General features: G+C 69.6%; 107 protein-coding genes (1 of these 107 only partly in view). 58 read left to right on the top strand and 49 right to left on the bottom strand.

Annotation, left to right across the window (positions count from 1 at the left end; genetic code table 11):
• The 13 genes from AC3EGR_RS12315 to AC3EGR_RS12255 form a co-directional block, all read left to right on the top strand.
• Nucleotides 1-194: EF-Tu C-terminal domain-related protein (locus AC3EGR_RS12315; RefSeq protein ID WP_488546762.1), on the top strand; the 194-nt coding region annotated here is incomplete at its 5' end.
• Nucleotides 195-199: 5 nt separating this feature from the next.
• On the top strand, nt 200-511 hold the full coding sequence (rpsJ, locus tag AC3EGR_RS12310; RefSeq protein ID WP_145895499.1) for a 30S ribosomal protein S10: 312 nt from the start codon (nt 200-202) through the stop codon (nt 509-511).
• Between the two features lie 192 nt (nt 512-703).
• Entirely contained in the window at nt 704-1402 is a 699-nt protein-coding gene (gene rplC / locus AC3EGR_RS12305) for a 50S ribosomal protein L3 (protein WP_488546761.1), read from the top strand.
• Nucleotides 1402-2022: a 50S ribosomal protein L4 gene (gene rplD / locus AC3EGR_RS12300; RefSeq protein WP_488546760.1), complete on the top strand. Its 621-nt coding sequence runs from the start codon at nt 1402-1404 to the stop codon at nt 2020-2022. The genes rplC and rplD overlap by 1 nt, the downstream gene beginning before the upstream one ends.
• Nucleotides 2019-2339, top strand: a complete 321-nt coding sequence (rplW, locus tag AC3EGR_RS12295; protein WP_488546759.1) for a 50S ribosomal protein L23 — start codon at nt 2019-2021, stop codon at nt 2337-2339. Before rplD ends, rplW begins: the two co-directional genes overlap by 4 nt.
• Before the next feature lie 2 nt (nt 2340-2341).
• Nucleotides 2342-3166 (top strand): 50S ribosomal protein L2, encoded by an 825-nt coding sequence (gene rplB / locus AC3EGR_RS12290; RefSeq protein WP_488546758.1) that lies wholly within the window; start codon nt 2342-2344, stop codon nt 3164-3166.
• A 12-nt stretch (nt 3167-3178) separates the two neighbouring features.
• Complete coding sequence (rpsS, locus tag AC3EGR_RS12285) at nt 3179-3457, top strand: 30S ribosomal protein S19 (RefSeq protein ID WP_488546757.1); 279 nt, start codon at nt 3179-3181, stop codon at nt 3455-3457.
• Nucleotides 3458-3466: 9 nt separating this feature from the next.
• Nucleotides 3467-3799, top strand: a complete 333-nt coding sequence (gene rplV, locus AC3EGR_RS12280; RefSeq protein ID WP_488546756.1) for a 50S ribosomal protein L22 — start codon at nt 3467-3469, stop codon at nt 3797-3799.
• 8 nt (nt 3800-3807) lie between these two features.
• Nucleotides 3808-4722: a 30S ribosomal protein S3 gene (gene rpsC, locus AC3EGR_RS12275; RefSeq protein ID WP_488546755.1), complete on the top strand. Its 915-nt coding sequence runs from the start codon at nt 3808-3810 to the stop codon at nt 4720-4722.
• Nucleotides 4723-4745: 23 nt separating this feature from the next.
• On the top strand, nt 4746-5162 hold the full coding sequence (gene rplP, locus AC3EGR_RS12270; RefSeq protein ID WP_145895491.1) for a 50S ribosomal protein L16: 417 nt from the start codon (nt 4746-4748) through the stop codon (nt 5160-5162).
• A gap of 12 nt (nt 5163-5174) precedes the next feature.
• On the top strand, nt 5175-5378 hold the full coding sequence (gene rpmC / locus AC3EGR_RS12265; RefSeq protein WP_488546754.1) for a 50S ribosomal protein L29: 204 nt from the start codon (nt 5175-5177) through the stop codon (nt 5376-5378).
• Between the two features lie 12 nt (nt 5379-5390).
• The gene (gene rpsQ, locus AC3EGR_RS12260; RefSeq protein WP_488546753.1) at nt 5391-5660 is read left to right on the top strand and encodes a 30S ribosomal protein S17; all 270 of its coding nucleotides are present in this window, start codon (nt 5391-5393) and stop codon (nt 5658-5660) included.
• 87 nt (nt 5661-5747) lie between these two features.
• Entirely contained in the window at nt 5748-6254 is a 507-nt protein-coding gene (locus tag AC3EGR_RS12255) for a redoxin family protein (RefSeq protein WP_488546752.1), read from the top strand.
• A gap of 90 nt (nt 6255-6344) precedes the next feature.
• Here AC3EGR_RS12255 and AC3EGR_RS12250 read toward each other — a convergent pair whose 3' ends face one another.
• Together AC3EGR_RS12250 and AC3EGR_RS12245 are read right to left on the bottom strand one after the other, a co-directional pair.
• On the bottom strand, nt 6345-6821 hold the full coding sequence (locus AC3EGR_RS12250; protein WP_488546771.1) for a GNAT family N-acetyltransferase: 477 nt from the start codon (nt 6819-6821) through the stop codon (nt 6345-6347).
• Nucleotides 6822-6932: 111 nt separating this feature from the next.
• Nucleotides 6933-7625: a cytochrome b/b6 domain-containing protein gene (locus tag AC3EGR_RS12245; RefSeq protein WP_488546751.1), complete on the bottom strand. Its 693-nt coding sequence runs from the start codon at nt 7623-7625 to the stop codon at nt 6933-6935.
• Nucleotides 7626-7892: 267 nt separating this feature from the next.
• On the opposite strand from AC3EGR_RS12245, the gene AC3EGR_RS12240 reads away from it, so the two are divergent.
• Nucleotides 7893-8348 (top strand): c-type cytochrome, encoded by a 456-nt coding sequence (locus tag AC3EGR_RS12240; RefSeq protein ID WP_488546750.1) that lies wholly within the window; start codon nt 7893-7895, stop codon nt 8346-8348.
• A 56-nt stretch (nt 8349-8404) separates the two neighbouring features.
• On the opposite strand, the gene AC3EGR_RS12235 is transcribed toward AC3EGR_RS12240, so the two are convergent.
• The 3 genes from AC3EGR_RS12235 to AC3EGR_RS12225 form a co-directional block, all read right to left on the bottom strand.
• A complete protein-coding gene (locus tag AC3EGR_RS12235; protein WP_488546749.1) occupies nt 8405-8914 on the bottom strand; it encodes a TlpA family protein disulfide reductase in 510 nt (169 codons plus the stop codon).
• Nucleotides 8915-9005: 91 nt separating this feature from the next.
• On the bottom strand, nt 9006-9740 hold the full coding sequence (locus tag AC3EGR_RS12230) for an alpha/beta fold hydrolase (RefSeq protein WP_488546748.1): 735 nt from the start codon (nt 9738-9740) through the stop codon (nt 9006-9008).
• Nucleotides 9740-10975 (bottom strand): CaiB/BaiF CoA transferase family protein, encoded by a 1236-nt coding sequence (locus AC3EGR_RS12225; protein WP_488546747.1) that lies wholly within the window; start codon nt 10973-10975, stop codon nt 9740-9742. The genes AC3EGR_RS12230 and AC3EGR_RS12225 overlap by 1 nt, the downstream gene beginning before the upstream one ends.
• 67 nt (nt 10976-11042) lie before the next feature.
• Between AC3EGR_RS12225 and AC3EGR_RS12220 the strand changes: the two genes are divergently transcribed.
• The 4 genes from AC3EGR_RS12220 to ptsP are packed head-to-tail and all read left to right on the top strand — an operon-like array spanning nt 11043 to nt 14716.
• Nucleotides 11043-12263, top strand: coding sequence for an MFS transporter (locus AC3EGR_RS12220; RefSeq protein ID WP_488546746.1), 1221 nt, complete (start codon nt 11043-11045; stop codon nt 12261-12263).
• A complete protein-coding gene (locus AC3EGR_RS12215) occupies nt 12260-12715 on the top strand; it encodes a PTS sugar transporter subunit IIA (RefSeq protein ID WP_488546745.1) in 456 nt (151 codons plus the stop codon). The genes AC3EGR_RS12220 and AC3EGR_RS12215 overlap by 4 nt, the downstream gene beginning before the upstream one ends.
• Entirely contained in the window at nt 12684-12953 is a 270-nt protein-coding gene (locus AC3EGR_RS12210) for an HPr family phosphocarrier protein (protein ID WP_488546744.1), read from the top strand. Before AC3EGR_RS12215 ends, AC3EGR_RS12210 begins: the two co-directional genes overlap by 32 nt.
• On the top strand, nt 12950-14716 hold the full coding sequence (gene ptsP / locus AC3EGR_RS12205) for a phosphoenolpyruvate--protein phosphotransferase (RefSeq protein WP_488546743.1): 1767 nt from the start codon (nt 12950-12952) through the stop codon (nt 14714-14716). Before AC3EGR_RS12210 ends, ptsP begins: the two co-directional genes overlap by 4 nt.
• On the opposite strand, the gene AC3EGR_RS12200 is transcribed toward ptsP, so the two are convergent.
• Genes AC3EGR_RS12200 through AC3EGR_RS12170 form a run of 7 tightly spaced genes read right to left on the bottom strand, consistent with a single transcriptional unit; the run spans nt 14713 to nt 20008 of the window.
• Complete coding sequence (locus AC3EGR_RS12200; protein WP_488546742.1) at nt 14713-15540, bottom strand: DMT family transporter; 828 nt, start codon at nt 15538-15540, stop codon at nt 14713-14715. The two genes, ptsP and AC3EGR_RS12200, sit on opposite strands and share 4 nt — an antisense overlap.
• The gene (gene lipA, locus AC3EGR_RS12195) at nt 15537-16529 is read right to left on the bottom strand and encodes a lipoyl synthase (protein WP_488546741.1); all 993 of its coding nucleotides are present in this window, start codon (nt 16527-16529) and stop codon (nt 15537-15539) included. Before lipA ends, AC3EGR_RS12200 begins: the two co-directional genes overlap by 4 nt.
• A 16-nt stretch (nt 16530-16545) precedes the next feature.
• On the bottom strand, nt 16546-17238 hold the full coding sequence (gene lipB, locus AC3EGR_RS12190; protein WP_488546740.1) for a lipoyl(octanoyl) transferase LipB: 693 nt from the start codon (nt 17236-17238) through the stop codon (nt 16546-16548).
• 1 nt (nt 17239) lies between these two features.
• The gene (locus AC3EGR_RS12185) at nt 17240-17545 is read right to left on the bottom strand and encodes a YbeD family protein (protein ID WP_488546739.1); all 306 of its coding nucleotides are present in this window, start codon (nt 17543-17545) and stop codon (nt 17240-17242) included.
• Nucleotides 17546-18430 carry a D-amino acid aminotransferase gene (locus AC3EGR_RS12180; RefSeq protein WP_488546738.1) on the bottom strand — a complete coding sequence of 295 codons (885 nt, stop codon included), beginning with the start codon at nt 18428-18430 and terminating at the stop codon, nt 17546-17548.
• Between the two features lie 10 nt (nt 18431-18440).
• Entirely contained in the window at nt 18441-19571 is a 1131-nt protein-coding gene (locus AC3EGR_RS12175) for an MBL fold metallo-hydrolase (protein WP_488546737.1), read from the bottom strand.
• Nucleotides 19562-20008 (bottom strand): CopD family protein, encoded by a 447-nt coding sequence (locus tag AC3EGR_RS12170; RefSeq protein WP_488546736.1) that lies wholly within the window; start codon nt 20006-20008, stop codon nt 19562-19564. Before AC3EGR_RS12170 ends, AC3EGR_RS12175 begins: the two co-directional genes overlap by 10 nt.
• 144 nt (nt 20009-20152) lie before the next feature.
• Between AC3EGR_RS12170 and AC3EGR_RS12165 the strand changes: the two genes are divergently transcribed.
• From AC3EGR_RS12165 to AC3EGR_RS12095, 15 genes are all read left to right on the top strand, one after another.
• Nucleotides 20153-20635: an ATP synthase subunit I gene (locus tag AC3EGR_RS12165; RefSeq protein ID WP_488546735.1), complete on the top strand. Its 483-nt coding sequence runs from the start codon at nt 20153-20155 to the stop codon at nt 20633-20635.
• 7 nt (nt 20636-20642) lie between these two features.
• Entirely contained in the window at nt 20643-21515 is an 873-nt protein-coding gene (gene atpB, locus AC3EGR_RS12160) for a F0F1 ATP synthase subunit A (protein WP_488546734.1), read from the top strand.
• A gap of 86 nt (nt 21516-21601) precedes the next feature.
• Nucleotides 21602-21859 (top strand): F0F1 ATP synthase subunit C, encoded by a 258-nt coding sequence (gene atpE / locus AC3EGR_RS12155; RefSeq protein ID WP_488546733.1) that lies wholly within the window; start codon nt 21602-21604, stop codon nt 21857-21859.
• 65 nt (nt 21860-21924) lie between these two features.
• The gene (locus AC3EGR_RS12150; RefSeq protein ID WP_488546732.1) at nt 21925-22395 is read left to right on the top strand and encodes a F0F1 ATP synthase subunit B; all 471 of its coding nucleotides are present in this window, start codon (nt 21925-21927) and stop codon (nt 22393-22395) included.
• Nucleotides 22396-22406: 11 nt separating this feature from the next.
• Complete coding sequence (locus AC3EGR_RS12145) at nt 22407-22937, top strand: F0F1 ATP synthase subunit delta (RefSeq protein ID WP_488546731.1); 531 nt, start codon at nt 22407-22409, stop codon at nt 22935-22937.
• Between the two features lie 24 nt (nt 22938-22961).
• On the top strand, nt 22962-24515 hold the full coding sequence (gene atpA, locus AC3EGR_RS12140; RefSeq protein WP_488546730.1) for a F0F1 ATP synthase subunit alpha: 1554 nt from the start codon (nt 22962-22964) through the stop codon (nt 24513-24515).
• A 23-nt stretch (nt 24516-24538) separates the two neighbouring features.
• Nucleotides 24539-25420, top strand: coding sequence for a F0F1 ATP synthase subunit gamma (gene atpG / locus AC3EGR_RS12135; RefSeq protein ID WP_488546729.1), 882 nt, complete (start codon nt 24539-24541; stop codon nt 25418-25420).
• A gap of 48 nt (nt 25421-25468) precedes the next feature.
• Nucleotides 25469-26881 (top strand): F0F1 ATP synthase subunit beta, encoded by a 1413-nt coding sequence (gene atpD / locus AC3EGR_RS12130; RefSeq protein WP_488546728.1) that lies wholly within the window; start codon nt 25469-25471, stop codon nt 26879-26881.
• A 15-nt stretch (nt 26882-26896) separates the two neighbouring features.
• Complete coding sequence (locus AC3EGR_RS12125; protein ID WP_488546770.1) at nt 26897-27313, top strand: F0F1 ATP synthase subunit epsilon; 417 nt, start codon at nt 26897-26899, stop codon at nt 27311-27313.
• A 118-nt stretch (nt 27314-27431) separates the two neighbouring features.
• Nucleotides 27432-27860 (top strand): F0F1 ATP synthase subunit epsilon, encoded by a 429-nt coding sequence (locus tag AC3EGR_RS12120; RefSeq protein WP_488546727.1) that lies wholly within the window; start codon nt 27432-27434, stop codon nt 27858-27860.
• A gap of 89 nt (nt 27861-27949) precedes the next feature.
• The gene (locus AC3EGR_RS12115) at nt 27950-28309 is read left to right on the top strand and encodes a YciI family protein (protein ID WP_488546726.1); all 360 of its coding nucleotides are present in this window, start codon (nt 27950-27952) and stop codon (nt 28307-28309) included.
• 4 nt (nt 28310-28313) lie between these two features.
• Entirely contained in the window at nt 28314-29540 is a 1227-nt protein-coding gene (locus AC3EGR_RS12110) for an RNA polymerase sigma factor (protein ID WP_488546725.1), read from the top strand.
• Nucleotides 29541-30004: 464 nt separating this feature from the next.
• A complete protein-coding gene (locus AC3EGR_RS12105; RefSeq protein WP_488546724.1) occupies nt 30005-32200 on the top strand; it encodes a multicopper oxidase family protein in 2196 nt (731 codons plus the stop codon).
• 16 nt (nt 32201-32216) lie between these two features.
• Nucleotides 32217-32774, top strand: coding sequence for a hypothetical protein (locus AC3EGR_RS12100; protein WP_488546723.1), 558 nt, complete (start codon nt 32217-32219; stop codon nt 32772-32774).
• Nucleotides 32775-32792: 18 nt separating this feature from the next.
• Nucleotides 32793-33722 (top strand): SCO family protein, encoded by a 930-nt coding sequence (locus tag AC3EGR_RS12095; RefSeq protein WP_488546722.1) that lies wholly within the window; start codon nt 32793-32795, stop codon nt 33720-33722.
• 15 nt (nt 33723-33737) lie between these two features.
• Here AC3EGR_RS12095 and AC3EGR_RS12090 read toward each other — a convergent pair whose 3' ends face one another.
• Nucleotides 33738-34616, bottom strand: a complete 879-nt coding sequence (locus tag AC3EGR_RS12090) for an NAD(P)H-hydrate dehydratase (protein WP_488546721.1) — start codon at nt 34614-34616, stop codon at nt 33738-33740.
• Nucleotides 34613-35374, bottom strand: coding sequence for a histidine phosphatase family protein (locus tag AC3EGR_RS12085; RefSeq protein ID WP_488546720.1), 762 nt, complete (start codon nt 35372-35374; stop codon nt 34613-34615). The genes AC3EGR_RS12090 and AC3EGR_RS12085 overlap by 4 nt, the downstream gene beginning before the upstream one ends.
• Nucleotides 35375-35584: 210 nt before the next feature.
• Between AC3EGR_RS12085 and AC3EGR_RS12080 the strand changes: the two genes are divergently transcribed.
• Entirely contained in the window at nt 35585-36682 is a 1098-nt protein-coding gene (locus AC3EGR_RS12080; protein WP_488546719.1) for an ABC transporter substrate-binding protein, read from the top strand.
• A 43-nt stretch (nt 36683-36725) separates the two neighbouring features.
• Here AC3EGR_RS12080 and AC3EGR_RS12075 read toward each other — a convergent pair whose 3' ends face one another.
• From AC3EGR_RS12075 to AC3EGR_RS12060, 4 genes are all read right to left on the bottom strand, one after another.
• Nucleotides 36726-38105 carry an MATE family efflux transporter gene (locus AC3EGR_RS12075; RefSeq protein WP_488546718.1) on the bottom strand — a complete coding sequence of 460 codons (1380 nt, stop codon included), beginning with the start codon at nt 38103-38105 and terminating at the stop codon, nt 36726-36728.
• A gap of 99 nt (nt 38106-38204) precedes the next feature.
• Nucleotides 38205-38708 (bottom strand): TPM domain-containing protein, encoded by a 504-nt coding sequence (locus AC3EGR_RS12070; RefSeq protein ID WP_488546717.1) that lies wholly within the window; start codon nt 38706-38708, stop codon nt 38205-38207.
• A 1-nt stretch (nt 38709) separates the two neighbouring features.
• On the bottom strand, nt 38710-39558 hold the full coding sequence (locus AC3EGR_RS12065) for a TPM domain-containing protein (protein ID WP_488546769.1): 849 nt from the start codon (nt 39556-39558) through the stop codon (nt 38710-38712).
• Nucleotides 39559-39724: 166 nt separating this feature from the next.
• Entirely contained in the window at nt 39725-40372 is a 648-nt protein-coding gene (locus AC3EGR_RS12060) for a LemA family protein (protein WP_488546716.1), read from the bottom strand.
• A gap of 157 nt (nt 40373-40529) precedes the next feature.
• On the opposite strand from AC3EGR_RS12060, the gene AC3EGR_RS12055 reads away from it, so the two are divergent.
• Genes AC3EGR_RS12055 through AC3EGR_RS12045 form a run of 3 tightly spaced genes read left to right on the top strand, consistent with a single transcriptional unit; the run spans nt 40530 to nt 42694 of the window.
• Nucleotides 40530-41162 (top strand): hypothetical protein, encoded by a 633-nt coding sequence (locus AC3EGR_RS12055; RefSeq protein WP_488546715.1) that lies wholly within the window; start codon nt 40530-40532, stop codon nt 41160-41162.
• Between the two features lie 37 nt (nt 41163-41199).
• Nucleotides 41200-41652 carry a YybH family protein gene (locus tag AC3EGR_RS12050; protein ID WP_488546714.1) on the top strand — a complete coding sequence of 151 codons (453 nt, stop codon included), beginning with the start codon at nt 41200-41202 and terminating at the stop codon, nt 41650-41652.
• Nucleotides 41630-42694, top strand: a complete 1065-nt coding sequence (locus tag AC3EGR_RS12045; RefSeq protein WP_488546713.1) for a YheT family hydrolase — start codon at nt 41630-41632, stop codon at nt 42692-42694. The genes AC3EGR_RS12050 and AC3EGR_RS12045 overlap by 23 nt, the downstream gene beginning before the upstream one ends.
• A 19-nt stretch (nt 42695-42713) precedes the next feature.
• Here the strand turns inward: AC3EGR_RS12045 and mrdA are convergent, their stop codons facing one another.
• Genes mrdA through AC3EGR_RS12025 form a run of 4 tightly spaced genes read right to left on the bottom strand, consistent with a single transcriptional unit; the run spans nt 42714 to nt 47522 of the window.
• Complete coding sequence (mrdA, locus tag AC3EGR_RS12040; RefSeq protein WP_488546712.1) at nt 42714-44942, bottom strand: penicillin-binding protein 2; 2229 nt, start codon at nt 44940-44942, stop codon at nt 42714-42716.
• 32 nt (nt 44943-44974) lie between these two features.
• Nucleotides 44975-45493, bottom strand: a complete 519-nt coding sequence (gene mreD / locus AC3EGR_RS12035; RefSeq protein ID WP_488546711.1) for a rod shape-determining protein MreD — start codon at nt 45491-45493, stop codon at nt 44975-44977.
• A gap of 13 nt (nt 45494-45506) precedes the next feature.
• The gene (mreC, locus tag AC3EGR_RS12030; RefSeq protein WP_488546710.1) at nt 45507-46433 is read right to left on the bottom strand and encodes a rod shape-determining protein MreC; all 927 of its coding nucleotides are present in this window, start codon (nt 46431-46433) and stop codon (nt 45507-45509) included.
• A 45-nt stretch (nt 46434-46478) separates the two neighbouring features.
• Nucleotides 46479-47522 (bottom strand): rod shape-determining protein, encoded by a 1044-nt coding sequence (locus tag AC3EGR_RS12025; protein WP_488546709.1) that lies wholly within the window; start codon nt 47520-47522, stop codon nt 46479-46481.
• 173 nt (nt 47523-47695) lie between these two features.
• On the opposite strand from AC3EGR_RS12025, the gene gatC reads away from it, so the two are divergent.
• Genes gatC through gatB form a run of 3 tightly spaced genes read left to right on the top strand, consistent with a single transcriptional unit; the run spans nt 47696 to nt 50923 of the window.
• Nucleotides 47696-47995, top strand: coding sequence for an Asp-tRNA(Asn)/Glu-tRNA(Gln) amidotransferase subunit GatC (gene gatC, locus AC3EGR_RS12020; protein WP_488546708.1), 300 nt, complete (start codon nt 47696-47698; stop codon nt 47993-47995).
• Complete coding sequence (gene gatA, locus AC3EGR_RS12015; protein ID WP_488546707.1) at nt 47992-49458, top strand: Asp-tRNA(Asn)/Glu-tRNA(Gln) amidotransferase subunit GatA; 1467 nt, start codon at nt 47992-47994, stop codon at nt 49456-49458. Before gatC ends, gatA begins: the two co-directional genes overlap by 4 nt.
• 16 nt (nt 49459-49474) lie before the next feature.
• On the top strand, nt 49475-50923 hold the full coding sequence (gene gatB / locus AC3EGR_RS12010) for an Asp-tRNA(Asn)/Glu-tRNA(Gln) amidotransferase subunit GatB (RefSeq protein ID WP_488546706.1): 1449 nt from the start codon (nt 49475-49477) through the stop codon (nt 50921-50923).
• 31 nt (nt 50924-50954) lie between these two features.
• Here the strand turns inward: gatB and AC3EGR_RS12005 are convergent, their stop codons facing one another.
• Complete coding sequence (locus AC3EGR_RS12005; RefSeq protein WP_488546705.1) at nt 50955-51602, bottom strand: DUF4124 domain-containing protein; 648 nt, start codon at nt 51600-51602, stop codon at nt 50955-50957.
• 14 nt (nt 51603-51616) lie between these two features.
• The gene (gene pyrE, locus AC3EGR_RS12000; protein ID WP_488546704.1) at nt 51617-52297 is read right to left on the bottom strand and encodes an orotate phosphoribosyltransferase; all 681 of its coding nucleotides are present in this window, start codon (nt 52295-52297) and stop codon (nt 51617-51619) included.
• 10 nt (nt 52298-52307) lie between these two features.
• Here pyrE and AC3EGR_RS11995 point away from each other — a divergent pair, with 10 nt between their 5' ends.
• Nucleotides 52308-53099: an exodeoxyribonuclease III gene (locus AC3EGR_RS11995; RefSeq protein ID WP_488546703.1), complete on the top strand. Its 792-nt coding sequence runs from the start codon at nt 52308-52310 to the stop codon at nt 53097-53099.
• A 12-nt stretch (nt 53100-53111) separates the two neighbouring features.
• Here the strand turns inward: AC3EGR_RS11995 and AC3EGR_RS11990 are convergent, their stop codons facing one another.
• Both AC3EGR_RS11990 and AC3EGR_RS11985 read right to left on the bottom strand, forming a co-directional pair.
• On the bottom strand, nt 53112-53831 hold the full coding sequence (locus AC3EGR_RS11990; protein ID WP_488546702.1) for a trypsin-like peptidase domain-containing protein: 720 nt from the start codon (nt 53829-53831) through the stop codon (nt 53112-53114).
• A gap of 11 nt (nt 53832-53842) precedes the next feature.
• Entirely contained in the window at nt 53843-55054 is a 1212-nt protein-coding gene (locus AC3EGR_RS11985) for an extracellular catalytic domain type 1 short-chain-length polyhydroxyalkanoate depolymerase (protein ID WP_488546701.1), read from the bottom strand.
• 134 nt (nt 55055-55188) lie between these two features.
• Between AC3EGR_RS11985 and AC3EGR_RS11980 the strand changes: the two genes are divergently transcribed.
• On the top strand, nt 55189-56127 hold the full coding sequence (locus AC3EGR_RS11980) for a bestrophin family protein (RefSeq protein WP_488546700.1): 939 nt from the start codon (nt 55189-55191) through the stop codon (nt 56125-56127).
• Here AC3EGR_RS11980 and AC3EGR_RS11975 read toward each other — a convergent pair.
• The 4 genes from AC3EGR_RS11975 to AC3EGR_RS11960 form a co-directional block, all read right to left on the bottom strand.
• Nucleotides 56120-56920 (bottom strand): class I SAM-dependent methyltransferase, encoded by an 801-nt coding sequence (locus AC3EGR_RS11975; protein ID WP_488546699.1) that lies wholly within the window; start codon nt 56918-56920, stop codon nt 56120-56122. The genes AC3EGR_RS11980 and AC3EGR_RS11975 overlap by 8 nt on opposite strands.
• Before the next feature lie 21 nt (nt 56921-56941).
• Complete coding sequence (locus AC3EGR_RS11970; RefSeq protein WP_488546698.1) at nt 56942-58054, bottom strand: phospholipase A; 1113 nt, start codon at nt 58052-58054, stop codon at nt 56942-56944.
• Nucleotides 58055-58100: 46 nt separating this feature from the next.
• Entirely contained in the window at nt 58101-58490 is a 390-nt protein-coding gene (locus AC3EGR_RS11965; RefSeq protein WP_488546697.1) for a hypothetical protein, read from the bottom strand.
• A gap of 128 nt (nt 58491-58618) precedes the next feature.
• Complete coding sequence (locus AC3EGR_RS11960; protein ID WP_488546696.1) at nt 58619-60679, bottom strand: ATP-dependent helicase; 2061 nt, start codon at nt 60677-60679, stop codon at nt 58619-58621.
• 408 nt (nt 60680-61087) lie between these two features.
• Between AC3EGR_RS11960 and AC3EGR_RS11955 the strand changes: the two genes are divergently transcribed.
• The 5 genes from AC3EGR_RS11955 (at nt 61088) to AC3EGR_RS11935 (ending at nt 64190) form a co-directional block, all read left to right on the top strand.
• Nucleotides 61088-62059 carry an AEC family transporter gene (locus tag AC3EGR_RS11955; RefSeq protein ID WP_488546695.1) on the top strand — a complete coding sequence of 324 codons (972 nt, stop codon included), beginning with the start codon at nt 61088-61090 and terminating at the stop codon, nt 62057-62059.
• Between the two features lie 155 nt (nt 62060-62214).
• Nucleotides 62215-62631, top strand: coding sequence for a DUF1877 family protein (locus tag AC3EGR_RS11950; protein ID WP_488546694.1), 417 nt, complete (start codon nt 62215-62217; stop codon nt 62629-62631).
• Nucleotides 62632-62656: 25 nt separating this feature from the next.
• On the top strand, nt 62657-63034 hold the full coding sequence (locus AC3EGR_RS11945; RefSeq protein WP_488546693.1) for a hypothetical protein: 378 nt from the start codon (nt 62657-62659) through the stop codon (nt 63032-63034).
• Between the two features lie 17 nt (nt 63035-63051).
• On the top strand, nt 63052-63426 hold the full coding sequence (locus AC3EGR_RS11940; RefSeq protein WP_488546692.1) for a hypothetical protein: 375 nt from the start codon (nt 63052-63054) through the stop codon (nt 63424-63426).
• An 8-nt stretch (nt 63427-63434) separates the two neighbouring features.
• On the top strand, nt 63435-64190 hold the full coding sequence (locus AC3EGR_RS11935) for a hypothetical protein (RefSeq protein ID WP_488546691.1): 756 nt from the start codon (nt 63435-63437) through the stop codon (nt 64188-64190).
• Between the two features lie 7 nt (nt 64191-64197).
• Here the strand turns inward: AC3EGR_RS11935 and AC3EGR_RS11930 are convergent, their stop codons facing one another.
• On the bottom strand, nt 64198-65457 hold the full coding sequence (locus tag AC3EGR_RS11930) for a phospholipase D-like domain-containing protein (RefSeq protein WP_488546690.1): 1260 nt from the start codon (nt 65455-65457) through the stop codon (nt 64198-64200).
• 61 nt (nt 65458-65518) lie between these two features.
• On the bottom strand, nt 65519-67369 hold the full coding sequence (locus AC3EGR_RS11925; protein WP_488546768.1) for a carboxyl transferase domain-containing protein: 1851 nt from the start codon (nt 67367-67369) through the stop codon (nt 65519-65521).
• Between the two features lie 80 nt (nt 67370-67449).
• Here AC3EGR_RS11925 and AC3EGR_RS11920 point away from each other — a divergent pair, with 80 nt between their 5' ends.
• Nucleotides 67450-68454, top strand: a complete 1005-nt coding sequence (locus AC3EGR_RS11920) for an asparaginase (protein ID WP_488546689.1) — start codon at nt 67450-67452, stop codon at nt 68452-68454.
• A gap of 36 nt (nt 68455-68490) precedes the next feature.
• Here AC3EGR_RS11920 and AC3EGR_RS11915 read toward each other — a convergent pair whose 3' ends face one another.
• Together AC3EGR_RS11915 and AC3EGR_RS11910 are read right to left on the bottom strand one after the other, a co-directional pair.
• On the bottom strand, nt 68491-69027 hold the full coding sequence (locus tag AC3EGR_RS11915) for a hypothetical protein (RefSeq protein ID WP_488546688.1): 537 nt from the start codon (nt 69025-69027) through the stop codon (nt 68491-68493).
• Between the two features lie 10 nt (nt 69028-69037).
• On the bottom strand, nt 69038-70216 hold the full coding sequence (locus AC3EGR_RS11910) for a zinc-dependent alcohol dehydrogenase (protein ID WP_488546687.1): 1179 nt from the start codon (nt 70214-70216) through the stop codon (nt 69038-69040).
• A 127-nt stretch (nt 70217-70343) separates the two neighbouring features.
• Between AC3EGR_RS11910 and rocF the strand changes: the two genes are divergently transcribed.
• From rocF to AC3EGR_RS11890, 4 genes are all read left to right on the top strand, one after another.
• Nucleotides 70344-71252, top strand: coding sequence for an arginase (gene rocF, locus AC3EGR_RS11905; protein WP_488546686.1), 909 nt, complete (start codon nt 70344-70346; stop codon nt 71250-71252).
• 61 nt (nt 71253-71313) lie between these two features.
• A complete protein-coding gene (locus AC3EGR_RS11900) occupies nt 71314-74466 on the top strand; it encodes a PAS domain-containing protein (protein WP_488546685.1) in 3153 nt (1050 codons plus the stop codon).
• Between the two features lie 203 nt (nt 74467-74669).
• Nucleotides 74670-75710, top strand: coding sequence for a 3-oxoacyl-[acyl-carrier-protein] synthase III C-terminal domain-containing protein (locus tag AC3EGR_RS11895; protein ID WP_488546684.1), 1041 nt, complete (start codon nt 74670-74672; stop codon nt 75708-75710).
• A 7-nt stretch (nt 75711-75717) separates the two neighbouring features.
• Complete coding sequence (locus AC3EGR_RS11890) at nt 75718-78231, top strand: ATP-binding response regulator (protein ID WP_488546683.1); 2514 nt, start codon at nt 75718-75720, stop codon at nt 78229-78231.
• 45 nt (nt 78232-78276) lie between these two features.
• Here the strand turns inward: AC3EGR_RS11890 and AC3EGR_RS11885 are convergent, their stop codons facing one another.
• Genes AC3EGR_RS11885 through AC3EGR_RS11875 form a run of 3 tightly spaced genes read right to left on the bottom strand, consistent with a single transcriptional unit; the run spans nt 78277 to nt 81427 of the window.
• Entirely contained in the window at nt 78277-79254 is a 978-nt protein-coding gene (locus tag AC3EGR_RS11885) for a Bug family tripartite tricarboxylate transporter substrate binding protein (protein ID WP_488546682.1), read from the bottom strand.
• Nucleotides 79255-79281: 27 nt separating this feature from the next.
• Nucleotides 79282-80475: a CaiB/BaiF CoA transferase family protein gene (locus AC3EGR_RS11880; RefSeq protein WP_488546681.1), complete on the bottom strand. Its 1194-nt coding sequence runs from the start codon at nt 80473-80475 to the stop codon at nt 79282-79284.
• Nucleotides 80468-81427: a hydroxymethylglutaryl-CoA lyase gene (locus AC3EGR_RS11875; protein WP_488546680.1), complete on the bottom strand. Its 960-nt coding sequence runs from the start codon at nt 81425-81427 to the stop codon at nt 80468-80470. The genes AC3EGR_RS11880 and AC3EGR_RS11875 overlap by 8 nt, the downstream gene beginning before the upstream one ends.
• 74 nt (nt 81428-81501) lie before the next feature.
• On the opposite strand from AC3EGR_RS11875, the gene AC3EGR_RS11870 reads away from it, so the two are divergent.
• On the top strand, nt 81502-82404 hold the full coding sequence (locus AC3EGR_RS11870; RefSeq protein WP_488546679.1) for a LysR family transcriptional regulator: 903 nt from the start codon (nt 81502-81504) through the stop codon (nt 82402-82404).
• A complete protein-coding gene (locus AC3EGR_RS11865; protein ID WP_488546678.1) occupies nt 82401-84404 on the top strand; it encodes an aconitase family protein in 2004 nt (667 codons plus the stop codon). The genes AC3EGR_RS11870 and AC3EGR_RS11865 overlap by 4 nt, the downstream gene beginning before the upstream one ends.
• On the opposite strand, the gene AC3EGR_RS11860 is transcribed toward AC3EGR_RS11865, so the two are convergent.
• The 4 genes from AC3EGR_RS11860 to AC3EGR_RS11845 all read right to left on the bottom strand — a co-directional run bounded on the left by AC3EGR_RS11860 (nt 84385) and on the right by AC3EGR_RS11845 (nt 86618).
• Entirely contained in the window at nt 84385-84969 is a 585-nt protein-coding gene (locus tag AC3EGR_RS11860) for an NHL repeat-containing protein (RefSeq protein WP_488546677.1), read from the bottom strand. The genes AC3EGR_RS11865 and AC3EGR_RS11860 overlap by 20 nt on opposite strands.
• 16 nt (nt 84970-84985) lie before the next feature.
• A complete protein-coding gene (locus AC3EGR_RS11855) occupies nt 84986-85546 on the bottom strand; it encodes a hypothetical protein (RefSeq protein WP_488546676.1) in 561 nt (186 codons plus the stop codon).
• Between the two features lie 66 nt (nt 85547-85612).
• Nucleotides 85613-85807 carry a hypothetical protein gene (locus AC3EGR_RS11850; RefSeq protein ID WP_488546675.1) on the bottom strand — a complete coding sequence of 65 codons (195 nt, stop codon included), beginning with the start codon at nt 85805-85807 and terminating at the stop codon, nt 85613-85615.
• A gap of 181 nt (nt 85808-85988) precedes the next feature.
• Nucleotides 85989-86618, bottom strand: a complete 630-nt coding sequence (locus AC3EGR_RS11845) for an HAD family hydrolase (RefSeq protein ID WP_488546674.1) — start codon at nt 86616-86618, stop codon at nt 85989-85991.
• A 93-nt stretch (nt 86619-86711) separates the two neighbouring features.
• On the opposite strand from AC3EGR_RS11845, the gene AC3EGR_RS11840 reads away from it, so the two are divergent.
• The gene (locus tag AC3EGR_RS11840) at nt 86712-86975 is read left to right on the top strand and encodes a DUF4242 domain-containing protein (RefSeq protein WP_488546673.1); all 264 of its coding nucleotides are present in this window, start codon (nt 86712-86714) and stop codon (nt 86973-86975) included.
• Here AC3EGR_RS11840 and AC3EGR_RS11835 read toward each other — a convergent pair.
• From AC3EGR_RS11835 to AC3EGR_RS11815, 5 genes are all read right to left on the bottom strand, one after another.
• Complete coding sequence (locus AC3EGR_RS11835; RefSeq protein ID WP_488546672.1) at nt 86972-87937, bottom strand: Bug family tripartite tricarboxylate transporter substrate binding protein; 966 nt, start codon at nt 87935-87937, stop codon at nt 86972-86974. The genes AC3EGR_RS11840 and AC3EGR_RS11835 overlap by 4 nt on opposite strands.
• A gap of 24 nt (nt 87938-87961) precedes the next feature.
• Complete coding sequence (locus AC3EGR_RS11830; protein WP_488546671.1) at nt 87962-88930, bottom strand: zinc-binding dehydrogenase; 969 nt, start codon at nt 88928-88930, stop codon at nt 87962-87964.
• Between the two features lies 1 nt (nt 88931).
• Nucleotides 88932-89750, bottom strand: coding sequence for an enoyl-CoA hydratase (locus tag AC3EGR_RS11825; protein ID WP_488546670.1), 819 nt, complete (start codon nt 89748-89750; stop codon nt 88932-88934).
• Between the two features lie 94 nt (nt 89751-89844).
• Entirely contained in the window at nt 89845-90513 is a 669-nt protein-coding gene (locus AC3EGR_RS11820; protein ID WP_488546669.1) for an alpha/beta hydrolase family protein, read from the bottom strand.
• A 34-nt stretch (nt 90514-90547) separates the two neighbouring features.
• Nucleotides 90548-90757 (bottom strand): hypothetical protein, encoded by a 210-nt coding sequence (locus AC3EGR_RS11815; RefSeq protein WP_488546668.1) that lies wholly within the window; start codon nt 90755-90757, stop codon nt 90548-90550.
• Between the two features lie 317 nt (nt 90758-91074).
• Here AC3EGR_RS11815 and AC3EGR_RS11810 point away from each other — a divergent pair, with 317 nt between their 5' ends.
• On the top strand, nt 91075-91578 hold the full coding sequence (locus tag AC3EGR_RS11810) for a pyridoxamine 5'-phosphate oxidase family protein (protein ID WP_488546667.1): 504 nt from the start codon (nt 91075-91077) through the stop codon (nt 91576-91578).
• Between the two features lie 45 nt (nt 91579-91623).
• On the opposite strand, the gene AC3EGR_RS11805 is transcribed toward AC3EGR_RS11810, so the two are convergent.
• The 3 genes from AC3EGR_RS11805 to AC3EGR_RS11795 are packed head-to-tail and all read right to left on the bottom strand — an operon-like array spanning nt 91624 to nt 95194.
• Nucleotides 91624-92337, bottom strand: a complete 714-nt coding sequence (locus AC3EGR_RS11805) for a D-Ala-D-Ala carboxypeptidase family metallohydrolase (RefSeq protein ID WP_488546666.1) — start codon at nt 92335-92337, stop codon at nt 91624-91626.
• 47 nt (nt 92338-92384) lie between these two features.
• Nucleotides 92385-94481 carry a sensor histidine kinase gene (locus AC3EGR_RS11800; RefSeq protein WP_488546665.1) on the bottom strand — a complete coding sequence of 699 codons (2097 nt, stop codon included), beginning with the start codon at nt 94479-94481 and terminating at the stop codon, nt 92385-92387.
• Complete coding sequence (locus AC3EGR_RS11795) at nt 94478-95194, bottom strand: response regulator transcription factor (RefSeq protein WP_488546664.1); 717 nt, start codon at nt 95192-95194, stop codon at nt 94478-94480. Before AC3EGR_RS11795 ends, AC3EGR_RS11800 begins: the two co-directional genes overlap by 4 nt.
• Before the next feature lie 143 nt (nt 95195-95337).
• Here AC3EGR_RS11795 and AC3EGR_RS11790 point away from each other — a divergent pair, with 143 nt between their 5' ends.
• Together AC3EGR_RS11790 and AC3EGR_RS11785 are read left to right on the top strand one after the other, a co-directional pair.
• A complete protein-coding gene (locus tag AC3EGR_RS11790) occupies nt 95338-95967 on the top strand; it encodes a hypothetical protein (RefSeq protein ID WP_488546663.1) in 630 nt (209 codons plus the stop codon).
• Nucleotides 95968-96083: 116 nt separating this feature from the next.
• Nucleotides 96084-96947, top strand: the 5' portion of a protein-coding gene (locus tag AC3EGR_RS11785) for a prohibitin family protein (protein ID WP_488546767.1). 333 nt of this gene lie beyond the right edge of the window; 864 of the gene's 1197 nt are visible here — the first part of the coding sequence; it begins with the start codon at nt 96084-96086; its stop codon lies off the right edge, out of view.

Below are 96947 nucleotides of genomic sequence, written 5' to 3'. Positions count from 1 at the left end.
TCTACTTCCGCACGACGGACGTGACCGGCGCGATCGAGCTGCCCAAGGACAAGGAAATGGTCATGCCCGGCGACAACGTGACGATCACCGTCAAGCTGATCGCCCCGATCGCCATGGAAGAAGGTCTGCGCTTCGCCATCCGCGAAGGCGGCAAGACCGTGGGCGCCGGCGTCGTCGCCAAGATCATGGAGTGATGGTCATGGCACAGCAGAAGATCCGCATCCGCCTCAAGGCCTTCGATTACAAGCTGATCGACCAGTCCGCCGCCGAGATCGTCGACACCGCCAAGCGCACCGGCGCCATCGTCAAGGGCCCCGTGCCCCTGCCGACGCGCATGAAGCGCTTCGACATCCTGCGGTCGCCGCACGTGAACAAGTCGAGCCGCGACCAGTTCGAGATCCGCACCCACCAGCGCCTGATGGACATCGTCGACCCGACCGACAAGACGGTCGACGCCCTGATGAAGCTGGACCTGCCCGCGGGCGTGGACGTGGAGATCAAGCTGCAGTAAGCACTGCGGTAGTGATCCTGGAAAGGGCCGCCTCTCGGGGCGGCCTTTTCCTTGTCTGGCAGCCTTGTAGGAAGACTGCTACAATTTCGGGCTTCGCCGCTTTCGGGCGCGCGAAGCTTTCATCAACCCTCTCTCGTATCCAAACGCGCGGGCCAATTGCAGCAAGCGCGGCGAGAGCAACGGAGTAACAACATGAGTCTGAGCAGCCTCGGGTTGCTGGGCCGCAAGGTGGGCATGATGCGCCTGTTCACCGATGAGGGGGACGCTGTCCCCGTCACGGTGCTGGACGTGTCCAACAACCGCGTGACCCAGGTCAAGAACCAGGACAACGACGGCTACGTGGCCCTGCAGGTCACGTACGGTCAGCGCCGGGCCTCCCGCGTGACCAAGCCGCTCGCCGGCCACCTCGCCAAGGCGGGTGTCGAGTCCGGTGAAATCATCCGTGAATTCCGCGTCGACGCCGACACCGCCGGCAAGTACGCCGCGGGCAAGACCGTGCCGGTGCAGGACATCTTCGCCGCCGGCCAGCTGGTCGACGTGCAGGGCACCTCGATCGGCAAGGGCTTCACGGGCACCATCCGCCGCCACAACTTCAAGTCGCAGCGCGCGTCGCACGGCAACAGCCGTTCGCACAACGTGCCGGGCTCGATCTCCATGGCGCAGGATCCCGGCCGCGTGTTCCCCGGCAAGAAGATGTCGGGCCACCTGGGCGACGTGACCACCACCGTGCAGAACCTGGACGTGATCCGTGTCGACGAATCCCGCGGCCTGCTGATGGTCCGCGGCGCCGTCCCCGGTGCCAAGAACGGTTTCGTGACCGTCCGCCTCGCGGCCAAGGGCCAGCCGAAGCCGGTCCAGGCGCAAGCCAAGGCCGAGAAGGGGAAGAAGTAATGCAACTCGAACTCCTGAACGAGCAGGGCCAGGCCGCGTCGAAGATCGACGCCCCCGAGACCGTGTTCGGCCGTGAATACAACGAAGCGCTGATCCACCAGATCGTGGTGGCCTTCCAGGCGAACGCCCGCCAGGGCACCCGCGCCCAGAAGGACCGCGAGCAGGTCAAGCACTCGACCAAGAAGCCGTTCCGCCAGAAGGGCACGGGCCGCGCCCGCGCCGGCATGACCTCCTCCCCGCTGTGGCGTGGCGGCGGCCGGATCTTCCCGAACAGCCCGGACGAGAACTTCTCCCAGAAGATCAACAAGAAGATGTACCGCGCCGGCATGGCCTCCATCTTCTCCCAGCTGGCCCGCGACGGCCGCCTGGCGGTCGTCGACTCGCTCAAGGTCGACAGCCCCAAGACGAAGCAGCTGGCCGCCAGGTTCAAGGCCATGAACCTGGAGTCGGTGCTGGTGATCGCCGACGAAGTGGACGAAAACCTGTACCTCGCTTCCCGCAACCTGCAGAACGTGCTCGTCGTCGAGCCGCGTTATGCCGACCCGGTGAGCCTGGTGCACTACAAGAAAGTGCTCGTCACCAAGGGCGCGATCGAGAAGCTGAAGGAGATGTTCGCATGAGCACCGCCTCCAAGAAATACGACGAAGGCCGCCTGATGCAGGTCCTGGTCGCTCCCATCGTCTCCGAGAAGGCGACCATGGTGGCCGACAAGACCAATGCGGTCACCTTCAAGGTCCTGCAGGACGCGACCAAGCCCGAGATCAAGGCCGCGGTTGAACTGATGTTCAACGTGCAGGTCAAGGGCGTCTCCGTCGCCAACATCAAGGGCAAGACCAAGAAATTTGGCCGTTCCGTGGGCCGCCGCGACAACATCCGCAAGGCGTATGTGACGTTGCAACCCGGCCAGGAGCTGAACTTCTCCGGGGAGTCCGCTTAATCATGGCAGTCATCAAGCTCAAACCGACTTCGCCCGGCCACCGTGGCATGGTGAAGATCTCGCGCGACCACCTGCACAAGGGCGCTCCGTACGCTCCGCTGCTGGAGCCGCAGATCCAGAAGGCCGGCCGCAACAACAACGGCCACATCACCACCCGCCACAAGGGCGGTGGCCACAAGCACCACTACCGCGTGGTCGATTTCGTCCGCAACAAGGACGGGATCCCGGCGAAGGTGGAGCGCATCGAGTACGACCCGAACCGCTCGGCCCACATCGCCCTGGTGGTGTACGCCGACGGCGAGCGCCGCTACGTGATCGCCCCGCGCGGCCTGGAGGTCGGCTCGACGCTGGTCTCCGGCGCCGAGGCGCCGATCCGCGCCGGCAACACGCTGCCGATCCGCAACATCCCGGTGGGCTCGACCATCCACTGCATCGAGATCCAGCCGGGCAAGGGCGCGCAGATCGCGCGTTCGGCCGGTACGTCGGCCACGCTGCTGGCCCGCGAAGGCACCTACGCCCAGGTCCGCATGCGCTCCGGTGAGGTCCGCAAGATCCACATCGAGTGCCGCGCCACCATCGGCGAAGTCGCCAACGAGGAACACAGCCTGCGCCAGCTCGGCAAGGCCGGTGTGAAGCGCCACATGGGCATCCGCCCGACCGTTCGCGGCGTCGTCATGAACCCGATCGACCACCCGCACGGTGGCGGCGAGGGCAAGACCGGCGAAGGCCGCCATCCTGTCGATCCGTGGGGCAACCTGACCAAGGGTTACCGCACCCGCAACAACAAGCGCACGCAGACCTTCATCGTCTCGCGTCGCAAGAAGTAAGGGGTCCGCAACATGACGCGTTCTCTCAAGAAGGGTCCGTTCGTGGACCACCACCTGGTGGCGAAGGTCGACAAGGCCGTGACCACCAAGGACAAGAAGCCGATCAGGACCTGGTCGCGACGCTCGATGATCCTGCCCGATTTCATCGGCCTGACCATCGCCGTGCACAACGGCAAGCAGCACGTGCCGGTCTACATCACCGACCAGATGGTGGGCCACAAGCTGGGCGAATTCGCCCTGACGCGCACCTTCAAGGGTCACCCCGCCGACAAAAAAGTCGTGAAGAAGTGAGGCTGAGAAATGGCTGAAACCAAAGCAATTCTCCGCGGCGTGCGCCTGTCCGTGGACAAGGGCCGCCTCGTGGCCGACCTGATCCGCGGCAAGAAGGTGGACCAGGCGCTGAACATCCTGAACTTCACCCAGAAGAAGGGTGCCGTCATCGTCAAGAAGGTGCTCGAGTCCGCGATCGCGAACGCCGAGCACAACGACGGTGCCGACATCGACGAGCTGAAGGTCAAGACGATCTACGTGGAACAGGGCACCGTGCTGAAGCGCTTCACCGCGCGCGCCAAGGGCCGCGGCAACCGCATCAGCAAGGGTACGTGCCACGTGTACGTGACCGTCGGGAACTGAGGAAGAACATGGGACAGAAGATCCATCCGACCGGCTTCCGCCTGGCCGTCACCCGCAACTGGAACTCCCGCTGGTACGCGAACAACCGTGACTTCAGCGACATGCTCGCCGAGGACATCAAGGTTCGCGAGTACCTCAAGACCAAGCTGAAGAACGCGGCGGTCTCGCGCGTCCTCATCGAGCGTCCGGCCAAGAACGCCCGCATCACGATTTTCTCCGCCCGTCCGGGCGTGGTGATCGGCAAGAAGGGCGAGGACATCGAAGCGCTGAAGAAGGAACTGGCCTCCCGCCTGGGCGTGCCGGTGGCCGTGAACATCGAGGAAGTGCGCAAGCCCGAAGTCGATGCCCAGCTGATCGCCGACTCGATCACCCAGCAGCTCGAGAAGCGCATCATGTTCCGCCGCGCGATGAAGCGCGCCATGCAGAACGCGATGCGCCTGGGCGCCCAGGGCATCAAGATCATGTCCGCCGGCCGCCTCAACGGCATCGAGATCGCGCGCACCGAGTGGTACCGCGAAGGCCGCGTGCCGCTGCACACGCTGCGCGCCGACATCGACTACGGCTTCTCCGAAGCCAAGACCACCTACGGCGTCATCGGCGTCAAGGTGTGGGTCTACAAGGGTGACACCCTGGGCCGCAACGACGTGCCGTCCCTGGACAGCACGCCGCGTCCCGAAGGTGAAGAGCGCCGTGGCCCGCGCGGCCCGCGCCGCGACGGCGACCGCCGTGGCGGCCCCGGCGGCGATCGCCGTGGTCCTGGCGGTGGTGGTGGCGGTGGCCGTGGCCCCCGCCGCGACGCCGGTGCGACCAACGTCGCCCCCGCCGAAGGCAGTGACAAGCCCGCTGAAGCAACCGCAGGGGCGGAAGCCCCGAAATCTACCGTTAAGCGCGTGGCCCGTCCCGCGCCGGCCAGCAAGAGCTGAGCCGACGGTAAAGGAGAGAACACATGCTGCAACCCGCTCGCCGCAAATACCGCAAAGAGCAAAAAGGCCGCAACACCGGCGTTGCCACCACCGGCAACTCCGTCGCGTTCGGCGACTTTGGCCTCAAGTGCACCGACCGTGGCCGTCTGACGGCCCGCCAGATCGAGGCCGCGCGTCGCGCGATCTCCCGTCACGTCAAGCGTGGCGGCCGCATCTGGATCCGCGTGTTTCCGGACAAGCCGATCTCCCAGAAGCCTGCCGAAGTCCGCATGGGCAACGGCAAGGGCAACCCGGAGTACTACGTGGCCGAGATCCAGCCGGGCAAGGTCGTGTTCGAGATCGTCGGCGTGCCCGAGGAACTCGCGCGTGAGGCGTTCAAGCTGGCCGCTGCGAAGCTGCCGCTGCGCACCACGTTCGTCAGCCGCATGATCGGCCAGTAAGGAGCAGGGAACATGACGAAAGCCAAGGACCTCCGTTCCAAGGACGCCGCCGGCGTGGAAGCCGAAGTCAAGAGCCTGCAGAAGGCCCATTTCGGCCTGCGCATGCAGAAGGCCACGCAACAACTCAACAACACCGCCACGCTGCGTTCCACGCGCCGTGACATCGCTCGCGCCAAGACCATCCTGGTGCAGAAGCGTGCGGAAACCGCCAAGTAATCAGGAGTGAACATGACGGAAGCCAAGACCTCCCTCAAGCGCACCCTGATCGGCAAGGTCGTCAGCGACAAGCGCGCCAAGACCGTGACCGTGCTGGTGGAGCGCCGTGTGAAGCACGAGCTGTATGGAAAGATCGTGATCAAGTCGAGCAAGTACCACGCGCACGACGAGAAGGGCGAGTTCCACACGGGCGACGTGGTGGAAATCCAGGAGAGCAAGCCGATCTCCAAGACCAAGAACTGGGTTGCGACCCGTCTGGTCGAAAAGGCCGCCGAGGTCTAAACCCTCGCTGCCTGGCAGGCGAAACGGAAACGGCCCACAATCGTGGGCCGTTTTTCTTTTGTGCCAGCCCCCAACGAGGAGATGAAGATGATCAAGGTCGGCGACCAACTTCCTGACGTGACCCTGCAGGAGTATTCCGAAGTCGAAGGCAACGGCTGTTCCATCGGCCCCAATCCGGTGAAGGTGCGCGAAGCCGCCAAGGGCAAGACCATCGCCCTGTTCGCGCTGCCCGGCGCGTTCACGCCGACCTGCTCCGCCAAGCACGTGCCCGGCTACGTCGAGAAGTACGCCGAGCTCAAGTCCAGCGGCGTCGACGAGATCTGGTGCGTGAGCGTCAACGACGCCTTCGTGATGGGCGCCTGGGCGCGCGAGCAGAAGTCCGGCGGCAAGGTGCGCATGCTGGCCGACGGCAGCGGCGAATTCGCCAGGGCCACGGGCCTGACGCTGGACCTCACGGCCCGCGGCATGGGCGTGCGCAGCAACCGCTATTCGATGCTGGTCAAGGACGGCAAGGTCGCGAGCCTCAACGTCGAGGCGCCGGGCAAGTTCGAGGTCAGTGACGCGCAGACGCTGCTGGCGCAAGCCAAGGCCTAGTCGTCCTTCCGGCGCAGGCGACGAACCCAAGGCTTCCGAAGGACGCGCGCCGCGCGTCTTCTGCGTGCCCGCCTGCGCGAGCTTGGCGGATCAGAGCCGGCTGCTCAAGGGCGCCGGCCCGGTGTGCCACAGGTCCGCCTTCAGGTAGTGCGCCCCCGCGACGGGGTTGTGGTAGTAGGGCGGGATGTTCTCGAAGCCCAGGTCCTCGTAGAGGGCCCGCGCGGCTTCCATGTCGTCCAGCGTGTCCAGCAGCACGCAGTCGTAGCCGGCGCTGCGCGCCGCATCCAGCGCCGCCTCGGCCAGCCGGCGGCCCAGCCCGAAGCCGCGGAAGGCCTTGCGCACGTACAGGCGCTTCATCTCGCAGGCGTTGGGATAGTCGGCGTCGGCCAGCGGCCGCAGCGCGCAGCAGCCGGCCAGCTCACCGTCGACCCGGGCCAGGAACAGGGCGCCGGCAGGCGCGGCGTAGTCGCCCGGCAGCGAGGCGAGTTCCTGTTCGAAGTTCTGGAAGCCGAGGTCGACGCCGAGGCCGTCGGCGTATTCCCGGAAGATCGCGCGCACGTCGTCCATGTCGCGTGCGCCCGCCGGGGAGCTCAGTTCGATCAAGGGCAGTGGGGCAGTGTCCAAGGTCCGGGATGCGAGTCCATGGACGACGGATCTTAGCGCGCTGGTACGGCTGAGCTAATTGAATCCCGCCGAGCTGCCCGCACCGCCGCCGAGGCTCACCATCCAGCCCACCAGGGCGGCACACACCGCCAGGACGACGAGCGCCACCACGCGCGAGGCCGCGTCGTCGCGCGACGCCGGCGCCGGTGCGCCCAGCACCTTGTCGCCCACGACCATGGCGTGCACCAGGTTCTGGCGCTTCTTCTTCAGGTAGTACAGGACGGCCCCGACGTGCAGCAGCACCAGAGCGACGATCAGCCACTGGCCCACGGCCTTGTGGTACCAGGTGGCCGCCAGCGCGGTGCTGTTCTTGACGAAGCGGTTCAGCGGGCCGGTGAAGGCGATCTCGTCGTCGCCGACCAGCCCGGTGGCGACCTGCGCCAGCAGCACCACCAGCATCGCGAACACCGATCCCGCGCCCAGCGGGTTGTGGCCCACCAGGTAGTCCGGATGCGCGCGGCCGCCCAGGTAGGCCAGCACGGTGGAAGGCGCAAAGAGGAAGCTGCGAAAGCGCGACCAGCGGCCCCCGACGAAACCCCAGACGATGCGAAACAGCAGCAGCGTGAGCACCGCGTAGCCGAGGCGCGCGTGCCACTCCATCACGCCGCCGCCGATGTAGCCGGTGATGACCAGGAGCACCACGCAGGCGACCAGCAGCCAGTGGAAAAGGCGCGTGGGCAGGTCCCAGACGCGGACGCGGAAAGGCATGTTCACCTCGTTCTTGTTGGTCCCGGTCGACGCGGCGCACGGCCCGGACACGCAGGATGGGGAGATCCGGGGCGGCGCCGCACCCCGTCGGCAGGCGCCACTTTAACCACGGAGAACGACGCGTCACCAGCCTCGCACCCCGGGCCTTTTTTTTCATCCGGTGACGGATCCGACGGAATGGCAGGGCGGCGCGCAGCGTTCATCCTTTTCGGAGCACCCTGCCTCCCGCAGGGGTTTCGAAGCTTGCTCAACCACGGAGAAGAACCCATGAGACTCCCCGCGACCTTTGCCGCGTCCGCCGCCCTCATCGTGGCCGTCGGCGCGTCCGCCCAGACCTTCCAGAAGCCCGAAGACGCGATCAAGTACCGGCGCAGCGCGATGACCGTCATGGCGACGCATTTCGGCGTGCTGGGCGCGATGGCCAACGGCAAGGCCCCGTTCGACGCACAGGCCGCCGCGCGCAGTGCCGACGTCATCGCCCTGGTCTCGCACCTGCCCGCTGCCGGTTTCATCCCCGGCACGGACAAGGGGGAGACCCGCGCCAAGCCGGAAATCTGGACCGAGAACGCCAAGTTCAAGAGCAACTACGAAAAGATGGAGGACGCGGTGGGCAAGCTGTCGGTGGCGGCCAAGTCCGGGAACCTCGACACCATGAAGGCCGCATTCAACCCGGCGGCGCAGACCTGCAAGGCCTGCCACGACGACTTCCGCAAGGAGCAGTGAGCGGACCGACGAAAAAAAAGCCCCGCGACGCGGGGCTTTTTCCTCGTGCCGCGGGATCAGCTCTCCGCCAGCAGCTTTTCGATCAGCTGGTGCAACTCGGCGAAGTTCGGCTCGCCGACGTAGCGCTTCACGATCTCGCCCTTCTTGTTCACCAGGTAGGACGTGGGCGTGAGCTGCACCTCGCCCCAGGCCTTGGCCACGGCCCCCGTGTTGTCGATCGCCACGTTGAAGGGCAGCTTGCGCGTCTGCGCGTAGTTCACGACGTAGCTCGGAGGGTCGTAGCTCATGGCCACGGCCATGTGCTCGTAGCCCCTGGGGTGGTACTTGTCGAAGGTGGAGACCATCTTGGGCATCTCCGCCACGCAGGTCACGCAACTGGTCGCCCAGAAATTCACCAGCGTGACCTTGCCCTTGAGGTCCGCCGTGGTCTTCTTCGACCCGTCCAGCAGCACGAAGGTCGTGTCCGGTGCCGCACTCTGAGCGCAGGCCGCAAGCAGCGCGGTGCCCGCGAGCACGGCCGCCAGGAGCGCCCGGCGGCTGGAGGAGGGTTGGGAGGGGACGGCCATGGTGGGCAGATTGTCGCGCAAGCCGCCGGTTTCTGCCTGACGCCGGATCAAGTCCGGGGCAGGCTCCGGGCAACCCGCGCCGCGCCCTGGGTCACGCGCACTCCACGAGCACGCGGGTGAGGTCGCCGGGCGCGCTCACCATGGGGTCGTGGCCGGTCTGCAGTTCCACGATGCGGCAGCCGCCGCCGCCCACCCAGGCGCCGTCCCAGAAATTGCGGTCCCGCACCCGGGGCCGGATCGAATCGATGGTGCCCAGCCTGGGTTGGACGCAATCGACGAAGGTGCGCGGCACGCTCGCCACCCGCCGCGGGTCGAAGGCAAGCGGTGCCTGGTAGGTGTGCCCGGGGTGCGGCGTCTGCCGCCGCTGCACCCAGGCGTGGTCCTGCGCCGCGAGGCCGAAGACGGCCGGGTCCGGCGCCGGGAAGCTGAAATCGGGCGAGGCGTTCGCGGCGGCGAGCCGGGCTTCGCGCGTCGCGCCTGCGTGCGTGCTGCTCCAGCTCTCGCCGGGCTTGGGCACCACCGCGTCCACGTAGACCAGGTGCTTCAGGCGCTGCGTCATGCGGTCCGCGATGGCCGTGCCGATCATCCCCGCATAGGAGTGCACGGCCAGCACCACGTCCTGCAGTTCCTCCGCCTCGATGGCGTTGGCGACGTCGGCGATGTGCGTCTCCAGCGTGACGAGCGAGGACAGCAGGTGCGCCCGCTCGCCCACGCCCGTGAGCGTGACCGCGAAGGCGCGGTGACCCTGCGCCTGCAGGCCGTCGACCACGCGGCGCCAGCACCAGCCGCCATGCCAGGCACCGTGCACGAGAACGAAGTTCGCCATCAGATCACCCCCCGTGCGCGCAGCGCGGCGATGCGCGCTTCATCCCAGCCGAGCAAGTCGCCCAGCACCTGCGTGGTGTGCTGCCCGAGCAGCGGCGGCGGCAGGTCCGTGCGCACCGGCGTCGCCCCCAGCTTGAGCGGACTCGCCACCAGGTTCAGCTTGCCCGAGAGCGGATGGTCCCACTGGTGCACCATGCCCCGCGACTGCACGTGGGGGTCGGCGAACACTTCCGCCAGGTTGTTGATCGCCCCGCACGGCACCTTGGCCGCTTCGAGCGCCGCCAGCCAGTCGTGCTTGCGCCGCGCCTGCATCACGCCTTCGAGCAGCGGCACCAGCACGGCGCGGTTGCGCACCCGGTCCTGGTTGCGGGCGAAGCGCGGATCGCTGGCGAGCTCGGGCCGGCCCGCGACCTGGCAGAACTTGACGAACTGCCCGTCGTTGCCCACGGCCAGGATGATGTGGTCCTTGCTGCCGTCGTCGGCCGGCGCCACCTCGAACACCTGGTAAGGCACGATGTTCTGGTGGGCGTTGCCGGCGCGGCCCGGCACCTGGCCGCTCACGAGGTAGTTGGCGCCCAGGTTGGCGAGCATCGCCGTCTGCGCGTCGAGCAGCGCCATGTCCAGGTGCTGGCCTTCGCCCGTGCGTTCGGCATGGCGCAGCGCGGCGAGGATGCCCACGGTCGCATACATGCCGGTGAACAGGTCCGCCACGGCCACCCCCACCTTCTGGGGGCCGCCGCCCAGGTCGTCACGCTCGCCGGTGATGCTCATGAGCCCGCCCATGCCCTGGATCGCGTAGTCGTAGCCGGCCCGCTCGCGGTAGGGGCCGGTCTGGCCGAAGCCGGTGACGCTGCAATAGACGATGCGCGGGTTCACGGCGCGCACGCTGTCGTAGTCCAGGCCGTAGCGCGCCATGTCGCCGACCTTGAAGTTCTCCACGAAGACGTCGCAGTGCCGGGCGAGCTCGCGCACGAGCGCCTGGCCTTCGGGCTGGGCGATGTCGCAGGTCACCGATCGCTTGTTGCGGTTGGTACCGAGGTAGTAAGCCGCCTCCGCCGTGTCCTGGCCTGCCTGGTCCTTCAGGAAGGGCGGCCCCCAGGTGCGCGTGTCGTCGCCGGTGCCCGGCCGCTCGATCTTGATCACGTCGGCCCCCAGGTCGGCGAGCGTTTGCGTGCACCAGGGCCCCGCCAGCACGCGCGACAGGTCGAGCACACGGATTCCATCCAGAGCGTTCATGCGAGGCATTATCGATAATGGCGGCGGCGTTCCGCAGAGGACGCAGCCTTTCATCCAAAGATCCCCGATGTCCCTGCTCGATCGCCGCCAGGCGGTGGTGGTTTTCCTCGCTTTCGCGTTCGCCTATTTCTTTGCCGCCGTGCTGCGCGCGATCACGGCCACGCTGTCGCCGGTGCTCACGGCGGAGTTCGGCCTCGACGCCGGCGACCTCGGCCTGCTGGCCGGCGGCTACTTCCTCGGCTTCGCGCTCATCCAGCTGCCGCTGGGCACCTGGCTGGACCGGCATGGTCCGCGCAAGGTGAACGTTCCCTTCGTCGGCCTCGCCGTCGCCGGCTGCGCGGCCTTCGCACTGGCCACGAACTTCGGCTGGCTGCTGGCCGCCCGCGTGCTGTGCGGCCTCGGCGTCGCCTCCTGCCTGATGGCGCCGCTCACCGGCTTCCGCCGCTGGTTCACGCCGGGCGTGCAGCTGCGCACCAACTCCTGGATGCTCATGACCGGATCGCTGGGCATGGTGGCCTCCACGCTGCCCGTCCAGTGGCTGCTGCCGGTGGTGGGGTGGCGGCCGCTGTTCTGGTGCCTGGCCGTGCTGCTGGCGCTGTCGATGGCCCTTATCGGCTGGAAGGTGCCGGAATGGTCGACCGAGGACGCGACGCGTGGCCCGCCCGGCAGCTACGGCCCGGTCTGGCGCCACCCTTATTTCTGGCAGATGGCGCCCATCGGCTTCTTCAGCTACGGCGGCATGATCGCCGTGCAGTCGCTGTGGGCCGGCCCCTGGCTGGCGCGCGTCGCCGGCTACACGCCCGATGCCGCGGCGCTGGGCCTGTTCACCATCAACGTGTGCATGCTCGTCACCTTCTGGTGCTGGGGCATGGTGAACCCCTGGCTGCAGCGGCGCGGCTTCGTCACCGACCGCCTGATCGCCTGGGGCCTGCCTCTGAGCTTCGTGGCCGTCGGCGCGCTGATCGCCCTCGGCCCCGCGGCCGGCCCGGCGGTGCTGGCCTTGTTCTGCACGACCAGCACCTTCGTCTCCCTGGCGCAACCGGCCGTCGGCATGGTGTTCCCGGCCCGGCTGGCCGGCCGGGCGCTCTCGGCCTACAACCTGGTGATCTTCGTCGGGGTGTTCGTGGTCCAGTGGGGCATCGGCCTGCTCGTGGACGCATTCCGGCGGGCCGGCTGGACGGAGGCGGACGCCTTCCGCGGCGCCTTCGGTGTCTTCCTCGCCACGAGTGTCCTGTCCTACGCGTGGTTCCTGTGGAGCAGAAGCCATAATCGGCTTCCAAGCCCATGAACGCCATCCTGCTGATCGCCCATGCGCCGCTGGCCAACGCCTTGCGGCAGTGCGCGCTGCACGTGTTCCCCGATTGCGGCAACACGCTGATGGCGATCGACGTGCAGCCCAATCTCTCGCCCGACGAGACCCTGGGGTCCGCGCGCATCGCCCTGGACCAGCTCTCCCGCCTGCCGCAGGTCACGGGGGTGCTGGTGCTGACGGACATCTTCGGCGCCACGCCCAGCAACGTGGCCCAGAAACTGGTCGACGGCGTGAGTTCGCGCCTCATCACCGGCGTGAACCTGCCCATGCTGCTGCGCGCCGTGACGTACAAGCACGAGCCGCTGGACACGCTGGTGTCGCGCGCGGTCGTGGGGGGGACGCAGGGCGTGATGCAGGTGGCGATCAGCGCGCCGCAGAACCAGGCCCGACGGAACCATGATCAAGAAAAACACGACCATCAGCAATAAGCTGGGCCTGCATGCACGCGCCTCCGCCAAGCTCACCAAGCTGGCCGGCAGCTTTCCCTGCGAAGTCTGGGTCAGCCGCGGCGAACGCCGCGTCAACGCCAAGAGCATCATGGGCGTGATGATGCTCGCCGCCGGCGTCGGCACCGACGTGACGCTGGAGACGGACGGCGAACGGGAAGCCGAGGCGATGGACGCGCTGCTGGCGCTGATCGCGGACAAGTTCGGGGAAGGCGAGTGACCTTCAGCGTTCATGGCATCGCGGTCGCCCGTGGCATCGCCATCGGGCGGGCGGTCGTCATGGGGTCGGGCCGGGCCGACGTCGTCCACTACTTCATCACGCCGGCGCAGGTCGAGGCCGAGATCGAACGCATCCGCGCCGGCCGCAACGCGGTGATCGACGAGATCCACCGGCTGCAGCAGACCATCGTGGCCATGGGGCCGAAGGAAGCGCCGCACGAACTCACCGCGCTGCTGGACGTGCACCTGATGCTGCTGCAGGACGAGGACCTGATCACCGGCATCAAGCACTGGATCACGGACCGCCTGTACAACGCCGAATGGGCGCTCATCACGCAGCTCGAAGTGCTGTCGCGCCAGTTCGACGACATGGAGGACGAGTACCTGCGCGAGCGCAAGGCCGACCTCGAGCAGGTGGCCGAGCGCATCCTGCGCTACATGAAGGGCATGGGCTCGCCGGTCGCGCAGCCGCCGGCGCCCAAGCGCAAGACCCAGCAGGACCTGCTGCTCGACGACAGCATCGACGTGCCGCTGGTGATGGTCGCCCACGACCTCTCGCCCGCGGACATGCTGCAGTTCAAGCAGAGCGTGTTCGCCGGCTTCGTCACGGACGTGGGGGGCAAGACCTCCCACACGGCCATCGTCGCGCGCAGCCTGGACATCCCGGCGGTCGTCGGCGCCCGCGGCGCCAGCAACCTGGTGCGGCAGGACGACTGGGTCATCATCGACGGCGATGGCGGCGTGATGATCGTCGACCCGTCACCCATCATCCTGGCGGAGTACGGCTTCAAGCAGCGGCAGGCCGAGCTGGAACGCAGCCGCCTTTCGCGCCTGCGCCACACGCCGGCCGTCACGCTGGACGGCCAGAAGGTGGAACTGCTCGCCAACATCGAGCTGCCCGACGACGCCGACGGCGCGCTGCAGGCCGGCGCGGTCGGCGTGGGCCTGTTCCGCAGCGAATTCCTGTTCATGGGCCGCAAGGGCAACATGCCCGACGAGGAAGAACAGTACTTCGCCTACCGGCGCGCGATCGAGGGCATGCAGGGCATGCCGGTGACCATCCGCACCCTGGACGTGGGCGCCGACAAGCAGCTGGATGAAGGCCACCGCGACGCCGCGCACCTGAACCCGGCCCTGGGCCTGCGCGCGATCCGCTGGAGCCTGGCGGAGCCCGAGATGTTCCGCACCCAGCTGCGCGCCATCCTGCGTGCGGCCGCGCATGGGCGGGTGAACATGCTCATCCCGATGATCGCGCACGCGACCGAGATCCGGCAGACGCTGTCGCTGATCGACTTCGCGCGGGCGGAGCTGGACAACCGCGGCATGGCCTACGGCGAAGTGCCGGTGGGCGCAATGATCGAGATCCCCGCGGCGGCGCTGTCCTTGCGCACCTTCCTGAAGTACTTCGACTTCCTGTCCATCGGCACCAACGACCTGATCCAGTACACGCTGGCGATCGACCGCTCGGACGAATCGGTCGCGCATCTCTACGACCCGTGCCACCCCGCCGTGCTGCGCCTGGTCGCCGACACCATCGCCGAGTGCCGCCGCCAGGGCAAGCCGGTCAGCGTCTGCGGCGAGATGGCGGGCGACACGCAGTTCACCCGCCTGCTGCTGGGGCTGGGGCTGCGCAGCTTCTCCATGCACCCGGCGCAGATCCTCGCGGTCAAGCAGGAAGTGTTGCGCGCCGATGCGGGCCGGCTGGAAGCCTGGGCCCGGGGCGTCGTCGACGCGGAGGACCCGGCGCTGGCGCTGGGGGCTTAGCGCGCCCGTGTTCCCAGCACGGCGGCGCCGATGATCAGCGCCGCCGACACCGCGATGCTCGCCGTCGGCGCACGGCCGGTCACCAGCATCAGCAGCGCCGTGGAAACGAGCGGCGTGATGTAGCTCAGGATGCCGATGTGGCGCGCGTCGCCGCCCTTGAGCGCCTTGTCCCAGAGGAAGAAGGCGGCGCCCAGCGGCCCCAGTCCCATCACGGCCACCAGCAGCCAGTCGCGGGCGGACAGCTGCGGCGAGGTTTCCAGCAGCGCGTGGCAGGCCAGCGAGAGCAGGCCGGAGACCAGGCCGAACAGGCCGATCGCCGCCGTGGGGAAGGTCGCGACCCGCCGCGTCCACAGCGAGTAGCTGGCCCAGATGAAGGCGGCGCCGAGCGCGGGCAGGTAGCCCCAGGACCAGCTGGCGCTGACGCCCCCCGCACCCAGGATCGCGACGGCCGCACCCGCGAACCCGGCCAGGGCGGCCAGCACGTGCGCCGGCTTCAGGTGCAGGTCCCGCAGGAACACCGGCGCCAGCACCACGATGAACAGCGGCCAGAGGTAGTTCACCAGGTTGGCCTCCACCGCAGGCGCCAGGCGCAGCGCGATGAACAGGAGGAAGTGGTAGCCGAACAGGCCGTAGACGCCCAGTGCCAGCGTGCGCGGCGGCACGCGCCATTGCCGTGCGAGCGGCCAGGCGGGGATGCTGCCGATCACGAGCGCGAGGCCGGTGAGGAGGAAGGGCGGCACGTGCTTCAGGGCCACGCCCAGCGAGGCCAGGGAGGCCCAGAGCGCGATCGCGCCCAGGGCGTAGGCGTTGGGGTGGAGCCTCAAGCGCCCACGGGGACGCCGGCGGCGTGCGCCTGCTGGTCCGCGTGGTACGAGCTGCGCACCATCGCGCCCACCGCCGCGTGCGTGAAGCCCATGTCGCGGGCTTTCTCCTCGAACATCCTGAAGGTGTCCGGGTGCACGTAGCGGCGCACCGGCAGGTGCGAGGTCGAAGGCGCGAGGTACTGGCCGATCGTGAGCATGTCGATGTCGTGCGCGCGCATCTGGCGCATGACTTCCAGGATCTCGTCGTCCGTTTCGCCCAGACCGACCATCAGGCCGCTCTTGGTCGGCACGGCGGGGTGGAGCGCCTTGAACTTCTTCAGCAGGTTGAGGCTGAACTGGAAGTCGGAGCCCGGCCGCGCTTCCTTGTACAGGCGCGGGATCGTTTCCAGGTTGTGGTTCATCACGTCCGGCGGCGCCGCCTTGAGGATTTCCAGCGCGCGGTCGTCGCGGCCGCGGAAGTCCGGCACCAGCACCTCGATGGTGGTCTGCGGCGACAGCTCGCGCGTCTTGCGGATGCACTCCACGAAATGGCCGGCACCGCCGTCGCGCAGGTCGTCGCGGTCCACCGACGTGATCACCACGTACTTGAGTTTCAGCGCGGCGATGGTGCGGGCCAGGTTCTCCGGCTCGTTGGCGTCCAGCGGGTCGGGCCGGCCGTGGCCGACATCGCAGAACGGGCAGCGCCGCGTGCACTTGTCGCCCATGATCATGAAGGTCGCCGTGCCCTTGCCGAAGCACTCGCCGATGTTGGGGCAGGACGCTTCCTCGCACACCGTGTGCAGCTTGTGCTCGCGCAGGATCTGCTTGATCTCGTAGAAGCGCGAGCTGGCGGAACCGGCCTTCACCCGGATCCACTCCGGCTTCTTCAGGATCTCGCCGGCCTCCACCTTCACCGGGATGCGCGAGAGCTTGGCGGCGGCCTTCTGCTTGGCCGTGGCCTGGTAGGTCTCGACGGACTGCGCCTCGCGCACGACGGGGTTGGAGCTCATGGGGTCCTTTGGTGGCTCAAGGGGCCAGCAGGGCCTGGAGCTTGTGGCCCAGGCGACCGGCGGCCTCGTTCCAGGGGGTGGAGACCCCGATTGTAGAAAGGTCGACCGTGCGCAGTCCGGCGTAGCCGCAGGGGTTGATCCGATCGAAGGGTTGCAGGTCCATGGCCACGTTGAGGGCCAGGCCGTGGTAGGTGCGGTGGCGGCTGACCTTGATGCCGAGGGCGGCGATCTTGCCCAGGCCCGTGAAATCCACGTCGGGCGTGCGCCCATCCCGGCCGTCCCCCGGCGGGGGAGGGGGAAGACGGGCATGGGAGAACGGGTCGTCCAGCCGGACATAGATCCCCGGTGCGCCTCGGACGCGGTGCCCGGTCACCCCGTAGTCGGAGAGCGTGCGGATCACCGCTTCTTCCAGCCGGTAGACGTATTCCTTGACGAAGTAGCCGGCCCGCTGCAGGTCCAGCAGCGGGTACGCGACCACCTGCCCCGGGCCGTGGTACGTGACCTGCCCGCCGCGGTTGGTGGCAACGACCGGGATCTCCCCGGGGGCCAGCACGTGGTCGGCCTTGCCCGCCAGCCCCTGCGTGAACACCGGCGGGTGTTCGCACAGCCAGAGTTCGTCGGGCGTGTCGGGGGTGCGGCCTTCCGTGAAGGCCGCCATGGCCTGGTACGTGGGAAGGTAGTCCACCTGCCCCAGCACCTTCAGGAACATCTCAGAGCACGACCTTCACCATCGGGTGCGAGGTCAGCGCCCGGTACAGGTCGTCCAGTTGCTCGCGGCTGGTGGCGGTGACCGTGACCGTGATGCCCAGGTAGTTGCCCTGGCTGCTGTTGCGCAGTTCCACCGTGGACGCGTCGAAGCTGGGGTCGAAGCGCCTCGCGATCTCCGTGACCGCGTGCACGAATCCCTCCGCCTTGGCTCCCATCACCTTGATGGGGAACTGGGACGGATACTGGATCAGCGAATCCTTGCGCGGATCCACGGCGGCGGTCTTGGGCGGAAAGATGGAAGCGGACATTCAGGCGGATTGGCGTTTGGCTTGCTGGTAGCCGGAAAACAGCTTGTCGTAGATAGGGCCCGGCTTGCCGTTTGCAACTGGCTTTCCGTCCAGCGAGGTGCAGGGCAGGATCTCCTTGGTCGCCGAGGACAGCAGGATCTCGTCCGCCGCCAGCACCTCGTCGCGCGAGACGCGGCGCAGCTCGAAGGGGATGCCTTGCGCCTGGCACAGCTCTTCCAGCAGCCCGTAGCGTATGCCTTCGAGCACCAGGTTGTCCTTCGGCGGACCGAGCACCACGCCGTCCTTCACCACCCACACGTTGGAGGCAGCCGCCTCGCTCAGGAAGCCATCGCGGAACATGATGGTCTCGTTGCCGCCGACGTCCGCGCTCATCTGGCGCGACAGCACCGCCGCGGCCAGGCTGGTGCTCTTGATGTGCGCCTTCTTCCAGCGGAAGTCGTCCGCCGTCACGCACATCACGCCCTTGCTGCGCTCTTCGGCCGTGTAGATGTACAGGCGGTTCACCATGGCGAAGACCGTGGGCGCCAGGTCCGGCGGCATCACGTGGTCGCGCCAGGCCACGCCCCGCGTGATCTGCAGGTACACCAGCTGGTTGGTGTCCTCGGGCTTGCGGTCCACCTGCTTCGCGTAGGCGGCCACGAGCTGGTCGACGAGCTGGCGCCACGCCTTGCGGTCCATGGGGTTGGGGATGCGCATCTCGCGCAGGCTACGGTCCAGCCGGTCCATGTGTTCCTGGAAGCGGAAGGGCCGTCCTTCGTACGCGGGCACGACCTCGTACACGCCGTCGCCGAAGATGAAGCCCCGGTCGAGCACGCTGACCTTGGCGTCGCGCGTGTTGCTGAATTCACCGTCGAGGTAGCAGGGCAGGGCTGGGATGTCGCTCATGCCGCCATTGTCACTGCTTCGCTGCCGCGCCGGGCGGGCCCGCCGGCCACCACGTCCCGCCGATGGGCAGCAGGAAGAAGTCCTCTTCCTTCACGCCTTGCGCGGCACGTGCGATGGCCAGGTCGCGCGGGGGCTGGTCCAGCGCTTCGTCGGTGAGGGCGAAGGTGCCCCAGTGGATGCCCAGGCTGCGGCGCGCGGCCAGGTCCTGGTGCGCCTGCACGGCTTCGGCCGGGTTCATGTGCTGGGCCGACATGAACCACCGGGGCTCGTAGGCGCCTATGGCCAGCAGGGCCAGGTCGAACAGCGTGCCGTCGCGCATGCGTGCCGCCAGCTTCTCGCGGGTCTGCTGGAACAAGGCGCTGTAGCCGGTGTCGCCGGAGAAGTACCAGCGCAGGTCCGGCGCGAACACGGCCCAGCCACCCCACAGGGTGCGGTTGCGGTCGCCGAGCCCGCGCGCGGACCAGTGCTGCACCGGCACCAGCTGGAAATCCACGCCCGCGTGGTGGTGCAGCTGCCACCAGTCCAGCTCGACCACGTGGGTGATGCCGAGTCCGGCGAACCAGGCCTTCAGGCCCAGCGGCGCCAGGAACAGGGTGCGGCCCTGCCCGCGCCGGTCGAGCTCGCGCACGCTCTCTTCGTCCAGGTGGTCGTAGTGGTTGTGCGAGATCAGCACCACGTCGATCGCGGGCAGCTCGGCCATCGGGACGCCCGGCGGCTGCGCGCGTGCGGGGCCGGCGAACGGCACCGGCGAGGCGCGCTCGCTGAACACCGGGTCGGTCAGCACGTTCAGGCCCCCGCTTTGCACGAGCACGGTGGCATGGCCGATCCAGGTGGCGGAGGGCACCGGTGCCGTCGCCGGCGCTGCCACGCGGCGCAGCGGATCGGTGTTGGCGCGCAGCAGGCGCGACTGCGGTGCCGTGACCGGCGTGGCCTCCCGCGGCGGCGGCGGCAGGCCGTCGCGCCAGGCGTCCAATTTCCAGCGCAGCAAGGACCCCAGCGGCCTGGGGGCCGCGGCGCCATCGGGCATCCGGAAACCGTCCGCGGTGTGGTGCGCATGGGCCGGGTCCTCGCCGTGGTGGGCCTGCACGGCGAGCACGCACGCCAGGGTCGCGGCGACCAACAGCGCGCGCTTCAGCGCCACAGCAGCACCGCCGCGATCGCCAGCCAGCCCAGTCCCAGGTTCAGCTTCACCAGCAACGCGATCTGGTTCATGCGCCGGCCGCCTTCGGGCCAGTCCTGCGCGGCGACCGCGCGCTGCGCCCGCCGCCACGGTGAAAAGAAGATGTGGCCGAACACCAGCATCATCACGACGCCGAGGCCCGCCATGACGTGCCAGCCGCGCGGCGCCTGCGCCCCGTCCGCCTGCAGCAACAGGGGCAGGCCGGTGGCGAGCAGCACGGCGATGCTCAGGGCGACCACCACGAAGAAGCGCCGCAGCACCAGCACCATCAGCGGCAGGCGCTGCGGCGGCTGCAATTGCGCATGCAGCACGGGGCGCAGGGCGAGCACCACGAAGGCCATTCCCCCCATCCAGAAGATCGCGGCGGCCAGGTGCAGGAACACGAGCAGGTTGCGCATGCGCACTCCGATGCAAATCGCCGATTGTGCGGGGGTCCGTGCGAGCGCGTAAGACACGCCCGTGTGCGGGGACTGGCGGACCGCTGTGGGTTTCTACTTATAATGGGAGGCTTTCCAAAATTTCAGGGCCGACAGCGGCAGCCAATGCCAACAAGAAGAATCGCCCCGCTGCCTGAAGAGCCGGAAGAGGCCTCCCCCGTCCAGCCGCTGAGCGCCGAACAGGCGCGCCGCGTGCGCGAGCAGAACCCGCCCCTTTCACCGTGGCGGGTCGTGGCGGGGCAGGCCGCAGTGGGGCTGGCGGCATCGCTGCTGGCCTGGGGGCTCACCGGAAAGCAAAACGTTGGTTGGTCGGTTGGGTATGGGGCCTTGGCCGTGCTGGTGCCCGCGGCGGTGTTCGCGCGGGGCCTGACCGGCAGGTTTGCATCCCTCAACGCGGGAACGGCGGCTGCCGGTTTCCTCGTGTGGGAGATGATCAAGATCGCCTTGACGCTCGCGATGCTGTTCGTGGCGCCGAGGCTGGTGACGGGGCTGAGCTGGCCGGCATTGCTGGTCGGCCTGGTGCTCGCGATGAAGGTTTACTGGGTTGCGCTGGCGTTCGCGCCGCGTCCGAAGACGAAATCGAGCTGAAAGAAACATGGCTGCAGAAAGCGCTGCCGCGGGGCACGGTCCGACCGCGGGTGAATACATCGTTCACCACCTGACGTTCTGGCAGAACAAGAAGCCGGACAACGTCGTCGATTTCTCCGTCTTCAACTGGGACTCCCTGTTCTGGGCGACCCTGCTGGGCGTGCTCACGTGCTTCTTCCTGTGGAAGGCGGCGCGCAAGGCCACCCCCGGCGTGCCCGGGCGCTTCCAGGCGGCCGTGGAAATCCTGGTCGAAATGGTGGACGCGCAGGCCAAGGGCATCGTGCACAACGCCACCAGCCGCAAGTTCGTCGCGCCGCTGGCGCTCACCGTGTTCATCTGGATCTTCATGATGAACGCGATGGACCTGTTCCCGGTCGACCTGTTCCCGTACATCTGGCAGAAGATCTTCGGCGCCGCCGGGCACGACCCGGAGCACGCCTACATGCGCGTGGTTCCCACCGCCGACCTGTCCATGACCATGGGCCTGTCGATCTCGGTGCTGCTGGTCTGCCTGTTCTACAACGTGAAGATCAAGGGCCTGGGCGGCTGGGTGCACGAGCTGTTCACCGCTCCCTTCGGCGCGCACCCGCTGCTGTGGCCGTTCAACTTCCTGATGCAGGTCATCGAGTTCATCGCCAAGACCGTCTCGCACGGCATGCGGTTGTTCGGCAACATGTACGCCGGCGAACTGATCTTCCTGCTGATCGCCCTCATGGGCGGCGCCTTCTCGCTGACGGCCACCGGCATCGGCCTGGCCATCGGCCACATCATCGCGGGCTCCGCCTGGGCGATCTTCCACATCCTGATCATCACCCTGCAGGCCTTCGTGTTCATGATGCTGACCCTCGTGTACGTGGGCCAGGCACACGACGCGCACTGAACCAGGCCGCGCCGCCCGCGGGTGGCGCGGACACCCTTTCCTTTTCCTTTTCTCGTCAACCACCAAAAGTCCTAGGAGTAGAAACAATGGAACAAGTCATCAGCTTCGTCGCACTCGCGTCCGGCCTGATCATCGGCCTGGGTGCCATCGGCGCCTGCATCGGCATCGGCGTCATGGGCAGCAAGTACCTCGAATCGGCTGCCCGCCAGCCCGAACTGATGAACGAGCTGCAGACCAAGATGTTCCTGCTGGCCGGCCTGATCGACGCGGCGTTCATCATCGGCACGGGTATCGCGCTGTGGTTCGCCACCGCCAACCCCTTCCTCGGCCAGCTGGCCAAGTAAGCCCGGCATCCTGTCGCCAACCTATTCCCGCTACCGCATGAACGTGCGGGAGCAAGGATGACAAAGTGAGCATCACCGGTACCCTCATCATTCAGATCATCGTCTTCCTGATCCTGGTCGGGTTCACGATGAAGTTCGTGTGGCCGCCGATCGCGGCAGCGCTCGACGAGCGCGCCCACAAGATCGCGGAAGGCCTGGCTGCCGCCGACAAGGCGAAGGCCGAGCTGAGCGCCGCCGACAAGAAGGTGGAGCTGGAACTGGCCAGGACGCGCACCGAGACGGCCTCCCTGCTGGCCGACGCCGAGCGCCGCGCCCAGGCGATCGTCGAGGAAGCCAAGGGCCGTGCCACGGAGGAGGCCAACAAGATCATCGCCGCTGCCCGTGCCGAGGCCGAGCAGCAGACGGTGAAGGCCCGTGAAGCCCTGCGCGAGCAGGTCGCCGTGCTGGCCGTCAAGGGCGCCGAGCAGATCCTGCGCAAGGAAGTCAATCCCTCCGTGCACTCCGACCTGCTCCAGCGCCTGGCGACCGAGCTGTAAGGGGACAAGCCATGGCCGAACTCGCCACCATCGCCCGTCCTTACGCCGAGGCCCTGTTCCAGTCGTCCAAGAACGACCTGAACGGAACCTCGCAGTGGCTCGAGGCGCTCGCCGCCGTGGCTGGCAATGCCCAGCTGCTGCAGTTCGCGGCCAACCCGAAGATGGGCAGCCAGCAGGTGTTCGACGTCGTCACCGATGTCGCGCGCGTGCAGCTGCCTCCCACGGGCCAGAACTTCCTGCGCACGGTGATCGAGAACGGCCGCCTCGCGGCCGTGCCCCAGGTCGCGCAGCAGTTCCGCGAAATGAAGAACGCCCAGAGCGGCTCTTCCGACGCGGTGGTCTACAGCGCCTTCCCGATCCCCGCCGACCAGCTCGGCGCCGTGGCGCAGGTGCTCGAGAAGCGGTTTGGCCGTAAGCTCAATGTCACCGTGCAGGAGGACCCGTCCCTCATCGGCGGCATTCGCGTGGTGGTCGGCGACGAGGTGCTGGACACCTCGGTCAAGGCCCGCCTGGAACAAATGAAAGTCGCGCTGTCGGCATAAGCCGCAGCTGCCAAGGACGAAGTCATGCAGCTCAATCCCGCTGAAATTTCCGAACTGATCAAGAGCCGGATCGAAGGCCTCGCCGCCAGCGCCGACATCCGCAACCAGGGCACGGTGATCTCCGTGACCGACGGCATCGTGCGCGTGCACGGCCTGTCCGATGCGATGGCCGGCGAAATGCTGGAATTCCCGCCCACCGCCGATGGCGCCCCGACCTTCGGCCTCGCGCTGAACCTCGAGCGCGACTCGGTCGGCGCGGTGATCCTGGGCGAGTACGAGCACATCTCCGAAGGCGACACCGTCAAGTGCACGGGCCGCATTCTCGAAGTGCCCGTCGGCCCGGAACTGATCGGCCGCGTCGTGAACGCCCTGGGCCAGCCGATCGACGGCAAGGGCCCGATCAACGCCCGCATGACGGACGTGATCGAGAAGGTCGCCCCGGGCGTGATCGCCCGCAAGTCGGTGGACCAGCCGGTGCAGACCGGCCTGAAGGCCATCGACTCCATGGTGCCGATCGGCCGCGGCCAGCGCGAACTGATCATCGGCGACCGCCAGACCGGCAAGTCCGCCGTCGCGGTCGACACGATCATCAACCAGAAGGGTCAGAACATGACCTGCGTGTACGTCGCCATCGGGCAGAAGGCGTCCACGATCAAGAACATCGTGCGCGCGCTCGAAGCCAACGGCGCGATGGAATACACCATCGTCGTCGCCGCGTCGGCTTCCGAGTCGGCCGCCATGCAGTACGTCTCGGCGTACTCCGGCTGCACGATGGGCGAGTACTTCCGCGACCGCGGCCAGGACGCGCTGATCATCTATGACGACCTGTCCAAGCAGGCCGTCGCCTACCGCCAGGTCTCGCTGCTGCTGCGCCGTCCCCCGGGCCGCGAAGCGTATCCCGGCGACGTGTTCTATCTCCACAGCCGCCTGCTCGAGCGCGCCGCGCGCGTGAACGCCGACTACGTGGAAGCGTTCACCAAGGGCGAGGTCAAGGGCAAGACCGGTTCGCTGACCGCGCTGCCGATCATCGAGACGCAGGCCGGCGACGTGTCCGCGTTCGTGCCGACCAACGTGATCTCGATCACCGACGGCCAGATCTTCCTGGAAACCAACCTGTTCAACGCCGGCATCCGTCCCGCCATCAACGCGGGTATCTCGGTGTCGCGCGTGGGCGGTGCCGCCCAGACCAAGCTGATCAAGAACCTGTCCGGCGGTATCCGTACCGACCTGGCGCAGTACCGTGAGCTCGCCGCGTTCGCGCAGTTCGCTTCCGACCTCGATGCCGCCACGCGCAAGCAGCTCGATCGCGGCGCCCGCGTGACCGAACTGCTCAAGCAGCCGCAGTACAGCCCGCTGCCCATCTCGCTGATGGCCGCATCGCTGTTCGCGGTGAACAAGGGCTACTTCGACGACATCGACGTCAAGAAGGTGCTGGCCTTCGAATCCGGCCTGCATGGCTGGCTGAAGGACAAGCAGGCCGCCCTGCTGAACAAGCTGGAAACCAACCGCGCCATGGACAAGGATTCCGAGGCCGAGCTGGTGAAGGCCATCGAAGCGTTCAAGAAGACCTTCGCTTAACGCCCCGACCAAGGAAGACGGCAATGGCAGCAGGCAAGGAAATCCGCGGCAAGATCAAGTCGGTGGAGAACACCAAGAAGATCACCAAGGCCATGGAGATGGTCGCCGCCTCCAAGATGCGCAAGGCGCAGGACCGGATGCGTTCGGCCCGGCCTTACAGCGACAAGGTTCGCAACATTGCGTCCAACCTCGGCAAGGCCAACCCGGAGTACACGCACGCGTTCATGAAGACGAACGACGTGAAGGCGGCCGGCGTGATCGTGGTCTCGACCGACAAGGGCCTGTGCGGCGGCCTGAACACCAACGTGCTGCGCGCGGTGACGCAGAAGCTGCGCGAACTGCAGGCCGAAGGCGCCAGCGTCCAGACCGTCGCCATCGGCAACAAGGGTCTGGGCTTCCTGAACCGCATCGGCGCGCAGGTCGTGTCGCACGTCACCCAGCTCGGGGACACGCCGCACCTCGAGCGCCTGATCGGGCCGGTGAAGGTGCTGCTGGACCAGTACGCCGAAGGCAAGCTGAGCGCCGTGTACCTCTCGTACACGAGGTTCATCAACACCATGCGGCAAGAACCCGTGGTGGAGCAGCTGCTGCCCTTGTCCGCCGCCAAGATGGAAGCGGACAGCAAGGCCTCGGGTTCGCACGAGCACGGCTGGGACTACATCTACGAGCCGGACGCCAAGACGGTGATCGACGAGCTGCTGCTGCGCTACGTCGAGGCGCTCGTGTACCAGGCGGTGGCCGAGAACATGGCTTCGGAGCAGTCGGCGCGCATGGTGGCCATGAAGGCCGCCACGGACAACGCCGGCAGCCTCATCGGCGAGCTCAAGCTGGTCTACAACAAGACGCGCCAGGCGGCGATCACCAAAGAACTTTCGGAGATCGTGTCGGGTGCCGCCGCCGTTTGACGGCGGCTCCGATGACTCGGTTTAAGTGAATACGGAGAGCAAGCAAACATGGCTCAGAACCAAGGAAAGATCGTTCAGTGCATCGGCGCCGTCGTCGACGTCGAGTTCGCCCGCACTGAAATGCCGCGCGTGTACGACGCGCTGAAGATGGAGGGCTCCGCCCTGACGCTGGAAGTGCAGCAGCAGCTGGGTGACGGCGTGGTGCGCTGCATCGCGCTGGGCTCCACCGACGGCCTGCGCCGCGGGCTGGTGGTGTCCAACACCGGCGCTGCCATCACCGTGCCCGTGGGCAAGGCGACGCTGGGCCGCATCATGGACGTGCTGGGCAACCCGATCGACGAGCGTGGCCCGGTCGACCAGGCGCTGACGGCGCCGATCCACCGCAAGGCCCCGGCGTACGACGAACTGTCGCCCTCGCAGGAGCTGCTGGAAACCGGCATCAAGGTGATCGACCTGATGTGCCCGTTCTCCAAGGGCGGCAAGGTCGGCCTGTTCGGCGGCGCCGGCGTCGGCAAGACCGTGAACATGATGGAGCTGATCAACAACATCGCCAAGGCGCACTCGGGCCTGTCGGTGTTCGCCGGCGTGGGTGAGCGCACCCGCGAGGGCAACGACTTCTATCACGAGATGGCCGAATCCGGCGTCGTGAACCTGGAGAACCTCAGCGAGTCCAAGGTGGCGATGGTCTACGGCCAGATGAACGAGCCCCCGGGCAACCGCCTGCGCGTCGCGCTGACGGGCCTGACGATCGCCGAGTCCTTCCGCGACGAAGGCCGGGACGTGCTGTTCTTCGTGGACAACATCTACCGCTACACGCTGGCCGGCACGGAAGTGTCCGCGCTGCTGGGCCGCATGCCTTCCGCCGTGGGCTACCAGCCGACGCTGGCCGAGGAAATGGGCCGCCTGCAGGAGCGCATCACCTCCACCAAGGTCGGTTCGATCACCTCGATCCAGGCCGTGTACGTGCCCGCGGACGACCTGACCGACCCGTCGCCCGCCACCACCTTCGCCCACCTGGACGCCACCGTGGTGCTGTCGCGCGACATCGCCTCGCTGGGCATCTACCCGGCCATCGACCCGCTGGACTCCACCAGCCGCCAGGTGGACCCGAACGTGGTCGGCGAAGACCACTACGGCACCACCCGCGCCGTGCAGCAGACGCTGCAGCGCTACAAGGAACTGCGCGACATCATCGCGATCCTGGGCATGGACGAACTGGCGCCGGAAGACAAGCTGGCGGTGGCGCGGGCCCGCAAGATCCAGCGTTTCCTCTCGCAGCCCTTCCACGTGGCCGAAGTGTTCACCGGCTCGCCCGGCAAGTACGTGCCGCTGGCCGAAACCATCCGCGGCTTCAAGATGATCCTGGCCGGCGAGTGCGACCACATGCCGGAGCAGTCCTTCTACATGGTCGGCAGCATCGACGAGGCCTTCGAGAAGGCCAAGAAGCTGGCGGCCGCCTAAGCCATGGCAGACGCTGTGCACACCATCCACGTGGACGTGGTCAGCGCCGAGGAGTCCATCTTCTCCGGCGAGGCCCGCTTCGTGGCGCTGCCCGGTGAGGCCGGTGAGCTGGGCATCTATCCCCGCCACACGCCGCTGATCACGCGCGTGAAGCCCGGCTCGGTGCGCATCGAGAAGGCCGACGGCGGCGAGGAGTTCGTCTTCGTCGCCGGCGGCATCCTGGAGGTGCAGCCGAACCGCGTCACCGTCCTGTCCGACACCGCCATCCGCGGCAAGGACCTGGACGAGGAAAAGGCCAACGAGGCGCGCGCCGCCGCCGAAGAGGCACTGAAGAACGCCAAGAGCGACATCGACATCGCCAAGGCGCAGTCCGAGCTGGCCGTCATGGCGGCGCAGATTGCCGCGCTGCAGAAGTACCGGCAGAAGAAGTAAGGTCGAGGGGCGGCTGCGTCCTCCCCCGACCAGGTGACAAGAACGCGCTAAAAACCAGCGCCCTCCGCCCCGTGCCGCAAGTCACGGGGCTTTTTCCTTTCCGGGTTACAAACGAGGGATGGCCGATCCCGCCCATACCCTCCACGTCGACGTCGTCAGCGCGCACGAGTCCATCTACTCGGGCAAGGCGCGTTTCATCGTGCTGCCCGGGGAGTCGGGCGAGCTCGGGATCTACCCGCGCCACACGCCCCTGATCACGCGCGTGCGGCCGGGCGCGGTGCGCATCGAGACGGCCGACGGCGGCGAGGAGTTCGTGTTCATCGCCGGCGGCATCCTCGAAGTGCAGCCGGACCGCGTCACCGTGCTGTCCGACACCGCGATCCGCGGCAAGGACCTCGACGAGGAGAAGGCCAACGAGGCCAGGCGGGCCGCGGAGGAGGCCTTGCGCGATGCGAAGAGCGAGATCGACATCGCCAAGGCGCAATCCGAACTCGCCATCCTGGCCGCCGAGATCGCCGCACTGCGCAAGTACCGCGGACGCAAGTGAGTTCCCGCGGCGGATGTCGATTCCGGCCCCCGCCGCACGACATTGTCCAGGCGTCGCACGGTGCGGCGCCGCGACACGAGGAGCGTTCCATGGAATACATGCTGCTGATCCACAGCGAGACCATCCGCAACGCGGAGGCGGTGCCGGAGGCCGCACGCACGCAGATGCTCGCGGCGTACAAGGCCTACAGCGAAGCGGCCTACCAGGCCGGCATCGTCAAGTCGAGCAACCGGCTGCGCCCGGCCTCCAGCGCGACAGCGGTGCGGGTGCGCGAGGGCAAGACCGAGGTGCACAACGGGCCGTACATCGAGACGCGCGAGGAGCTGGGCGGCTACTACCTGATCGACGTGCCGGACCTGGACGCGGCGCTCGCCTGGGCCGCCCGCTGTCCGGGTGCCGCGCACGGCACGGTCGAAGTGCGGCCGGTGTGGCCCATGGGCGAGTACTGACGGCGTGAGCGACGCCGCCGCCGCGGCGGAGGCCGCCGCGCGCCAGGGCTACGGCAAGCTGGTGGCCTTCCTGGCCGCCCGCTCGCGCAACGTCGCGGCGGCCGAAGACGCGCTGGCGGAAGCGTTCGCCAGCGCGCTGACCGATTGGCCCCGGACGGGAATCCCGCGCAATCCCGAGGCCTGGCTGCTCACGGTGGCGCGCCGGCGGCAGGTCGATGCGCTGCGCACGCGCGGGCACGACGAGGCCGCCGCACGGCACCTGCAACTGCTCGACGAACTGCGGGAGCCGGACGAGGACACCGGCATCCCCGACGAACGCCTGCGGCTGCTGTTCGCATGCACGCACCCGGCGATCGACGCCGGCGTGCGCGCGCCCCTCATGCTGCAGGTGGTGCTGGGCTTCGATGCAGCCGCCATCGCTTCGGCCTTCCTCGTTGCGCCGGCCGCGATGGCGCAGCGCCTCGTGCGTGCCAAGGCGAAGATCCGCGAGGCGGGCATTCCCTTCGAGGTGCCGCCGCGGGCCGCGTGGGCCGAGCGCCTGGAGGCGGTGCTGGCGTCGATCTATGCGGCGTATGCGGAGGGCTGGAACGACGCCGGCGCGGACCCGGCGCGGCGCAACCTCTCGGGCGAGGCGATCTGGCTGGGGCGCGTCCTGGCGCAGATGCTGCCGCAGGAAGCGGAGGTCCTGGGCCTGCTGGCGCTGATGCTGTACGCGCAGGCGCGCCTGAATGCACGGCGCGACGCCAGCGGCGAGTACGTGCCGCTGGCGGAGCAGGACGTGCGGCTGTGGGACGGGCGCCTGATCGACGAAGCCGAGGGCATGCTGCTGAGCGCGAGCCGCCTCGCCGCGCCGGGACGCTACCAGCTGGAAGCCGCGGTGCAGTCGGCGCACAGCGTGCGGCGTCATGGCCATCCGCCCGACCATGCCGCCATCCTCAAGCTCTACGAAGCGCTCCATGCGATCACGCAGTCGCCGGTGGCCGCGCTCAATCGCGCGGTCGCGCTGGCCGAGGTGCAGGGTCCCGGGCCCGCGCTGGAGGCGCTCGACCTGCTCGTCGGCGAGACCAGGCTGCAGGAGTACCAGCCGTTCTGGGCCGCGCGCGCCCACCTGCTCGCACGGTCCGGGCAGCACGCGGCCGCCGCCGCGGCGTACCGCCGCGCGATCGGTCTCGAGCGCGACGAGGCCGTTCGACGCTTCCTCCAGCGACGCGCCTCGGCCGATGCGCGCTGAAAATATTCCGTCGCGTGCCTGCCGCAGCGTGACCGGGCGCTGCCTCTGCAAGTGAATACTTCTGGAACAGATACGCAAGGTGTCGTTGCTTCTGGAAACGCTGCTGCAGGAATCTTTCACGCCGGCTATCGCCACCCGCGAACTGATCGCGCGCCGCTTGCTCCTTGTTTCGGAGCGAGGGGTGCAACAAGTGCGCCACTGAACGCCAAGGAGATGATCACCGCACGGCCACGCGGTTGCGCATCGCCAGCACCGGTTGTTTTCGAATTCTGTAACGCGCCATCGTGGCGTCGATCGTACGGTCGCGCTCGAGAAGGGTGATCGGACCATGTCGGCGATACACGTCATTGCAAACCGGCGGCGAAGTGCTAAACCTTGCGACGCCTCAGGGGGCGAACGCGAATACGTCTGGTTCGTGCCGTTCGTGCCGTCTTGAACGTGGATGCGGACTTGGAGGAGGATCCATGTACTTGTCTCCGCGCGCGTCGGCCGCGGTCCTGCGCGAAGCCGAAAACGCCCGCCGCAACCGGCTCGACATCGTCAAGTCCTTGTCCCACGGCCAGATCTCGCGCCGGGACCTCATCAAGTGGGGGATCTTCACCTCGGCCGGGGTCTTGTCCGCCCAGCACGGCCTGAGCCCCTTCGTCCGAAGTTCCTGGGGCGCCATTCCGACGGGAGTGCCGGCGAGCCCGCTCTTCGGCACCCAGCCGTTCACCTTTCCCATGCTGCGCTTCGACGTCCTGCAGCACACGCTGCCCGGGCAACTCGATCCCCTTCCGATGCGGGAGTCGAACCAGACGAAGCAGGCGGTGCCCGCCATCCTGGGTGGCGGCTATGGTCCGGTGGAAGGGCGGCCGCCCGGGCCGATCTGGGCGCACCAGGGCTGGGACGACCCGCGCTTCGCGCCGAGGGTGGCCTACGAGGTCACGCAGGAAGGGTCCAAGGAGAACGCCAGGGGGGTCTACCGGCCGCAGGTGCCGGCGCGGCTCAACTGCGATTTCGACGACACCGCCAATCCCTGCGAGCCCTACTTTCACAAGGACTTCCCCAACCAGAATGCGGACCGCTTCTGGACCTTCAACGGCACGATCCCGCCCAAGCTGGTGCTGGCGCGCTACGGCGAGCCCATCCTGTTCCGCCACCACAACCGCCTCGACCCCGACAAGACGAAGAACGGCGGCTTCGGCATCCACACGATCTCGACACACGAGCACAACGGGCACCACGGGGCGGAGAACGACGGCTTCACCGGTGCCTTCTTCCATCCGGGGCAGTTCTACGACTACCACTGGCCGATCGTGCTGGCGGGCTTCACCACGATCAACCGGTTCGCGACTGACCCGAAGGCCGGCACGCCGACGGACGACGGCCGCTACGACCTGGTCCCGGGCGACTGGCACGAGACCATGAGCACCCACTGGTTCCACGACCACATGTTCAGCTTCACCGCGCAGAACGTCTACAAGGGCAACGCCGCGATGATGAACATCTACAGCGCGCTGGACCGCGGCAACGAAGCCATCGACGACAACGTGAACCTGCGGCTTCCCAGCGGGACCGCCAGGCCCTGGGGCAACCTGGACTACGACGTCAACCTGATGCTGGCCGACAAGGCCTGGAACGCCGAGGGCCAGATGCACTTCGACATCTTCGACCTCGATGGCTTCCTGGGCGACCAGATGACGGTGAACCTGGCGTGGAAGCCCTTCTTCAACGTGGAGAGGCGCAAGTACCGCTTCCGCATCCTCAATGCCTCGGTCTCGCGCTTCTTCAAGCTGGCGCTCAGCGACGGCTCGCCCATCATCCAGATCGGCAACGACGGCAACCTGCTGCCCAACCCGGTCGTGCTGAGCGAACTCGACGAGATGGGCATCGCGGAGCGCTACGACGTCGTCATCGACTTCTCGCGCTACGACGTGGGGAAGAAGGTGTGGCTGGTCAACCTGGCCGAGCACCAGGACGGCCGGCGGGTGGCGAAGGACCTGAAGCTGTCGGAGGCGCTTTCCGGCCAATCGGACGACCCGTGCGTCGGGCGTTTCCTCGAATTCAGGATCGTGCGTGACCCGCCGACCCCGGACATCAGCCAGGTGCCAAATGTCCTGATCCCGAACCCCGACCTGTCGGCCATCCCCGTCGCGCGCGAGCGGGTGTTCGAGTTCGGCCGGGGGGCCAAGAGGACCACCAACGACGAGATCTCCTCGTTTTTCGGGCCGTGGGGCGTCAAGACGAACGACCAGGACATGCTGGCCGCCGACTTCGGCCGCATTTCCGCCGCGCCGAAGTTCGGCACCCGCGAGATCTGGACCATCAAGAACGGCGGCGGTGGCTGGGACCACCCGATCCACATCCACTTCGAGGAGGGGCAGATCCTGTCGCGCGACGGCAGCGCCGCCAAGGTGCCGCCCTGGGAACGCGGGCGCAAGGACGTGTACCGCGTGCGGCCCGGCGGCAGCCTGAAGATCACCATGCAGTTCCGTGACTGGGGCGGCATGTTCATGGAGCACTGCCACAACACCGTGCACGAGGACAACGCCATGCTGCTGCGGTGGGAAATCAACAGCGCGGGCGGCGCCTTCCTGCGGCCGCTGCCGACACCCATCCCGACGCCGCAAGGCGTGTATTTCAAGCAGCCTACGGAAATCCTCCGGGGCGCGTCGTGACCCGGTGGAGGACATCATGAGCACGAGGAATACAACGGTCGTTCCCGTCCTGCTGGCGTCGGTCCTCGGCGCGGCCACGGGCTTGCTGGACCCCGGGACGGCCGCCGCCCAAGGCACGCCCCCCACTTCCGTGTCCGTGGGGGCGGTCGCGGCTGCGGCTACGGGCACCATCACGCCCGCGCCGGGGAGGACCGCCGCGGTGAAAGGCGTCGCCCAGGGCCCGGCGGGCGATGGCGCGGTGGAGCCCGTCGCCTTCGGCGGGCGGGCCGCCATCAGTGGCCGGGTGGTCCACGACACCACCTTCGGCGCGCCCCCGGTCCTGGAGATCATCGTCGACCTGAGCAGCGTGACCGGCAAAGGCGTGCGCACGGGCCAGCCCTACTCGGTGCAGAGCCAGGCCATCATCCACCGGCCGCTGCAGGCGTTCGACCAGATCGAGGTCGGCTTCTCCTATGCGCCGGCCGGCAACGTGCTGCAGGCGCGTGCGGGCCTCGCCACCTTCGGCGTCTATTACAGCGCCGGCAAGGGACTGACGACCACGCCAGTGCGGATCGTGCCGCATCCGCCGTCCTGATCCCGCGCAGGAGCACACGTGAGGACGACCCACTTGCGGCGTTGGGCAGCCGCGCTCGTGGCTGCGAGCGCAGCTGGCCTCTGGGGTGCGAGCGCGGGCACGCCCTGGGGCGCCGATTACTTTCCCAACGTTCCGCTGACCACGCAGGACGGCCAGACGGTGCGCTTCTACGACGACCTGCTCAAGGGCAAGTCGGTGGCGATCACCCTGTTCTACACGAGCTGCTCGGACGTGTGCCCGCTGGAGACCGCCAACCTCGTGCAGGTGCAGAAGCTGCTGGGCGGGCGCATGGGCAAGGACATCTTCTTCTATTCGATCGCCATCGATCCCTGGGACTCCCCCAGGGAGAACAAGGCGTACGCGCAGAAGTTCGGCGTCGGGCCCGGCTGGCTGTTCCTCTCCGGCAAGGAGGCGGACGTGGCGCTGATCGCGCGCAAGCTGGGCCTGGCCCGCGCCAGCGACCTCGTGAGCAAGGACGGCCACAGCGCCACGCTCATGGTCGGCAACGTCCCCACCGGGATGTGGATGCGCAATTCGGCGATGGACAACCCGCAGTTCCTCGCCACGACCCTGGGCAACTTCCTGGGCTGGAAGAGCGAGAAGCCGGACCCGAGCTATGCCGACGCGCGCCCGCTCGCCATCGACAAGGGGCAGTTCCTGTTCCAGAGCCGCTGCCAGGCGTGCCACACCGTCGGCGGTGGGGATCGCATCGGCCCCGACCTGGCCGGGGTCACGCAGCGGCGCGAACGCAACTGGCTTGCCAGCTACCTCGCGCAACCCGAAGCGATGCTCGCGCGGGGCGACCCCATCGCGACCAGCCTGTTCTGGAAATACAAGCAGGTGCGCATGCCCAACCTGGAGCTGGGCACGGACGACGTCGCCGCGCTCCTGTCCTTCCTGGAGACGCAGTCGCGCTCCAGCACGGGAACGGCGCGCCGCGGCGAATGAGCGGCAGGCGAGGGCTCAGTCGCACAGCGCCTGCATCAGTGCAGGCACTTCCGCCGCGAGTTCCCGCGCGAGATAGCCCACGGTGCCATGGCGCTGCGCGAGCGCGGCGCCCGCGCGTGCGTGCAGCGCCACACCCCAGGCCGCGGCCTGTTCGGGCGCCGCCCCGCGCGCGACCAGGCCGGCGATGACGCCGGCGAGCACGTCACCCGAACCCGAGGTGCCCAGCCCCGGGGCCTGCGACTGATGCAGCCAGAGCTCGCCGTCGGGGCGCGCGATCGCGGTCGTTGCGCCCTTGAGCGCGACGACCGCGTTCCACGCAGCCGCCTGGCGCCGTGCCACTTGCGCGGGCTCTTCCTGCAGCGCTTCCTTGTCGTGTCCCGTGAGGTGCGCCATCTCGCCGCAATGCGGCGTGAGGATCACCGGCTGCGCGAAACGCTCGATGCCCCTGATCGCATCCATCGCGAGCGCGTCGAGCAGCACGGTCGCATCGCGGAACACGGGCAGCAGTGCCTGCACGAAGGCCACCGTGCCTTCGCTGCCCACCATGCCGGGACCGACCACGAGCGAGGGCGTGGCGGACGCAAGGGCCTCCAGCGCGGACAGTCCGGACAAGGCGGGGCTGCCGTCGGTACCCTCCGGCAGCGCGATCACGCGTGCTTCGGGCACCGCACCGGCGACGATGAGCGCCGCGGACTGGGGCGTCGCGATCACCAGCTTGCCCGCGCCCGCGCGCAATGCGGCCGTGCCCGCCAGCACGGCGGCGCCCGGCATCTCGCGGCTGCCGGCGATCACCAGCACGCGCCCACGGCTTTCCTTGTCGCCGTCCTCCTCCACCGCGGGCAAGGCCCAGCGGCGCAGCAGCGCGTCGTCGACGGCGCGCGCCGCCGTGTTCATGGCTTGGCCGCGGCGGGCACGTCCGGCTCCACGGTGACCGGCGCGCCCTCGCGCACCAGCGGCGCGATGAAGTTGACGAGGTCTCCTGCCAGCCGGCCACTGACCGCGTCGCGCCGGTACGAAGTGACCGCGCAGTTGGGAACGTCGCCGAGGCGATCGATGGCCAGGATGGCGGCCTCGTCCAGCTCCTCGATCAGGTAGCGCATGCAGTTGACGATCACCTGGTGGGCGACGACCAGCACGCGCTCGCCGCCGTGCTCGCGCGTGATCATCTCGGTCAGGCTGCGCAGCCGCAGGATGACGTCGCACCAGCTCTCGCCGCCGGGCGGCCGGAAGTAGAACTTGCCGACGTGATTGCGCTGTTCGTTCAGTTCCGGGTACTTCTGGTGGATGCCGTGCCTGGTCAGGCGGTCGAGGATGCCGAACTCCTTCTCGCGCAGGCGCTCGTCCACGCGCAGGCGCATGCCTTCGCCGGTGCGCCACCCGGCCTCCTCCAGGATCAGCCGCGCGGTGTCGCGCGCGCGCACGTAGGGCGAGGCGAGCACCACCTGCGGCCGCTCGTGCTCGGGCAGCTTCGCGAACCAGCGCCCGAGCGCGCGCGACTGCTCCACGCCGAGATCGGACAGGGGCGTGTCGATGTCGCGGAATTCCACGTCGATCAATGCGTGTCCGGCGGCCTCCGCGGCATCACGGGCCACGTTGCCCGCGCTCTGCCCGTGCCGCACGACCCACAGGAGGGCGGGCCACTGTTCCTTCATGTTCTTTGCCTGCGCATGGGGCTGCAGTGTCGCGCGGCGCGGCAGGCGCCGGGTGTTCAGCGATCTTGGCGCGCCGTGTAGGCAAGCGCCTTAAAACGAAAGAGCCAGCTCATCCGTATATGTGTGGCTCATGTGCGGGTCTGACCGGAGAGGGCGGACGGTCGAGCAGGCGTAACCTCCGGGCGCAGACGGGAACCGTCGGGAGAAACCATGCGCCAACTCGCCCTGCTGCTCTTGCTGTGCGCAGCCCCCGCCTTCGCCCAGGACATCCTGGTGGGCCAGTCGGCACCGCTCACCGGCGCCAACGCGGACCTGGGCAACGACATCCGCAACGGGGCCCTCGCCTATTTCAAGAAGGTGAACGATGCCGGCGGGCTGCCGCAGGGCCGCGTGCAGCTCGTCACGCTCGACGACCGCAACGACACCAAGGCGTCCGCGGAGAACACGCAGAAGCTGGTCAAGGAGCAGCAGGTCGTCGCCCTCTTCGGCTATGCGTCGTCCACGCTCAGTGTTCCGGCGATGCCCGCGGTGCTCGAGGGCAAGGTGCCGTTCTTCGCGCCCTTCACCGGCGCCGACACGATCCGCAAGCAGAACGACTACGTCTACACGATCCGCGCAACGTATGCGGACGAGATCGGCAAGATCATCAACTTCTGGGGCAACCTGGGTTCGACCCGGGTGACGGTGCTGCACTACGACGACACGGTGGGCAAGCAGAACTTCGAGACGGTCGCCGCCGTGCTGAAGAAGTTCGGGCGCGAGCCGGTGTCGGTGGCGATCAAGCGCAATGCCGACATCACCGACGCGAACTTCAACGCGGTGGTCGCCTCGGAGCCGAACGTGCTGGTGATCACGACCCTGTATGCGCCGGCCGCGCAGATGGTCAAGCGCCTGAAGGCGGCCAAGCGCGCGACGATGGTGACCAGCCTGTCGTTCGCCGGCGCCAGCCAGCTCGCCAAGGCGCTGGGGCCGGATGCCAGCGGCGTCTCGGTCGCCATCACGGTGCCGCCCCCGCGCATGCGCACGGTCCCCGTCGTCAAGGAATGCGACGAGGCCTGGGCCGCGGCCGGACACGCCGAGATGATGTCGGTGACGGCGCTCGAATCGTGCATCGCGGCCAAGGTGCTGGTCGAAGGCATGCGCCGCTCGGGCAGGGAGCTCACGCGCGCCTCGCTGCACCGCTCGCTGAGCGCGCTGGGCCGCTACGACGCCGGCGGCTACGTCGTGGACTTCAAGCCCAACTTCCACCACGGCGGCAGCTACGTCGGCATGGCCTTGCTGCGGCCCAACGGCGAAGTGCGCGACTGAGCTTCGGCGCGGACACCGGGTACCGCGCGCGCGTTGTGGCGGGCTACACCATGCGCACGATGTCGCGCTTCCTCCAGACCAGCTTGTAGTAGAGGGTCTGCAGCAGCAGCATCGCCGTGAAGGTGATCGGGTAGGCGATCCACACGCCGTCCAGGCCGCGCACGTGGCTCAGCCCGTACGCCGACGGCACTTCGATCGCCAGGATGCAGAAGATGGAAATCGCCGTCGGCACCAGCACGGCGCCGCTGGCGCGCATCACGCCGCTGAGCACGGACGCGCAGCCGAACACCAGGCTGCTCCACAACATGATGTGCAGCAGTTTCTGCGCCAGCTCGATGACCGGGTCGCTAGTGATGAACAGGCCCATGACCTGCCGCGACAGCAGGTAGCCGAGCACCACCAGCACGCCCGTGATCACCAGGTTCATCTTGAGCCCGGTGCGCGTGATGGCGCGCAGCCGGTCTGCGTGGCCGCGCCCGATGGCCTGGGCGCCCAGGATGGAGGCGGTGATCGCGATCGACAGCGCCGGGAACTGGACGTAGTTCACGACCTGGTTCACGGCGCCATAGGCCGCCGTGGCGTTCGAACCGTAGCCGTTGACGATGGACAGCAGCGCGATCTCGGCCACCGAGATCACGATCATCTGCACGCCCGTCGGCAGGCCGATCCGCACCACGAGCTTGAGCAGTTGCGGGTCGATGCGCAAGGCGCGCAGCAGTTCGCGGTCGGGCGCCAGCGCGTGGCCCTTGCGACGCAGATACCAGGCGAGGAAGGCGAGGGCGCACAGGAAGGACGCGATGGAAGCCGCGGCCGCGCTGGTCACGCCCAGTTGCGGCAGGCCGCCCCAGCCGCGGATGAAGGCCGGTGTCAGCACGCAGGAGACCGTGGTGGAAATGCCCAGCGCCCACAGCGGCGTGACGGTGTCGCCCACGCCGCGCAGCAGCTGCGTGAACAGGATGAACACCAGCAGTCCCGGCATCGCGAACATCATCGTGCGCGCGTAGCCCAGGGCCACGGGCAGCACGTCGGCCGGCGTGCCCAGCAGGCGCAGGAGTTTCTCCGTGAACGTGCCGCCGACCAGCGCGACCACGACGCCAAGCACGAGGCCCAGGGCGATCGCGGTGCCGGCGATCGCCTTGACCTTGTGGCGCTCCTGCGCGCCCCAGGCCTGCCCGATCAGGACGGAGGCGCCGGCGCCGACGCCGATCACCAGCGAGATGAAGAAGAACAGGATCGGGAACAGGCCCGCGACGGCCGCCAGCGCCTGCGTGCCCAGCATCTGGCCGACGAACACGTTGTTCAAGGTGCCCGACAGGCCCTGCAGGATGTTGGCGAGGATCATGGGCCCGAGGAAGAACAGGAAGGTCTTCCACAGGGGCTGGTGCGTCAGGGGGGCGGGAGGCAAGGGGTTGGGCTGTTCCATGCGCTTTGTCGTCTGGTTTTGCGCGATGCTGGCCGGCGCGCCGCGGCGCGGCCAGCGGCGCCGGGCGCAAGCGGGAGGCCGTGCTCGCCTACACGAACCTCAGCCGAGGACGGGCTTGTCCGGGAGTTCGTTCGGATTGGCGCTGCCGTCGGCGGGGAAGTGGCGCACCAGCAGCGCCGTGACGGCGTCGACCGCCTGCTGCAGCCCTTCTTCGTAGCGGCCGGCGCGAAAGGCCGCGCCCATGCCCTCGACGATCTGCCGCCACTGCGCATCGGGAACGTGGCGCGACAGGCCGCGGTCGGCGACGGCCTCGATCGCGTGCTCCGCGAGCAGCAGGTAGATCAGGACACCGTTGTTGTGCTCCGTGTCCCAGACGCCGAGCTTGCCGAACATGGCGACGGCACGCTCCCTGGGGGTGGCGCCGCGCCAGAGATAGCTCATGGGCAAGCCCGCTTCCACATAGATGCGGATCTCGCCCGTGTGGCGGCGCTCGCTGGCGGCGACCTGGGCCGACAGTTTTTCGACCAGCGCCGGCGGGATGGCCCGCCGGGTGTCGGCCTCGTCGAGCCAGCGGTGGCGCAAGATGCGTGCAAGGCGTCCCATGTCACCAGTTCCCCGAGGCGCCGCCGCCCCCGAAATCGCCGCCGCCGCCGGAGCTGAACCCGCCGCCACCGCCGCCGCCTCCCCAGCCTCCACCGCCCCCGCCACCGAAGCCGCCGGGGAAGATCACCGGCCCGCCAAAGCCGCCGCGCCGCCCGCCTCCGAATCCACCCGACAGGAGCGACAGCAGCAGCGCGACCACGCCGGCGATGGCGGCGATGGCCAGGCTGGACGTGAACAGCATCGCCAGCGCGCCGACGCCGCCGCCGGTCACCAGCGAGCCGAGCTTGCGGCCGAGGATGCCGCGCAGCACGCCGCCGGCGATGGGCACGGCGAAGAACAGGAAGATGGCGAGGTCGAACCAGTCGAAGCCGGCGCTGCCGGCATTGCGCTTCGCGCCGGGTTGTTGCGGAGCGGGCAGGGGCTCGCCCTGCACCCGCGCGATCAGCTGGTCGACGCCGGCCTGCAGGCCGCCGGCGAAGTCGCCCTGGCGAAAGCGCGGCGTGATCGCGTCGTCGATCACCTGCTTGGCCGCGAGGTCCGGCACCGCGCCTTCGAGCGTCTTGGCCACCTCGATGCGCACCTTGCGGTCTTCCTTGGCGACCACCACCAGGATGCCGTCGCCCACCTCCTTGCGGCCGATCTTCCAGGCATTGGCGACCCGGTTGGCGTAGCTCGCGATGTCCTCGGGCTGGGTGGTGGGCACCAGCAGCACCACCATCTGCGAGCCCTTGCGCTGCTCGAAGGCGGCCAGCTTCTCTTCCAGGCCCTTGCGCTGGATGGCGTCGAGCGTGCCGGTCTGGTCGACGACGCGCGCCGTCAGCTCGGGAACGGGCAGCACGTCCAGCGCCATCGCCAGCACGCCTGCCAGCAGCGCGAAGAAGAAGGCGAGGACGCGCTTCAAGGCATGTCCTCGCGCAGAAGGATGTCACCCCGGGCTGGGCCCGGGATCCATACGGCGCCGGCAGCTACGCCCCATGGATTGCGGGTCGGGCCCGCAATGACATGCATGGGCATGGTCAGCGCGAAGCAGCCGGTGCGGCGGGCGTCGCGGCAGGGGCGGCCGGGGCCGCGGGCGCTGCCGGCTTGCTGAAGTCCACCGACGGCGGCACGGAGATCTGCGCCTCGTTCTGCACGGTGAAGCCCGCCTTGGGCTTGTAGCCGAACACCATCGCCGTGAGGTTGGTCGGGAAACTGCGCGAGAGCACGTTGTACTCCTGCACCGCCTTGATGTAACGGTTGCGGGCGACCGTGATGCGGTTCTCGGTGCCTTCGAGCTGCACCCGCAGGTCGCGGAAGGACTGGTTGGCCTTCAGGTCCGGGTAGCGCTCGCTGACCACCAGCAGCCGCGACAGCGCCGAGGACAGCTCGCCCTGCGCCTGCTGGAAGCGCTGCATCGCCTCCGGGTTGTTCAGCGTCTCGGGCGTGACCTGCACCGAGGTCGCGCGGGCGCGGGCCTCGACGACGCGGGTGAGCGTCTCCTGCTCGAAGTTCGCTTCGCCCTTGACGGTGGCCACCAGGTTGGGCACCAGGTCGGCGCGACGCTGGTACTGGTTCAGCACCTCGGCCCAGGCCGACTTGGTCTCTTCGTCCAGCTTCTGGAAATCGTTGTAGCCGCAGCCCGTGAGGGATGCGAGCAAGGCCAGGATCAGCAGCCACTTCTTCATGTCGGTTCCTTCCGTCTCGGCGGGGATCGGGGACGGTAGCATAGATGGGATGCGGCAGGACCCGCTTCAAGTGCTGCGGGCTGCAGCCCCCCATGCCCCGATCGCGAAGGCCCCGAGTCTGCTCATTGCGGGCGCGACGGGGGTTCTCGGCAACGAAGTGTTGCGGCGCCTGGCCGGCTCCGGCCGCTATGCGTTCACCCAGGTGCTCGCCCGCGAGCCCATCACCGAAGGCATGCGCGGCGTGCGCACGACGCTGGTTCCATCGGACGATCCCGGTGAGTGGCCGCTCGCACCGGCGGACGTCGCGGTGGTGCTGTTCGACCCGCCGCGCATGTTCTACGAGCGCGAGCGCGCGTTGTGGACGCCCCGGCCGGAGCAGGTCGTCGCGCTGGGGCGCTGGCTGCGCGCCGGCGGCGTGCGCACCCTGGCGATCGTGCTGCCGCATGCGCCCGGCCGCCTGCCGGAAGCGCTCAAGCGGGGGCTGGCCAGCCTGGACGAACACGCGCTGGCAAGCCTCGGCTTCGAGCGGCTGCTGGTCGTGCGTTCGGCCCGCAAGCCGCCCGAAGTGCGGCAGGCCACCGCGCTGGCGCGGCTTGCGCACTGGATGCTGGGGATCTTCAAGTACATGGTGCCTTCCAGCGAGCAGCCGGTGCGCGCGGCCAAGGTCGCCGAGCTGGTTTCGGCCCTGCTGGTCCTCGCGCCGCCGGGCATCCACGTGGCCGCGCCCGATTTGGTGTGGCAGGCGGCGCAACAGGATGCACGGGAGGTGGTGCGCCGATGGTTGGGCTGACGGCAGGCTGGGGCACAATGGCTGCGGGATACCCCTCATGCGCAAGTCCAAGATCCAGGCCGCCAACCTCGAAGGCGACGCCGACGACATCGAAGCGGCCTTCTACGATGCCCTCCAGCGCGGGGACATCGATCGCCTCATGGCCTGCTGGGCGGACGAGGACGAGATCTTCTGCATCCATCCGGGCGGCCCGCGGGTCGTGGGGGCCACGGCCATCCGTGCGACCTTCGAGGCCATGTTCGCCGACGGCGGCACGGTGCGCGCCTGGCCCGAGCGGGCCCGCAAGATCGTGGCGGTGGCCAGCGCCGTGCACAATGTGCTGGAGCGTGTCGAAGTGCTGGGCGCCGCGAGCCCATCGGTGGCCTGGGTGATCGCCACCAACGTGTACCACCGCACGGCCCAGGGCTGGCGCCTCGTGGCCCACCACGCGAGTCCGGGCACGACCAGCGAGATCCAGGAAGTGTCGGATGCGCCTTCGGTCCTCCACTAGCGAGTTCATGCGCAACTACCGGGCGCCGTGGTGGCTGCCCGGCGGCAACCTGCAGACCATCTGGCCGGCACTGGTGGCGCGCCGCACGCGCGGACCCGTGCCCGAGTACCGGCGCGAGCGCTGGACCACGCCGGACGGCGACTTCGTGGACCTGGACTTCCTGGACACCGACGTCTCGCCGAGCCGGCCGCTGATCGTGCTGTTCCACGGGCTCGAAGGCTCGTCGCGCAGCCACTATTCGGAAGCCTTCGCCGACGTCGCCTGGCGCGGCAAGCTCACCTACGTGGTGCCGCACTTCCGCGGCTGCAGCGGCGAGATGAACCTGGCGCCGCGCGCCTACCACTCGGGCGACCACGAGGAGATCGACTTCATCCTGCGCGGCCTGCGTGCGCGCCACGCCGGGCCGATCGTCGCGGTGGGCGTCTCGCTGGGGGGCAATGCCCTGCTGCGCTGGGCCGCGGAAAACGGCGCGTCGGCCGCCGGCGTGGCGCAGGCCGTGGCCGCCGTGTGCTCGCCGCTGGATCTGGCGGCGGGCGGCCACAACATCGGGCGCGGCTTCAACCGCATGGTCTACACCACCATGTTCCTGCGCACGATGAAGCCCAAGGCGCTGGCCAAGTGGGCCCAGCACCCGGGCCTGTTCGACCGCGACGCGCTGATGCAGGCGCGCGACCTCTACGAGTTCGACAACATCTTCACCGCGCCGGTGCACGGCTTCACCAACACCGAGGACTACTGGGCGCGGGCCTCGGCCAAGCCGCACCTGGCGCGCATCCGCATCCCGGCCCTGGCGCTGAACGCGCTGAACGATCCCTTCGTGCCGGCCGCCAGCCTGCCGCGGGCCGAGGAGGTGTCGCCTTCGGTCACGCTGTGGCAGCCGAGCCATGGCGGCCATGTCGGCTTCCCGGCCGGCCCGGTGCCCGCCCACGTGCTGGCGATGCCGGAGGCGGTGACGGCCTGGCTGCTGCAGGCCGCGGGCATCACGACGGTGGTGCCGGAGCAGTGGCCGGAACTCCCGATGACGGTGCCGGCGGCGCTGTAGCGTCCCCGCGTCCAGCGTTTCAGCGCTTCACCGCCGCCACCGGCTTGACCGCCGACGCCGGCAATGCCGCCTTCGCCGGCGCCTTCGCAGCCGCGGCAGCCGACGCCGCGGCGGGCGCTTCGCGCCAGCGTGGCACGAAGGTCGTGCCGGCGGTGGGCGTGCCGGTGGTCGCCAGGTGCAGCGGCGAGAAGGCCGCCGCGATCGTCTGGCCCGGGGGGATCGGGGCGCTGGCGACCGCGGCGCTGGCCGGCCCCATCGCGGCGTTCGCGGCGTTCGCGGCAGCGGTGGCGCTGTTGACCGGAGGCCAGGCGAATTCGGAAGCGGGACGCGGCTGGCCCACGGGCGTGGTGGCCTTGCCCTGCTTCACCAGCGCGATGTCTTCCTCGCTCGGGTACTGGCCCAGGAGGAAGTAGTCGAAGGCGCGGCGCGCGATCGGCGCGGCGTTGGAGGCGCCGAAGCCGACGTTCTCCACGATCATCGCGATCGCGATCTTCGGGTCTTCCGCCGGCGCATAGGCCTCGTACAGCGCGTGGTCGCGGTGGCGTTCGTCCAGCTGCGAAGCGTTGTACTTGGCGCCCTGGGCGATCGTGAGCACCTGCGCCGTGCCGGTCTTGCCGCCGCTGGTGTAGCCGGCGCCCTTGAACGCCGCGGCCGACGTGCCCTCGATGTTCACCCCGACCATCGCCCTGCGGATCACCGCGAGGTTCTCGGGCTTGGCGGTGAGCTGCCCCACCTGCTGCGGCGGGACCAGCTGGCTGGCCTTGCTCGTGACGTCCACCACCTCGCGTACGAGGTGCGGCTTCATCCGCGCGCCCTGCGGGTTGGCGATGGTGGCCACCGCCGTCGCGATCTGCAGCATGGTGAAGTTGTTGTAGCCCTGGCCGATGCCCAGCGAGATGGTCTCGCCGGCGTACCACTTCTGCTGCTCGGGGCGGCGGTAGGCCTTGCGCTTCCACTCGGTGGACGGCAGCAGGCCCTTGGACTCGCCCTGGATGTCGATGCCGGTGATCTGGCCGAAGCCGAAGTGCGACAGCTGCTCGTGCATCAGGTCCACGCCCATGTCGTTGGCCAGCATGTAGTAGTAGGTGTCGCAGGACTGCACGATCGACCGGTACATGTCCACCATGCCGTGGCCGCCCGGCTTGTCGTCGCGGAACTGGTGGTTGCCGAACCAGAAGAAGCCCGGGTCGCTGATCGCCTGCTCCGGCCGGCGCTTGCCGGTCTCCAGCGCGGCCAGGGCCATGAAGGGCTTGAACGTGGAGCCGGGCGGATAGGTGCCGCGCAGCGCGCGATTGAGCAGCGGCTTGTCGATCGATTCGTTGAGCGCCTGCCAGTTGTCCTGGTCGATGCCGTCGACGAACAGGTTGGGGTCGAAGGTGGGCTTGGACACGAAGGCCAGCACTTCGCCGGTCTTCGGGTCGATGGCCACGAAGGCGCCGCGGCGGTCGCCGTACAGGTCCTCCACCAGCTTCTGCAGCTTGATGTCGATCGCCAGCTTGACGGTGTTGCCCGGTGTCGCGGGCGTGCTCGCCAGCTTGCGCACCGCGCGGCCGCCAGCGGAGGTCTCGACCTGCTCCACGCCGGTGACGCCGTGCAGCTGCTTCTCGAAGCTCTGTTCGACGCCGAGCTTGCCGATGTACTCGGTGCCGCGGTAGTTGGCCTGGTCCTCTTCCGCCCAGTCCTCGATCTGCTTCTTCTCGGGCTGGTTGATGCGGCCGATGTAGCCGATGGCGTGGGCCGCCAGCTCGCCCCAGGGATAGTTGCGGAACAGGCGCGCCTTGATCTCCACGCCGGGGAAGCGGTAGCGCTGCACGGTGAAACGCGCGACTTCCTCGTCCGTCAGCTTGGTGCGGATAGGGATCGAGTCGATGCTCTTGCCTTCCTCCAGCAGCTTCTTGAAGCGGCGGCGGTCCCGTTGCTGGATGTCGATGGTCTGCGCCAGCTCGTCGATCACGCTCTCCAGCGGCCTGGCCAGCCGCGACGGGGTGATCTCCAGCGTGTACGCGGAGTAGTTGGTGGCCAGCACGATGCCGTTGCGATCCACGATCAGCCCGCGGTTCGGCACGATCGGGACGATGGCGGTGCGGTTCGCTTCCGCCTGTTCGTCCAGGTCCACGTGCCGCACCACCTGCAACCATACGAGCCGCGAGATCAGCAGGATGAAGCAGATGAGCACGGCCGCGCTGGCGGCCAGCACGCGGCCGCGGAAGCGGGAGAGGTCGGCTTCGACGTTGCGCAGCTCGGTCATGGGGGTTCCGGCGTCGAGCTTGGGCGCTCGACCTACAGGGGCCGATTCTCGTCCGGATCCGGCGCCCTGCGTTGCGGCAGTAACAGCAGGACACTGATGACCGGCCAGAACACGGCCTCCAGCACCGGTGCCAGCAGGAACAGCGGCCCCGGCCAGGCGCCGCCGGCGATCATGCGGATGGCCAGCTCGATGGCGTGTGCCGCCGCGAACAGCGGCAGCACCTGGACGGCCTGCGAAGGCACCGTGAACCACAGGAGGCGGCGGTGCACGGTGATCGCGAAGTAGGTGAGGGTGGTGTACGCCAGCGCGTGCTGGCCCAGCAAGGAGGTCTGGTGTACGTCGACCGCCAGCCCGAACAGGAAGGCGACCACCACGCCGATGCGCCGCGGCTGGTGCACGCTCCAGAACACCAGCACCACCGCCAGGAAGTCGGGCATCCACGCCAGGCGGCCCAGGGGCAGCATGTTGACCATCAGGGCCACGAGCAGCGTGAACCAGATGAACAGGGGGTTGGCCGGCAGCAGCAGGGGCTGCCCGGGGCGCATGATCATGCGGGGGCGCTCCTCACTTGCGCGTCGACCGCTTGGCCGCCGGCTGCGCCGCGTCTTCCGGCGCCGGCCGCGGCGGGATCTGGTTCAGCAGCGACTTGAGCACCATCACGTGCCGCGCCCCGTCCACCTGCGCCTGCGGATAGCAGACGATGCGCGCGAAGGCGGAGTCGGGGCGGCGTTCCACCTTGGCGACCTTGGCGACCGGGATGCCGGGCGGATAGATGCCGTCGACGCCGCTGGTGGTGAGCAGGTCGCCGGGCTGGACGTCCGCGTTGGCGGCCATGTAGCGCAACTCCAGGCCGCCGCTGCCGTGCCGGCCCGCATCGCCGTAGGCGATGCCGCGGTTGCCGGTGCGGGTGTTCAGGACCGGGATGGCCTGTTCACTGTCGGTCACAAGCGTCACTTCGCTGATCAGCGGGTGCACGCGCGTGACCTGTCCGAGCACGCCGGATTCGTCGATCACCGGCGAGCCCGCATCGACGCCCTGCGCCATGCCCTTGTCGATGATCACCTTGCGCGTGTACGGGTCAGCGGCGTCGTAGAGCACTTCGGCGCTGATCGTCGGCGTGTTCAGGCGCTCGCGCAGCCCCAGCAGCTTGCGCAGTTGCGCGTTCTCGTTGAGAAGCTGTTCCACCTGGCCCGCGCGGGCGGACTGCAGGATCAGCTTGCGGCGCGCCGCTTCCTCGTTGTTCAGCGCGGAGTTCAGCGAGATGAAGTAATCCTCCACCGTGCGCACCGCGAGCACCGGGCGCATCGCGAGCCACTGCACCGGGAACAGCACCGTGGCCAGGGCGGCCCGCACCGGCTGCGTGAGGCGGAAACGCGCGTCCGCCACCATCAGGAACAGCGCCAGTGCGCTGCAGACCATCAGCTTGGAAAGCGCCGATGGTCCCTGCTTGAAGAATGGCGGAGGGGTGCGATCGAGGGTGCCGAGTGGCATGGGTCGGATTGTGCCCCTGCCCCGCTGAGCCGGGGCGTCGGACGATCACTCGCTCGTGAAGATCGAGCCCAGCCGTTCCATGCGTTCCAGGGCGATGCCGCAGCCCCGCACGACGCAGGTCAGCGGGTCCTCGGCGACCAGCACCGGCAGGCCGGTTTCCTCGGCGAGCAGGCGGTCCAGGTCGCGCAGCAGCGCGCCGCCGCCGGTGAGCATCATGCCCCGCTCGGCGATGTCGGCGCCCAGTTCGGGCGGGGTCTGTTCCAGCGCGTTCTTGACGGCGGAAACGATGTTGTTCAGGGGATCGGTCAGCGCTTCCAGGATCTCGTTGGACGAGATGGTGAAGCTGCGCGGCACGCCTTCGGAGAGGTTGCGGCCCTTGACCTCCATCTCCTTGACCTCGCTGCCGGGGAAGGCGGAGCCGATCTGCTTCTTGATGGCTTCGGCGGTGGGCTCGCCGATCAGCATGCCGTAGTTGCGGCGGATGTAGCTGATGATCGCTTCGTCAAACTTATCGCCGCCCACGCGCACGGAGCCCTTGTAGACCATGCCGCCCAGGGAGATCACGCCCACTTCGGTGGTGCCGCCGCCGATGTCGACGACCATGGAGCCGGAGGCTTCGGACACCGGAAGGCCCGCGCCGATCGCGGCGGCCATGGGTTCCTCGATCAGGTACACCTCGCTGGCACCGGCGCCCAGCGCGGATTCGCGGATCGCGCGCCGCTCCACCTGGGTGGAACCGCAGGGCACGCAGATGATGATGCGGGGGCTGGGCTTCAGGACGGACCGGGGATGGACCATCTTGATGAACTGCTTGAGCATCTGCTCGGTGACGGTGAAGTCGGCGATGACGCCGTCCTTCATCGGGCGGATCGCCTCGATGTTGCCGGGCACCTTGCCCAGCATCGCCTTCGCCTCGTGGCCCACCGCCTGGATGGTCTTCTTGCCCTGGGGCCCGCCCTCGTGGCGGATCGCCACCACGGAAGGTTCATCGAGGACGATGCCCTTGTCGCGAACGAAGATGAGGGTGTTGGCCGTGCCCAGGTCGATGGCCAGGTCCGTGGACAGATAGCGTCGGAAAGCTCCGAACATTGGGAAGGGTCCTCTTTTCTTCTGCGAAAGTGGCCGCGTTGCGCGGCCACTGCACACGACGGCGGAGCTTCGCTCGCCGAAGGCGGGATAATACCCCATCCCCTGTGCCGGACCCCTCTGCACGAGCCCCCGCAGCGCGTGCCTGTGGCGCTGGCGCAAAGACAAATTTCACCATGTCGCTCAACTCCCAAGACATCGCCCGCATCGCCAACCTGGCGCGGCTGGAACTTCAACCCGAGGAAAGCGCGCGCATGCTCGCCCAGATCAACGGCTTTTTCGCGATCGTGGAGAAGATGCGCGCCGTCGACACCGCCGGCGTCGAGCCGCTGCCCCATCCCGTGGCCACGGTGGTCGACGTGCACCTGCGCCTGCGCGAGGACGTGGCCAGCGAGCCGAACGCCCGCGAAGACAACCAGCAGAGCGCGCCCGCCGTGGAGCGCGGCCTGTTCCTGGTGCCCAAGGTGATCGAATGAGCGGCGCCTTGCACGAACTGGGCGTCGCGGCGCTGGCCGCCAGGCTGAAGGCCAGGGAAGTGTCGGCCACCGAGCTGGCGCAGCATTTCCTGGCGCGTGGAAAGCAGCACGCCGGCCTGGGCGCGTACCTCGCGACCGACGAGGCCGTGACCCTGGCGCAGGCGAAGGAAGCCGACGCACGGCGGTCCCGGGGCGACACGGGGCCGCTGCTCGGCGTGCCGGTGGCGCACAAGGACATCTTCGTCACCAAGGACTTTCCCAGCACCGCGGGCTCGAAGATGCTGCAAGGCTACCGGTCGCCGTTCGACGCGACCGTGGTCCGCAAGCTGGCCGAGGCGGGCATGGTGAGCCTGGGCAAGCTCAATTGCGACGAATTCGCCATGGGCTCGTCCAACGAGAACTCCGCCTACGGCCCGGTGCAGAACCCGTGGGACACGGGACGCATCCCGGGCGGGTCGTCCGGCGGCAGCGCCGTCGCCGTGGCCGCGGGCCTGGCGCCCGCCGCGACCGGCACCGACACCGGCGGCTCCATCCGGCAGCCAGCGTCCTTCTGCGGCATCACGGGCATCAAGCCGACCTACGGGCGCGCCTCGCGCTACGGGATGATCGCCTACGCCTCCAGCCTGGACCAGGCGGGGCCGATGGCGCGCAGCGCCGAGGATTGCGCCCTGCTGCTGTCCGCCATGTGCGGGCCGGACCCGGACCGCGACTCCACCTCGCTGGACGTGCCGGCGGAAAACTACTCGCTCGGGCTCGATGCTTCGCTGGAAGGCCTGCGCATCGGCGTGCCGCGGGAATTCTTCGCCGAAGGCGTGACCGCCGACGTGCGCGCGGCGATCGAGGCGGCCTTGCAGCAGTACGAGAAGCTGGGCGCCAGGCGCGTGGAGATCTCGCTGCCGCGGACCGAGCTGGCCATCCCGGTGTACTACATCATCGCCCCGGCGGAAGCGAGCTCCAACCTCGCGCGCTTCGACGGCGTGAAGTTCGGCCACCGCGCCAGGCAGTACGGCGACCTGCTGGACATGTACAGGAAGACCCGGGCCGAAGGCTTCGGCGACGAGGTCAAGCGCCGCATCATGGTCGGCACCTACGTGCTCTCGCACGGCTACTACGACGCCTACTACCTGCAGGCGCAGAAGATCCGCCGGATGATCGCCGACGACTTCCAGTCCGCGTTCCGGCAGTGCGACCTGATCGCGGGCCCGGTGGCGCCCAGCGTCGCCTGGAAGCTGGGCGGCCACGGCGGCGATCCGCTGGCGGACTACCTGGCCGACATCTTCACGCTGCCCGGCTCGCTGGCGGGCCTGCCCGGCATGAGCATCCCCGCCGGCTTCGGCGAAGGCGGCATGCCGGTGGGCCTGCAGCTCCTGGGCAACTACTTCCAGGAGTCCAGGCTGCTGAACGCGGCGCACCGCTTCCAGCAGGCCACGGACTTCCACCTGCGCCGGCCGGACGGTTTCTGATCGCCCTGAACGCACGATGACCAGCAAACTCATTCAAGGCTTCGAAGTCGTCATCGGCTTCGAGACGCACGCCCAGCTTTCGACCCAGAGCAAGATCTTCAGCCGCGCGCCGACGAAGTTCGGGGCCGAGCCCAACACGCAGGCTTCGCCGGTGGACCTGGCGCTGCCCGGCACGCTGCCGGTCATGAACCGCGGTGCCGTGGAGCGCGCCATCCGCTTCGGCCTGGCGATCGGCGCGCACGTGGCGCCGCGCAGCATCTTCGCGCGCAAGAACTACTTCTACCCCGACCTGCCCAAGGGCTACCAGATCTCGCAGTACGAGATCCCGGTGGTGCAGGGCGGCAACGTGGAGTTCTGGCTCGGTGACGAGAAGAAGTCCGTGCGCCTGGTGCGCGCGCACCTGGAGGAGGACGCGGGCAAGTCGCTGCACGAGGACTTCGTCGGCCAGTCCGGCATCGACCTGAACCGCGCGGGCACGCCCCTGCTGGAGATCGTGACCGAGCCGGACATGCGCTCGTCCGACGAGGCCGTGGCCTATGCCAAGGAGCTGCACAAGATCGTCACCTGGATCGGCATCTGCGACGGCAACATGCAGGAAGGCAGCTTCCGCTGCGACGCCAACGTGTCGGTGCGCAAGCCGGGCCAGCCGCTGGGCACGCGGCGCGAGATCAAGAACCTGAACTCCTTCAAGTTCATGAAGGAGGCGATCGACTTCGAGGTGCGCTGGCAGATCGAGCAGATCGAGGACGGCCTCGCCATCCAGCAGGCCACCGTGCTGTTCGACCCCGACACCGGCGAGACGCGCGCGATGCGGACCAAGGAGGATGCGGCGGACTACCGCTATTTCCCGGACCCGGACCTGCCGCCGCTGGTGATTCCCGCCGACTGGGTCGAACAGGTTCGCCAGGGCATGCCGGAGCTGCCGCGCGTCCTGGCGGCGCGCTTCGTGGGCGAGTACGGCCTGCCGGAATACGACGCGACCACGCTGACCCAGAGCAAGGCCATGGCCGCGTACTTCGAGGAAGCGGCCAGGGCGAGCGGCCAGGCCAAGCTGGCCAGCAACTGGATCATGGGCGAGGTCTCGCGCCGGCTGAACGCCGAGGAGATCGCGATCGAGCGCGCCCCGGTGGCCGCGGCGACGCTCGCGAAACTGATCCAGCGCATCGCCGACGGCACCGTCTCCAACAATGCCGCGCGCCAGGTGTTCGAGGCGCTCTGGAGCGGCGAGGGCAGCGACGTCGACGCCGTGATCGAAGCCAGGGGCCTCAAGCAGGTCAACGACGCCGGCGCCCTGGAAAAGATCGTCGACGAGGTGATCGCCGCCAACCCCGCCAACGTCGAACAGGTCCGCGCCGGCAAGGACAAGGCCTTCAACGCCCTGGTTGGCCAGGCCATGAAAGCCAGCAAGGGCAAGGCGAACCCGCAGCAGGTCGGGGAACTGATGCGCAGGAAGCTGGGGATCTGACCCCCCGTCGTCCCCTGCGCGGGGACGACGCTCAGCGCACCGGCGGCGCCTCGTTCGCCGCGGTCTCGCCGGGGGCCCACAGCTGCTTGAGCCGGGCGAGTTCCTCGTCGTAGCGGGCGGTGATGCGCTTCTTCTCTTCGTCCTGGGCAGCCATGAAGCGCTGTTGCGCGGCGATCTGCTGCTCGTTGTCGTCGATCTGGCGCTTGAGCTTCTGCGGCCACTGCTGCGGCGTCTTGTAGAACTCGGTCTCTTCGTCCAGCTTCTTGCGTTCGGCGCGCAGGTCCGCCACGCGCTTGCGGCCGGCGGCGATCACGTCGTCCACGGACTGCAGCGAGCGGGCGCGGTCGGCGTCGTGCACGGCCTGGCTGGGATAGCGCGCCACCAGCAGCTTGTACAGCCGCTTCTGTTCGGCCAGCCGCTGCTGCTGCTCCGCGGCCTTGCGCTCGCGCTCTTCGATCGCGGCGCGCTCGGTGGCGGTGGGCGTCGGCGGGATCACGCGGCGCACCGTGCCGCTGGGATTGAATTCGCGCTGTTCCCGGTCGGCGCATTCCGCGATCGGGCGGTCCGAGGTGATGCGGCGGCCCTTGCCGTCGATGCACATGTAGACCCCCTCGGCCCAGGCGCCGCTCAACGCCCCGGCCAGCAGGCAGGCGCAGGCAAGGCGGATCGGACCGGGCATGGGGGCTCCTTTTTTCAGCCGGCGCCGTAGCGGTCCCGGTAGTCCACCACCTTCACGTGGTACTGCCCGAGGTCATCGCCGGCGTGCTGCTCGAGATAATGCAAGAGGTCTGCCAGCCTCGCGATAGCGCAGACCCGCAGGCCGAGCTTTTCACGGACATATTGCACGGCGCTCCACGGCACGTCCTGGCCATTCTCCGTCGCCTTTTCCTGGCGGTCCAGGGCGATCGCCACCGCGTGCGGGGTCGCCCCGGCGGCCTGGATCAGGGCGATGGACTCGCGGGCGGCCGTGCCGGCGGACATGACGTCGTCCACGATCAGCACCCGGCCGCGCACCGGTGCGCCGACCAGGGTGCCGCCCTCGCCGTGGTCCTTGGCTTCCTTGCGGTTGTAGGCATACGGCACGTTGCGCCCCAGGCGCGCCAGTTCGATCGCCACCGCGGCGGCCAGGGGGATGCCCTTGTAGGCCGGGCCGAACAACATGTCGAACTCCACGCCGGAGGCGAGGATGCGCTGTGCATAGAATTGCGCCAGCCGCCCGAGCTTCTCGCCGTCGTCGAACAGTCCGGCGTTGAAGAAATAGGGCGACAGCCGTCCGGCCTTGGTCTTGAATTCACCGAAGCGCAGGACGCCCGACTGCACCGCGAAAGCCACGAAGTCCTGCGCCAGCCGGTCCTGGCCCGTCACCGCCACCATGGGAAATTCCTTGTTCAAACTGACCAGCCTCAACCTGAACGGCATCCGTTCGGCCGCCGCCAAGGGCGTCGAGGCCTGGGTCGCACAAACCAGTCCGGATTGTATTTGCGTGCAGGAGGTCAAGGCCCAGGCCGACGACGTGCGCGGCAAGCATGACAGCCTGGCCGGCCTCAAGGGCCACTTCCACTTCGCGCAGAAGAAGGGCTATTCGGGCGTGGGCGCCTTTGCCCGCCACGAGCCCAGCGACGTGGTCGTGGGCTTCGGCTGCCCGGAGTTCGACGACGAAGGCCGCTACGTGGAACTGCGCTTCGACACGCCGCAGCGCAAGCTGTCCATCGTCAGCTGCTACTTCCCCTCGGGGTCCTCGGGCGAGGACCGGCAGGCCGCCAAGTTCCGCTTCCTCGACGTGCTCGACCCGCACCTGGTCGCCCTCAAGCAATCCCGCGAGTTCATCCTGTGCGGCGACATCAACATTGCCCACCAGGAAAAGGACCTGAAGAACTGGAAGGGCAACCGCAAGAACAGCGGTTTCCTGCCCGAGGAACGCGCCTGGATGACAAAACTGTTATCCGAAACGGGCCTCGTCGACGTTTATCGTCACCTGCACCCGGACACCACGGAGGCCTGTTACACGTGGTGGAGCAACCGCGGCCAGGCCTGGGCCAAGAACGTGGGCTGGCGCCTGGACTACCAGATCGCCACGCCCGCACTGGCAGGGACGGCCCGCGACGCGGCCATCTTCAAGACCGCCCGCTTCAGCGACCACGCGCCCCTGACCATCCACTACGAGCTGGGGCTCTGAGCCCGCGCCGGCTCACGCGGTGAGCGTGCGCAGGATGTCCGCGTACCAGGCGGTGTTCAGGCCCAGCGACTCGTCCACGTTCTGCTCGCGGGTGCGCATGTCCAGCCGGGCCGAATGGATTCCGAGCAGCTTCCACGGCAAGGCGGGATCCCCTGTCGGGTCGTGCAGCACCACGGGCGCGCCGCTCGCGCCACGATGCATGCGCGCGTCGGTCAGGAAGCACCCTTGCCCCTGGAAGCGCACGCCGAAGGCCGACGCCACCACCGCCTGCCGCGCCACCGGCAGGCGGTGCAGCGTGTCGTAGAAGCCCAGCGGAAAACCGAGCACGAGCAGCGGGGTGCCGATGGTGATCTCCTCCAGCGGTCCTTGCAGGTGCGCGCTGCTGAAGGCGTGCAGGACCGCGCCCGCGGGCAGGCTGCCTGGGTCCAGCTCGAGCGTCGCGACGTCGATCTCGCCGCCCGAATCCCGCGCCTGCCGCCAGACGCTCTTTTGCTCGCGGTAAAGCGGCACCGAGACGACGGCGGAGCGGGTCAGGTCGACCGCGTCCGTGTGCAAGGTGATCTCCACGCGGTCGGGATGGTGGGACGTGGCCTGGTCCACCAGCACGTGGCGCGAGGTGACCAGGAACAGGCGTTCGTCGCGCCGGAAGAAGAAGCCGCTCGCGGCCGTGAGCAGGCGCGAGCCATCGAAAGTGGACACCCGCGCAGCGGCGAGCAGCAACGGATCGATCATGGCTTGTTGTATCACGCCGGTGGCGATTCCTGCCTGGCAAGCCGGTGCACCAGGAAGAAGTCGACCATGGCGGCGGACGCGCCCGGACCCGAGGGGTCCGTGTGCGAGCCGCTCGCGCTGCCGCCGGACCAGGCGTGCGCGCCCGCGGCGATCTCCCAATGCTCGAGCCAGCGGACCTGGGCGGCATCCGCGTAGACGGTGCGTGTCGCGGTGCGCCCGCCCTCGCGCACCTGCTGTTGCTCGCGCTGCAGGGAGATGCCGGCCGCGGCCGCCCGCGCAGCGGCTTCCTCGATGACGTGCCGGCCGTTGTCCGGGTGGACGGTGCGATCCGCCCGGCCGTGGAACACGATGGTCGGAACCGCCGCCTTCGACGCCGCGCCGGCTCCCGGCTTGCGTGCCGCCTTGCGCATTACGGCGTGGGCCGACGGCACATCGGTGGCGGCTGCCGCCGGCAGGCCGGAGTGCACGCCCGCGGCCGCGAAGACCTCCGGATACAGCTGGGCCACCAGCACCGCCATGGCGCCCCCAGCCGACAGGCCGGCCACGTACACCCGCTGCGCGTCGCCATTGCATCGCTGCACGACGTGCGTCGCCAGCGCCGCGATCATCGCCGGCTCGCCGCGGCCGCGCTGCTGGTGCGAGGGGTCGAACCAGTTCCAGCAGCGCATGCTGTTGGAGCGCGCCAGCTGCTCGGGATAGACGACGATGCAGCCGCGCTGCGCCGCCACCTCGTTCATCGTCGTGCCGGCCGCGAAGTCGGTGGCGTCCTGCGTGCACCCGTGCAGCATCACGATCACCGGCAAGGGTTTGTCGTCCGTCCGAGCCGGCACGTAGAGACGGTAGGTGTAGCTCAGCCCGCCGGAGGAGAAACGGTGGCTCTCCAGGGCGGGCCTGCCGGGCTCCTGCCACGCGCGGCCGCCCTCACCGTGGGCTGGCGCTGGCGCCGGCGTCGCGACCTCCTCGCGGGCGAATTCGCTGCGCGGAGGCTCGGCACCGCGCCCGGCACGCGCCGGCAGTTCCCGGAACTCCACGTCGGTGATGTCGAGAGCGGAGGCGGCGACATGCGCACGGGAGGTGGCGGGCCATGGCGGCGCGGTGCCCGGTTCGGGCGATTGCGGCGTCAGGCCATGGAGGGCGCGCTGGATGGCGCTGGTGGCCTCCATCAGCTTGCCGTCGCGGGTGAGTTCGGTCGCCCGTTTCAGTTCTTCGATCGAGATGTACATCGGCTTCCCTGGTGTTATGCTGCACTGCACCAAGCACATATCGTCGCAGCGAAGGCTTGCAAGCCCCCGCGAAGAAAAGAATTGATCTCCGAACACGCAACGGCCACGGCCGGACACGCAACGGGACGGTCAGCGTGATCGTGCGCGACCGCCCCCGGGGCCTGCAGCTTTTCTACATCCTGCGCGGTTCGGTGCTGCCGCACATCGCCTGGGAGCTGGCCACCTGCACCGCCGTCGCGGCGCTGGTGACGCTCACGCACGGCTTCGTCTACCAGTGGAAGATCACGCTGACGACGGTGCCGTTCTCGCTGATCGGCCTGGCCCTGGCCATCTTCCTGGGCTTTCGCAACAACGCGGCCTACGACCGCTACTGGGAGGCGCGCAAGCTCTGGGCCGACCTGCTTTACCGCTCGCGCAGCCTCGCGCGCCAGGTGCAGACGCTGCTGCGCTTCGACGCGCCGGCCGGGCCCGACGATCGCGACGACCCGCGCCACCGCATGGTGATGCGCACCATCGCGTTCGCCTCGGCGCTGCGCCACCAGCTGCGCTGCACGGACGCCAGGCCGGACATGCGCCGGCTGCTGCCGGCCGAAGAGGCCGAGGCCCTTGCGGCCGTGCGCTTTGGCGCCGACTGGCTGCTGCGCCGCCAGGGCCAGGACCTGGGCGCCTTCCTGCGCGCGGGCCGGGTCGATGCACCGGTCGCGGCCGACATGGACCAGGGCCTCAGCGCCATGGCGGGCATCGCGGCGGGCTGCGAGCGCATCAAGTACACGCCCATCCCCTTTCCCTACACCCTGCTGCTGCACCGCACGGCCTGGCTCTACTGCTTCCTGCTGCCCTTCGGCCTGGTCGATTCGGTGGGTTTCATGACGCCCTTCGTGGTGGCCATCGTGGCCTACACCTTCTTCGGCCTGGACGCGCTGGGCGACGAGATCGAGGAACCGTTCGGCACCGCCGACAACCACCTGCCGCTGGATGCCTTGTGCCGCGAGATCGAGGTGAACCTGCTGGAGGCGCTTGGGGTGCGCGAGCTGCCGCCGCTGCTCGAGCCCGCGCAAGGGCGCCTCAGCTAGCGCGCGCGCTCACCAGCAGCGCCTGCGCGTGGCCCTGGTAAGGATGGCCGCCGCGCCGCGCGAGCTCCGCCGTCGCCAGGCTCACCACTTCGTGCACGTCCACGCCGCGCTGCGTGATCAGGGCGGCGCGCGGCGTGCCGAGCAAGAGGCCGGTGGCGATGCGCCGGGGGTCCACACCTTCGATCGGATGCCGCACCGTCTCGATCACCGTGTCGACGAAGCCCGCGGCGTCCAGCATGCGGGACAGGGCGGCGACGTCGTTCATCTCGTAGGGGACGCGAAAGCGCATCTCGGTATCGCCGGGAAAGCGCGACTCCATCGCGTCGCACACCGCCTGGCAGTGCGGGTTGTTCTCGATGCCGTCCCACACGCTGAACACGAACGGCGCACCGGGCGCGAGCACGCGGCGTGCCTCGCGCAGGGCCTGCTGCCGATCCGGCGGGAACATCATTCCGAACGCGCAAGCCGCCGCGGTGAAGGCGCCGTCCTCGAACGGCAGGGCCAGCATGTCGGCGATGCGCCATTCGATGCCCTGGACCGCGCGCAGCTGCTCGCGCGCATATTCGAGCATCGCGGGGCTGAGATCGGTGGCGACCAGCGTGGCTGCCGCGGGCAGGCGCCGCCGCAGGGGGGCTGTCAGCGCGCCGGTGCCGCATGCGAGCTCCAGCACGCGGCCCGCACCGACGTCCGCCAGGCGCTGCAGCAGGTGCGCGGCGAACGGTCCGAACACGAGCGGGCCCAGGCACTCGTCGTAGAACTGCGGCCCGGTGAAGCCGGCTGGGGGTGCGGACATGGAGCCTCCTGCGAGCAGGCGCTACCACTCCACGAGGCTGAAGCCGATGCTGAAGACGGTGCGCGCCTTGTTGTAGTCGATCAGCGTATCACCGTAGCCGCTGAAGAGTTGGGTGTGCAGCCGCAGCCCGCCCGGGATGCCGTAGCCGGCGTCGGCCAGGGTGCGGAACCACTCCAGGCGCAGGGAGCCGTGCGCTCCGCTCTTGAGGCCGTGGCGCGCGGTCAGCGCCAGCAGGTTGTTGCGATCCGCGTGCCAGCGCGCGACGAGTTCGCCGCGGCCGATGAAGTCGCTGATGCGCGGATTGTCGTCGTTGTGGTGTCCGTCGATGCGGTTCCACAGGCGCGCGTGCAGCTGCAGGTCGTCGCGCTCGGCGCCGGCCATGAGGTACACGCGATTCCAGCTGCGCGACAGCGGCAGCGACTGCCCGTTGGACTGGTGCACGAGGCCGATGCCGCCCAGGCGCAGCCGCCATTCACCGGCCCTGGCCTTCTGGATCGGCGCCACATAGAAGATCTCCGGCTCGTGGTCGGTGTTGCGGAAGGGCCGCGACAGCGCCGGGGTGAACACCTGCCAGTACGACAGCTGCGAATAGGCCGCCCACACCGAGTCCATGCCCCGCTCGCCGTACGCGAACAGGCCTTGCGCCAGCTTGGTCCGCACCGACAACTGCAGCCGCGCCTCGGTCGTGCGGTAGTCGGTGCTGGTGGTCGCGTTGTTGATCGGGTTCTCCGACGTGGGCTGGCGGTTCACCGTGTTGGCGGCGGCCACCGCCAGCGAGATCGGCCGGTAGCCGCGGATGCCGAAGGTGCCGCAGTCGGCCCCCGCTTCCAGCTCCCAGAAGCGCGTGAGCTCCGAATGCCCGGGCTCGTGGCAGTCGTCGCTGGCGGTCAGGCGCAGGCCGCGGCGGGGAGCGACCGGCAAGGGCGGTTGCGCGAGCTCCTGCGACGGTGGGGCCGGGGCCGCGGGTGCCGGGGCGGCAATGGCGGGGCGCTGCTGCCTCGCCCAGGCATCGAAGCAGGCGAGGCGCTGCTCGCCGTCGGCGAGCGCGGTGCAGGCTTGCCACGCATCGGCGGCTTGTGCGTGCGCGAGCCAGGGCAGGGCGGCGAGCGCCAGGAGGGTCAGGGTCCGGAGCATCCGGCGATGCTAAGCCGCGGCTGCGCCGCCTTGGGGCGACCGCGCGTTACGGCCTGCGCAACACGAAGCCGCGGCCGCTGGTCTCGCCGTCGCGCGTCCAGGTGCCGCGGATCTCCCGGCCGCAGGAGCCCTCGACGATGTCGCCCAGCCAGGTCGCCGCGATGCGCTTGCCGTCGCTGGACTCCTCGAGCGTGAATTCGCCTTCGTCGAGGTCGCCCGCCACCTCGGCGCGCGCATCGCTGCGCTCGAGCGTGCCGCGGAAGCTCTGGGCATAGTCGGGGTGCGCTTCCAGCCGCAGCGTCGCGCCCTCCCAGGAACCGGAGAACTCCGCCTTCCACGTGCCGAGCAGGGCGCTCGGCTCGACTTCCCAGGCCTGCGGGCAGGGCGGCTGTTGCGCGAACGCCGGCGCCGCCAGCACGGCACAGGACAACGTCATCCCGGCCAAGGCGCGCAGCCTCGTCATCCCCGCGAAGGCGGGGACCCGGCGCGGCCCGGACCGGCCGCGCAGCGGCGCCTGCGAACGCGCTGGCTTCCCACCTTCGCGGGAAGGACGCATCGTCCCGCTCATGGGTTGTTCGCCGCGGCCGCCGTGGCCGCCGCGTCCGCGCTCTTCTTCGCGAACTCGGCGCGCAGCGCCTTGAGCTTCTCGCGCGGGTCTTCCTTCACGGTCGCCTTGTCCAGGGCCATCTCGGCGATGAAGCGGCTGGGCTGCGCGGCCACCATCTCGCGGCCCTTCTTGCGCTTCTTGCTCCAGCTCACCACCAGGGTGCGCTGGGCGCGCGTGATGCCCACGTACATGAGGCGGCGCTCTTCCTGCAGCCGCTGCAGCAGCGAGTCGCCGCCGCCGTCCTCGTCCGGCTTGAAGGGCAGCATGCCTTCCACGCAGCCGGCCAGCACCACGTGCGGCCACTCCAGGCCCTTGGACGCGTGCAGCGTCGAGAGCGTCACCTGGTCACGGTCCTGCTCGCGCTCGCTGATGGTGGACAGCAGCGCGATCGTCTGCGCGACTTCCAGCAGCGTCTTGCGTTCCGATGCCGTCGACACGCCCGCGGTGTCGTCGATCTCGCCGCCGCAGCGCTTGGCCATCCAGTCGCAGAAGTCCAGCACGTTGGTCCAGCGCGCCGCGGCGACCTTCTCGTTGTCCTCGCCGTCGTACAGGTGCTTCTCGTAGCCGATGTCCTTGAGCCAGTCGGCGAGGAAGGTCTTCGCGTCCTCGGCGCCCACGGTGTGGCGGGCGCGGAATTCGAGGTCGTTCACGTAGCGCCCGAACTCCTGCAGGCTGCCCAGGGCGCGCGCGTTCAGCACGCTGGGGAGCGACGATGAGAACAGCGCCTCGAACAAGGACAGCTTGTACTGGCCCGCGAACACGCCCAGGCTGCCCAGCGTCTGGTGGCCGATGCCGCGCTTGGGCGTGGTCACCGAGCGCAGGAACGCCGGGTCGTCGTCGTTGTTGACCCACAGGCGCAGCCACGCGCACAGGTCGCGGATCTCGGCGCGGTCGAAGAAGCTCTGGCCGCCGGAGACCTTGTACGGGATCTGCGCCTTGCGCAGCGCCTGTTCCAGCACGCGCGCCTGGTGGTTGGCGCGGTACAGGATCGCGAAGTCCTTCCAGTCCTTGCCCATGCCGTTGGCGCGGATCGACTGGATGCGGGCGACGCAGCGCTCCGCCTCGTGCTCCTCGTTGTCGCAGTCGACCACGCGCACCGGTTCGCCTTCCCCCAGCTCGGAGAACAGCGTCTTGGGGAACAGCTTGGGGTTGGGCTGGATGACGTTGTTCGCGGCCCGGAGAATCGCGCTGGTGGAGCGGTAGTTCTGCTCCAGTTTCACGACCTTGAGCGTCGGGTAGTCCTGCGGCAGCTTGCGCAGGTTGTCCAGGGTGGCGCCGCGCCAGCCGTAGATGGACTGGTCGTCGTCGCCCACCGCGGTGAAGCGCCCGGCCGCGCCCACCAGCAGCTTGAGCAGTTCGTACTGCGTCGCGTTGGTGTCCTGGTATTCGTCCACCAGCACGTGGCCCAGCGCCTGCTGCCACTTCTCGCGGACCTCGGGGAAGTCGCGCAGCAGCTTCAGCGGCATCCCGATCAGGTCGTCGAAGTCGACGCTCTGGTAGGCCGTCAGGCGCTCCTCGTAGCGCGCCATGATGGTCGCGGTGACGCGCTCGTTGTCGTCCTTGGCCTGCGCCAGCGCCTGCGCGGCGTTCAGGCCGCCGTTCTTCCAGCCGCTGATGGTCCACTGCCACTGGCGCGCGGTGGCCGCGTCGGTCGTGCCGCCCGCGTCCTTCAGGATGCTGGTGACGTCGTCGGTGTCCAGGATGGAGAACTGGGGCTTGAGGCCCAGCACGCTGCCGTCCTGCCGCATCATGCGCACGCCCAGGGCGTGGAAGGTGCAGATCAGGACGTCCTTGGCCTCGCGGCCCACCAGCGACTTGGCCCGCTCGCGCATTTCCGCCGCGGCCTTGTTGGTGAAGGTGATGGCGGCGATACGCTTGGCGGCCACGCCCGTCTGAATGAGGCGCCCGATCTTGTGCGTGATCACGCGCGTCTTGCCCGAGCCGGCGCCGGCCAGCACCAGGCAAGGCCCATGCATGTAGTTGACAGCTTCTTGCTGGGCGAGGTTCAGGCCGGACATCGGGGGGGACAACGGAGCGCGCGAGGAGAACAGCGGCAGATGATAAGGGCCGCCTGCGGCGCGGCGGTGTTGCGCGCGCGGTACCCTCGAATCGGGCCGCGGGTGGGTTGCCACGACAATACGTCCCGTGCTAAGGGGCTTCGCAGAAAAAAGTCGCAGGCGACTTTTTTCTGCGGCTTGGCATGTGTGAGAAGGAGCGGCAAAGCCGGATCCTTCTCACAAGGGGGACCCCGTTGCATGTTATTCCACGGGGTCCACACGGGTTGGCAGCCTCGGAGGCTGCCAACGTCGAAGACTGCGCGGAATATCTTGCAGCGCAGTCTCACTTGCGGGCACGATCCGGCTTTGCCGGGCGTGTCCGCACTGATCAGATCACTTTGAAAAGTCCGCCTTGGCGGACTTTTCAAAGTGCTTCTCTTAAGCGTCCTGGCCGTCACCTTTCCCTTCTTCGCACTGGTGCTGGCCGGCTACCTGGCCGCCCGCCGGCGCATGCTGCCGCTGGAGGCGATCGGCGGGCTGAACACCTTCGTGCTTTTTTTCGCACTTCCGGCGATGCTGTACCGCTTCGGCGCCAGCACGCCGATCGGCCAGCTGCTGGATCCGCTGGCCATCCTCGCCTGGACCGCCTGCGCCCTGCTCGTGGTCGCCGGCACCATCAAGGCGAGCATGAACGCGCGCATCCGCTGGAACGACGCGTCCTTCGGCGCCCTGGTGGCGGCCTTCCCCAACACCGGCTTCATGGGCGTGCCCCTGCTGGTGGCCCTGCTCGGCGCGGCGGCGGCCGGCCCGGCGATCCTCACCATCCTGATCGACCTGGTGGTCACCAGCTCGCTGTGCATCGCCTTGTCGCGCCTCGATGGCGCCGACGAACACGGGGCGGCGAATGCGGCGAAGAAGGCGCTGCGCGGCGCGGCGCTCAACCCCATGCCGTGGGCGATCCTGCTCGGGGGCGTGTCCTCGGCCCTGGCGTGGAAGCCGGTGGGACCCGTGATGAACACCATCGGCCTGCTGGCCGACGCGGCCTCGCCGGTGGCGCTGTTCACGATAGGCGCGGTGCTCGCGCGCTCGCAGTTCCTGGCGGCGCAGAGCGAGCACGGGCCGATGCCGGCGGGCGACTTCGTCCCCGTCTCGCTGATCAAGCTGTTCGTGCACCCCTTGCTGGTCTGGATCGTCGGGACGGCCCTGCGGGCGGCAGGCCTGCCGCTCGATGCCTTCACGCTGCAGGTGATGGTGCTGGTGGCCGCGCTGCCCAGCGCCAGCAACGTGTCGCTGCTCGCGGAACGCTTCGGCGCGGACACCGGGCGCATCGCCCGCATCATCCTGCTGACCACCGCCGCGGCCTTCCTCACCTTCTCCGCCGCCGTCGCCCTCCTGAAGTAGCCCGGGCAGGCGGCAGCGCGCGGACGACGGGCGGTCCGGGTGTCGAGAATCTCCCACATGCGCGCGGCCGCCCGACCGCGCGGGGTTCACTTCCGCACGCACCTCTTCTAGAGTGGTCCGCAAACAGGGAGGGCCGACCAGGCCAAGGAGGATGCATGGGTGCCGAAGGAGGCTTCTACGCGCTGTCGGACGACCAGCTCGCCCGCCTGCTCGCGGGTGAACTGGCCTACGCGCCGTTTCTCCAGTCCACTGGCGGCGAAAAGCCGCGCGAAAGCCACGTCGAGGCCGTCGCCGTCTGGTACGAATTGAGCCAGGTGCTGCAGGCCGAGGCGGGGTGCGGCACCGAGCAGACCGACAGGATCCCGACCATGGTGGGCTATTCCACGTCGCAGCAGGTGCAGGCCACGGCCGCCAGGCTGGCCTCGCTGGCCGAAGCCGAGGTGCGCAAGCGCTGCGAGAGCGCGCTGATGGAAGCGACCCCCGACCAGGTGGTGCATGCGGTGCAGGGCGTGAAGGCCTTCTACCAGCGCGCCGCCGCCAACAAGGACGCGGTGCTGTTCCGCGTCGCCTGAGATTCCTTTTGCCGGAGCAGTACCCATGTCCGCCCACACGCAGATCCGCCTCGCCTCGCTCACCTCGGCCGCCTACGGTGCGCTGCTGGCGAGCGGCATCGTCTACCACTTCCAGCGCACCGGCAGCTTGCGCGCGCTCGCGCGCGCCCTGGCGGAACCGACGATCTGGGTCGCGCTGCTGCTCGCCGCGGTCGTCACCTTCGGCTTGTGGAAGCGCTATGCGTGGGCCTGGTGGCTGGGCGTCGCGGCGGCGGGGTTCCAGCTGTTCCGCATCTTCGAAGCCTGGTACGGCCGCGGCCTCTCGCGCATTCCCGGCGTGCCGGCGCTGATCGCGCTGGGACTGCTCGTCCTGCTGCTGGTGCTGCTGCTGCCGCGGCGCTCGCGCCTGGGCTGCAACCGGTAGCGGCCATGCGGCGCTGGATGTCGACCTGGAGAGGCAACGCGATGCTCGCGTGGCTCGCGGTCGCCGCCTATGCCGCCGCGACGGCGTGGCCCTGGCTGGCCGGCGGCCCGATCCCGCTGCTGGGGCTGCGCGCGCTGGCCAACGTGCAACTCGGTGCGCCCCTGCTGCTGGTGACCCTGGCGATCGCGGTGTTCCTTTCCGTGCCGGCGTGGACCACGCGCGACCGCATGCTGGTGTGCGCGGGCGCGTCGCTGTGCCTGTTCGCCGTCGTGACCTATGCCGTGGGAGCGTCCGCAGCGATGCCCTTCGCCTTCATAGGCGCGAACATCCTGCGCGAATCCCGCCATCCCGGCCCGCGCTCTTCGCCGCTGTGGGCGGAAACACTGAGGTAGGAAGCGCCATGCCCATCGTCGGCTTCGGACTCTATTTCGCGCTCGCGCTCTTCTGCGCGGTGCACGTGGTGCGCAGCGGCCAGCCGCTGTACTGGCTGATGATCCTGTTCGGCTTCCCCATCCTGGGCAGCGTCGTGTACCTGCTGGCCGTGTACCTGCCGTCGTCGCGGCTGCAGCGCGGAGCGCGCAAGGTGGTCTCCGCCGCGGCGCGCGTGATGGACCCGCAGCGCGACGTGCGCGCCGCGCGCGCGGCCTTCGAGGACACGCCGACCGCGCAGAACCAGATGCGGCTGGCGGCGGCGCTGCTGGCCACCGGCGATGCGCCCGCGGCGGCGCAGGCCTATGAGCAGTGCCTGGCCGGCCCTTTCGCCGGGGACGCGGAGATCCGCTTCGGCGCTGCGTGCGCCTTCGTCGAATGCGAACGCTACGCCGACGCCCTGCGCTTGCTGGAACCGCTGCAGGCGGAGCATCCCGGGCACCGTGCCGAGCCGGCGGCCCTGCTGACGGCACGCGCCCTGGCCGGCACCGGCCGGCACGCGGAAGCGCGCGCCGCCTTCGCGGCCGCCGACGAGCGCTTCGGCACCTACGAAGCCAAGGCGGAATACGCGGTCTGGGCCTATGCGGTGGGCGAGCGCGCGACCAGTGCGCGCCTGCAGGCGGAGGCCGACCGGATCGCCGCGCGCTGGAATGCGCTGGCCCGCGAGCTCAATGCGCCGGCGATGCGCCGGCTGCAGGCGGCGCGCGCCGCCGCCCGCCAGTCCTGAAGCTGCTTCACAGCACCGGCGCGAGCAGCGTCAGGGCCCGTTCGCACGCTTTTTCCAGCAGCGGCCGGCGGCGCCACTCCTGCAGCGAGCAGCGGTGGCAGTGCCGCAGGTCTTCCTCGAAGATCCCGGTGAGCTGCCGCGCGAACGCGGCGTCGTACACGTTGAGGTTGGCCTCGTCGTTCAGGTGGAAGGAACGCGGGTCGAAGTTGGTCGATCCCACCGAGGACAGCAGCCCGTCGACGATCACGGCCTTGCAGTGGTACATGGTGGGCTGGTAGACGTACATCTCCAGCCCCGCTTCCAGCAGTTCGCCCCACAGCGCCCGCGACGCGTGGCGCACCGTCTGCGTGTCGATGTGGCGGCCCGGCGTGATGACCCGCACGCGCACGCCGCGCTGCAGCGCCGCCACCAGGGCGAGCCGCGCCATCGCGTCCGGGACGAAATAGGCGCTGGCGATGTCGATCGTCTTCACGGCGGCCGTGATGGCGACCAGGTACATCAGCTGCATGCTCTCGCTGCCGCCGCTGGGCGAGCTGTGGAACATCTGGGCCTGCTGCGATCCGGCCTCGCGCGAGGGCGGGAAGTAGGCGTCCCCGTGCAGGATGCGCCCGGTCGCCTTGCTCCAGTTGGACAGCATCACGCTTTGCATCTGCGACACCACCGGTCCCTCCACCTGGTAGTGCGAGTCGCGCCAGTGCTCCTGGTCCTGCGCGTGCCCGGTCCACGGCGGCGCGATGCCGACGCCGCCGGTGAAGCCCACGTGCCCGTCCACGATCAGGAGCTTGCGGTGCGTGCGGTTGTTGATGCGGCCCAGGTTGTACCAGCGCAGCGGATGGAAGCGGTGCACCTCGACGCCCGCCTCGCGCATGGCGTCCACCAGCTTCTGTTCCACCTTGAGGCTGCCCAGCCAGTCCAGCAGTACGTGCACCTTCACGCCGGCGCGCGCGCGTTCGGCCAGCGCCTGCGCGAACGCGTCGCCGATCTCCCCCGACCAGTAGATGAAGGTCTCGAACAGCACCGTGTGCTGCGCGGCGCGGATCGCACGCAGCATCGCGGGAAAGATCTCGTCGCCGTTGTTCAGGACCTGCACCCGGTTGCCGCCCACGATGCCCGGCCCCAGCATCATCCCCATGGCGCGGAAGAACTGCGGATCGTCGACGGGGTACAGATGCGGGATCTCGCACGTGACGCGGCGTTCGCCGGCGCTGAGGTTCACGTACAGCAGCGCGGCGAGCAGGGCGAGGGCGATCCCGAGGAAGAAGATCACGGCTGGCTCGCATGGCAAAGCCGCGATGCTAGCGAGCCTGCGGCCCGCCGTGGGGTGAGCGTTACCAGGTGTCCACCGACAGCGGGCCGGCGGCGGGTGCCACCCGCGCCGCGGCCAGCCCGCGCAGCAGCCAGTCACGGGTGTGCGCCGGGTCGATCACGGCGTCGATTTCCAGCGTGGCGGCCATGTTGGTCGCCTGGCCCGCTTCGTACTGCTTTCGTACCAGTTCCTGGAACAGCGCCTCGCGCTGCGCGCCTTCGGGGACCGCTTCCAGCTCCTTGCGGTAGCCCAGGCGCACCGCACCTTCCAGCCCCATGCCGCCGAACTCGCCCGTCGGCCAGGCCACCATGAATTCGGGCGCATGGAAGCTGCCGGCGGCCATGGCCATCGCGCCCAGCCCGTAGCCCTTGCGCAGCACCACGGCGAACACCGGCACGCGCAGGTGGGCGGCGGCGACGAACATGCGGCTGACGTGGCGCACGTGCGCCCGCTCCTCGATGGCCGGTCCCACCATGAAGCCGGGCGTGTCGACCAGGCTTACCACGGCCAGCCCGTGCGCGTTGCACAGCTGCAGGAAACGGGCGGCCTTGTCGGCGGCGTCGGCGTCGATCGCGCCGCCCAGGTGCAGCGGGTTGTTCGCCAGCAGTCCGACCGGCCGGCCGCCGATGCGGCCGAGCGCCGTGTGGATGCCCAGGCCGAAGCCGGTGCGCAGTTCCAGCAGGCTGCCGCGGTCGACCACGCCCTGCAGGGCCGCGCGGCTGTCGTAGACGCGCAGCCGGTTCTCCGGCACCAGCGCGCGCAGCGCCTGCGGGTCGGGGGCTTCGAAGCGCGCGACCGCGCCCTGGAAGAAGGACAGATAGCGGCGGGCGACCGCGACCGCCTCGGCTTCGTCGCGCACCAGCACGTCGATCACGCCGTTGCCGTGCTGCACGGGCGCCGGGCCGATGTCCTCGGGCGCATGGACGCCGAGGCCGCCGCCTTCGACCATGGCCGGGCCGCCCATGCCGATGTTGCTGTCGGCGGTCGCGATGATCGCGTCGCAGCACCCCAGGAGCGCCGCGTTGCCGGCAAAGCAGCGGCCGGCGACGATCCCGATCACCGGCACCTGTCCGTTCAGCCGGGCGAAGCTGGCGAAGGTCGGCACGTGCAGGCCGGCCACGATGGGCATGTCGGTGTCGCCCGGCCGCCCGCCGCCGCCTTCGGCGAAGAGCACGACCGGCAGCCGGTTCTTCAGGGCCACGCCGAGCAGGCGGTCGGTCTTCTGGTGGTTGCGAAAGCCTTGCGTGCCCGCGAGCACGGTCGCGTCGTACGCGAGCACTGCTGCTTGCGCGCGCTCCGGCGGGAACAGGTCGCCGTTGATGCGGCCGATGCCGGTGACCATGCCGTCGGCCGGCGTGTTGCGCACCAGGTCGTCCTCGCTGCGGCGGCTGCGTTGCGCGGCGACGGCGAGGGCGCCGTATTCGCCGAAGCTGCCTTCGTCGCACAGGTCGGCGATGTTCTCGCGCGCGGTGCGCAGGCCCAGGGCGTGCCGCCTGGCGACCGCCTGCGGGCGGGCGGCGTCGAGCGTCAGGGCGTGGCGGTCGAGGACGCGCTGCAGGTCGGGCCGCGCTTGCCCCTTCGCCAGCCCTTCCCCGGAGGGGGCAGGAGTGTCCCGGTCTTCCTCCCGCCCCCCTTGCGGGAGGGTCGGGGTCGGGGTGGGGGCGCTCCCCGCCTCGATGACGAGCAGCACCTCGCGCTCGTTGACGGTCTCCCCTTCCGCGAACAGCCGCTCGCGCACGCGGCCGGTGCCGGGACTGCGCACCTCGTGCTCCATCTTCATCGCTTCCAGGATCACCAGCACGTCGCCGGCCCGCACCTGGTCGCCCGGGGCGACCAGCCATTGGACAACCTGGGCCTGCAAGGGGGAGCGCAGTTCGGTCATGGCGGGATTGTGCCGTGCGTGCCTCTCACCCCTGCCCTGTCTCCAGGGGGAGAGGGCGCAGAATCCAGGCCATGGACGCCCTCGTTCCCCTGGTCGAAACCTTCCGCGGCGGCACGCGCGAGTGCGTGCATTTCGGCGCGCTGGCCGTCGTCGACACCCAAGGCCGCGTGCTGGCGCAGGCCGGGGACCCGCACTGGGTCACCTTCACCCGTTCCACGCTCAAGCCGCTGCAGGCGCTGCCTTTCGTCGAAGGCGGCGGCGTGCGGCACTTCGGGCTCACGCGCGCGAACCTCGCGTTGCTGTGCGCCAGCCACAACGGCGAGCCCATGCACGTGGAGCAGGTGGAGCAGATCCTGGGCAAGGCGGGCGTGGGCTGCCAGCGGCTGCAATGCGGCTGCCACGTCCCCCTGTTCGCGGAACTGGGCGCCTGGCCGCCGCCGGCGCCCGGCAGCTACGACGAGCGCCATCACAACTGCAGCGGCAAGCACAGCGGCTTCCTCGCGTACTGCGTGCAGCACGGGCTGCCGCTGGAAAGCTACCTGGATCCGGCGCACCCGCTGCAGCGCGCGATCCGCACGGCCGTGGCGGCAGCGGTGGGACTGGAGGAGTCGCAGCTCGCAATCGGCATCGACGGCTGCTCGGCGCCCAACTACGCGATGCCGCTCGCGCACCTGGCGCGCGGTTTCGCCCGGCTCGGTGCCAGCGAGCGCGAAAGTTTCGCAGCGCTGGCGGATGCCATGACGGCGCACCCGGAGCTGGTCTCGGGCACGGGGCGCAACGACCTGGACTTCATGCGCGCGGGCCGCGGCGACTGGGTCACCAAGGTCGGAGCCGACGGCGTGCAGGTCGTCGCGAGCCGCAGCCGCGGGCAGGCGCTGGCGCTGAAGATCGCCGACGGCAGCAGGCTCGCGCTGTTCGCCGCCACCGTGGAGGCGCTGGACCAGCTCGGATGGCTGGACGCGCAGCAGCGCCAGGCCTTGCGGCCGTGGCGCAACGAGGTGATCGCGAGCGTGAAAGGGGCGCCCGTGGGGGAGCGCAAGGCGGTGTTCCGCCTCGCGTTGCCGTCCCGGCCTTGAGGAGCGCGGCGCTGGAGCCCGCAAGGCGCCGGGGCTTCAGTGTCTCCTGCGCCGCGCAGCCAGGTACAGGATCACGGCGGCGATGCCGCCGGCGATCGCGGCCTTGCGGTAGAAGCCGGCGCGGTTGTAGCGCCACTCGGCCGGTCCGCCGATCTCCTTGAACACGTTGGGCACGTGGCCGTGGGCCAGGTCGTCGATGATCCCTTCGACCACGTCCACGCGGTCGGCGAACAGCAGCATCAGCCAGTGCCGCAGGTCGTTCTCGCTGAAGCGGAAGGCGGCGCCGCGGATCATTCCCGACAGGCCCTTGGGCGGCTGCGCGGTGCCGAAGACCGGCGTCAGGCCCGGCCGCTCGTTGGAATGGAACACCTTGACCGTGCGCTTCTGGTGCTCCAGGTCGTCCCAGTGCTTGTTGATGAAGCGCGGCGGCGTGCGTTCCATCGGGAACGCCGGCCGCGCCTGCGGGTCGAGGTCGGCGCCCCAGCCCTGGATGCCTTCCGGCGGCTTGCGCTGGTGCGCCTCGGGCGCCGTCTTCTCGACGTAGATGGTCATGTCGTCCGGGTGGTTGCTCATGCCGTCCTCCTCAGTGCATCGCCATCTGGCGCTCGTACTGCCGGCCCGCGCGCGGGATCAGCACGGGCTTGATGCAGTTGTCCAGCTTGCTGGAGAAGATGTGGTACGCGTCGGCCACGTCGTCGAGGTCGAAGCGGTGCGTGATGATCTCGCTGGGCTTGAGCCGGCCGGCCTGGATGTGTTCGATCAGGCGCGGCAGGTGGCGCTTGACGGCCGCCTGGTTCATGCGCAGCGTCAGGCCCTTGTTCAGGGCGTTGCCGATCGGCACCATGTTGCCGGTGGGCCCGTACACGCCGACGATGGAGACCGTGCCGCCCTTGCGGGCGGAGTTGATGGCCCAGTGCAGCACCGTCGCCGCGCCGGCCTGCAGCTTCATGTAGCGGCCCGTCAGGTGCTGCAGCACGCTGCCCACCGCCTCGGCGCCCACCGCGTCGATGCACACGTCGGCGCCCAGCCAGTCCGTCATCTTCTTCAGGTGGATGGCCATGTCGTCGACTTCCTTGAGGTTCACCGTCTCGCACTGCGCGAAGCGGCGCGCGAATTCGAGCCGGTACTCCAGGTGGTCCACGATGATCACGCGCCCCGCGCCCATGAGCCAGGCGGACTTGGCGGCGAACAGGCCCACGGGGCCGGCACCGAACACCACCACGGTGTCGCCCTCCGCGATCTCGCCCATCTCCGCGGCCTGGTAGCCGGTGGGGCAGGCATCGGTGAGGATGACCGCGTCGTCCATGCTCAGGTCCGACGGGATCTTCATCGGCCCCACGTCCGCCATCGGCACGCGCACGAACTCGGCCTGCCCGCCGTCGTAGCCTCCCGCGGTGTGCGAGTAGCCGTAGATGCCGCCCACCGCGGTGGCTTCGGGATTCACGTTGTGGCAGTTGGAGAACAGCTCCTTCTGGCAGAAGAAGCAGCTGCCGCAGAAGATGTTGAAGGGCACCAGCACGTGGTCGCCCTTCTTCAGGCTCTGCACGGAAGGGCCGACCTCCTCGACCACGCCGACGAACTCGTGGCCGAAGGTGTGGCCCACGCGCGTGTCCGGCACCAGCCCGTGGTAGAGGTGCAGGTCCGAACCGCAGATGCACGAGCGCATGACGCGCACGATCGCGTCGTTGGGGTGCTCGATGCGGGGCTCGGGCTTGTTGGTGGCGCGGACCCGGTAAGGGCCGCGGTATTGCATTGCCAGCATTGGGTGCTTTCTCCTTGTGGTGCTGGCAACCCATTCTGCGAATTCGAACCCAGCCTTGGTTATCTTTGATGCATCCTGTAGCAATCCATGCGCGCTTGCGCGGGGGTACGACACAATGAGGACAGCAATGGCAACTGTGAGTCTCATCGGCGCGCCGACCGACGTCGGCGCCAGCGTGCGGGGCGCCGGCATGGGACCGGATGCGCTGCGCGTGGCGGGCCTGGCCGAGGCGCTGCACGCGCAGGGCTTCGAGGTCATCGACCGCGGCAATCTCGCCGGTCCGCCCAACCCGTGGCACCCGGCGGCGCAAGGCATCCGGCACCTGCCCGAAGTCATCGCCTGGAACCGCGCCGTGTTCGAGGCGGTGTCCACGTCGCTCGCACTGAAACAGGTGCCGGTGCTCATGGGCGGCGACCACTGCCTGGCCATCGGCTCCATCAGCGCGGTGGCGCGCCAGTGTCGCCAGGAGCGCAAGAACCTGCGCGTGGTCTGGCTCGATGCGCACACCGACGTGAACACCGCCGCCATCAGCCCGAGCGGCAACATCCACGGCATGCCCGTCGCGTGCCTGCTCGGGCACGGTCCCGCCGACCTCGTGGGCTGGAGCGGCGAGCGCGCCGCCATCGACGCGGGCAGCATCGACTTCATCGGCATCCGCAGCGTGGACGCGGACGAGCGCCAGGCCATCAAGCAGCTCGGGCTGCAGGTCTTCGACATGCGGCACATCGACGAGCACGGGATGCGCAACACGATGACCGAGGTGCTGCAGGACGTGGACGAGGACACGCACATCCACGTGAGCTTCGACCTCGATTGCCTGGACCCGATGGAGGCGCCGGGCGTGGGCACGGGCGTGCGCGGCGGGCCGACCTACCGCGAGATGCAGCTGTGCATGGAAATGATCGCGGACACCGGCCGGCTCGCGTCCATGGACGTGGTGGAGATCAACCCCGCGCTCGACGTGCGCAACCGCACCGCGGAGCTCGCGGTGGAATTCATCCAGAGCCTGTTCGGCGCCTCCACGCTGGCGCGCTGAGCCCCGCGCGGCGGGCGTTCTCCCGGTGCCGGGGCCGAGCCGGACACGGTAGAGTCGGGGCGTGACCCCCGATTCGTCCAGCCCCAGCGCCGGTGCGGCCGCCGAGGACCCGCGCGTCCGCGCGCTGCGCAGGCTGGGCGTGCTGGACACGCCGTCGGAAGCCTTGCTGGACGGCCTGGCCCGCGCCGCCGCCGCTGCCTGCGGCACGCCCATCGCGATGGTCAACCTGATCGACGGCCGCCGCCAGTGGACCAAGGCGCAGGTGGGCTGGGGCGGCCCGCAGGAACTCACGCGGGACGAAGCGATCTGCCCGCTCGTGGTGGAAGCAGGCCAGCTCGTGGAGATCCCCGACACGCGGCTGGATCCGCGCGTGGCCGACAAGGCCTGCGTACGCGAGGCGCCCGGCATCGCGTTCTATGCCGGCGCGCCGCTGGCCACGCCGGACGGCCACGTGATCGGCGCACTGGCCGTGCTCGACCTGCAGCCGCGCACCGGCCTGGCGCCCGCGCAGCGCGGCGCGCTGGCGGAGCTCGCGGCGGCGACGGTCCAGGCCCTGCTGCTGCGCCAGGCCGCGCACCGCACGGTGCAGTCCTCCAGCGAGGAGATGTTCCGCAGCCTGTCGGAGTCCTGCCCGGTCGGCATCTTCCACACCGACGCGCGCGGCCAGGTGATCTACGGCAACCCCGAGGCCGCCCGCATCTTCGCCCGGCCCCTGGCCGACCTCATGGGCGACCGCTGGGTGCAGTGGCTGCACGAGGACGACGAGGACGCGATGCTGGCGCTGTGGCAGCGGGCCGCGGCGGACGGCACCGTGTTCGACCACACCTACCGGGTGCGCCGCCCGGACGGCAGCATGGTGCACGTGCGCGGCCGCTCGCAGGCCGTGCGCCTGCCCGACGGCTCCACAGGCGGTTACGTCGGCTCGGTGGAGGACGTGAGCGAGCAGGTGCGCTCGCAGGAACAGATGCGGGCCAGCAACGAGTTCCTCGCGCGCGCCGAGCAGATCGCGGGGGTGGGCGCGTGGCGCTTCAACATGGTCACCGGCGAGATCTTCTGGACCAGCCAGGTGCGGCGCATCTACGAGCTGCCGCCGGAGTACGAGCCGCGCGGCGACGAGCAGGAGAAGTACTTCGACGCCGACGCGCAGAAGTTGATCCACGAGACGGTGCGCGCCTGCATCGAGAACGGCCGGCCCTGGGACGTGCAGCTGCCCATGACCACGGCGCGCGGCCGGCGCATCTGGGTGCGCTCGGTCGGCCAGGTCGAGCGCCGGGACGGCAAGCCCCATGCGCTGGTGGGCGCGCTGCAGGACATCACCGAAACGCAGCTTGCCCACGCGGCGCTGGAGCGCAGCCAGGAGCGGCTGCACCGGGCCCTGGAGGGCTCCGCGCTCGCGCTGTGGGACCTGGACGTGCAGGGCGAGGACGTCTACCTGTCCGAGCAGTGGGCCGTCATGCTGGGCGGCAAGCCGCAGGAGACCTTCTGCACCGCGCAGCAGCTGCTGGAGCTCGTGCCGGCGGAGGACCTGCCGCGGATCGAGCAGGCGCTCAAGGAGGTGCTGGGCGGCACCTCGCCACGCTACGCGGTGCAGCACCGCGTGCAGCGCCGCGACGGCACCTTCCTGTGGATTCACAGCGAGGGCGGCGTGGCGGAACGCGATGCGTCCGGCGCGCCGCTGCGCATGGTGGGCACCAACCGCGACATCACGCACGAGCGCGCGGCGGAGGAGGAGCTGCGCATCGCGCGCGACGCGGCCGACGAGGCGAACAAGGCCAAGAGCCAGTTCCTGGCCACCATGAGCCACGAGATCCGCACGCCGCTCAACGGCATCATCGGCATGACCCGCCTGCTGCTGGACGAGCAGCTCACGCCGGAGGTGCGCCGCCATGCCGACCTGATCGACCGCAGCGGCCAGTCGCTGCTGGCGCTGGTCAACGACATCCTGGACGTCTCCAAGATCGAGGCCGGCCAGATGGAGATCGAGCGGGTGCCCTTCGACCTGCACGGGCTGGTGCAGGAGCTCGCGACCTTGTACCGGCTGCGCGCCACCGAGAAGAGCCTGCTGTTCCGGGTGCGGCTGGACCCGGGCGTGCCGCAGCACGTCGTCGCCGATCCCACGCGCTTGCGGCAGGTGCTCGTCAACCTGCTGGGCAACGCGCTGAAGTTCACGGCCAGCGGCTGGATCGGGCTGGACGTGCGGGCACGCGCCGAAGAAGCCGCGCACGTGCTGGAGTTCATCGTCAAGGACACGGGGCTGGGCATCCCGGCGGAAGTGCAGCCGCAGCTGTTCTCCCGCTTCATGCAGGCCGACAGCTCCACGTCGCGCCAGTTCGGCGGCACGGGGCTGGGCCTGTCGATCGTGCGCCAGCTGGTCGACCTCATGGGCGGCGCCGTGGAAGTGGCCAGCACGCCGGGCAAGGGCTCGCGCTTCACCGTGACGCTGCCGGTCGTCGTGGCGCAGGAGCCCGAGCCGGCCTCGATGTGGGTGGACCTCAGCCCCGCGGCGCCCGCTTCGCGCATCCTGCTGGCGGAGGACAACACGACCAACCAGGTGGTCGCCTTCGGCATGTTGCGCAAGCTGGGCTACGGCGACGTGAGCATCGCCAACGACGGGGCCGAGGCTTTCGACATGGCGCGGCGCGACGCGTACGACCTGATCCTCATGGACTGCCAGATGCCGGAGATGGACGGCTACGAGGCGACGCGGCGCCTGCGCGCGGCGGGCTGCACGGCGCCGATCGTGGCCATGACGGCCAACGCGATCAAGGGCGACCGCGAACGCTGCCTCGAGGCGGGCATGAACGACTACCTCACCAAGCCCATGGACCTGAAGACGCTGCGCGCGATGCTGGCCCGGTGGGCCGGGCCGCAGCCTTCGCGGGTGGCGGACCTGCCGCTGTTCGACGCGGCCGCGATGAACTCGCGCTTCGGCGGCGACGAGGAGCTCAAGGAGGTGGCGCTCACCGCTTTCCGCCAGAGCACGCCGGCGCTGCTGGCAAAGGTGCATGCGGCGCTGCAGGCCGGCGACCGGGTCCAGCTCGCGCGGCTGGCCCACTCGGCCCGGGGCGGCGGCTCCATGATCGCCGCCGAGCGCTATGCGGCGATCGCGGGCGCGCTGGAAGAACGTGCGGAGACCGCGACACCGGCGGACCTGCAGCGCCTGGTGGACGACCTGCAGTCGGCCTTCGACCTGTTCCTGGCGTTCGCGGCCTGATGCGGCCAAACGACATCCAGGCAATTGCCTAGGGGTCGCCCCGAGGCCAACTCTACAATCGCCGGTCGTCCCAGCGCCGGCCGGCTGCCACGCCGCAAGGACCGCGCCCTGCCGCCGTCGCTCCCTCCCTGGCTGCGGGCGACCCCGAACTTCACCCTCCGCCGCCCTGCCCAGGCAGGGCGGCCACCACTGTCTCGCCAAGCATGATCATCGAGAACGTCGCTGCCAGCTTTCCCAATCGCCGCGTCGACAACGAAGCCGTCGTCGACCTCGTGCGCCACCACTCCGCGGCGTTCGAGGGCGACGTCGACAAGATGCTGCGGGTGGTCCGGACCCTGCTCGATCGCAGCGGGCTGGTCAGCCGCAACTGGCGCGAAGCCGGCGAGCGGCCGATCGAGCACCTGCAGGCCGCGGTGGACGAGGCGCTGGCGGGTTCCGGCCTGCAGGCGAAGGACATCGACCTGCTCGTGTACGTCGGCATCGCCGGCGGTTTCCGCGAGCCCGGGAACTCGTACATGGTGGCCAAGTCGCTGGGCATGAGCAAGGCGCAGTGCTTCGACGTGATCGACGCCTGCATGAGCTGGACCCGCGCCTTGTCCCTCGTGGACAGCCTGTTCAAGTCGGGCGGCTACCGCAACGCGATGGTGGTGAACGCGGAGTTCAACATGATCGAGGGCGTGGCCGGCTTTCCCGAGAACTACGCGGTGCGCGACTTCGACGAGCTGAACTACCTGCTGCCCTCGTACACCATCGGCGAGGCCGCGACGGCCACCCTGCTGTTGCCGGACGCACCGGAGAATTTCTCGGTCGCCTTCCAGTCGCGGCCGGAGCTCGCGGACCTGTGCATGATCCCGACCGCCGGCCACGAAGGCTACTTCCAGGTCAACGAGGCGGTCGCGGCGCTGGGCGAAGGGCGCTTCACGGCCCGCGGCACGGAGCTGCACGACCGCCTGGCCGAGGAGATCCCGGCCCTGATCCGCAGCGCCGGCGCCTACCCGGAACAGGCCGACGTCGTCTTCACCCACTCCTCCTCGCTGCCGGCGTGGACCAGCGTGGGCCGGGAGCACGGGTTCGCCGAGAAGATCTTCCACATCTATCCCGAGACCGGCAACGTGGTGTCGGCCTCGATTCCCGCGGCCATGTCGCTGGCGAAGAAGGCCGGCAAGCTGCTCAAGGGCGACCAGGTCATGTTCCTGATGGGAAGCGCCGGGATGTCCTTCGCCCTGAGCAAGTTCGTCTTCTGAGCGGTCCGTGGCTCGCGTGCTGAAGAACCTGTTCCGGCGTTTCGACGCCGCGCTGCGGCAAAGCGCCAACGCCTCGGCGCGCAGCATGGTCGTCGCCGCTGCGGTCGGGGCGATCATCTTCACCGGCTACGGCATCCTGTGGCTGTACGTCGCGCCGGTCGAATACGAGAGCCTGGGCCTGCGCAGCGTGGCGGTGCTCCTGTGCCTCGCGGTGAGCCTGAGCCCGTACTGGCCGCAGCGCTGGAAGCAGCGCTTCCTGCCCTGGGCCTGGTTCGCGGCCGTGATGTACGCGCTGCCCTTCTACGCCACGTACCAGCTGCTCGGAAGCAACTATTCGGTGCTGCGCTCGATGCTCGAAGTGACGATGGTGTTCTTCGTCGTCGTCATCTTCCCGCACTACCTGCTGGCGCTCGCGACCATCCTCCTGGGCACGGGCCTGGGCGTGCTCGCCGGCTATCTCACGATCCCGAACTTCGCCACGCTGAACCACGCGATCGTGAAGTCCGTACACCTCCAGGCGATGGTCTACAGCGCGACCGCGGGCCTGCTGTTCACGCGCAGCAACCTCGAAGGCATCCTGGTGCGGCAGCGGATCCACGCGCTCAAGGACCTGGCCGGCTCCATCGCCCACGAGCTGCGCAATCCGCTCGGGCAGCTGCGCTACCGGCTGGACAGCATCGGCCGCAGCCTGCCCGGCCCGAGCACCGACGGCAAGGACCCCACCATGCCGGCGCGGCAGCTCGACGCCGTGTACAAGGAACTGGCCGAGGGCAAGCTCGCGATCGAGCGGGGCATGCAGATGATCTCCATGACCCTGGAGGAGATCCATGCGAAGCCGCTCGACACGTCACAACTGCGCTACCTCTCCGCGGCCAAGGTGACCCGCAAGGCGGTGGACGAGTTCGGCTACGAGAACGCGGCCCACCGCGAACGCGTGGAACTGCGCGTGGCCGAGGACTTCGTGTTCAAGGGCGACGAGACGCGCTACCTCTTCGTCCTGTTCAACCTGCTGAAGAACGCGCTTCACTATTTCGACGCCCACCCCGCGGCGCTGGTCACGATCACCGTGGGCAGCCACGGCGTGCGCTTCGAGGACACGGGCCCCGGCATGCGGCCCGAGGTGCTCGCCCGCGCGTTCGAGTCGTTCCATACCGCGGGCAAGGTGGGCGGCACCGGCCTGGGCCTGTCCTTCTGCAAGCGCACGATGCTCGCCTTCGGCGGCGACATCACGTGCACGTCGGAGCTGGGCCGCTTCACGCGCTTCGTGCTGCGCTTTCCCGCCGTCGACCGTGCGGAGATCGCCGCGCACGAGGCCCAGGTGGTGGAGGGCGCCCGGGCCATGTTCGCGGGCCGGCGCATCCTGGTGGTCGACGACCTGCCCGCCCTGCGCCTGACCGCGCGGGCCATGCTCAAGCCGCTGGACGCGCAGATCGAGGAAGCGGAGAACGGGCAGGAGGCCCTGGACCTGCTGGCCCGCCAGCCCTTCGATGCCATGGTGCTGGACCTGTCGATGCCGGTGCTGGATGGTTACGCCACCGCCGGCAGCATCCGCGCCGGCCGGGTTCCCGGCAGGGAGCGCCTGCCCATCGTGGCGTACAGCGCGGAGTCGCCGGTCGTGGCGCTGGCGAAACTGCAGCGGGTGGGGGTCGACGTGCTGGTCGACAAGGCCTGCTCGCGGGTCGAACTGCTGGAGGCGCTCTGCCGCGTCTACCGGCAGGCCGGCCATGCGACGGATGCGCGGCTGGCCGCGGAATCCCTCGCGGGACGGACCATCCTGTTGGCCGACGACCAGGCCTTCAACCGTCGCTTCCTGCGCTCGCTGCTCGAGCAGCACGGTGTCCGCGTGCTGGAAGCCCCGGACGGCGCATCGGCCCTCGCCACGCTGCAGGCGAGCGCCGTGGACGCGATCATCACGGACATCCACATGCCCGTGCTGGACGGGATCGGGCTGGCGCGGGCCGTGCAGGAGTCGAGCCGGGCAGACAAGCCGGTGGTGATCGCGCTGAGCGCGCGCGACGACGCGGCGGCGCACGCGAAGGCGCGTGCCGCCGGGATCCGCGACTTCCTCACGAAGCCGGCCGAAGCGGACAAGCTGATCGAAACGCTGGCAAGGCACCTGGCGCACAGCGCGGGCGCCACGCGTTCAGCGGACGGCACGCTCGCCGACCTCGCGGCCGGGGGCTTGCTCGACGCCGGCCGCCTGCGCGAACTGCACCGCGTCGACGTTCCCGCGGCAGCCGTCCTCGGGGCGATGCAGGCGATCCGCGCCTCGCTCGGGAAGCTCCAGGAGGCGGTCGCTGCACGCGAGGCCGATGCCGCACGGGAGCTGCTCCATGCGCTGGTCGGAACCTGCGGCGACGTCGGGGCGCAGGCGCTGCACCAGCGGGTGAGGTCCCTGCAGCCGCTGCTGGAGCAGGCCCCGCCCGCACCGCAGGCCGGCTGGTACGAAGAGCTGGTGCGCCTGCATGCGCGCACGGAGCAGGCCCTGCGCGACGCGTATCCGCAGGGCTCCGTGGCCTGAGCAGGCCGGCCGGCCGGCGGGGGCCGGCGGCTCAGCCGCCTTGCCTCATTGCGGCTCGAGGCCGACCTTCTTCACCAGGGCCGCGAAGCGCTGCAACTCGCTGCGGAACATCGCGTTCGCCTGCTCCGTCGTGCTGACGTTGATGGTGTTGCCCTGCTTGGCCATCGCTTCCTTCACGGCCGGATCGTTGAAGGCGGCGACCACCGCGTCGTGCGCTTTCTTGACGTTGGCGGCGCTCAGGCCCTTGGGGCCGATCACGGCGAACCAGGCCTCGGCCGAGAAGTTGGCGAGGCCCTGCTCGGCGAAGGTCTGGATGTCGGGCGCGGCCGGCGTGCGCTGCGCGGTCAGCATGCCGATCGGACGCAGGGCGCCGCTCTTGATCTGGCCCTGCACGCTGGGCAGCGCCGCCGTGGCGAAGTCGATCTGCCCGCCCATCAGGTCCGTCACCATCGGGCCCACGCCCTTGTACGGGATGTGCCTGGCCGTCGCACCGCCCGCATCCAGCACCATCTCGCTGGCCAGGTGCAGGATGGTGCCGTTGCCGCCGGAGCCGAAGTTGTAGCCGCCCGGCTTGGCCTTGAGCGCGGCGAAGAACTCCTTCGCGTTGTTGACCGGCAGCTTGTTCGGGTTCACCACCAGCACCATGGGCGTGGCACCGACGACGGCGATCGGCGTGAAGTCGCCAGGCATGTCGAAGGGCAGGGACTTCAGCACGCTGGGGAAGATCACCACGTTGTTCGAGACGACCGACAGCACGCTGCCGTCGGCGGGCGAGCGTGCCAGCGCCTGCAGGCCCACGAGGCCGCCGGCGCCCGGCTGGTTGTCCACGACGACGGTGCCGCCCAGTGCCTTGCCCAGCGCGGGAGCAGCCGATCGGGTGATCGTGTCCACGCCCGAGCCGGTGGCGTTGGGCAGGATGAACTTGACGGTGGAATCGGCCAGCGCGTTGCCCGCGGTGGCAGCGGTGGCGGCGAGCGCCAGCAGCACGCTGCGGCGGGAAAAAGTGGTCTTGTGGTCTTGCATCGTCGTCTCCTTCGGATCTGGATATTGTCAGGCCACCACGGCCTGTTGCCTGAGCGCGGCGATGTCGGCCTCGGCAAGGCCCAGCGACAGCAGCAATTCCCGGCTGTGCGAGCCCAGGGCCGGCGGGTCCAGGCGCACGCCGAGCCGCTCGCCGCCGAGCGTGAACGGCAGCAGCGTGGTCTTCACGGTTTCGCCGGCGCGCGGGCCGTCGGGCAGCTTCACGTCGGCCAGGCCGCCGGTGGCGCGCAGGTGTTCGTCATCGTACAGGTCCTCGGGCCGGCGGATCGGCGCGAAGGGCAGGCCGGCCTGTTCCATCAGCGTGGCCAGTTCGTCCGCCCCGCGCCGCTCCAGCCGCTCGCGCAGCGTGGCGAGCAGGCGCGGGCGCTGCTGCACGCGCTGGTTGTTGGTGGCGAGCTCCGGCTCGGCCTTCAGGTCGGCGAAACCCAGCACGTCGCAGAACTTGAGCCACTGCGCGTCGCTGACGGCGGCCAGGAAGATCTGCTCGCCGTCCCGGACGCTGAACACGTCGTACACGGCCCAGGGGTTGTCGCGCGCCGGCAGGGGCGCGGCCGGCTTGCCGGTCACCGCGTACTGCAGCATGTGCTGGCCGACCAGGAACACGTTGTTCTCGAACAGCGCCGACTGCACCTCCATGCCGCGGCCGGTGATGCCGCGCTGGATCAGCGCGCCCAGCACGCCCACCGCGCCGAACAGGCCGCCCATGATGTCGTTGACGCTGGTGCCCGCGCGCAGCGGATCGCCGGGGCGGCCCGTCATGTACGCCAGGCCGCCCATCATCTGCACCACCTCGTCGAGCGCCGTGCGGTGGTCGTACGGGCCGGGCAGGAAGCCCTTGCAGGTCGCGTAGATCAGTTTCGGATTGGTGGCACCGAGCGAGGCGTAGTCGAGCCCGTACTTCTCCATGGTGCCCGGCTTGAAGTTCTCCGCCACCACGTCGGCACTGGCACACAGCTTGCGCGCGAGCGCCGCCCCTTCGGGCTTGTGCAGGTCGATGCCGATGCTCTTCTTGTTGCGGTTGAACATGGGGAAGAAGCCCGCGCCCGCGCCCAGCAGGCGGCGCGTGCGGTCGCCGTCGATGGGCTCGACCTTGATCACCTCCGCGCCCAGGTCCGCGAGCACCATGCCGCAGGTGGGGCCCATGACCATGTGGGTGAATTCGACGACCCGCAGGCCTTTCAGGGGAAGATTGCGTTCAGCCATGCGCGGCCTCCTTCATCGTCTTGGGCAGGCCGGTCTTCCAGATCGTGCCGTGGGTGGGTTCGCCTTCCAGCCATTGCGCGACCTTCGCGCGCAGGGCGAGCAGCTGGTCGAAATCGAGGCCGGTCTCGATTCCCATGCTGTGCAACATGTAGGTGAGGTCTTCGGTGGCGACGTTGCCGCTGGCGCCGGGCGCATGCGGGCAGCCGCCGATGCCGGCGGTGCAGGCGTCGAAGCGGGAGATGCCCAGTTGCATCGCCGCGAACACGTTGGCGAGGCCCAGGCCGCGCGTGTCGTGGAAGTGTCCGGCCACGAGCTTCTCGCCCGCCACCTTCAGCACGCGCTCGAACAGGCGCGAGACCATCGCGGGGTCGGCGTAGCCCACCGTGTCGGCGAGGCTCACGCCCTCGACGCCGAGGTCCAGCACGGCCTGCACCAGCCGCACCACCTCGTCGGGGTGGACCCGGCCCTGGATCGTGCAGCCCAGGGCGGTGCTGATGCCGACCTCGATCTGCGTCTTCGCGCCGCTGGCGTCCCGCTCGCTGCGGATGCGCGCGATCTCGGCGACCACCTCGTCGGGCGTCTTGCGCAGGTTGGCGAGGCTGTGGGCGTGGCTGGCCGACAGCGGCAGCAGCATCATCTCGGCCTTCGCCTCGAGCGCGCGCTGCGCGCCTTTCAGGTTGGGCACCAGCACCGTGGCGCGCAGGCCGGGCAGGGTCTGCGCGAAGGCAAGCACTTCCGCGGTGTCGGCCAGCTGCGGCAGCAGCTTGGGAGGCACGAAGGATCCCACCTCGATCTCGCGCTCGCCGGCGGCATAGGCGTCGCGGATCCATTCGATCTTGGCGGCGGTGGGGACGATGGTGGCCACGCTCTGCAGGCCGTCGCGCAGGCCCATCTCGCGAACGACCACGCGGCGCGGCAGGGCGGCCGTCGCGGAAAAGGGTGTCGGGTTCATGGGCGCCAGTCTAGAATTTCCCAAGCGTGCGATCTGCTCATTTTGGGAACGGCTACGTTCCGATCCGGAATACCTTGCGCGACCTCGACCTCACCACCCTGCGCCTGTTCGTCTCCGTCTGCGAGGCGGGCAACATCGCGCGCGCCGGCGAGAAGGCGAACATCGTCGGGTCGGCCATCAGCAAGCGCCTGGCCCAGCTGGAGCACCAGGTGGGCACGCCCTTGCTCGTGCGCAAGCGGCATGGCGTGTTGCCGACCCCCGCAGGGCAGACCCTGCTGGAACACGCGCGCGGCATGCTCGACGGCGCCGCCCGGATCGAACGCGACATGCAGAGCTACGTCGCCGGCGGCCGCGGGCAGGTGCGCATCTTCGCGTCGGTCTCCGCGATGACCGAATCCCTGGCCGACGACGTGGCCTCCTTCCTGCGCCGGCCGGCCCACCGCACGATCCGCGTGGACCTGGAGGAGCGCGTCAGCCCGGAGATCGTGCGCGGCGTGCGCGAAGGCCTGGCTTCGCTCGGCGTGTGCTGGGACGCGACCGACCACGCCGGGCTGCAGGCGCGGCCGTACCGGCGCGACACGCTGTGCGTCGTCGTGCCGGCGGGCCATCCGCTCGCCGCGCGCCGCCGGCTGCGCTTTGCCGATACGCTGGACTACGAGCACGTCAGCCTGCCCGTGAACAGCGCCGTGCAGCTGATGCTGCAGCGTTCCGCCGCGCAGCTCGGACGCACCGTGAACCACCGCGTGGTGGTCACGAATTTCGAAGCGGCGCTGCGCGTGGTGCACGCGGGGCTGGCCATCAGCCTGGTGCCGCGCGAAGTGGCGCAAGCCCAGGCCGCCGCCATGGGGCTGCGCCTGCTGCCGCTGGCCGAGCCCTGGGCCGAGCGGCGCTTCATCGTCTGCTACCGTCAGGCGGAGGCGCTGAGCCCCGCCGCGCAGCTCCTCGTCGACCATCTCGCCGCCCTCTCCCATCCATGAACGAAGTCCTGGCCCTCGGCCCGCAACCGCGGCTCCTGTTCCTCTCGCGCGATGCCGCCGTGCTGCACGCGCAGCTCGCCGGCCGTGCGCTGCGCCGCGCAGACGCGGGCAGCTTGCGCGACGACGTCTCGACCGACGAGATCACGCCGGTGCGCATCATGTCCCACTACGACGCGAGCCTCGCGCGCTTCCCGTACACCGGCTTCACCACGGACGACGGCACGCGCCCCATCGCCGCCGGCGCGCTGCAGGCCGGCGGCTTCCAGGTGACGGTGGCGGGCCGCCGCTACGGCAAGGGCTCCTCGCGCGAGCACAGCCCGGCGGCGGAGAAGTACGCCGGCATCCGGCTGGTGATCGCGGAGAGCTTCGAGCGCATCTATCGCCAGAATGCCGACAACATCGGCCTGTTCACCTCCACCGATTTCGCCCTGGTGCAGCGGCTGCAGCGCGGGGAAGCGATCACCATCGAGGAGCTGGTGGCCGGGCGCGATGCTCTGGCCGCCGCCATCCTGCGCAGCGGCGGCCTGCTGCGCTTCGGCCAGGCGCACCTGCGCAGCGCCGGTCCCGCGCCGGCTGCGCCCACCGGCGCGCCGCAGACGCTGTTCGCGAAGATGGTGCAGCGCCACCTGCTGCGCACGCCGGTGACGCCGCAGCTGCCGCAACCCGGCGAAGGCTGCTTCGTGCGCGCCGACTGGCGCTTCATCCACGAGTACTACACCGGCATGGCGGCGCACATGCTGCACGAGTCCCTGGGGCGGCCGCTCGCGCTGCGCGATCCGGCGTCCATCGTGGTGTTCGAGGACCACACCTCCTATGTCGACGAGAGCCCGGCGCACGCCGGCTCGCCGCTGCTGCCCAACGTGCACGCCATGTGCGAGGCGCAGCGCAGCTTCGCCCGCGACTACGGCCTGCGCCAGCACCGCACGCTGACGGAAGCCGAAGCGCGCAGCGACGCGGGCGGCAATGCCGCGGGCATCTCGCACGCGATGATGGCGGAGCACTACGCGCTGCCCGGGCAGCTGGTGGCCGGCACCGATTCGCATACGCCGCACAGCGGCGCGCTGGGCTGCGTCGCCTTCGGCGTCGGCACCTCCGACATGGCCAATGCCTTCGTCACCGGCGCGGTGCGCCTGACCATGCCGCAGGTACTGCGGGTGGAACTCGAAGGCGCGCTGCCCGCCGGCGTCGCCGCCAAGGACATCGCGCTGCACCTGCTGCAGCTGCCGGCGATCCGCGCCGGCGGCGGCGTCGGCAAGGTGTTCGAGTTCGCCGGGCCCGTGATCCGCGCGCTCTCGATCGACGAGCGCGCGACGCTGACCAACATGACGGCGGAGCTCGGTGGGCTGACCGGGATCGTGGCGCCGGACGAAGAGACGGTGCGCTTCCTGCAGGAGCGCCGCGGTGTCGCCTTTCGCGTCGAGGACTGGATGCGCAGCGACCCGGGCGCGGCGTACGCGGACGTGCTCCGCGTGGACTGCACGGCCTTGTCACCCATGGTGGCGCGTCCCGGCGATCCGGGCAACGGCGTGCCGCTCGCGCAACTGGGCGAGCGTGTCCGCGTCGACATCGCCTACGGCGGCTCCTGCACGGCCGGCAAGCGCGAGGACTTCGACCAGTACCACGCCGTCCTCGCCTGGGGCCTCGACCACGGCCTGCGCGTGCCGGAGCACGTGCAGCTGTACCTGCAGTACGGCACCACCGCGGTGCGGGACTACTGCGTCGCGCGCGGCTACGACCGCACCTTCGCGGCGGCCGGCGCGCGCATCCTGCAGCCCTCGTGCGGCGCCTGCGCCAACTGCGGCCCGGGTTCGTCGACGGACGCGTCGCAGGTCACGGTGAGCGCGATCAACCGCAATTTCCCCGGCCGCTCCGGACCCGGCCAGGTGTGGCTGGCGAGCCCGGCCACGGTGATGGCCAGCGCACTGGCGGGAGAACTGCGGTCCTGGGCGGAGCTGCAGGACGGCGCCGCCCGCGGTGGCCTCAGCCGCGCGGGAGCGTGATCCTGCGGATCTTGCGGTTGCCCATGTCGGCCACCAGCAGCGCGCCGCTCGCGTCCAGCACCAGCCCCGAAGGCATGCTGAAGGTCGCGGCAGCGGCGTCGCCGTCGGCGTCGCCGGGGCGTCCCGTGCCGGCGAGCACCGAGCTCACGCCGGCGGGCGTGATCCTGAGGATGCGGTTGCCGTAGGGATCGGCCACGTAGGTGTTGCCGGCCGCATCGGTGGCGCGGTCCGCCGGGTGCGGGAAATCGATCGTGTCGTTCCCGATGCTGGACACCTGGCCGTCGGCGACCAGCCGCGTGCCGTTGCTGCTGCCGAAGTCGGCGACGTGCAACCGGGCGTCCGCGTCGAGCGCCAGTGCATGCGGCATGAAGAACTCGGCGGCCGCGGCGCTGCCATCGGCCGTGCCGAACGCGCCCGAGCCGGCGACGGTGCTCACGCAGGCGCCGCTGCCGCAAGGCGCGGGCAGTGGCGCATCCCCCGTGCCGCCGTCACCGCCGCAGGCAGTGAACAGGCACAGCGCCATCGCACCTTCGACGGGGACGGCCCACGCGCGCCTGGGTGCCATCGTCTGCCCTTCGCGTTCAGCGGCTCGCGGCCGCAGCCGGCAGCCCGGTCGTGGGCGCGCCGATCGGGCGCAGGCGGGGCAAGGCCATCGACTCGGCGCGGTGCACCGACATCTGGATGCCGGAGATCGTGTCTTCGGCGGCTTCGCGGTACAGGAGCTGCCCGTTGAGCGAAGCGCCGCGGCCCTCGATCTTCAGCAGCGCGGTGGCCAGCGCGGCGTCGCCTTCGCCTTCGGGCGCAGGGCCGAGGTGGAGGTAGCCGCCGCGGATCGTCCCGGCCACCGGCACGCGCAGTTCCGAGCACCCCCCGGCGCGGCAGTGCCGGATCGCCAGCAGCCCGCGCACCTCACGCAGTTGCTGTTCGATCACCACGCCGACTTCGGTCCATTCGCCCGGAACGGGCAGATGACCCGTGCCCAAACCTTTCCAGCCGCCGGCAATGTTTACCCCTCGATACCGCCAGCGGCGCCACAGGGGCAGGGCGATCCGGACCCAGAAGTCCGCGAGGAACAGGAGCGTGAGCGTCGCCAGCACGGCGGCGAGGGCGCCCAGGATGATGTAAAGGAGGTTCTCTTCCATGCGCCCACTGTGTCATGCAAGCGGCACGTGGCTGTTTGCGGGTGCAACCGCGCGGCCCGCGCGAAGCTACTCCTCGGTTCCCTGCCGCAGCTTCATGGACGCCTCGTTGGTGGCGTCCATGGCGGTGAGCCACTCCCGCAGCAATTCGGTGTTGCCGGGAGTCCGGTGCACGGCTTCACGGGCGCTTTTCTCGGCGGCGAGGGCCGCCTTGAACTCGTCCATCAACAACCGCGCGCGCTCGCTGCGGGAGTCTGCAGACATGGTCTGCATGCTACGCGTCGGCATCGCCGCCGCGCAAGGAACGCCCACGACGACAGCGGTAGCAATCGGGCAAAAGACTGTATAGAATCACAGTACCGGCGAGAGACTCCTGGTCCTCGCGGTTGCCATTCAGGCCGCGGCGCCCGCAAGCGTGCCGCGGCCTTCTTTTTTCCCGGCGCGCTTACGCGTCGAGCAGTCGGCGCGCCACGAGCGCGGAGCGCACGTCCGCCGGCTTTCCGACAAGGACCGCCTGCAGGCCGAGCGCACGGGCGGCTTCCACGTTCGGCGCGAGATCGTCGAACAGCAGCACCTGCGCCGCGGGCACGCCGATCGCCTGCAGCACGTGCGCGAAGCTTTCCGGCTGCGGCTTGCGATGGCCGATCTCGTGCGAGGTGAAGACGTGGTCGAAGCGGTCCAGGAAGCCGGGGAAGGCCCGTCGCATGTGCAGGACATGGGCCGGGTTGGTGTTGCTGATGGCGTAGCGGGGCACGCGGCCGCGCAGCGCTTCCAGCAGCGCCACCGTCTCCGCGATCTCGCCGATCAGGATGGCGTTGAAGCCGGCCTCCACCTGCGCGAGATCGCACTCCAGTTCCAGCGCGTGGCGCAGGTGGGCGAAGAAGCCGGCGTCGTCCAGCCGCCCGGTTTCGTGGTGGCGGAAGGGCTCGTCGAAGGCAAAGCGCGCGCGCACCGCCTCGGGCGGCAGGCGGGAGTAGGGGCTCCACGCGGCCAGCGCGCGGTCGAAGTCGATGTCCAGCAGCACGCCGCCCAGGTCGAACAGGACGGCGCGCACGGGCGGGGGGCTCTCGTGCATGCGCGCATTCTCCCCCGCAGCGTGCGGGGCTTGCGTTCGCGGCGGCACGGCGGCCACACTGGCGCTCCCATCCCATCCAGCAGGAGTCGCGTCATGGAAGTCTTCATGGTCGAGCGTTCGCTCAAGGGCATTCCCATGGACCAGCTCGCGGCCGCGCAGCAGCGCGCCATCCGCACCGCCGCGGAGATGACCGCGGCCGGCACGCCCATCAAGTACCTGCGCTCCACCTTCGTGCCGGAAGACGGCCGCTGCATGTGCCTGTTCGAAAGCGGCACCTGCGAGAACGTCGAGGCGCTCAACCGCAAGGCGCAGATCCCGTTCGACACGGTGCGCCCCGCCCTCGATCTGCGGCCTTAGTCCGCCTTCGCCCCCGAGTCCTTGGCCAGCTTCGCCCAGAAGCGGTTCTCCGCCTTGATGAACTCGGCGAAGTCCGCGGGCGAGGCGGAGGCCGAGACGTCCGTGCCTTCGCGTGCGAGCGCCGCCTTGACCTCGGGCTTCTGCAGGGCGACGGCGGTCGCGTCGAACAGCTTCTTCACGATCTCGGGCGGCGTGCCCTGCGGCACGAAGAAGCCGTACCAGAAGTCCATCTTGTAGGCCGGCAGTCCGGCCTCTTTCATCCCGGGAAGCTCGGGCACGAGCGGGAAGCGGTCGGTGGTCGTCACGCCCAGGCCCACGAGACGGCCGGCCTTGATCTGCGGCAGCACCGAGGGCGGCGTGGCGAAGGTGACCTGCGTGTCGCCGGCGATGACCGACTGCACCGAGGGCGCGCCGCCCTTGAACGGGATGCCCACCAGGTCCACGCCGGCGAGCTGGTTGAACAGCACGCCGCCCAGGTGCGGTGCCGAGCCCATGCCGGCATGCGCGAAGTTCACCTTGCCCGGGTTCTTCTTCGCGTACTCGACCAGCTCCGGGATGCTCTTGATGCCCAGTTGCGGGTTCGCCGCGACCACCAGCGGCGAGGCGGTCAGCTTGCCCACCGGCACCAGGCTTTGCACCGTGGGGGCGCGCTTCGGGTCGATCGCCGGGTTCACCGAGATCGCGCTGGGGCTGGCGATCAGCACCGTGTAGCCGTCGGGCGGCGCCTTGGCCACGAAGTCGGCCGCGAGGCTGGAGCCGGCGCCGGGCTTGTTGTCGATCACCACCGGTTGCCCCAGCGCGCGGCTGAGCGCATCGCCGACGCTGCGGCCCACGTAATCCGCCGCGCCGCCGGGGGTGAAGCCCACGACCAGCTTGATCGGCCGGTCCGGCCAGTTCTGCGCCGCGGCGCTGCCGCACAGGCCAAGGGCCAGCGCCAATCCGGCGACTGCTTTCGTGAGCATGGGGTGTCTCCTTTTGTTCGTGGACTACGGGGCGATCACGATCTTGCCGACGTGGGCGTTGGCCTCCATGTGCGCGCGCGCGGCGGGCACGTCGGCGAAGCCGAACACCCGGTCGACCAGCGGCCGCAGCTGGCCGGCGGCCACCAGCGGCAGCATGTCCTGGGCAAAGCGGCGCGTGCCTTCCGCCTTCTGCGCGGGGCTGGTCATCTTCTGCGACACGCCGAACAGCACCAGCCGCTTGGCGTGCAGGGCCTGGAGGTCGATCTCCGCTTTCAGCGTCTGGTCGACGTAGCCGACGGTGGCCAGGCGCCCCTCGAAGGCGAGGCAGCGCACGCATTCGGCGAAGACGGTGCCGCCGACGTTGTTCACCACCAGGTCGACGCCGGCGCCGCCGGTGGCGTCCATCACCCGCGCGTGGAAATCGCCTTGGCGCGTGCAGATCGCCACGTCGAGGCCCAGGGCGCGCAGCTTGTCCAGTTTCTGCTGCGAGCCCGAGGTGCCGATGACCTTGGCGCCGAGCGCCTTGGCGATCTGCAGCGCGGCGACGCCGACGCCGGCGCTCACGCCGGTGACCAGCAGCCAGCCGCCGGCCTTGAGGCCGCCTTGCAGCACGAGCATGTCGTGGGCGACCATGTAGGTGGTGGGCAGGCTGCCCGCTTCTTCCCACGAGAGGTTGGCGGGCACGGGCATGGCCTGCGCCTCGTCGGCCAGCACCTGTTCGGCGAGCGCGCCGGGAAAGCGGCCCATGACGCGGTCGCCGGTGCGAAAGCGCGTGACTTGCGCGCCCACCTGCAGCACCTCGCCGGCGCCTTCGATGCCCATCGCCTTGCTGCTGCCCGCCTTGGCCAGGCCGCCGACGATGAACTCGCCGCGGTTGAGGCCGGCCGCACGCACGCGCACCAGCATCTGCGTGGGCCCCGGCTGGGGCACCGGCGTGTCGCGCAACTCGAGCCGGGCGTCCGTGTCCCCGACGTTCATCCACCACGCGCGCATGTCACTTCCCCCGGAACGCGGGCTTGCGCTTTTCCATGAAGGCCCGGCGGCCCTCGGCGTAGTCCTCGCTCTCGAAGCAGTCGAGGATCAGGCGCTTGCACAGGTCGCGGTCCAGGTCCGCATCGTCCTTGAGCATCTCCTCCATGATCTGCTTGCCGGCATGGATGGTCAGCGGCGCGTTGACGGCAAAGGCTTCCGTGTATTCGGCCAGGAGGGCGGCCAGCCCGGCGGCCGGTGCGATGCGCGTGACCAGGCCCACTGCCTTGGCTTCGCTTGCGTCGATGCGGCGCGCGGTGAAGAACAGGTCCTTGGCGACGCCGACGCCCACCAGGTTCACCAGGTTCTTCAAGGCGGACAGCCGGTAGCCCAGGCCCAGGCGCGCCGCGGGGATCGCGAACAGCGCGTCGTCGGCGGACAGGCGGATGTCGCAGCTGATCGCCACGTTGACCCCGCCGCCGATGCAGTACCCCCGGATGAGCGCGATCGTGGGCCGCTTGCAGCGGTAGATGGCCATCAGCGCTTCTTCGGCCATCGCCTCGTACTGCTTGACCGCTTCGCGCGCGGCCCGCATGTCCTCGAACTGGGAGATGTCGGCGCCGGAGACGAAGGCTTTCTCGCCCGCGCCCGAGAACACGACGCAGCGGATCGCATCGTCCTGCTCGGCCTGCGCCAGCAGCGGCGGCACCGCCTGCCACATGTCCACGGACAGCGCGTTGTGCTTGGCGGGGTTGTTGAATCGGATGTGCAGCGCGGACCCTTCGGTCCAAACCTGCACGCGTTCGGTGGGCGAGCGGTAGCTCGCGGTCGTGGCCTCGGTCATGGGCGCGAGTATGTGCGGGCGCGGCGAGCCGGCCGCTACGGGCTTACCCGCCACGCATACGAAAGCTTGCAGCGCGATGCCGCGCCAGCCATCGTCAGCGCGTGCGCATCCACTGCGCCGCGGTGTGCGCCAGTTCGTCCAGCACCTGCGCGTCGTTGCGGCCCGAGCGCACCAGCACGTGGAAGGCGTGGTCGGCGCCCTCGACGACGTGCAGCGTCGCGCGTGCTTGCAGCGGCTGGAGCACCTCGCGCACCAGCGCCAGCTCGGCGAGCGCGTCGCGCGTGCCTTGCAGGAACAACATGGGCACCTGGACCTCGGCGAGGTGCGTCGCGCGCGCCGTGCCCGGCTTGCCCGCCGGGTGCAAGGGGAAGCCCACGAACACCAGCCCGCGCACGCCCGGCATGGCAGCGGCCGCCTGCGCCTGCGAACTCATGCGGGCGCCGAAGGACTTGCCGCCGGCAAAGAGCGGCAGTTCCGGGAAACGCCGCCGGGCTTCGTCGACCGCCGCGCGCACCGTGGCCTGCGCCACGGCCGGCGGGTCCGGCCGGCGGCTGCCCTGCTCCATGAAGGGAAACTGGTAGCGCAGCACCGCAGCGCCCTCGGCACACAAACGCTGAGCCAGCGCGGCGAGGAATTCATGGTGCATGCCCGCCCCGGCGCCGTGGGCGAGGACGTAGCAGGCGAACGGCTGGGGAGGGGAATCGAGAAGGGCGGCAACACTGCCGCCCGGGGACGAGGAAAGCGTGAGGGGAAGGGTCTGCACGTCGAGGTCGCGGGGCTTCGTGCCCCAGCCTACCTCAATGCATCAGGACGGCGGACTCGACCGCGGGAGGCGACAGCTCGCGGCCGACCATGGCGCGGGCGTAGAAGTAGTTGTTGCGGGCGCGTTCGCTCATCTGGTCGAGGTCGACCTGCCCTTGCTGGTCACACGGGAAAGCGTAGCCGCGGCCACTGTGGAACAGGGAGCGGAAGCACAGCTGGTGGTTGTTGGCACTGGACTGGTTCATTTCGCATCTCCTGGTGGGGGCACGTTGCCCCTTCCTGTGCCTTCATGATGGTCGACGCCCAGGTTTCCCGCGATCGGACCGCGCTGAATCGACCGCAGGGGTTCATCGGGTCCGGGGGCACGCCAGCGCCGAGGCTGCATAGGAGCCGTCCTATGTCGGGTCAGCAAGAAGCTGACCCAGCCACGGCGTCGGTGCTGAGCCATCGTGTCCTAGGACAAAGCCCAGTCGACCTGGGCCCACAGGGAAATGCTGTCGCCGCTGCGCCCACGGACTGCCGCGTTCGCCCACCATGGAGCGACACAGACACGGAGTCCCTCATGAACGAAACCGACAAGCAGCACGAGGTCCTGTGGGACCTCATCAAGGAAACGCGCTTTTGCATGCTGTCGCACCGCCACGCCGACGGCAGCCTGCATTCCCACCCGCTCACCACGCAGAACAAGTCGCTGGAGCAGGACGCCTGCCTCTACTTCTTCGTCTCCCGCTCGACGGAGGTCGGCCAGCGCCTGCAGCAGGACGGCAACGTCAACCTGGCTTACGCCAATCCGGGCAAGGACACCTGGGTTTCGGTGACCGGCACGGCGCGCGTGCTAGACGACCTGGCGAAGAAGAAGGAGCTGTTCAACGCCATCGCCAAGGCCTGGTTCCCCGGTGGCGCCGAGGACCCCGACATGGAGCTGGTCGAAGTGCGCATCGACGAGGCGGAGTACTGGAACGTGAAGGAGAACAAGCTGCTGCAGCTGCTCAAGATGGGCAAGGCGGCCGCGACCGGCACCCGCCCGAAGGGCATGGGCGAGCACCAGGAACTGCACTTCAACTGAAGGTGAGGGATGTGGTCCCGGCGTCGGCCGGGATCCCCGCGCCACTCACTCCAGGCAGTAGCTGCTCGCGCGCTTGTGGCTGGCGCCCCAGGTGCGGTAGCCGGTGCGGTCGATGTGGACGCGGCCGGTGGGGTAGCGGCTGACGCCCATGTCCCAGGCGCGGCCCTCGTCGCGCCAGAAGCGGCACAGGCGCTCGCCCTCGGCGACGGGCAGCGGCGCGATGTCCACGGCGAAGCGCTGGTGCGAGCTGCCCGGCGCGCCGCCCGCGCAGCGGTTCAGCTTCGGGTCGCGATACGCCGAGACCACCTCGAAGTCCGCGAGCACGCCGCGCTGCCGCAGCTCGCGCAGCAGCACCAGCAGATCGCGCACCTTGGTCCATTCCGCGGCCGGCGGAACTTCGAAGGGTTGCGCATGGCACTCCTTCCACATCGAGGCGCTGCGCAGCAGCTGGTAGGTGGGCACCACGGCGGCCACCTTCTCGTGGACCAGGAATTCCTCGAAGGCTTCCACCTCGGGGTGCGTGGCGCGCCAGCTCGAAAACAGCAAGGCATCGCGTTCGGGATCCGACAGCGGCGCGGCCGGAGCGGGCGCCGGCGCCGGGGGGGGCGGCGGCGGCGCCGTGGACGGATACGGGCCGGGCTCGGACGGCACCGGTGCGGGCGCCGGCGCCGTGGAGGGCGCGCGTGCAGGCGGACCGCAGGCGGCCAGCACGGCCACGAGCGGCCACAGCGTTGCCAGCCGGCGCAAGGTCGTTCCCATGCCGCGAGCCTAGCGCAGCCCGCGCGGGCCGGGGCCGGGGGGAAGGCTCAGCCTTCCAGCGGCAGCACCAGTTCGAACACCACGCCGCCGGGCACGTTGTGGCAGCGCACGGTGCCGCCCATCTTGGCCATGTAGGTCCGCGCCACGAACAGGCCCTGGCCGCGGCGGCCGCTCGCCTCGTCCGCCGCGCCTTCGCTGACGCCGTAGTCGAAGATGCGCCCGAGCAGCGCCTGCGGGATCGCCTCGCCGACGTTGTGGACGGCCACCACGGCCTCGCGGCCGCGCGCGGCCAGCGACAGCGTGATCGCCGTGCCGGGCGTGCGGTGCCGCTGCGCGTTGCGCAGGATGTGCGTGACCGCGTCCTCCAGCGAGAACGGGTCGGCGCGCACGGCCAGCGCCGCGCCCGGGCCTTCGTAGCGCACGTCGTCGATGCCGGCGTAGCCCGCGTTGGCGGCCACCTCGCGCACGAAAGCCTCCAGGTCCAGCGGCGACAGCTCCAGCTGCGCCGCGGCCAGCGCCTCGCTCGGCGACGCCTGGCCGTACAGCACGCGCACGGCCTGCTGCATGCGCTGCACGTAGCGGTGGGCCGGATCGCCCGGATCCGGGTGCAGCACCATGAGGGACTGCAGCGGCGACAGGATCTCGTGGCCGACCGCCTGCAGCACGTCGCGCTCGCGCTGGGCACGCACCTGCTCGCGCTGCACGTCGCCCTTGACGCGCTGCAGCAGGTCCGAGAGGCCGCCGGCGAGGATGCCCAGTTCATCCTTGCCGCGCAGGTCGGAGACGTCCAGCTGCGCGATGCGCCCGTCGGCCGCGGCCTCCATCTGCACGCTGTGCGAGACCGCGGCCGCGCGCCGCGTCAGCACCGCGATGCGCCGGATCAGCCCCACCTCGATCACGATCCACGCCAGCGCGATCGCGGCCAGCATCGCGCCCACATACCAGGACATGCGCGTGGCGACCACGCCCAGGCTGCGCGCGACGCCCTGCGCTTCGCCGGTGAGCCGCACCTCGTAGTTGGCCAGCGGCGTGCTCACCGTCTCCTGCATGGCGATCGGAGCCGGCCGCGACGTGACCGGCAGGCGGTCGATTAGGCGCAGGATCAGCGGCGAGGTGCGCCCGGCGCCGTCCGTGGGCGACTTCAGCACCGTGAGCGGCTGCGGGTTGCCGGCGCGGCGCACCGTGAGTTCCTCGCCGGGCTGCAGCAGCCGCCCCAGGTCGTTGAGCGACGCCGGCGGCACCGCGCCCGGCGCGTTGCTGTCGAACACCGGCGCGCCGCCCGGCGCGAACATCTGCAGGTGCACGCGGATGCGGTCCAGGTCCGCCGGCGGCCACCCGGGACGGCTGGTGCCCAGGCCCGCGCGGAAGCCCTCGACCGGCAGGCGGATCGCATAGGAGACGCGGCGGGGGCAGTCCGGCGGCTCGCCGCCCGAGGAGCAGGAGGCGCTTTGCCACACCCAGCCGCGGAAGTCGCGCAGCGGCGCCGCGTCCGAGGGCAGCCCCGCTTCCGCCGGCGCGGCGTAGGCGACCAGGCGGCCGCGCACCAGCGGCTCGCCGCGCATCGACTGGCGCTCGAAGGGCGCGATCCAGCTGCGCACCTCGCCGCGCATCTCCAGGCGGATGCGCGCCATGTGCACGTCGCCGAACACCGCCTCGCCCGGGTCGCGGCCCACCAGCTCGCCGCCGGTGAAGCTGCCCACCAGGTAGAGGAAGCCGCCCGCATAGGCGTTGCTGCCGACGCCGGCGCACAGCGCGCTGTCGTCGGGGTAGATCACCGAGCAGCCGGCCAGGTCCACCGCCTGCAGCGCCTTGCCCGGGTCGTCGAAGTCCAGCGAGGCATAGGGCAGCACCAGCGGGTGCAGCGGGACGGCCTCGGCCGGCGGGTAGGGATTGAGCAAGGCCAGCTGGCCGGCCGGCTGCCGCAGGCGCGCGAGGACGTCGGCCTGGGTCTTGCGGAAGTTCTGCTGGTAGTTGCGCAGGCTGCGTTCCTTCTCGTCCTGCAGCAGCACCACGGCGAGCGCCAGCGTCGCGAGCGCCAGCAGCAGGAACACCGCGCGGATCAGGATGCGGCGGCGGAAGGACGCGAGCCCCAGGCGCGGCACCTCCAGCGCCAGCTCGCGCAGGGCGAGGTCGGGCAGCTTCATGCGCGCTTGCGCGCCGCCGGGTCGGTCCAGCGGAAGCCGCGCATGGGGACGTTCTCGATCGCCTCGAAGTCGGGGTCGACCTCGCGGAAGGCCTCCCGGATCGTGGCCACGTGCTTGCGCACGTTGTCGCGGTTGCGCCCGCTCTTGACCACGTCGAACAGCTCCTCGTAGGAGACCACGTCGCCGCTGCGCTGGTACAGCGTGGCCAGGATGCGCTGCGCCGTGAGCGGCAGGTTGATGCGCTCGCCCCGCCAGGTGGGCGTGCGCTGCCACAGCGGGTCGAGCGCGAGTTCGCTGGCGGCGGCGGGTGCGGCGTCCTGCTGCGCCCGGCGCTCGCGGGCCACGCGCAGGATTTCCAGGAAGGTCTCGATGAAGTCGGCCTCCTCGAAGGTCGTCTTCTGCAGGTAGTCCCAGGCGTCCAGCGCCTTCATGATGCTGCGGTAGATCGCCGCCGGCATGGCGGACACCACCAGCACCGGCACGCCCGAGCGCCGCTTGTTGATCGCGTTGATCAGCGCCACGCCCGCATGGCGCTCGCGCCCCAGCTCGATGTCCAGCAGCACCACGTCGTAGCTCTCGCGCTCCAGCGCCGCCTCGGCGCTGTCCCGGTCGAACCACTGGTCGATGGTGATGCCGGGGCGGGCCGCGCGGATCCAGCCCGCGAGCTGGTTGCTGGTGGGCTGGTCGTCCTCGATCACGGCGACGCGGGTCATGCGGGCCATTATCGAATGGGCCGCGGCGCCGGGGTCCGGAAGATTTCTTCCGGGGCGTGAACGAAGCCGCCCGCCTCTGCATTGTTCCTTCGCGGGCGGCTGCGAAGAATGGCTTCCATCGTCACCACCCAAGGAAAAGCACCATGGAGACCCTGAGCATCCGCAGCGCCCTCGTCCGTTTCGCCATGGTCGCCGCAGCGAGCGCGGCAGCGGCCTCCCTGTGGGCGCAGAACCGCCCCGAGCAAGGCGTGCTGCTGGACGCGCAAGCCTGGCAGCAGGAGGTCGCGACGGACAGTCCCGTCCCCTGGCCGGCGGCCGGCTGGTACCGCCTCGTCGCCAGGGAGCAGGGCGTGGAGGTGCGCAGCGTCCAGCCGTCCGCGCGCGGTGCCGTGCCGGCCGATGCGCTGTTCTTCCGGCTCCCGGGGACGGCGCTCAAGACCGGGCTGCGCAGCAGCTACCGTGACCAGGAGGTGCTGCGTTCCGCCCGGATGGGGCGCGAGCACGAACCGAGCCTGGGCAAGCGCTTCACGCTGCGCGTGGAAGAGGTCGACGCCGGCGTGCGCTACCGCATCGGCTACGGCACGCACGAATACACGTACATCGTCGGCCCCAAGGGTTCCACTACCAGCGTGCGCGCGGTGGCGGACCTCGACGGCGACAGCCGCCCCGACTTCGTGATCGACGTGGACGGCCTGGCCACCTACCTGCTGCTGTCCACCAAGGCGCAGCCGGGGCTGAACCTGCCCACGGCCGAAATGCCCGCCGCCAGCTGATCGCACCGCTCACCCCACGCACCAAGGAGAACACGATGCTCGCCCGCCTGAATTCCATCGTCCGCGCCATCCACCTGGCTGCGTTGCGACGCTGGCGCCGTCCGGGGCAGGGCGAGATGCTGTTCGCCGAGGGCACCCTGGCCCGCGTGCAGCAGGCCAGGCGCGCGATCGGTGCCGCCGCCGTGATCGGCGCGGCCGGCTGGGTGCTGTTCACGCATCCGCCCCTGCGCGGGGTCGGTGCGGGCGAGGTGGGCGTGCGGACCAATCGCGTCACCGGCGACGTCGTGCAATGGCGCGAGGGCAGCGTGTTCGTGCTGCCCGGCTTGCACGAGGCGCAGGTGTTCTCGCTGCGCGACCGCATCTACCGGCCGGCGCAGATCGCCAGCGCGGCCGGCGGGGCACCGGTCCAATCGGTCGAAGGGCTGTCGGTGGGCATCGACCTGGCCGTGCGCTACGCGCTCGATGCCTCGCGCCTGCGTGCCACGGCGCGCAACCTGCCGGCCGACATCGGTGCCGAGATCGTCGAGCCGGCGGTGCAGGACGTGGTCTACAAGGTCTTCGCCCGCTACACGGTGCGGGAGATCTTCTCGACCAAGCGGGCCGAGATCCAGCAGGCGATCGAGGCGGACCTGCGCGGGCGGCTGGCGGCCGACGGCGTGTCGCTGAAGGGCGTGCTCGTGGGCAAGGTGGACCTGCCGGCCGACTACAAGCGCGGCATGGAGGGATTGCTCGCCGAGGAGCTGGAGTCCCAGAAGATGGAGTACACGCTGCAGCTCAAGGACAAGCGCGTCAAGGAATCGGCGCTGGAGGCCTCGGCCGAGAAGGTGCGGCGCGAGCTGCGCGCCGAGGCCGCGGCGCGCGAGCAGGTGATCGCGGCGCGGGCGCAGGAAGAGGCGATGAAGCACGTGCTGCCCTTCAAGCAGCGCCAGGTGGAACAGCGGCGGCTCGAAGCCGAGGCCGAGAAGGAAGCGCGCACCAAG

This window comes from Ramlibacter sp. G4-7 (assembly GCF_057784995.1).
This window is presented reverse-complemented; position numbering and strand designations above follow the sequence as displayed.

Bases quoted from the DNA above. Each gene is read 5' to 3' on its own strand.
- rpsJ (WP_145895499.1), top strand. From the start codon at position 200: ATGGCACAGCAGAAGATCCGCATCCGCCTCAAGGCCTTCGATTACAAG.
- rplC (WP_488546761.1), top strand. From the start codon at position 704: ATGAGTCTGAGCAGCCTCGGGTTGCTGGGCCGCAAGGTGGGCATGATG.
- rplD (WP_488546760.1), top strand. From the start codon at position 1,402: ATGCAACTCGAACTCCTGAACGAGCAGGGCCAGGCCGCGTCGAAGATC.
- rplW (WP_488546759.1), top strand. From the start codon at position 2,019: ATGAGCACCGCCTCCAAGAAATACGACGAAGGCCGCCTGATGCAGGTC.
- rplB (WP_488546758.1), top strand. From the start codon at position 2,342: ATGGCAGTCATCAAGCTCAAACCGACTTCGCCCGGCCACCGTGGCATG.
- rpsS (WP_488546757.1), top strand. From the start codon at position 3,179: ATGACGCGTTCTCTCAAGAAGGGTCCGTTCGTGGACCACCACCTGGTG.
- rplV (WP_488546756.1), top strand. From the start codon at position 3,467: ATGGCTGAAACCAAAGCAATTCTCCGCGGCGTGCGCCTGTCCGTGGAC.
- rpsC (WP_488546755.1), top strand. From the start codon at position 3,808: ATGGGACAGAAGATCCATCCGACCGGCTTCCGCCTGGCCGTCACCCGC.
- rplP (WP_145895491.1), top strand. From the start codon at position 4,746: ATGCTGCAACCCGCTCGCCGCAAATACCGCAAAGAGCAAAAAGGCCGC.
- rpmC (WP_488546754.1), top strand. From the start codon at position 5,175: ATGACGAAAGCCAAGGACCTCCGTTCCAAGGACGCCGCCGGCGTGGAA.
- rpsQ (WP_488546753.1), top strand. From the start codon at position 5,391: ATGACGGAAGCCAAGACCTCCCTCAAGCGCACCCTGATCGGCAAGGTC.
- AC3EGR_RS12255 (WP_488546752.1), top strand. From the start codon at position 5,748: ATGATCAAGGTCGGCGACCAACTTCCTGACGTGACCCTGCAGGAGTAT.
- AC3EGR_RS12250 (WP_488546771.1), bottom strand. From the start codon at position 6,821: ATGGACGACGTGCGCGCGATCTTCCGGGAATACGCCGACGGCCTCGGC.
- AC3EGR_RS12245 (WP_488546751.1), bottom strand. From the start codon at position 7,625: ATGCCTTTCCGCGTCCGCGTCTGGGACCTGCCCACGCGCCTTTTCCAC.
- AC3EGR_RS12240 (WP_488546750.1), top strand. From the start codon at position 7,893: ATGAGACTCCCCGCGACCTTTGCCGCGTCCGCCGCCCTCATCGTGGCC.
- AC3EGR_RS12235 (WP_488546749.1), bottom strand. From the start codon at position 8,914: ATGGCCGTCCCCTCCCAACCCTCCTCCAGCCGCCGGGCGCTCCTGGCG.
- AC3EGR_RS12230 (WP_488546748.1), bottom strand. From the start codon at position 9,740: ATGGCGAACTTCGTTCTCGTGCACGGTGCCTGGCATGGCGGCTGGTGC.
- AC3EGR_RS12225 (WP_488546747.1), bottom strand. From the start codon at position 10,975: ATGAACGCTCTGGATGGAATCCGTGTGCTCGACCTGTCGCGCGTGCTG.
- AC3EGR_RS12220 (WP_488546746.1), top strand. From the start codon at position 11,043: ATGTCCCTGCTCGATCGCCGCCAGGCGGTGGTGGTTTTCCTCGCTTTC.
- AC3EGR_RS12215 (WP_488546745.1), top strand. From the start codon at position 12,260: ATGAACGCCATCCTGCTGATCGCCCATGCGCCGCTGGCCAACGCCTTG.
- AC3EGR_RS12210 (WP_488546744.1), top strand. From the start codon at position 12,684: ATGATCAAGAAAAACACGACCATCAGCAATAAGCTGGGCCTGCATGCA.
- lipA (WP_488546741.1), bottom strand. From the start codon at position 16,529: ATGAGCTCCAACCCCGTCGTGCGCGAGGCGCAGTCCGTCGAGACCTAC.
- lipB (WP_488546740.1), bottom strand. From the start codon at position 17,238: ATGTTCCTGAAGGTGCTGGGGCAGGTGGACTACCTTCCCACGTACCAG.
- AC3EGR_RS12185 (WP_488546739.1), bottom strand. From the start codon at position 17,545: ATGTCCGCTTCCATCTTTCCGCCCAAGACCGCCGCCGTGGATCCGCGC.
- AC3EGR_RS12180 (WP_488546738.1), bottom strand. From the start codon at position 18,430: ATGAGCGACATCCCAGCCCTGCCCTGCTACCTCGACGGTGAATTCAGC.
- AC3EGR_RS12170 (WP_488546736.1), bottom strand. From the start codon at position 20,008: ATGCGCAACCTGCTCGTGTTCCTGCACCTGGCCGCCGCGATCTTCTGG.
- AC3EGR_RS12165 (WP_488546735.1), top strand. From the start codon at position 20,153: ATGCCAACAAGAAGAATCGCCCCGCTGCCTGAAGAGCCGGAAGAGGCC.
- atpB (WP_488546734.1), top strand. From the start codon at position 20,643: ATGGCTGCAGAAAGCGCTGCCGCGGGGCACGGTCCGACCGCGGGTGAA.
- atpE (WP_488546733.1), top strand. From the start codon at position 21,602: ATGGAACAAGTCATCAGCTTCGTCGCACTCGCGTCCGGCCTGATCATC.
- AC3EGR_RS12145 (WP_488546731.1), top strand. From the start codon at position 22,407: ATGGCCGAACTCGCCACCATCGCCCGTCCTTACGCCGAGGCCCTGTTC.
- atpA (WP_488546730.1), top strand. From the start codon at position 22,962: ATGCAGCTCAATCCCGCTGAAATTTCCGAACTGATCAAGAGCCGGATC.
- atpG (WP_488546729.1), top strand. From the start codon at position 24,539: ATGGCAGCAGGCAAGGAAATCCGCGGCAAGATCAAGTCGGTGGAGAAC.
- atpD (WP_488546728.1), top strand. From the start codon at position 25,469: ATGGCTCAGAACCAAGGAAAGATCGTTCAGTGCATCGGCGCCGTCGTC.
- AC3EGR_RS12120 (WP_488546727.1), top strand. From the start codon at position 27,432: ATGGCCGATCCCGCCCATACCCTCCACGTCGACGTCGTCAGCGCGCAC.
- AC3EGR_RS12115 (WP_488546726.1), top strand. From the start codon at position 27,950: ATGGAATACATGCTGCTGATCCACAGCGAGACCATCCGCAACGCGGAG.
- AC3EGR_RS12105 (WP_488546724.1), top strand. From the start codon at position 30,005: ATGTACTTGTCTCCGCGCGCGTCGGCCGCGGTCCTGCGCGAAGCCGAA.
- AC3EGR_RS12100 (WP_488546723.1), top strand. From the start codon at position 32,217: ATGAGCACGAGGAATACAACGGTCGTTCCCGTCCTGCTGGCGTCGGTC.
- AC3EGR_RS12090 (WP_488546721.1), bottom strand. From the start codon at position 34,616: ATGAACACGGCGGCGCGCGCCGTCGACGACGCGCTGCTGCGCCGCTGG.
- AC3EGR_RS12085 (WP_488546720.1), bottom strand. From the start codon at position 35,374: ATGAAGGAACAGTGGCCCGCCCTCCTGTGGGTCGTGCGGCACGGGCAG.
- AC3EGR_RS12080 (WP_488546719.1), top strand. From the start codon at position 35,585: ATGCGCCAACTCGCCCTGCTGCTCTTGCTGTGCGCAGCCCCCGCCTTC.
- AC3EGR_RS12075 (WP_488546718.1), bottom strand. From the start codon at position 38,105: ATGGAACAGCCCAACCCCTTGCCTCCCGCCCCCCTGACGCACCAGCCC.
- AC3EGR_RS12070 (WP_488546717.1), bottom strand. From the start codon at position 38,708: ATGGGACGCCTTGCACGCATCTTGCGCCACCGCTGGCTCGACGAGGCC.
- AC3EGR_RS12065 (WP_488546769.1), bottom strand. From the start codon at position 39,558: ATGGCGCTGGACGTGCTGCCCGTTCCCGAGCTGACGGCGCGCGTCGTC.
- AC3EGR_RS12060 (WP_488546716.1), bottom strand. From the start codon at position 40,372: ATGAAGAAGTGGCTGCTGATCCTGGCCTTGCTCGCATCCCTCACGGGC.
- AC3EGR_RS12050 (WP_488546714.1), top strand. From the start codon at position 41,200: ATGCGCAAGTCCAAGATCCAGGCCGCCAACCTCGAAGGCGACGCCGAC.
- AC3EGR_RS12045 (WP_488546713.1), top strand. From the start codon at position 41,630: ATGCGCCTTCGGTCCTCCACTAGCGAGTTCATGCGCAACTACCGGGCG.
- mrdA (WP_488546712.1), bottom strand. From the start codon at position 44,942: ATGACCGAGCTGCGCAACGTCGAAGCCGACCTCTCCCGCTTCCGCGGC.
- mreD (WP_488546711.1), bottom strand. From the start codon at position 45,493: ATGATCATGCGCCCCGGGCAGCCCCTGCTGCTGCCGGCCAACCCCCTG.
- mreC (WP_488546710.1), bottom strand. From the start codon at position 46,433: ATGCCACTCGGCACCCTCGATCGCACCCCTCCGCCATTCTTCAAGCAG.
- AC3EGR_RS12025 (WP_488546709.1), bottom strand. From the start codon at position 47,522: ATGTTCGGAGCTTTCCGACGCTATCTGTCCACGGACCTGGCCATCGAC.
- gatC (WP_488546708.1), top strand. From the start codon at position 47,696: ATGTCGCTCAACTCCCAAGACATCGCCCGCATCGCCAACCTGGCGCGG.
- gatA (WP_488546707.1), top strand. From the start codon at position 47,992: ATGAGCGGCGCCTTGCACGAACTGGGCGTCGCGGCGCTGGCCGCCAGG.
- gatB (WP_488546706.1), top strand. From the start codon at position 49,475: ATGACCAGCAAACTCATTCAAGGCTTCGAAGTCGTCATCGGCTTCGAG.
- AC3EGR_RS12005 (WP_488546705.1), bottom strand. From the start codon at position 51,602: ATGCCCGGTCCGATCCGCCTTGCCTGCGCCTGCCTGCTGGCCGGGGCG.
- pyrE (WP_488546704.1), bottom strand. From the start codon at position 52,297: ATGGTGGCGGTGACGGGCCAGGACCGGCTGGCGCAGGACTTCGTGGCT.
- AC3EGR_RS11990 (WP_488546702.1), bottom strand. From the start codon at position 53,831: ATGATCGATCCGTTGCTGCTCGCCGCTGCGCGGGTGTCCACTTTCGAT.
- AC3EGR_RS11985 (WP_488546701.1), bottom strand. From the start codon at position 55,054: ATGTACATCTCGATCGAAGAACTGAAACGGGCGACCGAACTCACCCGC.
- AC3EGR_RS11975 (WP_488546699.1), bottom strand. From the start codon at position 56,920: ATGTCCGCACCCCCAGCCGGCTTCACCGGGCCGCAGTTCTACGACGAG.
- AC3EGR_RS11970 (WP_488546698.1), bottom strand. From the start codon at position 58,054: ATGCTCCGGACCCTGACCCTCCTGGCGCTCGCCGCCCTGCCCTGGCTC.
- AC3EGR_RS11965 (WP_488546697.1), bottom strand. From the start codon at position 58,490: ATGACGTTGTCCTGTGCCGTGCTGGCGGCGCCGGCGTTCGCGCAACAG.
- AC3EGR_RS11960 (WP_488546696.1), bottom strand. From the start codon at position 60,679: ATGTCCGGCCTGAACCTCGCCCAGCAAGAAGCTGTCAACTACATGCAT.
- AC3EGR_RS11950 (WP_488546694.1), top strand. From the start codon at position 62,215: ATGGGTGCCGAAGGAGGCTTCTACGCGCTGTCGGACGACCAGCTCGCC.
- AC3EGR_RS11945 (WP_488546693.1), top strand. From the start codon at position 62,657: ATGTCCGCCCACACGCAGATCCGCCTCGCCTCGCTCACCTCGGCCGCC.
- AC3EGR_RS11940 (WP_488546692.1), top strand. From the start codon at position 63,052: ATGTCGACCTGGAGAGGCAACGCGATGCTCGCGTGGCTCGCGGTCGCC.
- AC3EGR_RS11935 (WP_488546691.1), top strand. From the start codon at position 63,435: ATGCCCATCGTCGGCTTCGGACTCTATTTCGCGCTCGCGCTCTTCTGC.
- AC3EGR_RS11920 (WP_488546689.1), top strand. From the start codon at position 67,450: ATGGACGCCCTCGTTCCCCTGGTCGAAACCTTCCGCGGCGGCACGCGC.
- AC3EGR_RS11915 (WP_488546688.1), bottom strand. From the start codon at position 69,027: ATGAGCAACCACCCGGACGACATGACCATCTACGTCGAGAAGACGGCG.
- AC3EGR_RS11910 (WP_488546687.1), bottom strand. From the start codon at position 70,216: ATGCTGGCAATGCAATACCGCGGCCCTTACCGGGTCCGCGCCACCAAC.
- rocF (WP_488546686.1), top strand. From the start codon at position 70,344: ATGGCAACTGTGAGTCTCATCGGCGCGCCGACCGACGTCGGCGCCAGC.
- AC3EGR_RS11895 (WP_488546684.1), top strand. From the start codon at position 74,670: ATGATCATCGAGAACGTCGCTGCCAGCTTTCCCAATCGCCGCGTCGAC.
- AC3EGR_RS11885 (WP_488546682.1), bottom strand. From the start codon at position 79,254: ATGCAAGACCACAAGACCACTTTTTCCCGCCGCAGCGTGCTGCTGGCG.
- AC3EGR_RS11880 (WP_488546681.1), bottom strand. From the start codon at position 80,475: ATGGCTGAACGCAATCTTCCCCTGAAAGGCCTGCGGGTCGTCGAATTC.
- AC3EGR_RS11875 (WP_488546680.1), bottom strand. From the start codon at position 81,427: ATGAACCCGACACCCTTTTCCGCGACGGCCGCCCTGCCGCGCCGCGTG.
- AC3EGR_RS11865 (WP_488546678.1), top strand. From the start codon at position 82,401: ATGAACGAAGTCCTGGCCCTCGGCCCGCAACCGCGGCTCCTGTTCCTC.
- AC3EGR_RS11860 (WP_488546677.1), bottom strand. From the start codon at position 84,969: ATGGCACCCAGGCGCGCGTGGGCCGTCCCCGTCGAAGGTGCGATGGCG.
- AC3EGR_RS11855 (WP_488546676.1), bottom strand. From the start codon at position 85,546: ATGGAAGAGAACCTCCTTTACATCATCCTGGGCGCCCTCGCCGCCGTG.
- AC3EGR_RS11850 (WP_488546675.1), bottom strand. From the start codon at position 85,807: ATGTCTGCAGACTCCCGCAGCGAGCGCGCGCGGTTGTTGATGGACGAG.
- AC3EGR_RS11845 (WP_488546674.1), bottom strand. From the start codon at position 86,618: ATGCACGAGAGCCCCCCGCCCGTGCGCGCCGTCCTGTTCGACCTGGGC.
- AC3EGR_RS11840 (WP_488546673.1), top strand. From the start codon at position 86,712: ATGGAAGTCTTCATGGTCGAGCGTTCGCTCAAGGGCATTCCCATGGAC.
- AC3EGR_RS11835 (WP_488546672.1), bottom strand. From the start codon at position 87,937: ATGCTCACGAAAGCAGTCGCCGGATTGGCGCTGGCCCTTGGCCTGTGC.
- AC3EGR_RS11830 (WP_488546671.1), bottom strand. From the start codon at position 88,930: ATGCGCGCGTGGTGGATGAACGTCGGGGACACGGACGCCCGGCTCGAG.
- AC3EGR_RS11825 (WP_488546670.1), bottom strand. From the start codon at position 89,750: ATGACCGAGGCCACGACCGCGAGCTACCGCTCGCCCACCGAACGCGTG.
- AC3EGR_RS11815 (WP_488546668.1), bottom strand. From the start codon at position 90,757: ATGAACCAGTCCAGTGCCAACAACCACCAGCTGTGCTTCCGCTCCCTG.
- AC3EGR_RS11810 (WP_488546667.1), top strand. From the start codon at position 91,075: ATGAACGAAACCGACAAGCAGCACGAGGTCCTGTGGGACCTCATCAAG.
- AC3EGR_RS11805 (WP_488546666.1), bottom strand. From the start codon at position 92,337: ATGGGAACGACCTTGCGCCGGCTGGCAACGCTGTGGCCGCTCGTGGCC.
- AC3EGR_RS11800 (WP_488546665.1), bottom strand. From the start codon at position 94,481: ATGAAGCTGCCCGACCTCGCCCTGCGCGAGCTGGCGCTGGAGGTGCCG.
- AC3EGR_RS11795 (WP_488546664.1), bottom strand. From the start codon at position 95,194: ATGACCCGCGTCGCCGTGATCGAGGACGACCAGCCCACCAGCAACCAG.
- AC3EGR_RS11790 (WP_488546663.1), top strand. From the start codon at position 95,338: ATGGAGACCCTGAGCATCCGCAGCGCCCTCGTCCGTTTCGCCATGGTC.